Here is a 113,555-nt window from a genome sequence, read left to right as displayed (position 1 = left end):
TAGTTGGGGCCCCTGCAGATGCGTGCACGGCCAGATGCGTGCACGGCGGCTCGTCCCCGCGGTCAGCAGTGACTACAAGTGTATACACTAGCTTGCAATTGAATGCAGCTGTCGCTAGGGTCGGCTCAACGTTCGAAGCAGCTCCGGACGCCGCGCCGTTCGGCCGGCGATCACATCTACGGGAGTTCCGGCATGTTCCGCGAGGCGCAGTCACGGTGGGGTCTGACCCCCCTGCCCGTCGCGGTCGTACTCCTGCGCTCGGGCGAGCTGACCTGCCGTCGGCACATCGATCTCATGCGGGTCTCCAGCGCCGGCTGTCGCTGATCATCCCGTCTTCGGGGCGGCGCGCTGCGACTGCGCAGTCCGCGCGCGGCTTCCTTCCCGCTCCTCCCGCGTCGCTCGTCATGCCCTTCGGCCCCTGATCCGGCCATCGTGCCCGCGAGCGCCCCCGCGCCAAGAACACCGGCGTTCCTCCTCCGCCCCACAGGGGTCACAGCCCGTGCGCGGGCCGTGGGCGCGGCCGGCCGGGGCGCCCGGACCACCACTCCTGAAAGGGAGACCCATGCCCGAGCAGCCACTGCTCACCAAGGACGGGGAGCCGCCCTCCGTCTCCGAACAGGGTCGCGGCACCGCGCCCCGTCCGACCGGACCGCGCACCACACGCCGGATCGCCCGTCTGCTGCCGCACACCGGACGGGCGCTCGGCCCCTGGGTCGTTCCGCTGCTGGCCCTGGTGGTGTGGCAGGTGACCGCACAGACCGGGGTCCTTTCCCCGTCCGTCCTGCCCGCCCCTCAGGCGGTCCTGCGAGCGGGCACCGACCTCGCCGCCACCGGTGATCTCCAGCGGTACCTGCTCACCAGCCTGCGCCGTATCGCGCAGGGCTTCGCCCTCGGCACGGCCACCGGCCTCGTCCTCGGTTTCGCCGTGGGAATGTCGAAACCGGCCGAAGTGCTCCTGGACCGCTCGCTGCAGATGGTCCGCACCATCCCGCATCTGGCCCTGGTCCCCCTCATGATCGCCTGGTTCGGCATCGGTGAGGAGCCCAAGATCCTTCTGGTGGCGCTGGGCACCTTCTTCCCCGTCTATCTGAACACCGTCACCGGCATCCGCGGCGTGGACCCCAAACTGCTCCAGCTGGGCCGTTCCTACGGTCTGGGGCGCTGGGCCCTCGTACGCGACATCGCCGTTCCCGGTGCGCTGCCGACGATCCTGGCGGGCATCCGCTACTCCCTCGGCGTCGCCTGGATCACCCTCGTCGTCGCCGAGACCATCTCCGCCAGCGACGGCATCGGCTACCTCGCCCAGGACGCCCGCCAGATGCTGCGCACCGACCAGATCGTGCTCGCCATCGTGCTGTACGCGCTGGCCGGTCTGCTCGCCGACTTCCTCACCAAGCTCATCGAAAGAAGGGTCCTGCGGTGGCACCCCAACTACCGTCGTCCGTCCGCCCCGTGACGCCCCCCGCCACCGGTGCCCGGCTGCTCCTGAGCGATGTCGGCAAGCGGTACGGCGACCGGTGGGTCCTCGACGGCATCGACCTGGAGGTCGAACCCGGCTCCTTCGTCTCCTTCCTCGGCCCCAGCGGCGCGGGCAAGAGCACCTTGCTGCAGATCATCGCGGGGCTGGAGGAACCCAGCACGGGAAGCGTCACATTCCACACCTCGGGACCCGGCCCCGCCACGGCGCGCATGATGTTCCAGGAGGACCGGCTGCTGCCCTGGCGCAGCGTCGAGGACAACGTGCTGCTGGGCGTCAAGGGCCGCAAGGACGAGGCCCGTGCCCTGCTGGAGGCCGTGGGGCTGGCCGGCCGTGAGGGTGCCTGGCCGGCCGAGCTGTCCGGCGGCCAGCGGCAGCGCGTCGCCCTGGCCCGCGCGCTTCTGCACCGTCCCGAAGTGCTGCTGCTGGACGAGCCGTTCGGTGCCCTGGACGCCCTGACCCGGATCGCCATGCAGCAACTCGTGGAACGCCTCTGGCTGGCACAGCCACGCACCGTGCTGCTGGTCACCCATGACGTGGAGGAGGCACTGGTGCTGTCCGACCGCGTTCTGGTCCTGACCGGCGGCTCGATCGGACGCGACCTGCGGATCGACCTGCCGCGCGAGGACAGGCGCGGCCACCCGCGCCTCGTCGCCTGGAAGGAGGAGATCCTGCGGGGGCTGCTCGACCCGGACGCCGTCCCCCCGGACGCCGCCTGACCAGGCCGAACCTGTCGGCGACTCATCTGATTGCTGCTCCCCGTACCGCGCCTCGCCAAACGAAGGAATTCACCATGCCCGGATACCGGATCACCACCTCCCGTCCCTCCGCCACCTCGTCGGCCGGGCCCTCGCGCCGTCGCCTCCTCGCCCTCGGGGGCATCGCCGCGCTCGCTCCCGCCCTCGCCGCCTGCGGCAGTGGCAGCTCATCGCCCAAGACCGAGCAGCTCGCCGACGGCGTGCCCGCCAAGCTCCGCTACGCGGTCATCGGTAACGGCAAGACCGGCATTCCGGCGGCTCTGCGCCACAAGTTCGACGGCGTGGACATCAGCAAGGAACTCGGCGGAACGTCGGTCGCCTGGCCCTCGGGTTTCACCGCCTCCCTGCCCGTCATGGAGGCGTTCAAGGCCGGCAGTGTCGACTTCTCGTTCGCCACCGCCACCGCCGTGGCCTACGCGATCGGCGGCGGCGTCCCCATCGTGCCGCTCGCCGCCTACCCCCTGCCCGGCACAGAGGTCGAGATCCTTGTGCCGCGGGGCTCCGCCATCCGCGGTGCGGCCGATCTGAAGGGCAGACGGATCGCCGACCAGAAGGGCACGACCAGCACCTACAGCCTCATCAAGTACCTGGAGAGCGCCGGTCTGCGGCTCGACGACATCGAGTACGTCGATCTGCCGGCCGCCGACGCGGAGTCGGCCTTCGCCAACGGCAAGGTGGACGCCTGGATCAGCTGGCAGCCCGCCATCGGCCTGGCCAAGGCCCGGCATCAGGCCCGCAGCCTGCCGAACGTCAAGACGTACGACTACAGCTTCTACGTGGCGAGCGAGTCCTTCGCGAAGAAATTCCCCGAGGCCGCGGCGAAGGCCGTGCGCGCCGTCCGCGACGCCCAGCGTCGTATCAACGCCTCCCCGGAGAAGAGTGTCGAGTTCTTCGACGGCATCGGCGGATTCGGCTCCGCGAAGCTGGAGCGCGAGGTCTACCTCGAACTGACCCAGAAGAAGCTCCTGTCCGATTCCAACGCCGACACGCTCGCTGCGGTGGACGCCAAGGCGATCGCCAGCACCCAGGACCTCGCCGACAACTTCCACGCCCTGGGCGTCTACCCGTCGAAGATCGATGTGGCCGGGTTCCTGCAAGATTCCCGGTTCGACTCGATCAGAAAGACGGTCGCCGCCGAACTCGCGCGGTGAACCGGCGCCGGGCACCCCGACCGCCCGGCGCGACGGCACGGCATCACGACCGCCGCGACAGCGGCGAAACAGCCGCGACACCCGCGACACCCGCGACACCCGCGACACCCGCGACACCCGCGACACCCGCGACACCCGCGACACCCGCGACACCCGCGACACCCGCGACAGCAGCACTCCTAAGAGCCCCCGACGCCCGCAACCCGCCACGGCAGAGAGTCCCTTGATGAGCACTTCCCGGAACCAGATGCACCTCGCCGCCTTCGTCACCGCGGGGCCCGGCCGGCCCGGAGGCTGGCGCTACCCGGGCGCCGAGCCGAACTGGCTGTCCGCCTCCTACTACCAGCACATCGGGCGGATCCTCGAACAGGGCAGATTCGACCTGATGTTCTTCGCCGACATCCTGTCCGTACCCGACCGGTTCGACAACAGTATGGACAGCCAACTGCGCTACGGCGCGCTCGGCTCCCTCCGTCTCGACCCGACGCCCATCCTCGCCTCGGTCGCGGCTGTCACCCAGCACCTCGGGGTGGCAGCCACGGTCTCCACCAGCTACCTGGAGCCCTTCCCGGTGGCGCGGTCGTTCGCCACGACCGACCACCTCAGCCACGGCCGCGCGGCCTGGAACGTGGTGACCTCCTTCCAGGACTCCGAAGCCCGCAACTTCGGCAACGACCGGCACATCGACCGCGACAAGCGTTACGACCGGGCCGACGAGTTCCTCGAAGTGGCCTGCAAGCTCTGGGACAGCTGGGAGGACGACGCCCTGGTCATGGACCCGGCCGCCCCCCTCTTCGCCGACCCCGCACGGGTGCACCGCATCGACCACGAGGGCGAGTGGTTCAGTGTCCGGGGTCCCCTGAACGTCTCCCGCCCGCCTCAGGGCTACCCGGTGATCATCCAGGCCGGCGCCTCTCCCAAGGGACGGGACTTCGCCGCCCGCTGGTCGGACGTCATCTTCTGCAGCCACGCCTCGCTGGAATCGGCCCGGGACTTCTACCAGGACGTCAAGGCCCGCGCGGTGCGCCACGGTCGGCGCGCCGAGGACATCAGGATCCTTCCCATGGCGACTCCCGTCGTCGGCCCGACCACCGAGGCGGCGCGCGAGACCCGGCGACGGCTGGAGGACCTGGTGCCGCCGCTGGCCGGCCTGTCGACGCTCGCCTATCACCTGGATGTCGACCTGGCCGGCCTCCCCCTCGACGAGCCGCTGCCCGACGTGGACGTACCGGGCGTACAGGGCCACTACAAGGAGGTCGTGGAGATGACACGGCGCGACGGGCTGACCCTGCGTGAGCTGGGAAAGCGCTACGGCGGCCGCACCGAGGGCGCCTTCGTCGGCACGGCCGCGGAGGTGGCGGACGGCATGGAGCAGTGGTACTCCGAGGGTGCCTGTGACGGATTCACCATCGGCGCCGTGCACGCTCCGGGCGCGTTCGAGGACTTCGTCCGCCAGGTGGTTCCCGAGTTGCAGCGTCGCGGTGTCTTCCGCACCGAGTACGAGGGCACGACCCTGCGCGACAACCTGGGCCTGGCACGCCCGGAGGCCGGTGCCTGGCGCGACCGCCGCTTCGGTGCCTGAGCACCCGCCCACCGGATGGGCCCGGCGCCGCGCCCGTCCGTCCACCGCCACCACCGACGACGACCATGAGGACGACAACCCGATGACGACCGCAGTCGACACCGTGAGCATCACCGGCAGGACCACGGACACCGTGGGCCGTTTCCTGGTGACCGCCCGAAGCAACCACTTCGTCTCCGACGCCCGTACCGGACCGGCCGAGGCCGTCCAGGCCGGAGAACTGCTGCTGTCCTCCCTGGCCTCGTGCTCCCTGAGCAACATCCAACTCCACGCCCAGGAGCGTGGGTCCGGCCTGACCGACGGTGACGCCCACATCAGCTACGAACGAGACCCGCAGGACCCCACCCGCTACGCGGCCATCCGCCTCGACCTCCGGCTGGGCGGAGTGACCCAGGAGGAGGCCGAGACACTGGCCGGGCTCTTCGCCGGCAGCTGTCCCATCTACAACACCCTGCGCCGGGGCGGTAACGTCACGCTCTCCGTGCACGCACGCAGCGCCGCCCTTCCTGCCTCCTGACCGAGCACGAGAGACCGAGCGGGGAGAGAGCGAGCACGAGAGACCGAGCAGGGAGAGCGAGCATGAGAGACACTCTCCCGTCCCTGCCCGCCACGGCGGACACTAGGTCCCTGGAATCGACAACTCGTCGGCCGGTGGGGCGCTTTGGACCGGCTCCAGGCGCCAGGGTCCGACGGAATCCTGGGCGGTGGTGGGGCCGACGAGGACGCCGGTGAACCGGGAAGGCGGCAGCATCCGGCGGCAGACCTCGGCCAGCGCTTCCGCGTCGACCTGCCGCAGTTCGTCCTGGCGGGCGGCGAGCGCGGCGGGGTCCTGCCGGGCGGCGGGCAGCTCCGCGAGCGCGTCGGCCAGGCCCGTCTGGGACGACCAGGCGATCTGCGCGCTGCCGATCGCGTAGTCCCGTACGGCGGCCGTCTGCCGCGCGTCGGGCGGCCCTTGCGCCAGTCGCGTCAGCTCGTCCCCGACCGCTTCGGTCAACCGCAGGGCCGTCGGCGCGGCCGTGTCGGCGCACACGATCAGCTGCGGGCCGCCAAGTCCGCTGTCGAGTGAGGACCACACGGTGTAGGCGAGGGCGTCCCGGTCGCGCAGGCGGCGCTCGAGACGCGACCTCGGGAAGCCGCCCAGCATCACATTGGCCAGGTGCAGCGCGGGCCCGACGGGGCCGTCGCCCATCGGCGCGCCCAGGCACAGATACGCCCGGTCGCCCGCTGCCGTCGGATGGACGGCGATCGCGCCCGCCGCCCCGGCCCCCGTCGCCCCGGCCGCCCGCGGGCACATCTGGCGCGTGGTGCCGTCGCCGGTGCCCGCGGTGCCCCAGCCGTCGAAGATCCCCCGTGCGGTGTGCACCGTGGCATCGGGGTCGAGATCACCGACGAGGACGAGTGTCGCCGACGACGGCAGCAGCCGTTCGGTGTGCAGGGTCCTCACCTGCTCCGCGGTGACGCCGGCGAGCTGCTGCAAGGTCGGTGGTTCCTGCCCTGCGGCGCCGTCGCCGTGGACCCGCGGACGTATCAGGGCGAGGGCTTGCGTCGCGGGGGTCGCGCGGGCCAGGGCGAGTTGACCGCCGACGGCGGTCCGCGCCGCCTGTACCTCCTGCTCGGGATGGGTCGCCGCGGTCACGGCGTACGCGAGAAAACGCAGCAGGGGGACCAGTCCGCCGCTCAGCACGCCGCCGCGGAGGCTGAGCCGTCCGCCGTGGACGAGGGGAACGAGGTCGCAGCCCAGGCGGCCCAGCAACGTCTCGATGTCCTGCCGGTCGCGGCCGGGCAGCCCGCGCAGCAGTGTGGCGGCGAGGATCGACGCCCGCGCGGAGAGTCCGGGTGCGACGGTGCCGAGGTCGGCGGTGAGGCGCAGTTCGACGCGCGGCACCGTCGGCAGGCGGACGGCGAGGACGCGCAGCCCGCTGGGCAGCGTGGTGGCGGCGCTCGGCGGTACGGGCCAGGCCGGCGGTTCGGCGGTCATCGCCGGCCTGCCGGGCCGTGGCCGGCCGCGGGGGCGGGGCCCCGCGGGCTCAGCGTCAGCACGGCCCGGCCGGCGGCCGTCAGCCGTTGTGCCGCACGGGCGATGTCGGCGGCGTCGGTGGCCGCGGCCAGCCGGGAGACGCGTGTGTGCAGAGCGGCGTCGCCGTGGAGCAGTTCGAAGGTGCCGAGGGAGCGCAGGCGTGCGGGGAGCGAGTCATGCCGGCGCAGCAGGCCGCTGATCCATCGGCGGGTGGTGACGAGCAGTTCCTCCCCGGTGGCCCCGTGACGTGCCAGCGTCGACAGCTCGGTGTCGACGGCGGTGACCGCCCGTTGGTGGTCCGCTCCGGCGGGCTGGGTGACCGTACAGGCGAATGTTTGCGGGTGGCACGCCTCGAACGGGCCGCCGATGAGCCCACAGGTGGCGGTGACGGCTACGGCGGCGCGTTGTTCGAGCACGAGCCGGTGCCGCAGCCGCCCTTCGAGCACGGCCGCGAGCAGCACATGGGCGAGGTAGCCGGGGAGGTCGGCGACGGGGTCGGGCAGGCGGTAGCCGATGGTGGTGGCGGGCAGGGGGGCGAGCGGGTCGTCGTGCCGCCCGTGCAGCTCGGTCGTCGGCTCCGGCTCGTGCAGAAGCGGCGGCCGGGCGGCCGTACGGGCCGGGACGGCGCCGAAGTGCCGCAGCACCAGTTGCTCGGCCGTGCCGGTGTCGAAGGCGCCCACGACGGTGAGCAGGGCGTTGCCCGGGGCGTAGTGCCGTGCGAAGAAGTCCTGGCACTGCTCGACGGTCGTGCGGGCGAGCCCCGCGGCGTCGCCGTACCCGTCATGGGCGTTGGCGTGGGTGCGGTAGAGCAGTCGTGGCAGGGCGAACTTCGGGAAGCCGCCGTAGGGGCGGGAGGTGATGTTGCGACGGATCTCCTCGGCGACCACGTTCGTCTCGGTGCGCAGTGTCCGCGCGTCGATGCCCGGCCCGCGCATGCGGTCCGCCTCGGTGGCCAGCATGCTCTCCAGTGAGCCCGCCGGTCCGACCTGGTGGAAGTCCGTCGTGTCGGGGCCGGTCGCGGCATTGCGGTAGCCGCCGGCCCGTTCGACGGCGTGCGCGCGGTCCGCCCGGTCGGCCCGCTGGAACATCAGGTGTTCGAGGAGGTGGGCGAGCCCGTCGTGGCCCGGCGGGTCGGAGCGGAAGCCCACGCGGTAGTGGACGGCGACGCCTACGCAGTTCCCGGTGTGCTCCGGTACGAGCAGCACGCGCAGCCCGTTGGGAAGCGTGCGGCGCCGCAGCCGGACGTCGGGCAGAGCACCGTCGTCAAACGTGCTCACGGCATCGTCGTCAAGGGTGGGCACGGCACCGTCGTCAAGGGTCGGGGCGGCAGCGTCCTTCGGGGTGGGCGGGGCGACGACGGCACCGGGCCGCGGCACGTCGGCGGGGCCAAGCGGGTCCGGTGAAGTCCGCTGCGGTGCGACAGCGCCCTGAAGCGCGGGGGACTGCGCGACCGGCCACGACGGTTCCGCAGACGATCGACGGCATATCGGGGCGTCTCCAGCGGAGCGTTCAGGCACGTTCACCGGCGCGCTCCGGCCCGTTCGACCGGCCGCTGTCCCCCGACGAGTTCCCGGTAGGAGCGGCAGCGGTCGAGCAGTTCGTCGTGTGTTCCGGCATCGAGCCGGCGTCCCTCGTCGATCACGACGATGTGGTCGGCCTGCCGGATGGTGGAGACACGGTGGGCCACCATGATGACGCCACGGTCGCGGGCGAGTTCGTCCACCACGTCCCGCAGCCGGCCCTCGTTGACGCCGTCGAGCTGGGAACTCGGCTCGTCCAGCAGGACGACGGAGGCGTCGCTGAGCAGAACGCGGGCCAGGGCGAGGCGTTGGCGCTGGCCGCCGGAGAGGTCCTCGGCACGTCCCAGCACCGTGTCCAGTCCCTGTGGCAGGTCGGCGACCGCGCGGTCCAGCGCCACGGAGGCCAGGACCGCGTACAGGTGGGCGTCCGTCACCGGGGTGCGCCGGCCGAGTTCCAGGTTCTCCCGGACCGTCCCTTCGACCAGGGCGAACGTCTGGTCCAGATAGGCCACTTGGGCACGGAGGCGGTCCAGGGGCCACTGTGCGACGTCATGCCCGAGCACCCGCACGGTGCCTGACTGCGGGAGCAGGAAGCCCTCCACGAGATCGAGTGCGGTGGTCTTGCCGGCGCCGGACGAGCCGACGAGGGCGGTGATCCCCCGGCGCGGTGCGGTGAAGGAGAGTCCGTCGAGCGTGGGCCGGTCCTCACTGTGGCTGAAGCGGACCTCTTCGAACTGCACGGCGTGCGGCGCCTGTCGTAGGTCGGCCCGGGGCTCACTCGGGCCTGCGCGGAGCGGGTCGGCGGCCGAGGTCCGCGCGTCCTCGGTGGGTGTGGTCCGGGCGTCCTCGGCGGCCGTGGTCCGGGCGTCCTCGGTCGGTGTGGTCCGGGCGTCCTCGGTCGGTGTGGCGAGCGCGTCCTCGGCAGCCGTGGTCCGCGCGTCCTCGGTCGGTGTGGCGAGCGCGTCCTCGGCAGCCGTGGTCCGCGCGTCCTCGGTGGGTGTGGTCCGGGCGTCCTCGGTCGGTGTGGCGAGCGTCTGCTCGATCCGGGTCCCCGCGGCGAAGCCGAGTTGCAGCCGTGCGAAGCCGTTCGCCAGCATGCTGAGCGGGGCGACCAGTTGCAGCAGATAGAGCAGGAACGCGGCGAACTCGGCGACGCCGATCGCTCCGGAGGCCAGTCGTATGCCGCTGCCCATCACCACCCCGACCAGCGCGAATTGCTGACCCAGGCCCATGATCGGGGTGACGAACGCCTGCCGTCGGGCCGCGTCGACCGCGGCGGTCGCCGCGGTCTCGGCGCACCGCACGATGCCGGACGCCACCTGGGACTCCGCGCGGTGGGCCTTGATCGTGGGCAGCGCGGCGAGCGCGGAGGTGAAGCGCTGCGCGAGATCGCCGAGTGCCGCCTGCTGGGTGGCGGTGCTGTGCCTGACCCCCTTCACGAACACGACGATCGCGAGCGCCGCGACGGAGAAGGTGCCGACGACGATCAGCAGCAGCACCCAGTCCAGGAAACCCATGACGACCAGGGTCGCCGCGGCGGTCAGACAGGCCATCGGCAGTTGGGTGACGCCGATGTCGACGACGGCACGCAGTTGCGCGGAGTCGGACGTGACCCGGGCGACCAGTTCGCCCGCGCCCGCGCGGCGCGCTTCGGGCAGCGGAAGTCGCAGCGCATGGGCCGTGATGCGCTGCCGGACGGTGAGCACGGTGCGCTCCCCCGCCCGGGCGAGAAAGAAGGCCGACAAGGCCGCGGCCATGGCACCGCCCACGGCGAGCGCCGTCATCAGCAGCACCGAGCCGGTCACATCGCGATGGCCGGCGAATACCTCGACGATACGGCGCATCACCATCGGCACCGCGAGCGTGGCCCCGGTGGCGGTCAGTGCCAGCAGGACCGCTGCGACGGTGTTGGTCCGGTCGGCCAGCACATGACGGAACACGCGCAATCGAGGAGACGCGGCGAGCGGCAGCCGTGAAGCGGACATGGAGCGACTCCTCGGTCGGTTGCGGAAGGCAGAAGCGTGGGCGGCACTTGTCTACCGGACCCCTCCCCCCGCTTGTCAAGGCTTGTCATGACTCTTGACTGACCGCCCGACAAGCCCCACTCTCTTGCGTCATGGATGTTGACATCGCTGCGCGGCCCGCCATCGGTACGCGCCGGAGGTTCTTGCCGACCGACCCGTCCGGCACCCCCTCGGTGGACCGGCTGCTGCTTCGCCTCGGCATGGGCCGCCTCCTCGACGCGGGGCTCGCCGCCCACCCCGGCCGCAACGACAACTGGGCGGGACTCACCGAGAGCGGCCAGGCGGTCTTCGTCAAACGCATCGGCGGCGCACCGGCCGAGTCCCTGCGCCGCTTCCACCGGGTCCTGGCCTTCGAGCGCACCGCCGCGGCGGCGGCCCACCCGATCCGCACCCCGCGCCTGCTCGGCTCGGACGAGAGCGCCCGCCTGCTCGTCTTCGAGCTGCTGGAAGGGGCCGGCGCGGGCAGCGATCTGGCCGGCGAGGACGCCTTCGACGAGGCGCTGTCCCGGCGGGCCGGCCGCACCCTCGCCGCACTGCACGCCCTGCCCGTGGACGGCGAGCTGCACGCCTCGCCGCCGTCCCTGCCGGCGCAGAGCTGGTTCGACGCGCTGCCGTGGGCCGTGTTCGGCGCGGCGAGCGCCGGAACACTGGAGGCCTGGCGGCTGCTCCAGGGGGACGACGCGCTGCACGACGCGCTGCGGGCGCTGCGTGCCGGGCAGGAGGGCGCGCGCACCACACCGGTCCACGGCGATGTGCGCCTCGACCAGTTCCTGATCGGCCCCGACGGCGGGCTGATGCTCACGGACTGGGAGGAGTTCGGTCTCGGCGACCCGGCCCGCGACCTCGGCGCATACGCGGGTGACTGGCTCTATCGCGCGGTCCTGAAGGTACCCTCCGGGCTCCACCACGGGCCGGCCGCCGAGGCACCGCACGAGCAGGTGGTGCGAGCCGGAGTGGCCGAACTGGGCCGCGTGGCCCCGCTCGTGGCCGGCTTCTGGTCCGGTTACACCGCGCTACGCCCCGAAGCGGCCGCCGACCTTGGCCTGTTGGAGCGGGCGACCGCGTTCGCCGGATGGCACCTGCTCGACCGCCTGCTGGCGTCGGCACACGCGCGGTCCCGTGTGACGGCCACCGAGCGCGCCGCCGCGGGCATCGGCCGTACCGCGCTCCTCGCGCCGCAGGCGTTCATCACCGTACTCGGATGGGGAGGGCCCCTCGCATGACAACCGCCCTGGCGCCACGGATCGTTCGGCTTCTGCGCGAGACACGGCTCGCACCCGACGGCCGCAGTGCCGTCGTAGGGCGGCGGACCCTGAACGGCGACACCCGGCACGCCCTGCAGTCCCTGCTCGCCGAGGAGTTCTACCGGTGCCACCACATGGGGCGCGCCGAAGAGCCGGAACTGCCCAGGCGCTCCTTGCGCGACCCCGAGTTCGAGCAGCGGCTCCTCTCGGTCATGCCGCACCGCCACACCTCGCGCGTCGTTCCGCTGCTGGCCCCGGTGGAGACATCCGCGGCCACGGTGTTGCTCGACGGCGTCCGGGTGACGCTGCCCGCCGAGCGCGTGGAGTCGGTGGGCGGCGACGGCCGGTCCGCGCGTGTCCGGCTGGACGCCGCACGGGCAGCGCTGTCCCCGGGCTTCTTCCTGTGCGACGGTTCACGGGAGAGCCGGCTGCGCTCCACCGGCCTGCTCCGGGTCTATGCGCACATGACGGACCCGGAGTCCGCGCCGGCGGTCTGGAGCGCCGTGCTCACCGCGCTGGAGGACGAACCGATCCCCTACCGGGCCAAGATCTGCTCGGCGCGTGCGTCCTACCCGCGCCGGGACGGCCTGGTCGTGTATCTGGGCGCGGAGGGCTGGTACGCCGCCGAGCGGGTCGTGGAAAGCGTCATCGGTCTGCCCGGTGTGGGCACTTCGACGTCCGTGTTCGTGCGCGAGCTGGCGCCCGGCGTGGGCGCGGCCTGGGAGCCCGAGGACCGCAGGCCGGGCATGGGCAAGGTCAGTTTCGGCGAGCACAGGGCCGCCGCGCTCGCGCACGGTCTGCTGCTGCACAACGAGAAGCCGGACGAGTACACCCTTCCTCAGGCGGTGCATGAGGCGTTCCTCGAGGCGGGGATCGACCCCGCCGACCCGGCCCGCAACGTCGACTCCCCACGCGGAGTGCTGCCGCGAACCGCTCCCGCGCGGCCGGCGACGGCCTCCTCGCGCTGAACGAAGGGACCGAGAACCGTGCCGCTGCCCCCTCGTGCCGCCCCCGCCGTGATGGTCCCGCTCCAGCCGGACACCCCGGACGACGTCCTGCCCTTCGCCGAACTCGTCGCGCGCCGCCGCGGCCGGCGACTGTGGATGGGGCAGTCACTGCGCTGCGACGCCCACCAGGTCTTCGCCCACCTCGCCGGCCGCGGAGTGCGCGTCCCGGTCGGCACGGGCGTCTCCCTGATGCCCCTGCGCACGCCGTACGACGCCGCGCTGCAGGCCCGCTCGCTGGCCCTGATCACCGGGCGCCCGGTGGTGGCGGGGTACGGCACCGCGACACCCGCCTTCGTCGCCTCCCTGCACGGCGAGCCGTACCGCAGCCCGCGCACCGCCGCGGGCGAGTACCTCACCGCCGTCCGCGCCCTCCTGGACGGCGGCGAGGCGGACCTTCAGGGGCGCTACCACCGGCTGCGGGCCGCCCTGCCGCCCACGGGTCCGCACGCGGCCGTCGAGGTCGGGGCGGGTGTGCTGCGCCCCGCGATGGCCCGGACGGCCGCCGCCGCGGCCGACGTGGCGGTCAGCTGGCTCACCCCGGCCGACTATGTGCGGGATGTGCTGGTCCCGGCGCTGGCCGAGGGCGCCGGGGACCGGTGCCCGCCGCGGGTGGCCACCGTGGTGCACATCGCCGTCGACCGTCCCGGCCGGGATCCGGCGCGGATGGCGGACGCGGTGCTCTCCGGTCACCTGCGGGCCGGCCACTACGTCGACATGCTGCGCCGGGCGGGTGTGCCGCTTCGCGCGTCCGACGACCGGCTGGTCAGGGCGAAGCAGTTGGTGCGGGCCGGGGTGTTCGTGTTCGGGACCGCGGCGCACATCGCACGGGAACTGTCCCGGTACACCGCGGCCGGCGTCGACGAGGTCGTGCTGAACACCGGCGGAGTCCTCTTCACCCACGGCACGCAAGAGGCGCTCACCGATGTGGAGGACGTGTTCACCGCGATGGAGGAACTTCATGGCTGACACCGCCGACGCGCAAAGCGCGCCCACGGCCGAGTCCGACGGGCAGGAGTCGGCACCGGACCAGGGGCCCGCGCCCGGACCGGCCGCGCCGCTCTTCACGGCCCGGCGGCTGCTGGTGTTCGGCACCGGGGCGCTGAGCGTCGCCTTCCTGCCGTTCTGGCTGAACTGGCTGCGCATCGCCTGCCCGGACACCCAGGTGCGGGTGGTCGTCACCCGCAGCGCGGAGCGGTTCGTCAGCAGGGCCGCCCTGCGCAGTCTGGCGGGTGACGAGGTGCTGCTCGACGCGTGGCCGGACGGCGCCGACGCGTCGTCGCGGAGCATCGACCACGTCGAACTCGCCGAGTGGCCCGACGCGGTGGCCGTGCACCCGGCCGGTCTGCACTTCCTCGCCAGGTTCGCGCAGGGATCGGCGGACACACCGGTGCTGATGGCCCTGCAGTGCACCCGGGCGACCATCGGGATCGCCCCGGGCCTGCCTCCCGGTGCCGAGCGCGGTCCCGCCTACCGCCGCCACGTCGAGGAACTGCGGCGGTACGACAACGTACTGATCGCCCCGCCGCACCCGGGGCGCAGCGCCTCGACCGGCAGGAACGACGGCTCGGCCGCGGCGCCGCTGCCCACTCTCCTCGCTCTGATCGAACGTCATCACGCGCAAGGAGCAGCCGGTGAACGGCCTCGACACACCTGACGCGGGGACGCGGCGCGCGGCCCCCGGTGCGCCCGCGGAGAGCAAGGACAGCAAGGACAGCGGGGACGGCGGGGACGGCGGGGACGGCCACGCCGTCGGCGGGCGAGCCGTCGCGGTGCCACCGGGCTGGGGGAACGGCGGCGCGCCGACGGGTACGGCGGACGAACATGTGGTCCGCGTCCTCGGTACCGCCCGTGTCCGCACCACGGTCCTTCACCGGCCAGACGGCGGTCACGTGTGGCTGCGGCAGCAGGGACCCGCGCACGGTGCCGTTCTGCCGCGCCCGGGCGCCGCCACCGCCGCGTCGCTGTCCGCGCTGTCGCGCGGCGCCCCGGTGCGACTGGCCCTGGCCGAACCCGGCGACGCGGAGTGGCTGCGTTACCGCGTTCCCGGCGTGTTCTCGGTGGTACGGCTGCTGCACGACCCCGCGGAAGGCACCCGCGCGGCGATCCGGGACGCGCTCCACGGCGTCGGTGCCGTCCTGCGGCTGATCCACGCCGTGCCGGCCCCGGCGGGAGCCGGGACCGTGCCGCCGGGGCCGGACCGACTCGTCCGGTGGCTGCGCTCCGGCGACGGCCCCGGGGCGTCGGCACGGCTGTACGAAGCCGCTCTCGCGCGGCTCGGGCCCCGTCGGCTGGGCCTCGTCCGCATGTGGTGTGCCGGGGCGGCCGACGGACCGGGAGCACGGGTCCTGCTGCATGGCGGCCCGGCCCTCGGCGCCCTGGTCATGCCCGCGGACCCGGGCCGTCCCGCCCTGCTGACCGGAGAGGAACTGAGCTGTGGCAGCTGGGAGTTCGACGTGACCTGGCTCCTCGCGGAACTTGCGGAACTGGCACGGGCCCGGGAGCGCGGCATCGGCGGCGCCCCGGCGGCGGACTATCCGGCTCTGGCCGCGGCCGTGACGGACGGCTACGGCCGGCGCCCGTCCGACGGGGCCGTGCGGCGGGCCACCGCCCTGCGGATCCTCACGCACGCGCACGATTTCGCGGCGTACGTCCAGTGGCACGCGGAACTCCTGGTCTATCTCGACCTGGCCGCCGAGGCGGTGGACGCCGCCGAGGACGGCACGCCGGGCGCGGACACACCCTGACACCGGCGCCGTACCGGGCAGGGCGCTCACGCGAGCCGGGCCCGCGCCGCGGCGGATCACGACACACCGTCACCACGCCCACCCGGCCGTTCCGCGTCGAGCGCGCGGCGACGCGTCGGCACGGCCGTGCCGACGGAGGCGGAGGGACGCGGCGTCAGCGACCCACGGCGATGCGGCGGTGCCGGTACGGCGGTGCCGGTACGGCGGTGCCGGTACGGCGGTGCCGGTACGGCGGTGCCGGTACGGCGGTGCCGGTACGGCGGTGCGGCGCCACCAGCACGCCGACGACGGATGGACGCGACGTAAGCGGCCCACGGCGATGCGGCGGCACCAGCACGCCGACAGCGACGGGACGGAAGGGGCATCGACGACCCGCAGCGGTGCGACGGCACCAGCGTGCCGACAACGACGTACGGACGCGGCGTCAGCGCCCCACGGCGGTGCGGCCGGACGATGCGCAGCGTTGTGCCGCCGGGGCACGGGGCGCGCGAGGGCGCGCCCGTGGTCAGGTGCCGCGCACCACCGCGCCCTCGGCGAGTGCCTTCCACGCCTCGGCGGCGAGATCGAGGTTGCCGGAGCGTGTCACCTCGTCCGCGAGCCGCCGTAGTTCCCGTACCGCGGTCTCGAAGGAGCCGGTGGCCGCCTCCGCCTGGTACAGCAGGATCTCCGCGCGGATCCGGTCGTGGAAGCTCAGCGCTCCGGGCTCCTCGACCACGCCGCGGGACAGTGCGGCGGCGGCGGTGTGGTCCCCCTCGCTGAAGGCGATGCGCGCCTCCAGCGCGCGCACCTCCGTCAGATGCTGGGGCAGACCGATCATCCGCAGTGCGGACCGCGCCTCGTCGAACCAGGCGACGGCATCCGGCGCCAGTCGGCCGTGTACGCGCAGGTGCTGCGCGACCGCGGCGAGCCGCAGCCGTGCCCAGGCGAGCAGGTCCTGCTGAGCGTCGGCGCCCGCCACCGCCTCCTCCAGCAGGGCCAGGCTCTCCTGCTCGGCGCCCCGCCGCGCCCGGACGGTGGAGGCCGTCCACAGGATGCGGGTGCGCTGCCCGCCCGTCGCGCCGGCGCTTCGCGCAAGGAGCAGGTCGGCGTGTTCGGCGGCCTCGCTGAGCCGGCCGGCCTCCACCTCGGACGAGGCCAGCACCAGCAGCGCTTCGAGGCTGCCGGCGGCGCCCTCGCCGCCGGCGAGCGCCACCGCCTCTCTGGCGCGCAGGATGGCGCTGTCGACGTCGCCCAGGGCCCGGTCGCACTCGGCCGTGGCGGCCAGCGCATGGGCTTCGAGAGCGGTCATGCCCTGTGCGGTGAGCAGCGGCCGGAGCCGGAGCAGCACGCGGCGCTGCTCCTCGCGGTCACCGAGCAGGGCGTGTGCCTTGGCGAGGTGCCACAGGGTCTGCCAGGCCGTGTCCGGCGCGTCGTCCGGCGTCGCGCGTGCGGCCTCTGTCAGATCCCGTACGGCGTCGGCGGCGCTGCCGTCGTCCAGCGCGGCCATTCCCGAGGCCAGTAGCGACATGGCCCGGTCGGCGCCCGGGGCACCGGCGAACGCCTGTACGTCGACGCCCAGGCGCTCCGCGAGATGAACGGCCGCCGCCTCGGTCGCCGGGCGGTCCCCGGACTCCAGCCGGGAGACGTAGCTGGCGGACACGCCCGGTCCTGCCAGGTCTGCCTGTGACAGGCCCCGTTCGATCCGAAGCCTGCGCAGCAGGCGTCCGAAAGCCGGCTGGCTCAACATGTTCAACGGCGCATCCACCCCTCCTGCAAGCCGCACCCACGAGGTGTCACGCATTTTGACACACACCCGGGTGCCCGTGACCGCGCGTGCCTGCCCGGGGCGGGAGCGACCTCGCCAGGACCCGCGGTCCCGAGGGCGCGGCTCCGCGGGAGCGCGCCCCAGGTCGCCGAACCCAGCCACCATGACAGAGCTGTCATCTTCCTTGACAGGCGCGTGTCATCGAATGGTAGAACTGAACCGCGCCCCACGGCAGTGGAGTTGAGGGTGGGGCGCAGCACCGATGACACGAACCGACAAGGAGACCTCATGTCCGCTCAGGACCTCATGAACGGCTACGCCCAGTACACCGACGCGGAGGAGCTCGCCGCCCAGATCGTCGCCACCCCCGCACAGGAGTCCAGCCCGCTGTGCATCAGCTTCATCACCGGCGTCTCCCTCACGGTGACGGCCGAGCACGCCTGCTGACCTCCGCCCGCGGACGACGCGGACAGACATAGGGGCAGGGAGCCGAACGGCTCCCTGCCCCTCCCGCATGCCGCCCTTGCGTCGACGCGGTGCGCAGGGCGCCTACGGGCACTCCGGAGGCATGACGCTCGCATGGAGGGCGGCCGCCCGGCCCGCGCCCGTCAGATGTCCCTTGAGAGCGAAACTGTGTCCGGCCATGGCCGCCGAGTAGCGGGCCTCGGCCGGTCGGCCGCAGCGCCTGGCCACATCGGCCCGGTCGAGCAGGGCGACGGCCAGGACGGTGCGGGAGTCGGTGGTGGCGGCAGCAGCGACCGCACGGTCCGCCAGGGCAGCCGCCCGCGCGGTGTGACCCCGTGCCGCGGCGATCCTGGCCCGCAGGCCGTTCAGGTCGGCGAGCGCGGGCGCCGCCGCGGCCGATGCCGGGCCCCCGCCGCTCTTCACGGCGAACAGGCGCAGCGCCGCCTGCTCGGGGCGGTTCGCGTCCAGGAGCAACCGGGCGGCGCTGCGCGCCCACACCGGCCCGAGCACACCGGCGGACGCCGCAAGCCTGGGAAGAGCGGACGCGGGGGCGTGCGGTGCCGGTCCCGCGCCTTCGGCGGCCCAGGCGGCGAACAGCGCGGCCATCGCGGCGGCACCGGGCGGCCCCGGCCGGGCGGCGGCGCGCCGCACCACCGCGAGACAGGCCCGCGATGCGTCCCGGCGCTCCCGCATCGCCCACAGCACCGCGAGCGGGCCGTTGAGCGCCGCGACGACCTCGGGCAGTTCGGCCCCGTGCCGGTCGAGCAGACCCAGGATGCGCTCGATGGCGACGGCGGCCGGCTCCGGTCCGTGCCACAGCGACACACCGAGCATCGCCACCGCCAGCGCCCGGTCGCGTTCGGCGCCACGCTGCCGGGTGCGTTCGATCGCCTCGGTGAGCAGGACACCGGCCCGCGCATGGGCGCCCCGCGCCTGCGCGGCGCGCGCTTCGTGGATCAGCGCGGCGGCCCGGCCGCTGGCCTTGCCCGCCCGGGCGGCAGGCCGGCCGGGGAACGGAGCGGCGCCGGTGGCCCCCGCCGCCACGGCCAGCACCGCCCACTGCGCCTGCGCGTCCTGGGGCGGGGGGTCTGTCCTCAGCTCTGCGAGGTCCACTGCGCGGATCCTCCCCGTCTCTGCGTGCGCCGGTGTCCCGCCACCGCGTTCCGGGGGCCGTCGTGAGGTAATTCGGCCATACCTGTTCTCACCTTTCCCGCTGCCGCTCACGGGGGCGGTCGCGGTTCATCAGCTGAGATGAATGACGTGACGCCGACGATTTATATCAGAATAGGTGCGCGTCATGTGCCGATCCGGTCGATGGCGTACACAACTGCCGCCCGTATCAGCGCACTTGTGGCCGAGCACCATGATCGGGACCCGGAGGGGCGAAGGAGGCGTCCGCGCCGCCGCGACCGCGGCCGAGGCCGGTCGGGAACCGCGGCCCGTGTGCTGACGTCCACCAGATCGCCGGCCTTCCGCGGCACACACGCCCTACGCCTCTGGAGGTTTCGTGCCCGCTTCCGCCCGTCCGCGAGGGGGACCGGCCGGCCGGCCCGGGGCCCTCGGCCGCGGCAGCGTCGCGGTCTGCGCCGGGGCTCCGTTCCTCGGGCAGATCCTGATGGCCCTGTTCACCTGACACCAGCCGCGTGGCAGGCGAGCGCCACTACTGCGGCAACGGGCGGCGCCGCAGGCCGGGCCGGCCGACGCTGCGGCGGCGCGTCGAACGGCGGGGTGTCACGCCTCCTGGTGGCCGGCCCACCAGCCCAGGACATGGCCGATGTGCCGGACCATCAGCTGCTCGCATTCCTCGGCCTCCCCCGCCTCCAGGAGGTTCAGCAGATCCAGGTGTTCGCGAGCCGACGACTGGAGTTCCTCCGTCGCCACCAGATTCGCCAGGCCCGTCAGCCGTGTCTGGGCCCGCAGGTCGGCGACGATGTCATGCAGCCTCAGGTTGCCGGCCAGCTTCAACAGCGTGAGGTGGAAGGCCGTGTCGGCCTGGAGGTAGTGGGTCAGATCGGCGTCGCGGGCGCCCCGTACGATCTCCTCGGCCAGTCCGCGCAGGCGGGTCAGCTCGGCCTCGGCGAGTCCTCCCGCGAGTCGCCCGACCGCCGGCGCCTCCAGCAGTTGCCGTACGTCGACGATCGCGCGCAGTTCGTCCTCGCTCACCGCGGTGACGCGGAAGCCCTTGTTGCGGACGATGTCGACCATGCCGCGCTTGGCCAGGTTGAGCATCGCCTCTCGGACGGGTGTGGCGGAGACACCGAAGCGAGCGGCCAGGGTGGGGGCGGAGAACACCTCCCCGGCAGGCATCTGACCCGAGACGATGGCCGCGGCGATCGCCTCCTCGACCCGCTCGCGCAGGCTGCTGGCGGGCGTGAGCGGAGCCAGAGAGTCACTGTCCGCGGTCACCATGAATATCCCCATCACCAATCAACGGCCTAGCCCTGTCCTCCCAGTGCAATGGCACATCTTACCGATCGTGTGACCTGCTCCGCCGTGGCCCGTCCCCTTCCGTGAGGCGGCGTGCCCGACACGTCACGTTCCGCGACATGAGGCGGTGTGCCCGACTTCCGTGAGGCGGCGTGCCGACGCGTCACCTTCCGTGACAGGGCGGGGATCCGGTGTGGGTGGCGACCACCATGTCGAGGGCGGCGGCGGGCACGCCTCGGCCGTCGGTGCGGGGCCAGTGCACGGTGAGTTCGTCGAAACCCGCCGCCGCCACGTCCTCGACGAACTGCCGATAGGTGTCGGCGTCCTTGAACGGGCGGGCCTCGTCGAGCGCCACCTGCGCGATGCGGCGGATCGGTCTGCCCGGTGCCACCTCGGCGATCGCCGTGTCCAGTTGCGTGCTCTGCTCCGCGATCGCCGCCAGCCACTGCGGCGGCGCGGGGGATCGGCGATACGGCCCGTACGTCACCCAGGCCGCGCCCAGGAGCGCCGCCAGTCGCATGCCGCGCGGGCCCGTCGCGGCGACGGTCAGCGGCACCCGGGGTCGCTGCACGCAGCCCGGGATCATGCGTGCGTCGTCGGCGCTGTAGAAGGAGCCACGGAAATCCGTGCGGTCCTGCTCCAGCAGGGTGGCGAGCAGCGTCGCCCACTCCTCGAACCGGTCGGCGCGCTCCTTGCGGGACGCCGGCGGCCGGCCGAGCACGCGTGCGTCCGCGTCCTCCGCGCCCGCTCCGATGGCCAGGTCCAGTCGTCCCGCGGCGACATGGTCGAGGGTCATGACCTCCTTCGCGAACGGCACCGGATGCCGGAAGTTGGGCGTCGCCACCTGCGCGCCGAGACGCACGGTGGAGGTCGCCGAGGCCGCCGCCGCGAGCAGGGGCACGGTGCCGAACCAGGGGCCGTCGGCCAGGTCGCGCCAGGACAGGTGATCGTACGTCCAGACCGTACGCGCGCCCGCCTGTTCCGCGTCACGGACCCGGGCGATGAACTCCGCCGGCGCCTGGTCGGGCAGGATCAGACAGGACAGGGCGGGAACAGTCACTTCGGCACACCTCCCTGAATCACGGTGCGGTTTCTTGTCCCGTCCCACAGCAGCGTCTCGTCGTCGGTGAGCGGGCCGTCCAGCAGGAGCAGGTCGGCGGTCGCGCCCACCTCGACACGGCCCAGGTCGGGCCGGCCCACGAGGTCCGCGTTCACCCGGGTCGCCGAGCGCAGGGCCGCCCGCCAGCCGATGGCTTCGGCCTGCAGTTCCAGTCCGCGCAGTTGATCGTCTTCCAGGTCGGCCATCAGGTCGGTGCCGAATCCGACGCGTACCCCGGCCGCCTGGGCCCGTTGCACCGCCCTGAGGCCGAAGTCCAGCACCTCGGCGTTCTTGGCGCGCTGCACCGGGCTCAGGGCCGCCTCCTGCCAGCGCCGGGCCATCGCGTCGTAGGCCACGAGGGTCGGCACCAGGAAGGCGCGTGCCGCGGCCATCGCGGTGGCCGTGTCGTCGTCCAGCAGGTTGCCGTGCTCGATGGAGCGCACCCCGCCCGCGACGGAGTGCCGGTCGGTGTCGACGCCGTCGGAGTCGACGATGTCGGTGGCGCTCCAGGTGCCGCGCGGCAGTCGGGCGAGGCCCAGCCGGGCCAGCCGCTCACCGTGGTCGTTGATCGATCCCATCGCCGAGACCAGGACGTCGGCGCCGTGCTTGGCGGCCAGTTCCTGGGTGCGCCGCACTCCCGTCACACAGGCCGACACCTGGGCCTGTAGGTCTCCGATGGTCCGCTCGGGCATCCGCGAGTTGAACCGGATGATGTCGAAGATCTCCTGGTTGGGTGTGCCGGCGCGGTAGAGGCGCGAGCCCGGGAAGAACATGCCTTCCTGATACATGTCGGTCGAGTCGAGCACATACCCGGGGTTCTTCTGTTTCAGGTCGAGCACGTGGATACGGCACGAGGCGAAGACCACCTCGAAGGTCTCCACGGGCCGGCCGGCCCTGACCAGCGCGGACCGCACCTTCTCGGCGGTCAGCGCGGAAAGACGCGGACGTCCGGGGTGCGCCTTGAGGATCACCGGACAGCCGGCGGCCAGCGCGGAAGCCGTGTCACCGCCGGCGACCGAGAACGCGAACGGGAAGTTGCTCGCGGCGAACACCAGCACCGGACCCACCGGCAGATTGAACCGCCGCAGGTCGGGACGAGGGCCGAGGACGAATTCCGGGTCGGCGTCGTCGATCCGCACATCGAGGAACTCGCCCTCGGCGCAGACGTCGGCGAACATCCGCAGCTGTACGACCGTGCGTTTCAGCTCTCCGGCCAGCCGTGCCTCGGCGAGCCCGGTCTCGGCCCTGGCCTGCGGTATCAGTTCCCCGGCCGCGGCGGTCAGTTCGTCCCCGATCGCGTTGAGCACGGCCGCCCGCTCGGCAGGCGAGGTCTCGGTCAGTTCCATGTGCCGTCCTCAGAACTCGAAGCCGGCCGGGTAGGGGTCTGAGGGGTCCAGCAGGTACTGCCCGATTCCGGTGACCCAGGCGCGGCCGGTGACGGTCGGCACGACGGCGGCGTGCGGGCCCACCGTTGTCTCGGCCACGAGCCGCCCGGTGAACCGGCTGCCGATGAACGACTCGTTGACGAAGTCGGCACCGATCTCCAGTTCGCCGCGGGCCCACAGCTCGGCCATGCGCGCCGAGGTTCCCGTGCCGCACGGTGACCGGTCGAACCAGCCGGGGAAGATCGCCATCGCGTGCCGGGAGTGCCGGGCGGTCGAGCCGGGTGCGACGAACTCCACGTGGTGGCAGTGGTCGAGGCCGTCGATGTCCGGGTGCTTGGGCGGCGCCTGGGTGTTGATCGCCTCCATGATGGCCAGCCCCGCGGTGACGATCTCGCTCTTGCGGGCCCGGTCGAAGGGCAGCCCCACCGCGTCCAGGTCGACCATCGCGTAGAAGTTGCCGCCGAAGGCCAGGCTGTACGGCACCCGCCCGAGCCCCGGCACCTCGATCTCCGCGTCCAGCCGGTCGCTGTACGCCGGCACGTTCTCCAGGGTCACCGCGTCGGCGTGCCCGTCGCTGACCTGGACCGTCGCCACCACCAGCCCGGCCGGGGTGTCCAGCCGGACGGTGGTGACCGGCTCGCTGACCGCGACCATGCCGGTCTCGACCAGGACCGTGGCCACCCCGATGGTGCCGTGACCGCACATCGGCAGACAGCCGGACACCTCGATGAACAGCACACCGAAATCGGCGTCCGGCCGGGTGGGCGGCTGAAGGATCGCCCCGCTCATCGCGGCGTGCCCGCGTGGCTCGTTCATCAACAGCCGGCGCACATCGTCCAGATGCTCCATGAAGTACAGCCGGCGTTCGTTCATCGTCGCGCCGGGGATGACGCCCATCCCGCCGGTGACCACCCGGGTGGGCATTCCCTCGGTGTGCGAGTCGACCGCGGAGAACAGCCGCTCGGCCCGCATGTCAGACCGCTTCCGCGGACAGCGCGGCGACCCCGGCGATGGCGCGTTCCATGTCGGCGCGCACCTGCTTCTCATGAGCCGGGGTGAGCGGCCCGCGCGGCGGACGGCACGGACCGCCGAATCGGCCGACCATGTCCATGCCCAGCTTGATGGCCTGTACGAACTCCGTCCGCGAGTCCCAGCGGAACACCGCGACCAGCTGCTTGTACAGCTCACGGGCCTGCTCGTAGCGGCCGGCCGCCATGTGCTCGTAGATCGCCACCGACTCGGCCGGGAACGTGTTGGGGAAACCGGCGAACCAGCCGACCGCGCCGTCCACCATCAGCTCGAAGAGCACATCGTCGGCGCCCGCGATGACGTCGATGTCGCACAGCTCGCGGATCTCGAAGGCCCGCCGGACGTCCCCGCTGAACTCCTTGATCGCCACCACCTCGTCGATCTGGGCAAGCTCCGCGACCAGCCGCGGCGCAAGGTCGACCTTGGTGTCGAACGGGTTGTTGTAGATCATCATGGGCAGGCCGGCCTCGGCGATGTGCCGGTAGTGGTCGACCACCTGCTCGTCACTGGCCCGGTACAGGGTCGGCGGCAGGGCGAGCACACCGTCGGCGCCGTCCGCCTCGGCCAGCTCGGCCCAGTGCTTGGCCTGGTGCCAGCCCGCGCCGTGCACACCGGCCACCACAAGCCCGCGCCCGCCCACCGCCTCGACGGCCACCTGCACCACACGGCGCCGCTCCTCGTCGGTCAGCGACGAGTACTCGCCGAGCGAGCCGTTCGGCCCGACGCCACGGCAGCCGTTGGCGATCAGCCACTCGCAGTGCTCGGCGTAGCGGTCGTAGTCAACGGCGAGCCCCGCGGGGGCGGAGCTGTCCGCCTTGTAGGGCAGCGCCGTCGCGACGATCACGCCGCCGAGATCGAATCCCTTGCCGGTCATGGTCTACCTCTCATTCAGTGGGGGACGTGTCGTTCGGTGGGGTCGTGGCGATCTCACCGAGCCGGACCGGGACGACGATCGGGCGTTTCGCCATGCGTCCCGGATCCAGTGGGGTGTCGGGAAGAAGGTCCTCGACGTTCCGGCCGCAGGTGCGGCCCTGGCAGATGCCGAGACCGGCGCGTGAGCTGAGCTTGAGGGAGCGCAGGCCGCAGGTCTCGGTGGCGGTGAGCGCGGCGCGCAGCTGCCCGGCGCTCACGTCCTCGCAGCGGCACACGACGGTGCTGTCGCCGACCCAGGACGTCCAGCCGGGCCGGATGCCGTGCGCGCGGTGCATACGGTCGGCGAAGGCGCGGTGCCGGCTCACCTCGACGCTGCCACCGGCCCGGCCGGCCGCGGCCCGTCCGGCCGCTTCGCCCTCGGCGAGGGCCAGGTCGGCGCCGCCGATACCGGTGATCTCGCCGGCCGCGTAGACACCCGGCACCGAGGTGCGCTGCTCGGCATCGACGTCCACACTCCCGTCGGCGGCGAGCGCGCAGCCCGCCGAGAGGGCGATCTCCGTGCGCGGGACGAAACCGTGGCCGACACACACCGCGTCGACCTCGACCCTTCGTTCGGTGCCCGCCAGGGGCCGCCAGTCGTCGGCGATCCGGGCCACGGTGACCGCGGTCACCCGGTCCTCGCCGTGCGCGGCCAGCACGGCCGCGCCGGTGCGAAGGGGCACCCGGTGGGCGGCCAACACACGGAGATAGCCGCCGAGTTCGGCCGACTTGGGTATCAGGTGCCGCGGCCTCATCTGGTGGGGGCGTGACAGCCAGCCCCGGGCGATCCGCCGCCAGCCGCTCGCCTCCACGACACCGACCACGGTCGCGCCCACATGCATCAGTCCGACGGCGACCGGAAGCAGGAACGGTCCGGTGCCCGCGACCAGCACACGCTTGCCGACGGCGACCCGCTCGCCCTTGGCCATCGCCTGTGCCGCGCCCGCCGTGTAGACACCCGGCAGGTCCCAGCCCGGGAACGGCAGGGTGCGCTCATGCGCACCGGTGGCGAGCACGAGGGCGCGCGGCTCCAGGACCAGGCGCCGACGATCACCGCCGTCGGCCGGGCCGACCAGCGCGTGTACGACGGGCGGCAGGCTGTCACGGCGGTCCACCGCCCAGACCTGTGCACCGGTGATGATCTCGCAGTCCGCATCGTCCGTCAGCGCCTGCCGCAGCGCGGTGAACCGGGCCCACTTGTGCTGGAGGGCGTGGCTGTCCGCGTCCGGACTCCCGGCCTGCGGATGGCGCCAGAACTGACCGCCCAGCACAGCGGACGCGTCGAGCAGCACCACCCGGGCATGGGCCCGGCGGGCGGCCCGGGCCGCGGCCAGCCCGGCCGGCCCGGCCCCGATCACCAGCACGTCAACGCTTCTCATCGGCCGTCCCCGTCTCGACTATGTCGCCGTCGGCCACCAGGCGCTGACAGGCACGCACATCGCTGAGCCCGTTCACCGTCACCAGGCAGTCGAAGCAGACACCGATGCCGCAGAACAGGCCGCGCGGCCGGCCGCCTCGGGCGGTCGTGCGCCAGGAGATGCGGCCACGCGCCATGAGCAGCCCGGCTACGGTCTGCCCTTGCGTGGCGCGCAGCCGTTCGCCGTCCACGGTCACGCCGATCTTCATCCGGTCGTCTCCTCCTTCAGGGATGGACGGGTCACGGCGTAGGGGGCCGCCGGGATCTCGGGCTCCGCCCCGGTCATCAGCGCCGTGAGCAGGTCCGCCGTACCCGGCGCGAGCCCGATGCCCGCCCCCTCGTGCCCGGTCGCGTGCCACAGGCCGGGCAGGCGGGGGTCGGGCCCGATGACCGGGAGGTGATCGGGCACGTACGGCCGGAAACCGCCGTAGGCCCGCATGACCGGAACGCCGGCCAGGAAAGGGAAGAGAAGCATGGCCTTGGCGGCCAGTTCGCCGACCACCGCGGCCTCGATCCGCTCGTCGAAGCCGCGTCGTTCTCGCGAGGAGCCGATGAGAACGGTCCCGGCCGCCGTCGACTCGACGACACTGGACGTCTGCAGGGCGGCCGACCCCGACTCGACGGCACCGACATAGTCGGCGTCGTACACCTTGTGCCGGATGCGGTGCGGCATCCGCGCGGTGACCAGCACGGTCCCCCGTCTGGGCAGCACCGGAAGACGAACGCCGAGGCTTCCGGCGACCTCGCCGGACCAGGGTCCTGCGGCCACGACCGTGTGCTCGGCGCTGAAGGTCCCGGCGGTGGTCCGCACGCCGACGATCCGTCCGTTGGAGACGATGCCGCCGACGACGGTGACACCCTGGCGCACCCGTGCGCCGTGCCGGCGAGCCGACGCGAGCAGGGCCTCGGTCGCGACGGCCGGCTGCACCTGGGCGTCGTCGGGATAAAGGACGGCCGCGGCGACATGCGGTGTGAGGTCGGGCTCCAGTGCGGCGGCCTCCGCGGCGCTCACCGGGCGGGCGTCGACACCCGCGCCGCGTTGCGTGGACGCGAAGGCGGCCAGTGCGTCCGCGCCCGTCGCGGTCGTCGCCACCACCAGGCCGCCCTTGGCCTCGAACTCAAGATCGGGGAACCCGGGGCCCAGCTCCGCGGAAAGCTCGGCGGCGAGTTCGCTCCAGCGGCGGCCGGAGAGCACCGCGAGGTCGAGTTCGGCACCGGGGCCCTTGTCGGAGACGAGGATGTTGCCCTCACCGCTGGACGATGTCCCTCCGGCGGTGGCGCCCTGATCCAGCACGGTGACCCGGAACCCGCCCAGGGCCAGCCGCCGGGCTACGGCGGCGCCGACGATACCGGCCCCCACGATGACGACGTCTGCGCTTTGCATGGGCAGTACCATGTCACATGCCACGTACTGTCGGTAGATCCACCGGCGGAAAAATACGCGCTCGCCACCACGGCCCCCGCCTCGACCACCACGCAGCACTTCCGGCGCGCCCCGAGGACCCCCTCGCCCCCTCATCGCCGTCACCGCGGCCCGCGCTACACCCGATGACACGGCGGCAGTCGCGTGCGCTTCATGGGGGAGGCGGCTTGGGCGGGGGCTTTGCGGTGAACCGCCTTATAGTGGTCGGACATGGGCGAAATGCCGCGTCGGTGAATCATGGCCTTCGCTGGGACTGGCCCGGAAGCGGCTTGAGTCCTGTGCCCTCACCCGTCCGGAGGAGGACGCGATGACGGACATGGCGAGCAGACGGGACATGGACGAGCGTCCTGTGATCTCCGAGCGGGTCGTGACACTCACCGTGAACGGCCGCCCGCACACCCTGCGGCTGGACACCCGGGTCACCTTGCTGGACGCGCTGCGTGACCGGCTGGGCCTCGTGGGCACGAAGAAGGGCTGTGACCAGGGCGCCTGCGGCGCGTGCACGGTTCATCTGGACGGCAGGCGCGTACTGGCCTGCCTGACCCTGGCCGCTCAGGCCGAGGGCCGTGCCATCACCACCATCGAGGGTGTCTCCGGCGCCGAGGGGACCCATCCGGTGCAGCGGGCGTTCATGGAGCACGACGGGTTCCAGTGCGGCTTCTGTACGCCGGGACAGATCATGTCCGCGGTGGCGCTGCTGGCCGAGGGCCGGGCCGGCTCCGACGAGGAGATCCGGGAGTTCATGAGCGGCAATCTGTGCCGGTGCGGCGCCTATCCCAACATCGTGGCGGCGATACGCGAGGCAGCGTCCCGAGGAGGTCACGATGCGGGCCTTTGAGTACGTCCGGGCCACCGACACCCGTGAGGCGGTGCGGCTGCTGGCGGACGACCCGGCGGCGTCCTGCCTGGCGGGCGGCACCACCCAGCTCGACCTGATGAAGGACGGGGTCCTGGAGCCGCCCCGGCTGATCGACATCACCCGCCTCCCGCTGCACCGCGTCGAACACCGCGGTGATGCCCTCCATGTGGGGGCGCTGACCACCATGGAGGAGCTGGCCGCCGACGCCACGGTCGCCGCGCGGCTGCCCCTGGTGCGCGAGGCCCTGCTGCGGGGCGCTTCGGTACAGCTGCGGAACATGGCCACCATCGGGGGCAATCTGCTGCAGCGCACGCGCTGCCGCTACTTCCGCGACCCCACCGTCGCCGAGTGCAACAAACGCACACCGGGTTCCGGCTGCGCCGCGGTACGGGGCGCGGCGCGCATGCACGCGGTGCTCGGCGCGAGCGAGCGGTGCATCGCGCTGCACGCGTCCGACCTCGCCGTCGCACTGGTGGCCCTTGACGCGGTCGTGCACATCCAGGGGCCCTCACGGGCCCGCACCGTGCCGCTCACCGAGTTCTACCTGACCGCCGACGAAAGCCCTGAGCGTGAACACGTCCTGGAGCACGCCGAGTTGATCACCGGGGTGGAGATCCCGCTGCCGTCGGCGTCCGCCCGGTCGGGCTACCTCAAGGTCCGCGACCGCGCATCGTACGAGTTCGCCCTCGTCTCGGCCGCGGTGCTGCTCGTCGTGGAGGACGGCATGATCGGCGCGGCCCGGGTCGGCCTGGGCGGTGTGGGGACGAAACCGTGGCGGGCCCACGAGGCCGAACATGTGCTGACCGGCGCGCCCGCCACAACGGCCACGTTCCAGGAGGCCGCCGAGGCGACCATGCGCGACGCCTGGACCGTCCCGGGCACGGCGTTCAAGGTGCCGCTCGCCCGGCGCACCCTGGTGCGCGCGTTGCAGACGGTTTCGGGGGTGAGGGCTGCAGAAGGGATGGTCCTCTAATGAGCACCGTCGAGAGCAGGAGGAGGCCGCTGGTCGGCGCGGGCGTCAACCGGGTCGACGGCCCGCGCAAGGTCACCGGCACCGCCCCGTACCCGATGGACTTCAGTGTGCCCGGCCAGGCCTACGGCGCCCTGGTGCAGAGCACCATCGCCGCGGGCCGGATCGTCCGCATGCACACCGAGGCCGCCGAGCGTGCCCCAGGGGTGATCGGCGTCCTCACCCACGAGAACGCGCCGCGGGTGGGGACGGGACCGATGACGGTGCTCGGGGCGTCGCCGCCCGCCCCGCTGCGGGACGACCGGATCCTCCACCACGGGCAGCACATCGCCTTCGTGGTGGCCGACACCCCGGAGCAGGCCAGTGCGGCGGCGCGCCTGGTGCAGGCCGACTACGAGGCCGCCGAGCCGCTGTCGGACCTCCGGGACCCGCGGGCCGAACAACTCGTCGACCCATGGGGGATGGACACCTCACGCGGCGACACCGGCGCGGCACTGGAGTCCGCCGACGTGACCCTGCGGGCCACGTACACGACGGCGGACAACACCAACAACCCGCTCGGGCTGTTCGCCACCCTGGCCGCGTGGGAGGGCGACACCCTCACCGTGCACGACACCAGCCAGTGGCCGTCGATGGTGCGCACCAGCCTGGCGACGGCCTTCGGCATTCCGGAGAGTTCCGTGCGGGTCCTGGTGCCCTACGTGGGCGGGGGTTTCGGAGCGGGGCTGCGCGCGTGGCCGCATGTGATCCTGACCGCCATGGCGGCCCGGGTGCTCAAGCGGCCGGTCAAGCTGGTCCTGACCAGGCCGCAGATGTTCACCTCCGTCGGGCACCGGCCCAGCGGGGTGCAGTGGCTGAGGATCGGCGCGCGGCGCGACGGCGAGCTGGTCGCCCTCGACCATCGCAGCCTCACCTCCCTGAGCATGGAGGACAGCGACTACGAGCCCTTCGCCGCGGCGACCGCCTTCGCCTACCGGTGCCCCAACGTGATCACCCGGGACCGGCAGGCACGGATCAACATCGCCGTTCCGACATCGATGCGCGCCCCGGCCGAGGCGCAGGGCAACTTCGCGCTGGAGTCGGCGCTGGACGAGCTGGCCTGCCTGCTGGGCACGGACCCGCTGGAGCTGCGGCTGCGCAACCATACCGACGTCGATCCGCGCAACGGGCTGCCGTGGTCGGGCAAGGCGCTCCTGGAGTGCTACGAGGTCGGCGCGCGGCGCTTCGGCTGGTACGAGCGCAACCCCGAGCCGCGCTCCATGCGCGACGGCGACTGGCTCATCGGCTACGGCATGGCCGGCGCGCTGTTCCCCCATTTCGCGCAGCCCTGCGCCGCGCAGGCCACCGTCCGCGGCGACGGCAGCGCGCTGGTGCGCAGCGCGGCGACCGACATCGGCACCGGTACCTACACCGTGATGGCCCAACTGGCCGCCGAGGAACTGGGCCTGCCCCTGGACAGGGTCCGCTTCGACCTGGGCGACTCCGACATGCCCAACGCGCCGATGGCGGGCGGTTCCGGCCTGACCGGCGCACTGGGCAACGCCGTGCACGACGCCTGCCGACGGCTGGTGCGCTCCTTCGCCGAACTCGCCTCGGCCGACGCCGCCTCGCCCCTGCGGGACGTCTGCCCGGACGACGTGGAGTGCAGCGGTGGGAGCATCCACCCCGCGGGGCGAGCGGACCGCGGGGAGTCGTATGTGGACGTCCTCGCCCGGCACGGGCTGTCCGAACTCACGGCGAACGGAAACAGCGCCCCGCCGGCCGGCGGCGAGCTGGGCATGTCCCTCGCCGGCGCGTACGGCGCGAAGTTCGTGGAGGTCCGGGTCGACGCGGACCTCGGGCTCATCCGGGTCGCGCGGGTGGTCTCCGTGATCGACGGTGGCCGCATCCTCAACGAGAAGACGGCGCGAAGCCAGATCATCGGCGGGACGGTCGGCGGCATCGGCATGGCCCTGTTCGAGGACACGGTCACCGACCCGCGTACCGGGCGCATCGCGAACGGCACGTTCGGCGACTATCTGATCGCGGTCAACGCCGATGTCCCGGACCTGGACGTCGTCTTCGTCGGCGAGCCCGATCGCGGCACCCCCACCGGCACCAAGGGCGTCGGCGAGGTCGGCCTGGTCGGCATCGCACCCGCGATCGCCAACGCCGTGCACCACGCCACCGGAAAGCGCATCCGCAACCTCCCCATCACCCTGGACACCCTCCTGTGACCCCATCCAAGGCGTGTCCCGCACCGACGGCGCCCGCACGGTCGCCTTCACCACCGCCGACTACGCCGACACATACCGCCTGATCCCGCTCCTCGCCCAACTGGCAACCATCAACCCCGGCTAGTTCCAGGCCAGTTCCGCCACGAACGCGTCATGGCAGTATCCCGTTGAAGCGTGTCACTTGTGGCACACCGCGGGAAGATCCCACCGGCAGCGAACCGCTGCTTGAACCCTCCGGCCGGCCTGCGGTGAGGCCGTGCCGGGTGGGGTTGCCGCTGTGTGGGCACGGTAGTGCGCGGCGTCAGGTCGAGAACAGTTCCAGCAGCGCGGCGCCGAACTCCTCGGGCCGTTCCAGATGCACCGCGTGCCCCGCGCCGGGCACGGCGACCTCGCGCACCGTGCCGCCCTCGGCGGCGTAGCGGTCCAGGACATGGCGTGTCTGTGTCACCATCGGCTGGGCGGGGGTCCCGTCCCAGCCCGGCACCGCGCCGATCGAACCCAGGTGTGCCAGGTCGAACATCGAGGTGTCCGAGACGATCACGTCCTTCTCGCCGCGGATCCACAGCACCGGCGGCTTGGGGTCGATCACATGCAGGTCGTCGATGCGGAAACGAAGCGGGGAAAGGCAGTTGAGCACCCCTCGGGTGCCCGGTGCGACACCCGGCCAGGCGGGGGACGCGGTGCTGTCGCCGGGATAGTGGTCGTCGCCGGTCCGCGTGGTGAGCATGGACGTGACGTACTCCTCCTCGTACTCGGGACGCCACGGCGGGTTCACGTAGCAGTTCGCCAGGACCGAACGGGGTGAGAGCGGGGAGTCCTCACCGCGGTCGCCCTCGGCGAGGCGCGCGACGAACTCGGGGTTGGCGGTGCCCGCGCCGGAGCCCGCGCCGTCCGGGGAGTTGAGGACTCCGTCCTTCCCCTGCGTGCCGCCGAAGCCGTACGGGGAGACCGGGTTGACCAGGGTCACCGAGCGCACCGCGGCCGGGTGGTCGCGCAGATACTGCAGCACCACGCCCCCGCCCATCGACCAGCCCACCAGGTGCGCCCGGTCGATCCCGAGGGCCGCCAGCAGCGCGGCGAGGTCGTCGGTGTGGTCCCGCAGTCCGCGTGTCGCGTCGATGGGCAGCGGGTCGGTGCCGCCGAAGCCGCGCAGGTCCAGCGCGATGGGCCGGTAACGGTCCGGGAGCCCGGCGAGGGCGGGGCGCCAGAACGCGGAGGAGGAGATGTTGCCGTGGACGAAGACGACCGCTTCGCCCTCGTCCCGGACCTCCTCGATCCGGAGGGTGAGACGCTCGGTGGGTACGCGGCGGGAGCGGATGCTGCTCGTGTTCATGTGCGGTCCTTGGTCTCTCTGGTCTCCTCGTTCCGTCATTCTTGTCATGTCAGCCAGGTGGCGATCTGGGCGGCGGCAGAGGTGTTCCATCCGAGTTCGAGGTGGTTGGCGCCGACGATGGTGGCGGTGCCGCCGACCGTGGGGATGCCGGTGGTGTCGAGTGCGCTGGCGATGAAGACGACACCATCGCTGGGGCCACGGTTCTCGTTGAAGATACCGAGGACGCTCGGGGATCCGCCGGCCAGCAGATAGGTCGTGACGGAGGCGGGTACTCCGGCGTTCTGCAGCGGCTTGATCAGGGAGCCGGCGTCGATGGCGGCCTGGATTCCGCTGCCCTCCGTGTAGAAGCCCTGGCCGCCGTAGTACGTCGTGTACCAGTCCTGCGCGGCCCCGTCCACTCCGTACACCCCGTCCCAGCGGGCCAGCATCTGACGCTGGCCCGGGTAGTAGTCGTGGCCGCCGGAGGGCGTCATCGAGAATTCGGGGTGCTCCGTGTACAGGCCGTAGCACGTCATGTGGGAGTGCGGGGAGGGGGCGTTGACCTTTCCGCCGCATTCGGGCCAGATGGAGAAGTCGTGCGCCCAGCCGTGGGCGTACGGGTAGTCGTAGCCGCCGTTCGGACCGCCGACGGTGATCAGTTTGCGTACGTCGTCGGCGTAGGCGCGGCCCCAGCTCGGCTTCACCGACGACACATACGCGCGCGTCGACATCTCGCCCTTGCTCCAGCCGACGAGGTCGACCTTGCCGACGCCCAGCTTCGCCTTGATGACGGCGATCGCGTCGCCGACGATCTGCGCCTGCATCAGGTTGTCGCCCTGCTTGTGCGCGAAGCCGACGGCGAAGACGCGGTGGCCGCGCGCGGACAGGTACTGCATCAGCCCGGTGGACGGACAGGAGGCGGCGCCGCAGCCGTAACCGCCCGACTCGCCCGGATTGGCCCAGGCACGGTCCGCGGTGTCGTTCGCGCCGTGCACGAGCAGGATCGGCGTGGTCTGGGTGCCGGTGTTCCAGCCGGGCGCCGAGTAGAGCAGGAAGCGGCCGGAGTACGGGCGGGAGACGCCACCGAAGTACGTGACGCGCTGGCCGTCCTGGTCACCGCGGCCGTCCGTCGGAACGTCCTCGGTGCTAAATCCGGTGGTGGTGTCGAGATACCGCTCCACGCTTTCCCAGCCGTTCTTGACGACGCCTGATCCGTAGCTCGCCTCAAGGGTGAGGTACGACGGCGGCGCGGCGGCGGACGCCGTGCCCGCGGCGGCCGGCAGGCCGGCCACCATCGCCAGCAGAAGGGCGAACAGCAGCCGCCACCACCCGATATGACCTCGTCCGTGCCGCATGTTCCGGACCCCCTTGTCCGCGATTTGGCCGGGCCGGCCCCGGGCAGCGCACACGTTAGGCACAGGGTGCGGGGCACGGCATGTGCGGGGACCCTATAAAGCAGTCCACTCGTATGGTGGGCCGACGTAGGACGCCGCGGTCCTGGTCGGCGGCGGGGGCGGCGCGGCCTCCGTCACCCCGCACCTGGCCGCGGTCACCGGCATGCGGGCCGGATCGCCGCGCACAGCGAGGTCATCAGCCCGATCGGTGTCGCCCTCGCCCTGGTCCGCGAACAGGTGGAGCGGATCGTGCCCGGGGCGTCTCAGGAACAGATCCTGGCCGTACGCGCGGAGGCCGAGCAGGCCGTCATCGCCCAGGGCGCCGAGTGGAGCGTCGTGGCGTCGTCGGCCACGGCGTCGGTGAAGTTTCCGCCCACGTCGATGCCGACGCGGATGCGGTGGGTGGTCAGGTCCGGGCACCTCCTTGTGCTGGGTCGGTCCACGCGGGCGGCGGGGCGGGGCAGGTGGTGCTGCCCCGCCCGACTCCGTGCCGCGCGGGGGTGGTTCAGTAGCCTCTGACGTCGGGCCAGTGACGTTGCACGCCGGCGCGGTCGAGCAGCCGGCCGAAGTCCTCCAACCGCTTGTCGTCGGACCGCACTTGGTGCGGCTCGACGTTCTCGGCGAGGCAGTGGCCGGCCAGGGCGCCGGCGACTTCGCCGACGTTCCACTCCACCGGGTGCAGCCGGTGACAGCCGTTGGTGATGTGGGTGGTGCCGATGTTCTTGCCGGCCGCCACCAGGTTGCGCACACGGCGCGGCAGGAGCGCGCCGAGCGGGATCTCGAAGGGGACGGAGCCGATGTCGATGTAGGAGTCGCCGCCGGTGGAGGGGTGCAGGTCGATGCGGTAGCCGCCGACGCCCACCGAGTCGCGGTAGCGGGTGCCCCCGCGGGGGCCGACCAGGTCGATGGCGACGTCGTGCTCGGTGACGGTGGTGACCGCCTTGATACGCCGCGACTCGCGCACGTACGCGGCCTTGGCGAGGCCGTCGCTGGTGCCGGTGACGTCGGGGCGTGGCCGCAGGCCGGGAAAGCCGGTGCCGCCGTCGGGGCGGGGGGCCTCGGTCTGCAGCCAGTACAGCAGCGACAGCGACAACTCACGTGCCCCGTCGAGGGCTTGGGTCTCCTCACCGATGTAGGGCTTGAGCCAGTAGTCGTTGAGCGGCCAGTTCACCAGCGTGATGTCCGACTCGAACGCACCCGGTGCGTGCAGACCCCGGGCCAGGATGCGGCGGAATCCCCACAGCTCCTTGTCGCCCGCGTCGGCGCTCTGGTCGGCGGTGACGGCGAGCGGGTCGATGTCGGGGTTGGGCCGGAAGGTGCGCCCGACGGGTTCCAGGGTGCGCGGATCGGGTGCCTGGAACCCGAGCAGCGGGCCGGGCCAGAACGCGGGCCGGTACGCGCGCCAGAAGTCGTAGGCGGCGGGCCGGTCGATCGTGTGGTCCTCGCCCTCGTGGTGGGAGAGCGCGAAGCAGACGGTGATGCCCTGCTGGTTGAGGGGCTGCGCGGCGTCCGGAGCGTGCGGCTCGTCGAACTCGGCTCGTGACTCGGCGCCGGTGGCGTGTTCGACGCCGGCGAGACGCAGCAGTTCGCCGGTCTCGGTGGCGTCCAGGACGTAACGGGCGGTCAGCGTGCGGTGGGTGCCGTCGCGCCGGTCCCGCACGGTGACCGACCGTACGACATCGTTGTCGGACTCGGCCGCGACCGGCCGGTGCTCGGTCAGGACGGTCAGTCGGCCGGCTGCCCGGTGCGGGGCGAGCATGCCCTCCAGCACGGCAAGCGCCACCCGGGGTTCGTGGCACAGCTTGCTCACCCGTCCGGCACCGGGGTTGAGTTCCGCCACCGCCCGCGCCTCGGCGCGCAGCGGGTACCACTGGCGGTAGTAGGCGCGGATCCCCTCGCGCAGATGACGGTAGGTGGCGGTGACGCCGAACTGCTCCACCCACGGATGCTCGTCCGGCGGCACGGCCTGGCTGGTGAGCTGGCCCCCGATCCAGTCCGTCTCCTCGGTCATCACGACGCTGCGTCCGGCCCGGCAGGCCGCGAGCGCGGCGGCGACGCCGCCGAGCCCACCGCCCACGATGAGGATGTCGGCTTCCGGTATCACGCTTCTCCCTTGCTGGTCTTCCGGGGCGAGCGGCCCGGGTGCGGCCGGTCGGGTGCGAGGTTCGCTCGGTGGGCTCGCCCGGCCTCAGTCGGCGCCCGGCGGGCCCGCGCTGACGCCGGCCCTGAATGTGCAGGCGACCAGCGTGCTTTCGGTCGGCTCGCCCGCGATGAGGGCGGACAGCAGCCGGACGGCTTCGGCGCCCAGCCTCGCCCGTGGGATGTCGAACCCCATCGGTGCGGGCTCGCCCGCCAGGTCCGGCGGCGGGCTGCCCAGGACCGCCAGCGACACATCGCCGGGACAGCTGAGGCCCGCCTCGGCGACGGCGGCGCGCAGGGCGCGCCAGGCGTCACCGGTGTCGGTCTCCTCGGCGACGAACGCGGTCACCCCGTCCTTCCGCCAGGCGTGAATCCGGGCGGCGGTGACCTCCGAGGCCGGATCGGCCGAGCGGAAGACGGCCCGCGGCCCGGCGGGCAGGCCCGCGGTGCGCAGGCCGTCCAGGAAGCCGCGCTCGCGGTCGGCGGAGGCCGGCGCGTCGTCGTCCTCGCGCACCAGCACCACGCGCCGGTGGCCGGCCTCGGCGAGCGCGGTGACGACGTCCCGGCTGGCGCTCACGTAGTCGGCACCCACCCAGGCCACCTTGTCGGTGTCCTCGCGGCGGCCGAGGTGGACGACCGGGAAACCGTCCCGCACGAGCCGCGCCAGTTCCCGCGAGGGAGCGTGCCGGCCCAGGAAGAGACAACCGTCCGCCAGCCGTACCCGGTTGAGCGCGCCCGCGCCCGCCGCGTCGGCGCCGCCCGCGCTGGAGCCGGTGAACAGGACCAGGTCGTAGCCCTGTGCGGCGGCCTCCTGCTCCACGCCCACCAGGAAGGGGTAGTACGAGTGGCGGACATCGGTCGGGAAGGTCGCGGTGAAGCTGAACACGCCGAGCAGGTTGTTGCGGGCGGCGGCGAGCCGGCGGGCGGCCGGATCGGGCACATAGCCGAGGCTCTGCGCGGCCTGGAGGACCTTTCTGCGGGTCTCCTCCGAGAACGGCCGCGCCGTCGCCTCGTCCCGTCCCGACAGCACCAGGGACACCGTCGCCTGCGACACACCGGCCAGTTGGGCCACCTCGGCCTGCCGGGGACGGGAACGCCGTCCCGGTGGCACAGGGGCCCGGCCCGGCCGGGCACGTCCCGCGACTTCCTTGGCCACGCCGCTCCTCCTCATCCGCGTCAATGCGTATTAGGTAATACGCATTGACGAGCACTGTGAGGGACCGCCGATTTCAAGTCAAGCCCCGAGACGAGGGCAACTCCAGTGGCTGGGCCGCGAGTTGAACTCCCTGCTTCACGGGCCGGCCCGCGACCTTAGGACCCAGCCTCACGGGCTGGGCCGCGACTTGAGATCCCTGCGCGAGACGCTGAGGTCCCGGCGTGAGACGGGTGCCGTCGAGCGGGACGACGATTCCGTCAGCGGGGTCGCCGCGGGCGCGGTCGCAGCCTTCGACGCCGGGCCGCGGCCGACCGTGCCGGTCCCGTCACCGGCGACATATGCGCGGCGGCGGCCGGGCGTGCGGCGGCGCTCCGGCAGGCCGCCTTTGCGCTTTGCGGTGGGCACCGGCTCAAATGGCAGCCATGAGCAGAGGCACACCCCGTGCGGGAGCACGCAGTCGACAGCTGCGCCGGATCGTCGCCCGCCGAAGCCGGTCGGGACGCCGCGACGGGCTTCGCCGGCTCCGGCCACCACTGGGGGCACATCGACCGGGACACCGACGGCGGGCACCCGAACGATCCCGTGTCCACGGGGCAGTTGGCGCTCCCGTCGAGCAAGCGGCGGGCCTGAACCACTGGGTGAACCTCTTCACCACGACGCTCCCCGCACTGGCCGCGGTCGCCGCACTGGTCTTCACCTGGATTTCTGTCGTCCAGGTATCGGATGAATTGACCATATCCGAGCAGGGACAGATTGCCGATCGGTACGACACCGCCGTGGAGAAGCTGGTCGACGACTCCACGGATGTGCGCAGGGGGGCCATCTACTCGATGCAGAGCATCATGACGGACTCTCCTCGAATGCAGCCCGCGGTCATCGACATGCTGTCCAAGTACATCCGCGACCGCGCCACCAAGAACCTGAAGACCACGGAGAAGTCCCCGGACATCCAGGCGGCCCTCTACGCGCTCGGCAATCGCAACCCCTCCCACGACGCGAACGCCGTCATCGACCTCAGAGGCGCCCACCTCGTCGAGGCCAAGCTCGAAGGGATGAATCTGAGCAACGCTGACCTCAGAGGAACGGTCGTCTCCGGCGCAAACGCCGAGAAGGCCGTTCTTTCCGGTGCGCGTCTGGAGCAGGCCGTGGTGAAGGGTACGAATCTGACCGGGGCCGATCTCTCCGACGCAAAGGCGTCCGAAGCCGACCTGAAGAAGGCCGTCATGGCCGGCGCGGATCTGGCGCATGCCGACGTCGAACAGGCCGACCTGCGGGACGCGGACCTGACCGGCGCGGACTTGAGCGGGGTGGACATGGCCGGAGCGAACCTGGAAGGCGCGTACCTGGCCGAGGTCAGATGGAACGACACGAACCTCGCGGGTGTGCGTCGCCCCGAAGGGGACCTGCCCGACGACATGTCGAGCAGGACCGCACAGCCACCGCGCTCACAGGCGACGAACGCCTCTCAGTAAGTGCTCGTACCCGGCCGGCACGGTGCCGCAAGAGCGCCGGCATCATCGCCGGCCGTACCGAGCATGTTCAGGAGAGCGGAGTGACTATGACATACCGTCACTGGAGTCCCTCATATGTCGGCGCTGACCCTGCCCGTCGGACCGTGCTACTGCCCCACCCGGCCGTCGACGCGTTCGCGCAGCAGATCTGCGTGTCCGCAGTGGCGGGCGTACTCCTCCTCGGCGTTCTCCAGGATCAGCCGGATTCCCGCGCGCATCAGCGCCTCGTCGTCGGCGATCAGGACTCGGATCATCAGCTCATCTTAGGGCCGCTTCCGCGAGCAGGACGACGAGGAAAGCGACCGTCGGCAGGACCACGAGCAGCGCCACACAGCCCGAGCCGAGGACGCGCGGCCAGGTCAGGACCTCGTCCGGCAGTGGGGCGCGCGCCCCTTTCCGTACGTTGCCGTCGGACGGCGCGTATGCGGTGCCGTCGGACGGCGCGTATGCGGTGCCGTCGGAATGCGCGTATGCGGTGCCGTCGGAGCGATGGCGCGCCGTGTCCGCCAGGGGTGCGGCCGAGGCCCGGGGGCGCGCGATGGCTTCCGGGGGACCGTTCCCGTGGGCGGGCAGCCAAGCCGCCATGCGGAAGCCGCCGTTCGCCAAGGTGCCCGCCTCGAAGGTGCCGCCGAGCAACGAGATCCGCTCCTGGCAGCCGGCCAGACCGCTGCGGTTTCCGCCGCGGGAGGGGCCCGCCGCGTGCGGTGCCTCGTTGGTGACGGACACCTCGATCCAGGTGTGCCCGCCTTTGACCGCCACCCGGGTGGGTGCGCCGGACGCGTGTTTCAGCACGTTCGTCAGCCCTTCGCGGACCACGCGGTGGATCGCCTGACGCGTACGGGGCCCCATCTCGACCCGGTCGGGAACGGACCATTCCAACTGGACGGTGCTGCCCGCCCGCTGGGATTCCTTCACCAGCGCGGTGATGTCGTCATGTGTTCCCCTGTCGTCCCCGGTGCCGTCCATCGGGTCCGGCATGTCCTCGTGCCGCAGGACGTCGAGGATGTCCCGCAGTTCCTCCATCGCCGTACCGGCGGTCGTACGCAGCAGCTCGGCCTGTTCGGCCAGGGCGGGTGCCTTCCGCGCGACGGCGAGTTCAAGTGCCCCGGCGTGCACCGATATCAGGCTCAGCCGGTGGCCCAGGAGGTCGTGCATCTCTCCCGCGATCCGGTTGCGTTCCTCCATCCTGGCCGCCACGGCGGTCAGCGTGCGGGCCTGCTCCAGATAGGCGTTGCGTTCCCGCAGCAGGTTGACCAGCAGCCGGCGCCGGCCCAGCAGGGTCCCGGCCAGGGCGGGCAGCAGGAGCAGCAGCACCACGGAGACCGCGTTGCCGATCAGTGCCAGCGGCGCTGCAAGCGGCGGTTCCTCGGGCCTTACCAGGTCACGGACGACGGTCAGGACACCGACGACGGCGCAGGCCGCCCCGACCGTCAGCCAGGCGCGCCGCGGTGGTGCGAGTCGGCGGGTGGCGGACAGCACGATCAGCGGCGCCACCGCCAGCGTCCATACGTTGTCGCCCACGACCAGCAGGGCGGACCCCAGGACCGCGGCGCCCGGGCGGGCGCGCCGGACCGGGACGAGCAGCGCCGCCCACACACCTTCCAGTACCGCCCACACCAGCCGCTCCGGGGGTACCAGCAGCAGAGGCACCAGAGCGAAGGCCCCCGCCAGGGCGAAGAGCAGGGACTCGACGACGACCGTACGTGGCCGGGCGGCACGCAGCGCGGCCCGGTTCTCGGCCGCCGCACGACGCAACCGCCGGGGCACCCCGACCACCGTGTGCCCGAGCCGTTCGGACAGCCGCAACGGCCTTGTCTCTGCGCGCACCTGACTCCTCATCGCTCCCGCTGCGCCGCCTCGGCACACCCTGGGTAACGGTAGCCGCGGCGGCGGTGGCCGCACGGCGGGCCAGGGGGGTCATGCGCCGAGCGGGAGGCTCAGCTCTGACCGCAACGCGTTCACATCCACCCGCTCGGCGGCCAGCAGCCGTACGACGACGCTGCCCGCCGCCGCGTCCGCGTCCGGCTCCGACGTGCCGAGCAGGGCGTACAGCAGGTGGACCGTGCCGACGGTGGGCGAGCCGTGCTCGGCGGCCGACAGCCGCGCCACCGCCATCATCCGGTCGGCGGCGGCCGACAGCCACACCTTGTCGGCGTTGAAATCAGCGGTGGGCTGGGGCGCCGCGGCCGAGGGGACGAGGGCGGCCTGCCGTGCGCCGTGCCGGCGCAACAGCTCCGCGGCGGAGTTGACGTCGGCCAGACTCGCGGGAAGCGAGCGCCCGGCGACGGACAGTGCCCGGTCCAGGGCGAGCATCCCCAGCAGAAGGTCCTCCGGCTCCACCGTGGCACGCCCGCACCGTACCGCCTGGCGTACCGCCTCGACGGACACCGCGAACAGCACGGGTGAGCCGTTCACCGTGCTCTGCGAGGTCCACGAAGTCAGCGCGCGGCTCAGGCGGTTGCCGCTCTTGCCCACCGTGCCGGCCCGCCGCAGAAGGGTGACGCCGCGGGATTCCGCCCCTTCGGTCTCTGCCGCGGCCAGCCGGTCGAGCGCGGCGGCCGCGGCGGCCGTGTCCAGCCTCCGCAGCAGCAGGGCTTCCCGTGCCCTGGTGTCCGGGAGTGCCACGAGGGCGCGGGCCACATGGCGGCAGCGGACCGAGATCGTGCCCTCGGCGCGGGCCGACCCGAGCGCGAGCAGCAGGCACGCGCGCAGCGCCCCGGTCATCGTCGGCTGCGTCCTGCCGTTCTCCGGGGCGGATCGGCCGGACGCGAGGCCGACGCGCCACCACGCCTCGCGCCAGGCGCTCTCGACCTCCCTCTCATCGGCCTCCCGATCGGCTTCCTCGTCGGTGCCGGCCGGGACGGGAGCGCCGTCCGCCTCGTCGTCGCTCACCCAACCGAGGCCCGCCCGACCGGAGATCAGACCGCTGAGCGAGCCGGCCTTCCGCATTCCCGGGGCGATCGCCGCACCGGCGTCCGTGTCCCCCGACACCAGTTCCCCCAGCAGGGTGTCCGTCCCCACCACCGGCAACTCACACCTGACCGCACGGCGCAGTGTCTCCACGAGCAGGTCCATGACGTCCGGTTCGAACTCCGTGGTCGCCCCGGCCATGGCCGTACCGTCGGCATGTGCACGGGTCGTTGCTCGCTGGCCCATCGATGTTCCCCTCGAAGCGCGGTGGCCTGACCAGAGGAACGCTAGGTGCACCCGCCGCGGCACCACATCGGCCGACCGGCCACACTCCCCGTCCGATCGGCGCCGTCACCCCTCTCCCGAGTCGGGGCCCACGGCCTCGATGTGAGGCCGTCGGTCTTCCGCACGGCACGTATCCGGTCGGTCATCGAGCGCTCGCGGCACAGGCGTCCTCCTGACGTTGAGCGACGAGGCGCCTAGCGCCGCAGGCATGGTGGGTGTCGAGGGCCGAGGCCGGCTGAACGGCGCCGCTCGGCCGGTCTGTGCGCCGACGGGTTGACGCCGGCGTGAAAGGGTCAGCCGCCTTCGAATCCCCGTGCCACCCGCTCCAGTCGACGCCGATGGTTCTCCCACGATGCCTGATCGCCTGGTGGCATGTTGTCGTTGCCTTTCAGGTGCCCGACGTTCCCGTCGATCAGCTCGCGCACGATGTCGGCGTGCCCGGCGTGCCGCTGAGTGTCGGAGATCACGCGCACCAGGATGTGGTGCAGTGTCACCTCTCGCCGGTCCTCCGGCCACCATGGGACATGACCTGTCGCATCGAGCGTCAGCGCCGCGATCGTGCTGTCGGAGTGCTCCCACGCCTGCTGATACAGCCCGACGATGTCTTCGCGCGACTCGTCTGCCGCGGCCCACATGTCCGAGTTGGGTTCTGCGTCCTCCGTATACCACCAGGGCGGCCGTTCCTCGTCGAAGAACGGCCGCCCGAACGTGTCCCCGAAGTACCCCAGCTCCACGCCGGCGATGTGTTTGACGAGGCCCAACAGGTTGGTGCCCGTGCACGTCAGCGGGCGGCGGATGTCGTACTCCGAGAGTCCGTCGAGCTTCCACAGGAGGGCGTCTCGCCCTTCTTGCAGATAGCGGAGGAGGTTCGCTTTCGGGTCCGGTTCGATCATGCCGGGCAGTCTTCCACCCGGCACTGACATCGACAGTGCCACGTGGGTTGCGAAGAACGAGGCGGAGCGCCGCTCGGGGCGGCCTCGGCTCGGGGTGAGGGGGCGGGCGGGTGCCAGGAGGGTGGGAGTACGCCGGCATCTCGCAGGTCCGACCACAGCCGACCGGGGAGGGTGCCTGGTGACCGTCAGTCCGGTTCGCCCGAAAGGGGCCGTGTCGTGCGCGCGCATGCGGCCGCGCACCGAGGCCGCCGGGTCACTCGAAGAACTTCAGGCCCCAGCCGGTGTCGGTGTTCGGGCCTGGGACATTGGCGCGGCTGTAGGTGACGCCGCCCCACCAGCAGAAGGTGCCCGTGTACCAGTAGCGGTTCGACCAGGAGTACGGCGTTCCCTTCGGCACCGCGTGGAACATCAGGGGGAACCTCGGGCCGGCGGGCGGGCTGGTGGCGATGTCGCCGTCGAGCAGGACGAAACTGTGGTGCCCTGGACCGTCGACGTACAGGGTGGGGTCCCAACCCCGCATCATCGTCGCGGCGTTGGAGCCGAACAGGCAGCCGTTCGACTTGTACCAGTCCCACACGTACGTCGGGTCGCCGCCGGGCCGCAGCCTCAGGTCGGCCAGGCAGTACTGGTCGCTCCAACTGCCGTTGGCCGAATACACGATGTGCAGTTGGCCGCTCGGGTCCTTGATGGCCTCCGGTGCCTCGTTGATGAAGGGATTGCCGACCACCCGTTCCCAGCTCTCCCGCGGCTGCGAGATGATGTGCCGCGCGCCGGTCGGCGTGGTCGGGCTGCTCATCCGGGCGATGTACAGGTTCTGCTCGACGTTCGTGTCACCGGCCCATCCCGACCAGACGAACCAGCGCTGCCCGGAGAAGGTGAACAGGGTTCCGTCGATCGCCCACTTGTCGTCCGGCAGGGCGAGCTGTGTCTCGGCGGTGTACCCGCTGTCCGCGGAGGCGGAGCTGATCACGAACATACGGTGGTTCGCTCCGACGCCGGCCGTGAAGTAGATGTAGTAGCGGCCACCGTCCCTCACCAGTTCCGGAGCCCACACCTCGCCACGGCCGCGGGTGTCCGACCAGACCTGCCGGGCGGGCGCGGCCGCGAGTCCGTCCGTCGACGCCGCCTGCCGGACCGAGATGCCCCCGCCGGTCGACTGCACGGAGATGTAGGTACCCCCGACCCGGATCACGCTCGGATCCGCGGCCCGCAGCGTCGTCCGGCCCGCGTGCGCCGGTCCGCCGGAGGTCAGCGTGAGCGCGGCCGCCAGGACCGCGGCCAGGGCGAAGCCGACGGCGCCGTAGAGACCTCGGAGAATCCTCATGGTCACGCTCCATGGTCGGGCTCCGCAGAACCGGGCCTTTACATCGATGAAAGCCACTCTGGCAGGATCCTGACCAGTTCTGCTCATGTCAAGTCTGGATCGCCGCCTGTCGGCCGGGGGCATCGGCCGGGGGCATCGGCCGGGGGCATCGGCCGGGGGCATCGGCCGGGGGCATCGGCCGGGGGCATCGGCCGGGGCCGCTGACAGGGCCGCTGACAGGGCCGCCGACGGGGCCCCTGGAGCCGCCCCCTGGGCCTCATATATCGTCATCCGATATCGGGATCCGTAAACGCACCGCGGTGAGGGAGTGGGCCATGGGCAGGGCTTCGACGGCGGCCGTGGTGCCGGACGAGCTGGACCGGCGGCTGGGGGTGCCGGACGCGGTGCTGATCGGCCTGGGGTCGATGATCGGCGCCGGCGTCTTCGCCGCGCTCGCCCCGGCCGCGCACGCGGCGGGTTCGGGTCTGCTGCTGGGGCTGGCCGCGGCGGCCGTGGTGGCGTACTGCAACGCGACCTCCTCGGCCCGGCTGGCCGCACGGTATCCGGCCTCGGGCGGCACCTATGTCTACGGGCGGGAACGGCTGGGCGAATTCTGGGGATACCTGGCCGGGTGGGCCTTCGTCGTCGGCAAGACCGCCTCGTGTGCGGCGATGGCGCTCACCGTCGGCGCGTATGCGTGGCCCGGGCAGGCGCACGCCGTCGCGGTGACGGCGGTGGTGGCGCTGACCGCGGTGAACTACGCGGGAGTACGGAAGTCGGCGTGGCTGACCCGAGTGATCGTCGCGATCGTGCTGGCGGTACTCGCCGCGGTCGTGGTCGCCTCCCTCACCTCCGGCGGCGCGGACACCACCCGTCTGAGCCTGGGCGCCGACGCGTCGTTCGCCGGGGTGCTGCAGGCCGGTGGCCTGCTGTTCTTCGCCTTCGCCGGCTATGCGCGGATCGCCACACTGGGCGAGGAGGTGCGGGATCCGGCACGGACCATCCCCCGTGCCATCCCGCTCGCGCTGGGCATCACCCTGGTCGTCTACGCCCTCGTGGCCGTCTCCGTCCTGACGGTGCTCGGCCCGAGCCGGCTGGCCGGGGCCGCCGCGCCGCTGTCCGAGGCGGTGCGGGCCGCGGGCGTCGACTGGCTGGCGCCGGTGGTCCGGGTGGGCGCAGCGGTGGCGGCGCTCGGCTCGTTGCTCGCGCTCATCCTGGGTGTCTCGCGCACCACGCTGGCCATGGCCCGGGACCGGCATCTGCCGCACGTCCTGTCCGCCGTCCATCCCCGGTTCAAGGTGCCGCACCGGGCCGAGTTGCTGGTGGGCGCCGTGGTGGCCGGCCTCGCGGCGGTGGCGGACGTGCGGGGGGCGATCGGGTTCTCCTCGTTCGGCGTGCTCGTGTACTACGCCGTCGCCAACGCCTCCGCCTGGACGCTCACCACGCAGGAGGGCCGCCCGGCGCGGATCATCCCCGTCGTCGGGCTGGCCGGGTGCCTCGTCCTCGCGTTCGCTTTGCCCCTCGACTCGGTGTTCTCGGGAGCCGCGGTCCTGGCCGTCGGAGCCGCGGCCTACGGCATGCGCCGCAGGCTCACCGGCCGATCGGCCGGCTGAGCCCCGCCCGCGGCCCTACGGGGCGTCGTCGCCGAGGACTTCGCGGGCCAGTTCGCGCAGCGCCCGCCGGTCCGCGTCCAGCGCCCGCTTCCCGGCCTCCGTCGCCCGGTAGACCCGTCTGGCACGGCCGTCGACCACGCGCTGCTCGGAGGTGAGCAGTCCGTCGGCCTCCAGCCGGTGCAGCGTGGGATACAGCGTGCCTGGGCTGATCCCGTAACCGTGCCGGGCCAGTTCCTCGGTCATCCACGCGCCGTGGATCTCCTCCTCGGCCGCGTGGTGCAGGATGTGCAACCGCACCGCGCCCCGCTGGAACTCCCGCACCCGTTCCCACCTCCACGCCCGCCCCGACCGGCAGTGACGAAACCGATATCGGTTCCCGATCCTACGCCGCCGCGGCGGCCCACCCGGGCCCGTCAGGACACACCGCACGAGAACAAGGGACAAGGACGGCGACCGGAGCCACCACCTCAACGCCCTTCGGCTCCGAACACGACCGGAGGCATCGCTCAACGGCCAGCGGTTCCGAGCACGACCGGAGCCATCACTCAACGGCCTTCGGCTCCGAACACGACCGGAGCCATGGCTCAGTGGCTAGACTAGCCGGTTCCGTGCCGGCCGGAGCCCTGACTCAACGGCCTTCGGTTCCGAACAGCCGCTCCGCGAGCGGGTCCGGGCCCAGGAACGCCGCCAGCGCCACCCGGTCCGGCGCGGTGGCGGGACCGCGGCGACCCACCGCGTACGCCGCCGCCGCGTTGGCGCCGCGGGCGGCCGTCAGCGGGTCGTGGCCCTGGCCGAGCAGGGCCAGGAACGCACCGACATGGGCGTCGCCCGCGCCGTTGCTGTCCACCGCCTCGACCGGCACCCCCGGCACATGGGTCGGTGCCTGGCCGGGCGCGGCCAGCCAGCAGCCGTCCTTGTCGGCTCGGACGAGCACGCCCGCGCCAGGGGCCAGCCGCTCCCGCAGGGCCGCCGCCGCGGCCCGCGGATCCTCGTGCCCGGACATCAGACGGGCCTCGCGGGCGTTGGCGCTCAGCCAGTTCGTACGGGCGAGGACCGGCGCGAGCACGGCCTCGGGGATGTCGGCGACCAGGGGCGCCGGGTCGAAGCAGACGGTGATGTCCGCCGGGAGCCCGGCCGTGAAGCCGGACAGCAGCGGGCCGTTGCCCGGCAGCACCAGCCCGTAACCGGACAGCTGCACCAGATCCCCGGGCCGCAGCCGGGCGGCGACCGTGTCGATGTCCGCCTGCGTCAGCGTGGCCTCGACCCCGAAGCTGGTGACGAAGGTACGTTCGCCACCGCCGTCGATCAGGGCCACGGTGAAGCCGGTGTCGCCGTCCGTGCGGACCGGCAGCAGCGTGTCGACGTGTTCGGCGGCGAGCGCCGTGCGGACGAGATCGCCGTACGGTCCCGTTCCGTGCAGCCCGGCGAAGACCGCTTCGGTGCCGAGGCGCCGGGCCGCGACCAGCGTGTTGAAACCGCCGCCCGCGGTCGTTTCGGTGCGGGTGCCGATGACGTCGCCGCCGCGTTCGGGCAGTGCGGGGATCTCGATCACCAGATCGGCGATGACGTTCCCGGCGAGGACGAGACGGCCGTTCATCGTCCGGCCTCCTGAAGGGCGGGGGAAGCGGATCCGTCCGCGCTGCCCGCACCGGCGCCGGTGGAGCGGCCGAACAGCGCGTACACCGCACCGCCGACGACCATGGAGATCGCCCAGCCGAGGCCGTTCACGCCGAACCAGGTGCTGGAGAGCGGTCCCGCGAACCAGACGTCGGTCTCGCTCGTCGATGCCTTGGTGAACAGCAGGCCGACCACGATGGCGGCGGCCCAGCCGGCGACGGCGGGCAGCCGGAACCCGCCGGAGTACCAGTACCGGCTGGTGCGGGTGGTGTCCATCAGCGCCTCGGAGTCGTAGGTACGCCCGCGTATCGAGTCCACCGCGATCACCCCGATCCACGCCGAGATGGGTACGGCCAGCAGCGTCAGGAAAGTCGAGAAGGGCCCGTAGAAGTCGTCGGCGATCAGCATGAGGTAGATGCCGCCGGCGAACATCAGCACCACGTCGAGTGCGACGGCGGCGGCACGCGGCACCCGCAGCCCCAGGGTGATCATCGTCAGCCCGGCGGAATAGGTGGAGAGGTGGTTCGACATCAGCAGCCCGCCGAAGGCCGCGACGAGATAGGGGATCGCCATCCAGGAGGGCAGCATGGCGTTGATGGCGGAGACCGGGTCGGAGGCGGTGGCGAGCGTCGGGTCGCCCGCCGAGAGCAGCGAGCCGAGCGAGATCAGCAGCACCAGGGGAATGCCCGCGCCGAACGCGGAGGCCCCGATCAGCCGGCGGCCCGGGATCTCGCGGGGCAGGTAGCGGGCGTAGTCCGCCCCGGCGTTGGCCCAGCCGATACCGGTGCCCGCGGCGATGAACCCGATCCCCGCGATCACCCCGCTGGACGGTCCCGCGGGGGCGTCGAGGACCTTGGCCCAGTCGACGGTGGCGACGAGGAAGCCCATCACAACCAGGTTGAGGACGCCGAACACGACCGTGGCCCATTTGTTGATCCACATGATGGTGGCATGGCCGAGTCCGCTGATCAGCAGCGTGCAACTGATGAAGACCAGCAGGCAGACGAGGGTGAGCACGGTGTTCTGGCCGACCCCGAACGCGGTGTCCAGCATGGCCAGCAGCGCATAGGCCGCGGTGGTGGTGGTGATCGTCTCCCAGCCGACCCGGCTGAGCCAGGTGATCAGGGTCGGACCCGCGTTGCCCCGCTGTCCGAAGACCGCGCGGGACAGGGTGAGCGCGGGCGCGCCGCCCTTCTTACCCGCCAGGCTCAGGGCTCCCACCAGCGCGAACGAGCCGAAGGAACCGATGACGGCGACGAGTGCCGCCTGCCAGATGTTCAGCCCCCGGAAGGCGACGAGGGTCGCACCGAGCGGAAGCCCGAGGATGCTGATGTTGGCGGCGAACCAGGTCCAGAACATCTGGCCGGCCTGGCCGTGCCGCTCGTTGTCGGGGACCGGTTCGATCCCTCGGGTCTCGATGGCACCGACGCGATCGTTCGTCTTCGAAACGGCCATGGCGGAACCTCCTTGCTGGATGCGGAAGAGCGGGTGGTGGGAACGGAGAGGGGGCGGTGGGACCGCAGAACGGGTGGTGGAACGGGGAGGAAGAAGGCGGCGGCTGCTTGCGGAGCGGCGGGGACGCGGGGTCCCCGCCGGGCGCCGGGTGTGCGGTCGGCTCAGCGGAGTGCGAGCAGCCGGGCGGTCAGAGGTGCCAGGTCGAGGGAGTTGACGGTACGCAATGTCTCGACGGCCGCGGCGGGCAGCCCCGAGAGCCCGGCGACCGATCCGGCGACGGCACCGGCGAGCGCCCCGATGGTGTCACTGTCGCCGCCGAGGTTGGCGGCGAGCAGGGCGGCGCGCCAGGGATCGCCGTCGGCCACGGCGAGCACCGCGAAGGCGGCGGGCACCGATTCCTGGCTGGCGACGCTGGTGCCGACGAGCGCGACGATCCGGTCCAGGGCCTCCGCCTGCGGCAGGTCCCGCACCAGGTTCCACGCCCACTCGATCCGGGAGGCGATGTCGGCTCCGGCGATCCAGTGCCCGCGCCGCGCGCCGGCCCGGGCCGCGGTCACCGCGGCGGTCACGGCGTCGTCCAGGGAGCCGCCGTCGACGCCCGTGCTGACGGCGGCGGCGACGGCTGCCGCGCCCGCGATCCCGATGCTCGTGTCGTGCGTGACCTGGCAGGATTCCACGACGTGGTCCAGGAAGGTGTCCAGCGGCTGTACGGCGAAGGCGATCCCGACGGGGGTGACCCGCATGGCGGCGCCGTTCGTGGTGCCGTGCCTGCCCGCCTCCTGGGTCGGGACGCCACGGGCCACCGCGTCCAGCGCGGCCTTGGTGGACGGGCCGAGGAGGTCGAAGGAACCCTTGGCCTTCATCTCCTTCTCCCAGTCGAGCAGTTCGTGCGCGAGCCGCAGCGGGTCGATCCGGCCGCGGCCCTCGTCGATCAGCCGGCCGACGATGACGGCCTGGTCGGTGTCGTCGGTGACGGATCCGGCGGGCATGCCCGCGCTGACCGGGTTGCCGGGGCGGGCGGGCTCGAAGCCGGTGAGGGTGCCGTAGACGCGGACGATCTCCTCGCGGGACATCACCTGCGTGGGCATGCCCAGGGCGTCGCCGAGGGCGAGTCCGTAGTAGGCACCGAGGGCGTGGTCGAGTCGGTCGGTCACAGTCGGCCTCCTCGGCCCGAGCTAACGTGCAGTTCGAATCTGGTGGGGTCGAGCAGGCTGGTGACCTGCTCGACGACCGAGCCGTCGGCGGCCCGGTACACCTGGGCGAGCCGCAGGAAGGACTCGCCGGGCGAGCGGTGCAATGCGGCCGCTTCCGCGGCGTCGAGCCCGCGCACCGACACCACGCCCTCGCCGGAGTCGGTGATGCGGCCGGCGGCGATCAGCGCCCGGTTGAGCGAGCCGCCGTCGAGGCCGCGTCCGGGCAGCCCGGTCAGTTCCCCGGTGGCCGGGACTCTGCTGTGTTCGAGCGATACGCCTCGTCCGTCGGAGAGCCGTCTGACCCGGTCGAGGGCGATGAACGCGCTTGACGCGAGGCCCAGTTCGGCGGCCAGTTCGGGGTCGGTCACCTCCTCGAAGCGCAGGGTCTCGGTGGTCAGTTCGGTGCCCTGCTCGGCCAGGGCCCGGGTCCAGCCGAGGCGGTTGTCGAGCGGTGTTCCCTCGAAGGTGACGAAGGAGCCGATCCCGGCGTGGGTGGAGATGAGCCCTTCCTCCCCCAGGACCTGAAGCGCCTGCCGCAGGGTGGTGCGGCTGACGCCGAAGCGCTGGGTGAGCGCGTGCTCCCCCGGGAGTCTGCTGCCGTCGGTATGGACCCCGGCGCGGATCTCGTCGGCGAGGACGCGGGCGATGCGGTGATGCTTGTGTACCTGTCCAGGCATGTCTAGACAGTAAATGAACAAGCCCGTTCCGTCCATAGTCGCCAGAGAAACAAGGTCCTCGGCTGAGGGATCGACTCCGGATGCGCGCGGCTGCTTCCGCGGTCCTGCTCGTCCACGGGGGCGACCGCCCAGGAGAGAGCCGGACCGTCATGAGCGACACCCGATCCCGTCACGAGGGCACCGAAGAGAGCGGCAGGACGCGCGCGATCGTCCAGGACGGCTACGGCCGCGCTACCACACCGTCCAGGTGCACTCCGACCGGGCCGGGATGCAGGCGATCGCCGACACGGCCCGGTCCGGCGCGCTGCGCGCCAAGGTCGACACCACGCTGCCCCTCGCCCGGGCCGCCGAGGCCCACCGCCGCGGTGAGACGGGACGCATCGACAAAAAGCTCGTACTCATCCCTTGAACCGCCCTCCGCCGGAGGACGGGCCGTAGGTGGCACGGCCGCCGCCCGGCAGCCCCTCGCTGGTGACGAAGTAGAACGCGGGCAGCAGGGCGAACGCGACGAGGGCGATCAGCGGTGTGATCAGCACGCCCAGGACGCCGACCACGCCGTAGACCAGCGCTCCCATCGCGGATCGGATGATGCCGTGGCGCACATAGGCGGGCTCGACCGTGCTCTCCAGGAGTCCGGGGCTGTGGCGCAACCAGCCGTACAAGGCCACCCAGCTCAGGCACAACGTCGCGGCGACGCCTGCGTAGACGGCGACGGCCACCCTCGCGTCCGCGCCCGAGACGTCGCTCTGCACCGCGTCGGCGACCACCTGGGTGGGAAAAGCGAGCGCCACCGTCATGAACAGCACGAAGAGGTTCACCGCGTGCAGGCCCCGGTCCATCATGCGGATCCGTACGAACGCCTGGTGGTGGTTGAGCCAGATCACCGCGATGTAGCTGAAGGAGGCCACGTAGCCCAGATAGGCGGGCCACTGCCGTAGGAGCGCGTGCCCGAGGCCCCCGGGACGGTGCGGAGGGTTGGCCAGGCCGAGAACCAGGATGGTGGCCGCGATCGAGAAGACGCCGTCGCTGAAGGCCTCGGCGCGCGCCGTCTCCGAACGGTAGAACCGCGCAGGGGACACGGAGGGGTGGGTGGGCAAGGAAGGGCTCCTCTTTCTTTTCTCCTACGCCATGGCCTGGACGGGATCGCACGGCACACCGCGTACAGTCACGCCCAGCATGCCTGACCGGACTGCCGAACCCGCCTCCTTGCCCGGCGGGCACCAGCAGTGCTCCGCGGGCGCCGACCAGCCCTTCCAGCCGAGTTGATGTTCCGGCACGCCCACACCGAGCCCGTGCGCAACCGCCTCCGCTACCAGGACTGGGGGTGCCCGTAAGACTCCCACCAGTTGGTCAGCCCCCACAGCCCGAGGGCCAGCGCGGCGGCCGCGCCGACGGCCGCCGGCCACGGTCGCCGGAACCAGCGCAGCGTCAGCAGCCAGGCGGCCAGGGGCACGACAGCGCCGCCCGCCGCGATGAGAGGGAGGTCGATGTAGAGGACTCTCAGGTCACGCCGCTCCTGCTCGAATCCGCCCTCGATATTGACCCGGGCCATCGGTGCCCAGCAGACCACCGCCACAGCGGCGCCGAAAGCCGCCACCAGGAGGCCGGCGCATCCCTTGCTCTGTTCCCTCACAGTCGTCTGGGACGCGGCGGGCCGCAGTCGGGTTCCCGCGGGCGGGCAGCAGTCGGTGCCGTCGTCCGGCCATCACCCCGAACTGATCGGTGGGGCAGGGACGTTCGGACGTTCCAGATCGCGCAGGCCGGCAACGCCCTGCTGTCCCCGGGGTGGGCCTGGGCAGCATCGTCTCCGGTGCCTCCCAGGTGACCGCGGGCATGCTGCTCGCGCCGGGTGTCTGTACGCACGTGAGTCGGCTCCACGGTACGGACGAGTTTGGGCACCACCCTCGAACCGTCAGTCGAAGACTCACGCTCGCCCGAAACGACCTCTTCTCGCAGGCCACGCCCCTGCTTCAGCCCACAACCGGGCTCACCGTCGAACGACTGTCGGACCCAGAAGAATTCCGTGCGCTGGTACCCGAAAGCCTTGCTACAGACACGCCGGGCAACGGCGGCCGGGCACGGGGGTGTTCAGGCGGTGCGGGAGCGTAGGCGGCGCAGCATGCGGGCGTCCTGGAAGCCGACGGCGCGGGCTGCGGCATCGACCGTCGTGCCCTGGCCGATGAGGTGTGCGGCGCGTTCGAGGCGGAGGGTCTGCTGGTAGCGCAGTGGGGTGAGGCCGGTGGCGCGGCCGAAGAGCCGGGTGAGGGTGCGCTCGCTCACGCCCACGGCCGCGGCCAGGGCGTGCAGCGGAAGCGGTCGGTCGAAGCGGGCGTCGATGATGTCCTGGGCGCGGTGCACGGTGTCGTCCAGATGGGAGCGGTGCCGGAACATCGCGCTGGACTGCTGCTCGTGCCCGTTGCGGCGGGCGTAGACGACCATGTCCCGGGCCACGCGGGCCGCGGCGGCCGGGCCGTGCCGGGTCGCCACCAGGTGCAGGGCCAGATCGATGCCGCTGGCGATGCCCGCCGAGGTGATCACCCGGTCGTCGGCGGTGAACAGCACGTCACGGACGACGGTCGCCTTGGGATGGCGCAGGGCCAGTTCGTCCTGTACGTCGTGGTGGGTGGTGCAGCGTCGGCCGTCGAGCAGACCGGCCCGGCCCAGCGCCTCGGCTCCGGCGCAGACGCTGGCGACCGTCCCGCCCCCGGCATGGTGATCGCGCAGCACCCGCAGGGAGGCGTCGGCGAGAGCGGGGCTCCGGGCCAGGGTCGTCGCCCGCCAGCCGGGCACGACGATCAGGTCGTCCGGCCCCAGTTGGGGCCAGTCGAGCCGGGCCATGAGCGACAGGCCCTGCGCGGTCGGGATCTGGGGCTGTTCGGCGATGTAGGCAAGGGTGTAGGGGTGCCCGAGGTCGGCGGCCGTGGAGAAGACCTGCGCCGGACCGGCCAGGTCGAGCACATGGACTTCGGGCACCAGGAAGAAGACGACATGGGTCACGATCCGGTCATCATGCCCGATGTGCTGCCGCCGCTTCCAGCCGGTCGATCGTGGCGAGGGTGGCGAAGCGTCCGGCGAGGGCGTACTCGGTGCGTCGGACGACCTCTTCGGCGGGCAGGGTGCGGGGGTCGGCGAGCAGTTCGGCGACGGTCCGGTCGGCGGGGGCGTCGGGGTGTGCGATGGGGTTGGTGGCGGTCGCGTCGGTGACGAAGGTGACCCGGTAGCCGAGGTCACCGGCCACCCGGGTGGTGGTCTCCACGCACTGCTCGGTGCGGATGCCGCACACGGTCAGGTCGCGGATGCCGTGCTCGGTGAGGAGTTGCTGCAGATTGGTGGTGGTGAAGGCGTTGTGCGAGGTCTTGCGGACCAGGGGCTCGCCGTCGGCTCGTTCGAGTCCTTCCATGAGCCGGACGTGGCCGAGCGCCGGGTCGAAGACATCACCGCTGCCGGGCTCGGCGTGCAGGACCCACACGACCAGGTCCCCCCGGTCCCGGGACAGCCGCACCAGACGGTTCACCTTGTCGGCGATCTCCGGGTCGGAGATGGTCTCCCACAGCGGGCGGGCACGGAAGGACTCCTGGACGTCGATGACGATCAGTGCTCGGGTCATGCCCCCAGCCTCCGGCGTCCGAGGAGGCCGGCGACAGACAGCATCAGGTCCGGCAGCGGACCGATCCGGTCAGCCACGGCTGTGGCAGGCAGGCCGGGCGCACGCCTCAGTGCCGGCGGTCCCAACGAGCCCACAGGGCGGGCGGTTTACGGAAGACCAGGCCGCGGACGGCGGACGGGCGGTCGGGGTCGGGGCGCAGGTCGTCGAGGCGGTCGAGGCAGGAGCGCAGGGCGATCCGGGTCTCCATCCGGGCCAGGTGGGCGCCCAGGCAGTAGTGCGGACCGTGCGCGAAGGCGAGGTGCTGCCGGGAGTTGGGGCGGCGAAGGTCGAAGCGGTCGGGGTCGGGAAACACGTCCGGGTCGCGATTGGCGGCCGCCAGTGACACGGTGACCAGGTCGCCCCGGTGAATGTCCGCGCCGGCCAGCCGCACGTCCCGGGTGGCGTACCGGTCGACCACGGCGGCGGCGGGCTCCAGCCGCAGGGACTCCTCGATCGCGTTGTCCAGCAGCTCCGGCTCCGCCCGCAGCTCCGCCAGCCGCCGTGGTGCGTGCAGAAGGTGGAACAGAAGGTTGGTGATCATCGCCTCGGTCGTCTCGATCCCGCCGAACAGCAGGATGGCCGCATTGCCCGCCAGGTCCGGCAGTTCCAGGTCCCGGGCGGCGGTGACCAGCAGGGACCGGGGCGATCCGGCGTCCACCGTGGCGGCGACGGCGTCCCGCAGCGCCGCGTAGGCGGCGGGGCCCTCGGCACCGGCGGGACGTCCTTCGGTCAGCTGGTGCACGGAGTGCACGATGGCCTCGTACCAGCGCAGTACCCGGTCGATCGGAACACCGTCCAGACCCAGGGCCCGCGCCATGGTCCTGGCGGCCAGCGGTCCGGCGAACTCCCGCCGCAGCTCGGCCTCCCCCCGTGCTTCGAGGCCGTCCAGCAGTCGGTCGGTCTCGTGCCGCACGGTGTCCGCGAAGGAGTCCCGCACCGCCGCGGGACGGAAGGGGTCGGTGAAGGGCCCACGGTGGCGGGCGTGTTCGGCACCGTCGAGGGAGAGCATGCTGGGGCCCGTGATCCGCGCCGTGGTGAACCGGGGGTCGTCCACGGTGAATGTCTCGGCGTCCCGCATCACGGCGAGGGCCGGGGCGCGTGAGGTGACCATCCATCCGCCCAGCGCCGCAAGCCACGCCACCGGGGTGGTGCCCCTCAGCCGGGCCAGGTGCGGATGGGGGTCCTCGGCCAACTGCGCGAGCGTGATCATGCCACCAGACTAGGGCAACGAGGCCGCCGCCCCCGGGGACCGGGGCTCTCGCGCAGCGGCGGTCAGCGCGGCCGCCGGCAGGTACGGCAGCGGCCCCCGCGAAGGCGGTGCCGTACGACATCACCGAGCCGGACGCCGCGTAGGCGGCCAAGGGCGAGCCGACGCCGACGGCGCTCGCACCGGCCGCCGGAAACGCCCGCGCGGAGGCGGCGACGACGCCGCCCACCGGGACGAACGGCAGGTCGGGGAAACGGGCCGCGCCGTATCGCCACCGTGGCCGCGTCGGTGGGGCTGTTCATGGTCCGCGCCGGGTCGGATCGAGGGGGTCGGTTCCTGTTCCGCCCGGACGATCTTGCCGTCCGTCGTGAAGCGGGTGCCGCCCCGGTGCGACAGGTGCGCGACGAGGAACAGTCCACGCGCAGAGCGTCGCCCGGAGCACCGGGACCCGGCCGCGGCGTGGCGGTCGAGACGCTCGGTGTGACGGTGGGCGGCGATCCGTCCGCGGCGGAACTGCGCCGTCCGGCCGCCCAGTTGGCCGACAGGGCCCCTCGGCCGGGCGCCGGGGGGACAGCGCCTGAGGTGAACCGCCGCCCGGTGCCTTGGACCCGGCCGGGCTACTTCTTCGGGAAGAAGTCGAGCACGGCCCGCCCCTCGCGCAGTTCCACCACGCGAAAGCCCAGCCCGTTGAGGCCGCCCGTGCCGCCCTCGCCGACCGACGTGGACAGGAACGTGCCGTCGCCAAAGGCCCGTAGGACCACGGAGCGCGCCGTGACGCTCGTGACCTCCAGCGAGCCCACCCCGAACCGGTCGTCGACCGGGATGCGCGTCGGCTGCTTCGTCACCACGATCCGGCAGCGCCCGTCGAAGCAGTCGCTGACGTCGGTGCCGTCGGCGGCTCCCCCGACGCCGGACACCGGGCCGGAGGGGGACGCGGAAGCGGACCGGGAGACGGGCGAGGAGCCGACGGGAGCGGGTGCGGACGGCGACTCGGCCCCCTGTGCCGAGCCGCCCCTCCCCGGACCGCCGTCTGCCGCTCCGCCGCCCGGACCGCAGCCCACGACGGCCACCGCCATGCCCAGCCCCAGCACCGCCAGGGCGCCCCGGTGCGCTCCGATCCCCATCGCCCAACTCCTTACCGCGTGCCCGGCGCCCGTGCCGAACGGGCCTTTCACGGTCTTTCCGTTCCACGGTCCCCCTGCGGGCACACCGCGGGGACGGGTCCCGAACACAAGGGCGCATCATGACGGCCACAGCGGGCTGAAGCGAGCGGGGTCAAGACCGGTGCCGCGCAGGCGCCGACGTAGCAGATCGCGGGCGCCGAGCACCCCTCCGGTGGGTTCGTCCGCGGGAGGTGGGGAAGGCGGCCCGGGCGGGTGGCCCGCTTGCGTTACGCTCCGGCGTTGTGAGCGAGGCCAGCGCAGAAGGAGCCGAACCGCACCCGGCACGACCACCCGCCGGACCGGAGGTGACGCTGCGTCTGGCGGTGGTTCTGCTGGTCGCGGCCTCCGGGGCGGTGGAGGCCGTCTCCTTCACCGCACTGGACCATGTCTTCGCCGGGGTCATGACGAGCAACCTCGCGCTGCTCGGAATGGCGATCGGCCGGGGACAGAACACGGGTGTGACGGCGGCCGTGCTGGCGCTGGCCGGGTTCGGCCTGGGCGCCGCGGCGGTCGCGTGGCTCACGCGACGGCGCACGGGCGCGGTCCCGCACTGGCCGACACCGGTGATCCTCTGTCTGGGCGGCGAGGCCGCCCTGCTCGCGGTGGGCGCGGGGGTCTGGGCCGCGGTCGGCGGCACGCCGGGGGACACGCTGCGGGACGTCCTGCAGTTCGGTGCCGCGGCGGCCATGGGGATCCAGGCGGCGGCGATGGTGGCGGCCGGGCGGGCCGCGGCGCCCACCACCTATCTCACCGGCACGCTGGCCACGTACATCGTCAAGGGGGTGGGCGCGGCCCGCCCGGACCGGTGGGTGCCGGCCCGGCTGGGCGCCCTGATCGTGGGTGCGGGCGCGTGCATGGCACTCCTGCGGGCGGCTCCGGCGTGGGCCGCCGTCCTTCCCGCCGTGCTGGTACTCGGCGCCCTCCTGACGGCCTGTCAGCCGCTGACCCGGATGCGTCGCGCCCCGGCCGGGCAGGGTGACGCCCCAGCGCCGCCGGATTGAGGACCCAGCGCCACCGGATTGAGGGCCCAGCGCGGACACGCGTCAGCGAGGCAGAGCACCGCCCGGTCGAGAACCCACCGCGGACACCCGTCAGCAAGGCAGGGCGCCCCCGCGCTGCCGCGGGCCGGCGGCGGCTCAGCCGGCCCGGCGAAGAGGCCCCGGACGCTGTTGTCCGACTCCGCGTGCCCCTCGGACGTGCCGTTCGCCCGCCACCCGCGACAGCGCGGCCGGGCCGCACAGATCGACGGTGCCGCCGTGCGCGACCTCCCGGCAGGCGCCGCCGAGTTCGACGAGGCGGCGGGCCCTGGCCGATCCGACCGCGCCGGTTCCGGCGATCGCGGCCTTCACAGCCTCGCCTCCCGCGGCCGGCCGGCCGGCGATGGCTCCGCCCGTACGGGCACGACGGCCTCGCCGGTGTACGCGAGGAAGGTCAGCGTCTCCTGGAAGTACAACCGGATGCTCGTGTCGTCGTGCGACAGGTAGCCGATGGACAGGTCCTGGCCGATGCGCAGTTCGAAGTCCCCGCCGCGTTTCGACAGCAGGAAGGCGCCGTCGATGGCGGGCGCCCAGACGATATCGCCGTCCAGGACCCGGGCGATGTGCTTGATGACGGGGTAGCCGTAGTCGGAGGTCTCGCTGACGGCGGTGTACGCCTCGGCGCTCAGCGCCAGCGCGTACGGGCCGCCGACGCCCGCGAGCCGCAGCGCCGTCAGGGCCTTGCTGACGACGTCCGGGTAGGCGCCTACCTCGGCGGGCAGGGCCAGGGCCGTGTCGGACGAACTCTGCCGCAGTCCGGTGATGTCCGCCGCGGCATAGCCCTCGAACACGGCGCGGTCCTCGGCGAACGCGATCTTCCGAGCGGCGTCCTTGACCGGCTGCCAGTCCGCGTCCCTGGCGCCGCGCGCGACGTCGTCGACCTGCTGCCGGTCGACGGTGAACGGCACCCGCAGTTCTACCAGGGGCTGGAACCGGCGTACGCGCGCCGTGACCCCGTCGGCCGGCGCCGCCACGTCCGCCAGGTGGCCGCTGCCCACACCCGCAAGTTCGGTACCGCCCGGTTCGGGCACGTCGACGATCCGGCGGGCCGCGATGTGCCGTTTGAACGTGCGCCGTGCCTCGTCCTCCAGATCGGCCCAGGCCGCGGCGGAGATGGGTGCCAGTTCCCGGTGCAGATTGTCCATCGTGCAAGCTCGCCTCCTGTCACGTCCTCAGATCACCGATGCCGAGGGAGCCGTCGGCGGCCGCCGGCGGAAGCGCCGCCGTGACGGCCTCGGTCTCGTCCGCGCCGAAGGTGTCGTCCGCGCTGTCGTTTTCGTCCGCGCTGTCGGTCTCCGTCGCTCGGCCCGCGGTCGGCGGATCGGGGAGGTTGTCGAGAAAGTCACTGGTGGGGACATGGAACAGCGACCCGGTCACCGGGGTGGAGAAGTCCAGGATCCGGTCGTGGGAGGCCGGCGGGTCGCCCAGGAACATGCGCTCAAGCATCCGCTCCGTCACCGCCGGGGTGCGGGCGTAGCCGATGAAGTAGGTGCCGAACTCGCCCTCCCCCACGCTGCCGAAGGGCATGTTGTCGCGCAGGATCTCGTGCTTCGTGCCGTCCGGGTCCTCGATCGTGGTCAGCGCCACATGGGAGTCGGCCGGTTTGACGGCGTCGTCCAGTTCGATGTCGGACAGCTTCCGGCGCCCGATCACCGACTCCTGGGCCTCGACCGGAAGGGCGTTCCACGCCTGGAGATCGTGCAGATACTTCTGCACGATCACATAGCTGCCGCCGCTGAACGGCGGGTCCTCGTCACCGATCAGGACCGCCGCGTCCGCGGCGGGGCCCGTCGGGTTCTCCGTGCCGTCGACGAATCCGAGCAGATCACGCACATCGAAGTACTTGAAGCCATGGACCTCGTCGCGGGTGGTGACCACACCGCGCAGCCGTTCCATGATCTCGGCGGCCAGCGCGAAGCACAGATCAAGCCGGGCCGCACGAATGTGGAACAACAGGTCACCCGGGGTCGAGACGGCGTGGTGCCGGGCGCCGGCCAACGCGCGGAAGGTGTGCAGCTCGGCCGGGCGGGGGCCGGCGAACAGCCGGTCCCAGGCGGTGGAGCCGATGCCCGCGACCACACTGAGCCGCCCGTCCTGTGACGCCCTGAAGCCGATCGCCCGCTGGAGCCCGGTCAGGTCCGACAGCGTCTCCCGTACGACCGGCTCGCCGCCCTCGTCGACGGTCAGGACCAAGAAGATCGCCGCGCTCGTCAGCGGCGACAACACGGGCTGGGGCACCGGCCGTTGGGAGTGCGCGGGCATCAAGGGCTCCCCTTCCTGACGGTCACGGACAGAGGTCGGCGATGATCGTGAACGGGGAGACACACGCGCACCTGTACGTGAAGCGGCTCCGGCCTGCGGCGGCCCGGAATTCGCGCGCAGGCACTGACCCGATCGGGTGCTTCCGGGGCACTCATTTCACCGTATGGCCCAGCCTCGGCCCCCGCCACCGGCCGGTTGGGACAGACGGTCCTGCCCGGCCGGCGAGCGGTCGCCCCGGCGTCGTGGGAGAGCACCACGACGCCGGGGGCGGCGCCTCCCCGGCCCGGCGCCCCTGGTGTGCTCACCAGTAGTGACGACGGCCTCCGACCGCGTGTCCCACGGCGCCGAGGATCCACAGGATCAGCCCGATCACCAGGAGGATGATTCCTATCGTCCACAGAAAGTTCAGGCTGGTGAGGAATCCCACGACCAGCAGAATGATCCCCAGAACAATCATGGTCACTCCCTCGGGGTTCGTTGTACGAACCTCATCGACCTCATGACCGCCGAATATCCCGTCCACCGGCGGCAAAACGGGACAGCGTCCCTCGCCCGGTCAAACGGGACGGCGTCCCTCACTCGGTCAGCGGCGTCGCGGCACCGACGACTCCGACGCCGCCTCGTCCCAGGTGCCGCCTCCGCTGACCACGGGCGACCGGGTCAGTCCGACGATGCCCGCCGTCATGAGGGCGACACCCACCAGTTCGGGCAGCAGGCGCCAGCCCAGCGCGATGCGCTCCCCGAACAGCAGGCCGCCGAGGGCGACGCTGATCAGGGCGTCCCCCAGGGTCAGGGCCGGCTGGGAGACGGCCAGGGTGCCCGCCCGCAACGTCCACTGGAGCAGCAGCACGCTCAGCAGACCGGTGGTGGCGGCGGCGTAGGTGTGCCATGTGGTGAGGACCGCGGTGGGTCCGTCCGGGAAGCGCGCGGTCACCTCCTTGATGAGCGCGGCCGTGACCGCGAAGCAGGCGGCGGTCGCGACGCCGAGCGTGGCGGCCTGCGGCGGGCCGCGCAACCGCAGGGCCGTCGCCAGCAGGACGGCGACACAGCCCGCCAGCCCGCCGCCGACCAGCAGCCAGCGCCAGTCGTCGGCCCGTTCCCCGCCCTGGGACGGGGACGCGCTGAGCAGGAAGACCGCCAGGCCGGCGGCGAGCATCACGAAGGGGAGCCAGGTCCGGCCCCCCGGCGAGTGCCGGAACACCACCGCCCCGATGAGCAGGGTGAACAGCAGCTCGCTGGCCAGCAGCGGCTGCACGACCGACAGTTCCCCGGCGTCCAGGGCGATGACCTGGAAGACCGCGGACAGCAGCATGGCCATCGCGCCGGCCCACCAGTACGGACGCCTCAGCAGTCCCACCAGTCGGGCGACGGCGGCCTTCGCGCCCCGGCCGCGGACCTCGTCCGGCTGGACCGCGGCCCTGCGCTGCAGGACGGAGGCCGCCGCGTTGCACAGCGCGGACAGCAGGGCCGTGACGACGGTGAGCACGTTCATGCGGATGCCTGTCGTTCGCGGAAAGCCCCGACGAGCGGCCACCGCACAGCCGAGGGGCGAGCGGAAGCCTGCGGCACGAACACAGTGGTAACCGCCGTGCGCGTCGATAAACCTGCCCGCTGTGGCTCCGCACGACGGGTGGATACCGACCGGCCCCCGTTTGGCGGCCGGTCGTACGGATACCTGTGGCCCACTGTGCGATACAAGGTGACCATGCCGCATACGTGTCCGTGCCCGCCGGATCCCTGCCCGCCGCCGCATACCGCCGTGCCCGGGCGGGGCGCCGCCGAACCGGTGCGGCGCCGGCTGTGAGCCGTCTGCTGGTGGTCAGCGCGAGCATGGGGGCGGGCCATGACGCGGTGGCGGTCGAGCTGGCCCGGCGGCTGCGCGCGGCCGGACACGAGGCGCTGCACACGGACGTACTGGAGCTGCTGCCCGCCCGTATCGGAGCGGGGCTGCGCAGCTTCTACCGCTCGTCGATCCGTTACGCCCCTCTGGTGTACGCGGGCATCTACGCCAGCTTCTTCCGTGCCGGCGACGGCCCGCGGCCGGGCAGCACTCCACTTGCCGCGCTCGCCGAGGACCGGTTGCGCACCGAGGTGGCAGACGGTCGGGCCGACGCGGTCGTCGCGGTCTTCCATCTCGCCGCACAGCTGACCGGCCGGATGCGCGCCCGCGGACGGCTCACGGTGCCCAGCGCGGTGGTGATCACCGACTTCGCCGTGCACCGGCAGTGGCTGCACCGGGGGAACGACCTCCACCTCTGCCTCACCGAGGAGATCGCCCAGGACGTACGGCTGCGCCTGGGACGGCCCGCCACCGCGTGCGGTCCGCTGCTGCCGGACCACTTCCGCCCGCACCCGGCGGGCGAGTCGTACTGGCGGCGCCGGCTCGCCGACGCGGCCGGGCGGCGCGCGCCCGTGCTGCTGTCCGCCGGGGCGTGGGGTGTCGGAAGCCGGCTCGGCGCGACGGCCCGGCTGCTGTCCCGCGCCGGATATCTGCCGGTCGCCCTGTGCGGGCGCAACGAGCGGCTGCGCCGCGCCCTTGCGAAGGTGCCGGGGACGCTCGCCATGGGCTGGGTGGAGGACATGCCGGGCCTGATCGCGGCCTGTGCCGCCGTGGTCGACAACGCCGCGGGGCAGACGGCGCTGGAAGCGCTGGCCGTCGGTGTCCCGGTGATCGGGTACCGTCCCATTCCGGGCCACGGCGCGGAGGGCGTGCACCGGATGGCGGCGCTCGGTCTGACCGAGTACGCGGACGACGCCTGGCAGTTGGTGCGGACCCTGGACCGCCTCGGCCCGGACGCCTCGGCGCCCGGCCGCCGTCTGGTCCGGGGGGACATCATCCGGCCGCTGGAGCGGCTGACCGCCCGCGGGGTGATGGGCGGATCCGACGACGACACCTGACGCCATGCTCCCGTCGGCGCCCGAACCGGCCCCGCCCCGCCCCGTACCGGATCACCGGAAGCCGACACCGGTGCCCGGCCATCTGCTCGTGACGCCCACCGCCCCGGCATCGGGCGTACGCACCCGGCTCACCACCCCGGGACCGCAGCGGCAACCGGACCGGTCCAGGCCCGCCCCCGCCCCGTACCGGATCACCGGAAGCCGACACCGGTGCCCGGCCATCTGCTCGTGACGCCCACCGCCCCGGCATCGGGGGTGCCCACCGGGCTCACCACCCCGGGACCGCGGCGGCGACCGGATCGGTCCAGGCCCGCCCCCGCCCCGTACCGGATCACCGGAAGCCGACACCGGTGCCCGGCCATCTGCTCGTGACGCCCGCCGCCCCGGCATCGGGGGTGCGCACCGGGCTGACCACGCCGTGCTCGCCGAGCGGGCCCACCGACAGGCCGGCCGCTCGGCACGCCCCCACCAGTGCGGGCAGGGCGGCCAGCGTCGCCCGCCAGCACCCCGGTGCCGCATGGCGGTCGGTGTCGTGCAGCAGCACCGTGCCCCCGCCCCGCAGGTCGGCCAGCACGGTCGCGGTTACGGACCGCGCGGTGGCATCGCCGGTCCAGTCGCGGCCCCAGGCCGTCCACAGGACGGGGCGCAGTCCGGTGCGGCGCGCGGCCAGCAGCCGGTCGCCGGTCAGGATGCCGTACGGCGGCCGGTACCAGATGGGGGCGGTGCCGGACACCTGCGCCACCGCGTGCGCGGCTCGTGCGAGCCGTCGGGTCTCCCGGCGCGGAGCGGGCCGCCAGGGGCGGTTGTGCGTCCAGCCGTGGACGGCGAGTTCATGACCACGCCGGACGATGTCCCGGCTCAGCCGCTCGTGGCCCAGCACCTGCTCGCCCAGCACGAAGAACGTGGCGCGGACCGCGAGTTCGTCGAGGGCGGCCAAGAAGGCGGGGGTGGAACGGGGATCGGGACCGTCGTCGAAGGTGAGCGCCACATGGTCCGGGGCGCCCGTGCCCGCCAGCACGGGCAGCAGGGCGCGCCGCGGACCGGGCAGCCAGGTTCCGGCCGGCCCGATGTGGGCGGCGGCGACGAGCGCCGGGACGGCGAGAGCCCTGGTGACCAACCGGCCCCAGTGGATGTCGTCCGGCACGTCCGTCTCCCTTCGCATCCCCGTACGGTCGTCCGGCCCGAACACGGCCCCCGTAACACGGCTCCCGCGCGGTCGTCCGGCCCGAACACGGCCCCCGCGCGGTCGTCCGGCCCGAACACGGCCCCCTCGCGGTCGCCGTGGTGCCTTCAACCGAATCGGCCCGCCAGCCGCCGGTACGTGGTGGGTACCAGGGCGCGCAACGCGATCGGCACCCGCAGCCAGCGGGGCACGAACACCTCGGGCTGGTCCCGGCGTACCGCCGTGACGACCGCGGCGGCCACCTGCTCGGGCGGCACCGGACGCGGGCGGGTACGCACGTAGGGCACCCCTCTCCGGGCGAAGAACGGGGTGTCCACCACGCCGGGCACGAGATGGGTCACCCGCACACCGGTGCCCTTCAACTCGTACCGCAACGCGTCCGCGAAGGCGCCGAGGCCCGCCTTCGCCGCGGAGTACACCGCTTCCTCCCGCACGCCGACGCATCCCGCGACGGAACCGATCAGCACGAGCCGGCCCTGGCGCCGCGCCGTCATATGGGGCAGCATCTGCCGGACCAGGTGCACCACCGACGCCAGGTCCACGGTGAGCACGTGGTCCACTTCGTCGGCCGGCATCGAGGCGAACGGCCCGGCCCAGCCCACTCCCGCCGCGGCGACGAGCAGATCGATGTCCTGTGCCTTTCCGAAGGCCCGATGGGCCAGTTGCCGGGGGCCGTCGGCGGCGGCCAGGTCACAGGGAATCGCGACGGCTGACGTCTCGCGCGCCACCGTGTCCAGCCGGGCGCGGTCACGTCCGGTGAGCAGCAGGTCCCACCCCTCGGTCGCCAGGGAGCGTGCGACGGCCGCCCCGATCCCGGAAGAGGCACCCGTGACCAGCGCCACGCCCGCCGTGGGTACGGTGCCCGATGCGCGGGTGGTCGGCCCCGTGTACGGATCCACCGTGGCGCGTCCCAAGTTGACCTCCTTCGCGTGGCGGGCCTCCGTACGGCGCCGGAGTCCGCGGGCCGCCCCTGAAGCGCGCCCGCTGAGCCCCGTCGGTCCTCACGCACGCGTGCCTTCGACGATGACGACGACCATCGAGGGGTAGCCACGGTTCGCGGGTTTCAAACCCGCTGCCGCACCGGCCGCGGCCCGCTTCGGCGGCCGGTTTTCCGGATCGTCGCACCATGGATCGAGCACGGCAACGCCGCCTTCGCCGAAGCCGAATGGAGCAATACGGAGCAATACGGAGCAACGCAGAGGAACACGGACACCCGTTGTGCCGTGGCGGTGCCGGACCCTGGCCGCCGACGCCGGGCCGCACCGGGCGCCATGGGCCGGTGAGAGTCCGGGGCAGGGTACGACGCTGCGCGACAACCGCAAATCGGCGGCGTCGTAAACGGCCCTGGGGCGCCGCCGGCCCCGTTTGTAGTACCCGACGGCCGGATCGACAGTGAGAACCATGAACCGTCACCGACGCCCACCCCGGAAGGCCCCGTGGATCGCGGCGGGCGCGGCCGTGGTCGTCTGTGGCGGCATCGGCGTGTGGTTTCTGACGGGGCCGCACGGCGGCACGCCCCGCCCGACGCCGTCTCCCTCGGGGAACCCGCCCCTGCCGACACCGCCGTCGCGCACGCCCCAGCCGGAGACATCCGGCACCACGCCGGCGACCCCGACCTCCACACCCACGCGGCCGTCCCCGACGGAGACGCCCACCACCACACGACCGACGGCGACGCGCCCACCGGCGCCCAGACCGACGGCGACGGCTCGGCAGCCGACGCCACCGACCCACCCGGCGGCGCCCAGCGCAACGACGCCGCCCCCGTCGGCCGATCGCGTCGGTCCCCGGTGACGCGGGTCACCGGTGATCGCGTAGATTGCCGAGACTGTCACGACGGAGAGGCGGTTCGAAGACGTGGTACCCACGGCGGTGACGCGGGAGCGGTTGGCGGGGGCGGCGCGGGACGCGCTGGGCGGTGGGCGGCGGTTGGCGACGGTCGAGCGGGTGACGGGCGGCAGCAAGAAGGGCGTGTACCGCCTCGTGATGGACGACGCGACGACGGCGATCGCCTACCTGTGGGACGCCGACGAGAACTACTGGCCGACGGCCGAGGGCGACGACGACCTGACGGATCCGTTCTCGCCCGGTCTCGGGCTGCACCTGTTCGAGGCCGCGCACGCGCGCCTGGACGGGCTCGGTGTCCGAGTCCCGCGGCTCCGGCTCGCCCAGCGGGCGGGCGACCGCGGCCCGGCGGACCTGGCGATCGTCGAGGACATCGCGGGCCAGAGCCTGGAGGACCTGCTCGCCCGCGATCCGCGCGCGGCCGCCGCGGTCACGGCCCGGCTCGGGGATGCGCTGGCGGCGATGAGGTCGCATCACGCGCCCCGGTACGGGAAAGTCGCCGTGGTCGACGCGGGAGGCAGGTCGCGCGGGACGTCGTGCGAGGGCGTCGTCCTGGACCGGGCGCTGCGCGACCTCGCCGAGGCGGCGTCGCGTGAGCCCCGGATCACGGCTGCCCGCGACCGGCTGGAGGAGCGGCTGCGGGGCCTCGCCGCGGGGGTGCGACCGCGCGCGGAATACCGCGTCGTGCACGGCGAACTCGGGCCCGACCATGTGCGGGTGGACACGGACGGCCACCCCGTGCTGATCGACATCGAGGGCCTCATGTACTTCGACGTCGAGTGGGAGCACGTCTTCCTGCGCATCCGCTTTGCCGACGCCTGTCCCCCGCTCGGGACGGACGGACTGGACGGGAGCCGGCTCGCCCTCTACACGCTGGCCCAGCGGCTCTCGCTGACGGCGGGCCCGCTCCGGCTCCTCGACGGCGACTTCCCCGACCGGGAGTTCATGGCGGGCATCGCCGAGCACAACCTGAAGAAGGCACTGGAACTGGTGTGAAGGGCGGGCGGTGCCCGCCGTCGGCCGATCCGCCGGCGGCGGGGATCAGCGCGCCCCGGCCGCCGTGTGCGCCCCTGCCGCCGCGTCCGCCCCGACTGCCGCGTCCGCCCCGACTGCCGCGTCCGCCCCGGCCGGTGCGTCGCGCAGCCCCAGGCGTAGATGTTCGACGTGGTAGAGGGCCTGTTCCAGGAGTTCGGCGACGTGGTTGTCGTAGAGCGCGTAGATGACCGAGCGGCCCCGGCGTTCGCCGGTGACCAGGCCGAGGTTGCGCAGCAGGCGCAACTGGTGGGAGCAGGCGGACTGTTCCATGCCGACCGCGTCGGCCAGTTCCGTGGCCGCGCAGGGGCCTTCCTGGAGGCGGGCCAGGATGCGCAGGCGCGAGGGGGTGGCCAGCGCCTGGAGGGTGGCGGCCACATCGGCGGCGCCGACCGTCTCCAGGCGGTCGCGCGCGGTGGCGGTCGTGGTTCTGTCGGCTCCGTGACCCATGGGCATCATCGTACGGAGAACGAACCATGAACGCATGAATGAGTCTTCATTCTTTCCTGTACGGTGGTGGGGAGCGCCAGGATTCCGGCTGCGCGCGAACCTGTCACGCCTGTGTGAAGGACCCCCGATGACCTCCACCCTCGCCCCGGCCCCGGCGGAGCGGACCTCGCCGGGCCGCGCCCCCGCCGGGCAGCAGCGGCGTACCCGTGTCCTCGCCCTGCCCGAGGCCCGCTGGGCAGCGGCGGCCCTGGCCCTGTTCCTGGTCGCGCTGCCGTTGCAGCTGACCGGCGCACCGGCCTGGACCTGGGCGCCCCTGTACGCCCTGACCTATGCGGCGGGCGGCTGGGAACCGGGCTGGGCGGGACTGCGGGCGCTGCGCGAGAAGACCCTCGACGTCGACCTGCTGATGGTCGTCGCCGCTCTCGGTGCCGCGGCGATCGGGCAGGTCATGGACGGTGCGCTGCTGATCGTCATCTTCGCCACCTCGGGCGCGCTCGAGGCCCTGGCCACCGCCCGCACCGCCGACTCCGTGCGCGGGCTGCTGGACCTGGCACCCGCCAAGGCCGCCCGCATCGCCGCCGACGGCGATGAGGAGAGCGTCGCCGTCGAGGACCTGTCCATCGGCGACACCGTCCTCGTACGCCCCGGTGAACGCGTCGGCGCGGACGGCCGTGTGCTCGACGGCGCCAGTGACGTGGACCAGGCGACCATCACCGGCGAGCCGTTGCCCGTGGTCAAGGAGCGGGGCGACGAGGTCTTCGCCGGCACCCTCAACGGCACCGGCGCCCTGCGGGTGCGCGTCGAGCGCGACGCGTCCGACAGTGTGATCGCCCGGATCGTGCGCATGGTGGAGGAGGCGTCCGAGACCAAGGCGCCCACGCAGCTCTTCATCGAGAAGGTCGAGCAGCGCTACTCGCTGGGGATGGTCGCGGCCACACTGGCCGTCTTCCTCGTCCCGCTCGCCTTCGGCGCCGAGTTGACCGGCGCGCTGCTGCGGGCGATGACCTTCATGATCGTGGCGTCGCCGTGCGCCGTCGTCCTGGCGACCATGCCGCCCCTGCTCTCGGCCATCGCCAACGCCGGACGGCACGGTGTGCTGGTCAAGTCCGCGGTCGTGATGGAGCGGCTCGGCGAGGTCGACGCGGTCGCGCTCGACAAGACGGGCACGCTGACCGAGGGCACCCCGCGGGTGACCGACGTCCGGCCGCTGGCCGGCTCCGGTCTCGACGCGGCCGGGCTGCTGCGGCTCGCCGCCGCGGCCGAGCACCCCAGCGAGCACCCGCTGGCCCGCGCCGTGGTGGCCGCGGCACGGGAGCGGGGACTCGGCCTTCCGGACGCGGAGGGCTTCGACTCGACGCCCGGTGTCGGCGTCAGAGCCACCGTCGAGGCGCGCCGGGTCGCGGTGGGGGCGCCCGCCCGGCTGCTCGCCGATGCCGATCACGCCGACCCGGCGGCGGCGGACCTCGCGGCCGAGCTGGAGGACGGCGGCCGGACCGCTGTGCTGGTCACGGTGGACGGTACGCCCGTCGGTCTGCTCGCTGTCGCCGACCGGCTGCGCCCCGACGCCCTCGCGACCGTCGCGTCCCTGACATCGGGCACCGGGGCCGCGCCCGTGCTGCTGACCGGCGACAACCCGCGCGCGGCGGCGCGTCTGGCCGCGGAGGTCGGCGTCGAGGACGTACGCGCCGGACTGCTGCCCGAGGACAAGGTGAGCGCGGTCAGGGAGCTGGCGGCGGCCGGGCGCAGGGTGATGGTCGTCGGGGACGGCGTCAACGACGCCCCGGCGCTGGCCGCCGCCCACACCGGCGTCGCCATGGGCCGGGCGGGTTCGGATCTGGCGCTGGAGACCGCCGACGCGGTCGTCGTCCGCGACGAACTCGCCGCGGTGCCCGCGGTGATCTCCCTGTCCCGCCGGGCTCGCGCGCTCGTCGTCCAGAACCTCGTGATCGCCGCGGTGTTCATCGCCGGCCTCGTCGTCTGGGATCTGGCGGGCGACCTGCCCCTGCCGCTCGGTGTCGCCGGTCACGAGGGCTCCACCGTCATCGTCGGGCTCAACGGGCTGCGGCTGCTGCGCGAGGCGGCCTGGCGACGGGCGGCCGTCCCGGGCGGTGGGCAGGCCGCCCGGACCCCCGCGGCGGGGTGACACGCCTGGCGGCCCGGCCCGTCGTCGGTGCCCGTCGGGCATCGACGACGGGCCGGGTGGTCAGCCGGCGAAGGCTTCGACGAGTGTCCAGATCGCCAGGCCGGCCATGCAGACACCGCCGATGCGCTGCACCGTCTTCAGCGGTACCCGCTTGGCGATGAAGCGGCCCGCGAGCAGGGCGAGCGCGGACACCGACATCAGGGCGGCGGCCGAGCCGATGGCGGTGGGGAGCCAGCCGTTGGTGGCCGCGAGGTTGGCGGTGGTGATCTGGGTGAGGTCTCCCCACTCGCTGATGAAGACGGCCATGAAGGCGGTGGTGTAGACGGGCCAGAAACCGGTGACGGTCCTGGAGCCGTCCTCGCCGTCCTCGTCGTCGCCCCCTGCGCGCAGCAGCATGACGGCTCCGAAAGCGAACAGGGCGGCGGAGACGAGCTTGACCGCCGTCGCCGGCAGCAGGCTGAGCAGACTGCCGGCCCCGACGGCGAGCGCGACATGGACGACAAAGGCCGTGGAGGTCCCGAACCACACGTACAGCGGGCGCATGCGGGTGCCCATGGCCAGTGACGCGAACATGGTCTTGTCGGGAAGTTCGGCGAGGAAAATCAGCCCGAAGGCGGTGATGATCGCCAGGGGGTCGAGAGTCATCCTGGTGCTTTCTCCTGGGGCCGGGCCGAAGGCTCGAACGGCACCCACACAGGTGACGGGGGGACCCTTGCGGCCCGGCACGATGACGCGGCCCCCACGTGTGTGCGGGCCGTGTTGTGCCGTGGCCGAAGGTCTCGTCCACCGACCCGTCACCTCGGGCCGGCCCGCTGGCCGGGACGCCCGTGAAGACGTCCAGTGTGTCGACCAGCGGTGTTGCGGGACTACTCCCCTTCGCCGCCCCCAGCCTAAGCAATCGGCGCGGCCGGGGTAAAGCCGGTGCCGGGTGGTACGCCTCACGCCGCAGGGACACGGCCGTCCGGCCGACGGCCGTGATGCCCGTCGTGTCCGTCGCCCCTGCGGCGGTGGCATGCCGGTGATCGACGGTGGCAGGTAAAGGCGCAGGCCCGGACCCGTACGGTCGGCGCTCCGGGCGTGGCCCCGCTGTTCGTGCCGGCCGTCACGGCCGCCGCCATCCCCCGCTGGGCCGAGTCCCGGCACCTGGGGCAACCCGTCGCGCCCCGGCGGGCGGCGTTCACGGTAAGCGCCGCACGTTCGGGCCTGGCACAGAAAGCGCCACCGGCGACCTCTACTGCACCATCTCTTGGCACCTCGTTCGCGGGGGATTCAGTCGCCGGACGTTCGAGCGTCGTCTCATGGGTTCACGATCCAACACCGTCACGGGGGGTGCTGGTGTCCACGAATGAAGTCCGAGCCGAGGAACCCGGTTTAACGGAACCCAGGTTGACGGTCCGAGGACCGGAGCGGTCCTGGCCAGCGCGGCTGCGTCGGCCCCTGCCGCTCACGGTGGCGCTCGTCCCCGCCCTGTGCTTCGTCCTGGTGCTGGTCTTCGGGCATGCGGCGCTCCCGTTCCAGCGGATCGTGACCATCGAGGCCAAGATGGCCTCCAAGTCGGAGTTCTTCGAGGATCCCGAGGTGGAGCGGCTGCTGCTCCAGCACGGCTTCCGCATGCACATCACCCGCATGGGGTCGCGGGGGATCGCCACGCAGAGCTACGAGGGCTACGACGTCGTCTTCCCCTCCGGGCAGCCGGCCGCCGACCTGATCACGCAGGAACGGGCGAGGGCGGGTCACCCGGCCACCACCTACGGGCCGTTCTCCAGCCCCATAGTGCTCGCCACCTACCGCGAGTACGCGCGGACGCTGGAGGCCGAGGGGGTCGCCAGGCCGCAGCAGGACGCCGCGGCGGACGGCGACCAGCCGCTCTACTACCGGCTCGACATGCGCCGTTTCATCGACCTCGCCCAGGCCGACGGCGGCAAGGGCAAGCGGTGGGACGACATAGGTCTGGGCCGGTACGGGCTGCACAACGGCAACAAGGTGCTGGCGCAGACCTCCGACATCTGCGAATCCAACTCCGCGGGCACCTATCTGGGCCTCGTGGCGTTCGTGGAGAACGGCAACGACATCCCGAAGACCGACGCGGAGGCCGACAAGCTGGCCCGGCGGATCAAGCCCGTGCTCATCGCCCAGGGCATGCCGTCGTTCGAGAAGAACCAGACGTACATCTCCCCCGAGGGCAAGAGCATCGCCCCCATCGCCGTCATCTACGAGCACCAGTTCCTGGCCTACCAGATCCAGCACCGGGCCATGACGGGAGCGGTGGACGACGAGCGCGTACTGCTGTATCCCTCCACGCGCTTCATCACCGAACCCAAGCTCATCGCGCTCAGCGACGACGGGGACCGGCTCGGCAGGCTCATCTCCGACGACCCGGCGCTCCAGAAACGGGCCATGGAACTGGGGTTCAGGCTGCGCGACGCCGACAGCAGCTTCACGAGCGTACGCCTCACCCAGTTCCTGAAGGACCACCACATCCCGGCCCCGGCCTCCTCCACCGACGACACCAGAGCCGTACTGCCCGACCTCGGTCTGCTGGAGCGCATGATCGAGACCGTCGGCGAGTGCGACCCCACCGGCCCGGCGGGCGCCGGGTCCGACGGTGCGACGCCGCCGGCCGAGGGCTCCTCGTGATGACCGACGCTCAAGGACCTCAGGTGAAACGACGGACACAGACCGGCATCCTCGCGCTGTGCCTGGTGCTCGTCGCCGCGTGGAGCGCGCTCACCGCCTGCTCGTCCGGCGGCGACGACACGACCACGCTGCACGTGCTGGCCAGTCCCGAACTCGCCGACATGCGGCCGGTCCTGGACGACCTGGAGCACGACACCGGAGTGCGTCTCGACCTCGACTACCGGGCCGCGAACGACGCCGACGATCTGCTGGTCGACGGGGGCCACGGCTACGACCTGGCCTGGCTCTCCTCCGACCGCTCGCTCCGGTTGAAGCTCAAGAAGAAGGGCGGGTCCGGCGCCGCCGTGCCCCTGAGCACCCCCGTCATGCGCTCGCCCGTGGTCATCGGGGTGACCCGCGACCTCGCACAGCGGCTCCGGGAGCAGGTCCCCGGCGGTCGCCTGTCCTGGGCGGACATCGCGGACGCCGCCGCCACCGGCACCGTACGCTTCGGCATGGTCGACCCCCGGCACTCGGGCAGCGGTCTCGTCGCCCTCGTCGGGGTCGCCACGGCCGCCGCGGGCACCGGGAGCGCGCTGCGCCCCGAGGACGTCTCATGCGACCGGCTGCGCGGCTTCCGCTCCGGGCAGACCCTCACCGCCGACACCTCACGGGAGCTGATCGACGCCTTCGTGAAGGACGGGCAGCGGGCCAACGCGCTGATCACCTACGAGTCCGAGCTACTGGCGCTGAACAAGTCGGGCCGGCTCTCCCAGCCCCTGGACATCGTCTACCCGGCCGACGGCACCGTGCTCTCGGACTACCCGCTGCTCCTGCTGGACGACGGCCGCCGCGCCGCCTACGACCGGGTGGTGGACTGGCTGACCCGGGAGAGCCACCAGCGGGAGATCATGCACCGGACGCTGCGGCGCCCGGTCAGCCCGTCGGTGCGCCGCACGCCCGAACTGAGCGCCCCGCTGGCCAACGCGCTGTACTTCCCCGACGACCTCGCCGTCGTGGAACGGCTCGTCGCCGACTACGGCGATCCTCGGCGTCCCGCCGGGGACCGGGTCGTCTTCCTGCTGGACTTCTCCGGTTCGATGCGCGGCGAGCGGGCCGCGGCGCTGCGTGCCGCGTTCGCCGGTCTCAGCGGGGCGGACTCCTCGCGGACGGGCAAGTTCGCCCGGTTCTACGAGGGCGAACGACTGACCGTGGTGCGTTTCGGCGGCGGTGTCCTGGGCGAGCGGACCGTCACCGTGCGCGGCCCGGACGACCTCCGCAATCTCCAGGCCTTCATCGCCCGTGACGAGTACGACGGCGACACCGCCCTGTGGTCGGCGCTCGACCACGGGTACCGCACGGCTGCGGCGGCCCTCCGCGAAGCCCCCCGCCAGTCCGTGTCGATCGTGCTGATGACGGACGGCGAGAACAACGCCGGCCTCACCTATGACCAGTTCGTACGGCGGTACCGGGCGCTGGAGCCGGCGGCCCGCCGGGTCCGTACCTACCCCGTCCGTCTCGGCGAGGCGGACGCCGGCCCGCTGCGGCGTGTGGCGGCGGCGACCGGCGGGCGCGTGGTGGACGCCGACGGCTCGTCCCTCCCCGAGGCATTCAAGGAGATCCGTGGCTGTGGTTAACGGCGCCTGGTGGGGCGCGTGGTGGGCGTGGATGGTCGTCTGGCTGGTGGCCGCGGCGGGCGTGCTCGGCCTGTTCGTGCTGCTTCTGGCGCTCGCGCGCAGGGGGCTCACCGGCCCCCGCAAGGAGCACCCGGGCCCGAGCATCTGTGTCTATCTGCACGAGCAGTCCGTCAAGAACCTCGACGAACTCGGCAACTACACCGCGGCGTTGGAGCGGGTGGTCGAGGAACGCCGCAACGTCACGGCGAGCGCCGGGTTCTGGACCAAGCTGATGCCCTTCGTGCTGAAGGCGGACCGGGGCACCAGCCAGGAGACGTTCACCAGTTACGTGCAGCGGCACACGCCGTTGTCGACGGTGGGGGTGCTGCTGTCGGTGTTCGACCGGGAGGACGCCGTCGTCCGCGTCGATCTGCGCTCCGGTTCCCTCACCCTGAACCGGGCACTCACCCGCGAGTTGTCGGCCGCCCATGGCCGCACGGCGGACGCGGACCGGGTGGCGCTCAGCGACATCAAGGAGTTCGTCTCGGTCCAGGGCCGCTTCACGGCCCAGCCGCGGCCCGACGGCGGCTACGTTCTGCGGGCCCGCTACGGCGGCGGCGAGCGGCCCGCGCAGCTGCGGGTCCCGCTGTCCGCCGCGGGACTGCAGATCGACACGATGTACGAGGGCGAGTTCCAGGCCCGCTGCCTGGGCAAGACCACGGGCTGGAACCCGGAGCTGCGCGAGGTCACCCTGGACGCGATCGCCATCTTCCGCTAGAGCGTGTTTCGACAGTAGCGTCGTCCGCCCGGAGGGCTAGCTAGACGGGACCTTCGAAACACGCCCTGGGGCCCGCGGTCACGCCCGCCCAAAGCCGCGCGTCCGGCCGCTCGGTCCAGGTCGGACCCCTCCGTGCCGTCGTGGTCGCGCAGGGCGTGCGGATCAAAGTGGCAGACGCCGCAGTAGTCCACCCGGACGGCGACGAGTACCTCCGCCGCCCCGGCCTTCTCCGGCCGGCCACCTGGTCCCGGCTGGAGCGCCGCCCCGGCGGCCATCTCTGGTCAGCGACGTCTACGCGGCGACCGCCGGGGAACCCGAGGACGTGCACGAGCGGCGGCGCGACCTGCTGCGCGAGAGCGCGCGCCCATGGCCGGCGGCTGAGCGCCCGCGGCCGCGGGCGGGCGCAAGGCGCCGAGGCACGCGAGGCGGAGTAGCGTGGGAGGTGCGAAGACGGCCGGTGTCCGGACGCCGGGAGCGTCTTCGCCGATGTCCCACCGGCTTGATGTTCTCCGAAGGAGTGAGCGGGCGCGAGCGGTCCTCGTGCGTCGGCCGCCCGGAGCCCCCTTGAGGTGACCTTCCGTATCCGTGTGTCAAGAGGGCGTATGCGCGCAGCCGACGACTCTTCGCAGAGTCCTGTGGGGGCACTGGGGAAAGTGACGGTGGCGATCCCACAGAATGGTCCCGGGGAAGTCCTCGTGGCCGTCCGGGGCGGCTCGGAAGCCTACGCGGCCTGGTCCGCGGCGCCGGTCGCCAAGGACGCCCGCGTGATCGTGGTCGACTCCGTCTCGGCACGCTCGGTGATCGTCGAGCCGCTGCCGTCCTGAAGCGCCTTCCCCCACGGGAAGCGTCTTCCCGGTCCTTGCAGGACGCGAGGTGGTCCCTCATGTTTTTCTGGCACGTTCCCGCTCCCAATGAGGCCATGCTCATCTCCGGCTCCAAACGGCGGGCCGAGGAAACCCAGTTTCGGATCGTCACCGGTCACGGCAGTTTTGTGCTGCCCGTCAAGCAGAAGGCCCGGATGCTGTCGCTGGCGCTGCGGGAGGCGGAGATCGCCGAGGACTGCGTGACCCAGCAGGGAATCCGGCTCAAGGTGCGGGCCGTGTGCGTGTTCAAGGTGGGTGACGACGCGGTGTCGATCGCCAATGCCGCCCGCCGGTTCCTGTCGGAGCAGCAGCATATGGAGGAGTTGGTGGGCCGGATCTTCGCGGGGCATCTGCGGTCCATCGTCGGCGGGCTCACGGTGGAGCAGATCATCCGCGAACGCAGCCGGGTCTCCCAGGAAGTGGTGGCGGGCAGCCACGGCGAGATGGAGAAGCTCGGCATCGTCGTGGACGCCCTCCAGATCCAGGAGATCGAGGACGACACCGGATATATCGACAACCTCGCCGCGCCGCACGCCGCCGCGGTGGCGAGCCAGGCCCGGATAGCGCAGGCCAAGGCCGATCAGGAGGCGGCCGAGCGGGAGCAGCAGGCCGCCGCGCTCAAGGCCGAGTACGAACGGGACACCGCGATCAAGCGGGCGGGGTTCACCGCCCAGACCGAGCAGTCCAACGCCCGCGCCGCGCAGGCGGGCCCCCTCGCCCAGGCCAAGGCGTCCCAGGAGGTCATCGAGGAACAGACCGCGCTGGCCCAGCGCCAGGCCGGTCTTGCGGCCCAGCGGCTGGAGGCGGAGGTACGGCGCCCGGCGGACGCGGAGGCCTACCGGCAGCGGGCGCTGGCCGAGGCGGGCCGCGACCGGGCCAAGTTCGAGGCAGACGGGACCGCCTATGCCGAGCGGGCCATCGCCCAGGCCCAGGCCGACGCCAACACGGCGCGGGCCACCTCGCTCCGTGACGGCAACCAGGAACTCATCGCGGCCAACCGGGTCGTGGAGAATCTGCCCGCCCTCGCCGAGGCGGCGGCCCGCGGAATGTCCGGAGCGGATCTCACCGTCCTCAACGGCACCGACGGCATCAACCAGGTGGCGGCCGGAGTGGTGGCGCAGGGGCTGGCCATCCTCGACACGCTGCGGCGTTCGACTCCCTCGCCCGCCGGCGGACAGCCGGTACGGGCCGAGCGGGAGCAGACCTGAACCCGCCAGGGGCCTGGACACGAAGGAGGACAGCTGTCATGGATGCGGATCGTGCCAGGCGTGTGGTGGCGGCGCTGCGGGCCCGGGAGGTGATGGCCCATCTCGTGGAGGCGGGTGTCTACGAGTTCGGGATCAGGGTCGTCCTGGACGAGGGCATCGAGGCGCTGTGGGACATGGACGGCGCATCGGGGCTGGACGCGGAGATCGTCAGCGACGGCGTACTCATCGGGTTCGTCCCCCATGTGCCCGGTTCGGAGAACTTCACCGAGCAGCAGATCGTGGACAGCATCGCCAGTACGCGGTACTCCACCGAGGGCCTTCACCCGCCCGAGGACACCCCGCCGCCCCCGGCCTCCCCGTCGCGGCCGCCACCGGCCGCCGGGCCTCCCGCCGCGGACAGCGCCCCGGCCGGCCCGCCGGTGGCCCGGCTCCAGCGCCGGGCACACTGGATCCACCGCGGCGCACGGTAGCGGAGGACGTCATGACGCCGATGCGACCGGCCTTGCAGCTGACGGTGTTCATCGAGGAATGCGACACCTGGCACCACAAACCGCTGTCCGCGGAGATCGTGCACCGCGCGCATGAGGCCGGGCTGGCCGGCGCGACGGTGCTCCGCGGGATCGAGGGGTTCGGGGCGTCCTCGGTGATCCACGGCTTCCGGCTGCTGTCCCTCAAGCAGGACGTACCGCTGGCGATCGTGATCGTGGACGAGGAGGAACGGGTGCGCAGCTTCCTTCCGACCCTGCGCGAGCTGGTCGACGGCGGGCTGGTGATCGTCGAACATGTCGACGTCATGCACTGCCCCGCACGGGACACGACACGGGCACACCCCTGACGCGGCCGGCCGCCGGCGGTCACCGCCGCGCCCTCAGTGCCTCAAGTGGCCGTGGCCCCTTGGCCCTTGTAGTGGACGACCTCGACCTCCTGCAGAGTGATCAGTCCGCTGAAGGGCAGTTCCCCGAGCTGGGAGAGGAAGGCTCGGACGCGGTCCTCCTCGTCGACGATGACGACGGCCGTCGGCAGGTCGTCGGCCATGGACAGCAGTCGCGTCGTGTGCACGACCGATGTCGCCCCGAAACCCTCCACACCCCGGAAGACCGTCGCCCCGGCCATCCCGAAGGCATGGGCACGATGCACGATCTCCGTGAACAGGGGCTTGTGATGCCAGGTGTCGGTGTCGTCGACGATGACCGTCAGGCGCAGTGCGCGTCCACGCAGTGGCATGATCGCGGTCCTCTCGTCGCCGGGCACCGGGACATGTCTCCACCCTACGGGCCGTGCCGGGCCGGCGGGGTCGAGGAGAGCACGATCGGCTGCGAAGGGAGCACCGAGGTGGGGGTGGGTGTTCCGGGAGCTGTGCGCCCCGAGGAGGGGATCACGCGTCGGCGAGCAGGGGGTCGTACGGCGTCGAGCGCCGGCGGCCCGCCATGAACGACAGGAAGTCCTTGACGAACGCGACCCGGCCGTAACCTCCCTCGCCGCCGTCCGTGTCACGGCGGAACGCGGTGCGGAACAGGGCACGGTACTCGTCGGCGTCGATGCGCTCGTCGCCGTCCTTGTCGGTGACGTCGAAAAGGACCTCGGCGACCTTGATCAGCGCCGGTCCGGCCAGGGAGGGGACTGCCATGGCGTACTCCTGCGCGCTGACGCGTCCGTCGCCGTCCGTGTCGAGGGCCGACTGGAGTTCCCGCCACCAGTCGGCGTAGGCGTGGTAGAGCCTGGTCTCCTCGGGCTCGTCCAGGTCGAGGCGGCCGGCCAGTTCCCGGGCCATGGCGGCGAGGTCGGGCCAGTCCAGCCAGCCGTCGCCGGTCTGGTCCAGTACGGCCCGGAAGAACTCCTCGGCGCCCCGCCGTACGTCGGTCTCGCCCGTGGGGTCCGGCGGTGGCGCGGGCAGCGGGCTGATGAGCCGGATCAGGGCCCCGGCCCGCCTGATCCGATCGTGCAGCGCGGTGATCGTCCTCGCCCGTGGGTCGTCGCTGTCGGGTGAGAGGGCCAGCAGGTCGGCGATGCCTTCGGCCCGGATCCAGCCGCCGGGCAGGAAGCGGGCCAGGCCGGCGGCCAGGTAGGCGCTCTGCATCAGCGTCTGGGCACCGGGGATCTCGGGCAGACCGGCGCGCCGCCGGAAGGGTTCCGGCAGGGAGGCCACGGTGATCGCTCCGACGACGGGTCCCGCGAGGGTGCGGCCGGCCGCCCACAGCGTGGGCAGACCGTTCAGCAGGGGCGGCGCCGGCAGCCGGTCGAAGAGCTTGTAGAGGATGATGCGCATGGCCTCCGTGTTCTCCAGTTCCTCCTCGACCATGCGGTCGAAGTACGGCCAGAACTCATGGAGGGTGTGCGGCAGATGACCGGCCTGGTCTCCCAAGGTGGCGAGGAACGCCTGGAATTCGGCGTACAGGCGCTCCATGGCGGTCTGTTCGAGGGGCTGTCCGCTCAGCCGGCACATGGTGACGGCGCTGTCGAACAGGGTGGCCACCACCCAGGCGCGCACCCCGGGGTCCAGCGCGTCGTACGGCCGGTGCTGTGCGTCGGTGCCGCTCAGCCGTGCGTGCAGTCGATTGAGCCGCGCCGCCTCCCGGTGCCGGGTGTGATCGTCGGCGCCGAACATGCGGTGCAGGCTCACGAGGGTGTTGCGCAGCCGCCGCCAAGGGTGGGCCACGAACGTCGAGTTGTCGATCAGGGCAGCGCCGATCTGCGGGTGGGCGGCCTCCAGTACGGTCGCCCGGATCAGGGCCAGTGCCCAGCGCGGGTCGTTGCGCAGGTCGTGGAAGTGCGAGCCGGGGCCGAACACGGGCCCCGTGCCCGCCTCGCCGGCGGGCCGTCGGGGAGCGCCGCCGGCCGAGCCGGTGTCGGTGTCGGTGTGCTCGGGGTGGCCAAAATCGGTGTCGGTCACGATCGGGGCTCTCCGTTCGAAGTCGGCATCACACCGCCGAAGCGGCGATCGCGTTGCTGATAGGTGTGCAGGCACTCCAGGAAGTGCGGCGCGCGGAAGTCGGGCCAGAGCACCGGCGGGAAGACCCACTCGGCGTAGGCGACCTGCCAGAGCATGAAATTGGAGATGCGCTGTTCCCCCGAGGTCCGGATGACGAGGTCCACGTCGGGTGTGTCGGGGAAGGGCAGATGGGCGGCGAAGTGCTGCTCGGTCACGGCGTCGGCCGGCACTCCGCTGCGGATCAGCGACCGTGCGGCTTCGACGATGTCCCTGCGCCCGCCGTGGTCGAACGCGACGGTCAGCGTCATGCGCCGGTTCTTGCCGGTCAGTGTCGTCAGGTCGGCGAAGTCCCGGGTCAGTGCGGCGGGGATGCGGGGGTCCGCGACGCCGAGGAACCGGCAGCGGATCCCGCGCGCGTGCAGCAGCACGGCGTGTTTGCGCACCACGCGACGCACCGTCCGCATGAGGAAGTCGACTTCCGCGCTCGGCCGACGCCAGTTCTCGGTGGAGAACGCGTACAGGCTCAGCCATTCGACGCCGGCCGACCGCGCCGCCTCGATGACGTCGATCACCGTGGTCTCGGCGGCGCGGTGGCCTGCCGTACGCGGCAGGGAACGCCGCGCCGCCCAGCGGCCGTTCCCGTCCATCACGCAGGCGACATGCCGGGGCGTCGCCCGTCGGCCGTCGCCGTCCGCGCGGTGCGGTGCGGGCTCGGGTGAGGGGGCGGACCCGCCCGTGGCCTGCCGAACCGTCATGTCGACCCCCCAGCCCGCCCGTGCCGCCGTTCTCCCCGCGTGGTGCGCGGCATCCCGTCCCGCGAGCCGCCCGCCTTCCGCAGCAGAGTGTCAGCACCGGGCTCCTCGACGGGCCGCACGCGGTACGGATTCACCCGGGGAACTCCCGTCCGATCCGGCGCTCCCCCCGCCGGATGCCACGGGCCCCGCGACGGCCTGCCGGCCCGGTCAGCGGATGCCGAACGCCCCGGCTTGCGACCGCGGTCGAGGCCGTCGGCGACCGGTCGGCCGGCCGGCCCGTACGCGAGTGTCATCGGCCGCTGGACTGCTGGTAGCCGCCTTCGTCCCCACTCCGCCCAGGCCGAGTGGCACCGGTCGGCCGGTCGGCCACGGCGCGGTGGCTGAGCGCACTCGGCGTCAGCCCCGCCCGGCTGCCGCGAAGGGGCTTCGCCTTCGCAGCAGCCGCACCGGCCGCAGGCCCCCGGCCGGCTTCGTACGGCGCTTTCGTCACCGGCGGGCCGCCGCCCGCCGGCCCCGGGGGCGCGGCACGGCCGGTGCGGCCGTATGACGGTGGGCTGCCGGGCCCGGCAAGTGTCGTCAGCGGGCGGGTGTGTGCGTGCGGTCGGCGGCGGCGGTGAGGGCGTGGCGGAATCTGTCTCCGCCGGCGCTGCCGGGCGCCGCCGTCAGTATCACGATCTTGAACTCGGAGTCACCGTCGGTCAGCACGTCGCAGTCCACGTCCACGGGACCGACCGCGGGTGCTCGACCGTCTTGCGGTCCTCGCGGTGCGCGGCCACCGTGCCGCTCGCCCACAGCCGGGCGAAGGTCCGGTTGCCCGCGTCAGCTCCCGGATCAGCGCGGCCAGGCGCGCGTCCCGCGGGAAGCGACCGGTCCGCAGACCGTGACGGAGGGCACCGACGCGATCGTCCGTCTCGCGACGGAGGGATCCGGCGCCGCCTCGGGACGCTTCGTCGACCGCGACGGCAGGATCGACTGAGCCGCGAGGCGCGGACTCAGCGGCGGGTCTTCGCCGCCTGCTGGGAGTCGTTGCACAGGTCGAAGATCGCGTCGGCCAGGTCCGGCAGGTCGGTCAGTTCGATGTTCCTCGGGTTGGCGGCGTAGCCGATCAGCCCGAGGAGCCGGTGCACGATGTCCGCCTCCTGCTGCTGACGCTGCCAGCGGGCGTCGTGGAGGCCGTCGTCGACCAGCGGCGGCGGGGTGTTGCGGAAGCGCTCGTCCTCGGTGACACACTCGCGCAGCGCCTTGGGCCACACCAGGGGTTCCCTGCGCGGCGCCCTGTCCGGTGCCTCCTCGCCATGACGGATGGCGTGCATGATGCGGGCCTCGTGCGAGCCGTCCACCCGTTGCTGCAGGTCCTCGATGGCGGCCAGTTGGGCGGCCACGCGGCGGATCCTGGCGGCGTGGTCCAGGGCCCACTGGCGTTCGGCGCGGCGGCTGCGCAGACCACGGGCGTACTCCACCCGCTCGCTCTGTGTGGACGGCACCGTGCCGTCCGGACGGGTGTAGGAACGGCCCAGTTGAAGGTGGCGCCGCTCGGCCGCCTGACGGCCGCTCAGCTCCTGCCATTCCGCGATGCGCGCCCAGGTGATCCGCTTGGTGCGCGCCAGCGTGGTGAGTTTCAGCTCGTCGTGGTCGAGCTTCTCGCGGAGCATGCGGATGCCTAGCAGGGCGGCCAGGATCTCCGCTTCCGTGGCATCGGGCTGCAGTTCCCCCTCGGCCCGTTGGCAGACCCGGTCGTAGTTCCGTGCGATGTCCATCAGCCGGCCCGGCGAGTCTCCGTCGGGGCGCGGCAGGCGGCGGGCGCCCGGCGTCTTCTCGGTGAGCAGGGCCCAGGCCCGTGCCCGGTTGCGCGCTGCGCGGTCGTCCCTCGGGCCTTCTGGACACTCTGTCGTCTTCATGACGACACCTTGCGTCGTCCGCCGGACGACGTTCCGGGGTCCTGGGGCGGCGCCGTCGCATGCGTGTCACGCCCCGCGTCGGGAGGCTGTCCGGGCGCGGCATCCGAGGCGGTCGGCGTGGCCGTCCGCGCCCGGCGCCGGCCGGGGCCGCCGCGCCGCCATGCCGCCCGGGCGGCGCCGGCCGCGAGCATCGTGAGCGCGAACATCACCGATGCCATGTACTGAGCGCTGAGATCGTGGATGAAGGATGTGGACATCGTGCTGTCGGCGCACGTCGGGCGTGCGCGCGCTGCCTCCCTACGAGGGTCGCTGGTGCACAGACAGATCCCGCCTCGGACGGCTCTCGCGGCTCGCGGGGAACGCGCCTCGGGCGGAACGGCTTGCGACGGCGCCGCTGCGGCCCGTCCGTGACGGAAGTCTGCCGGGCGTACGTCGCCCGCATATGCACTCCTGACGGACCCGCCGCAACCGCCACCCCTCGCCACCCCCAGGTGAAGGGATGAAACAGTCCATATCGGTGCAGGAAATTCGTCAAGGAGTGTCGTCGTCCTGATGCGTCGCTCCCGGAGCCGACACCGCGGGCAGGCTCAACTTCCCGGGGAGACAGCCCGGTTGGCCGGTGCGCCGTGCTCGGCGTCCACCCGGGGCGCACCGGTGCGCGGGCTCGGGCGCTTCCGGGCCGCCGGGCCCACGCTGGATCGTGCGCCTCGGGGTCATTCGTTACCGTGTCCCTGTACCTGTCCGTGTTCCGCTCGCCTGCCTGCCGCCAGGGGAAGGATTGCCACGCACGTTGAGACGCGCTGAGCCAGCACCGCAGCGGGCCGCGAGCCACGGGCCGCCGGCGCCGACCGGCATGGCCGCCCGGGGTGACCGCGGTGTTCGGTAGTGCGCCCCTGCGGGTGCCGGTGGGACATGACGCGTCCCGGTGGAGCACCTTCCACAGCGAGCGGACGCTGGTGGTCGCCGCGCGCACCGTCACGTCGACGGTACGGGTCCTGGAGGCGCTGCCCGCCGTACTGAACGGCGACGGGCGGGTGACCGTGGTGTTCGCCTACGACCCCACCTCGGCCTTCAACGCCGGGGTTCGCACGCTGCTCCACGAGGCCGGGTGCCGGGTCATGCCCTGGGAGCAGCTGGCGGAGATCTCGCCGGATCTCATTGTGACGGCGAGCGAGAACATCGAGGTGCCGGAGGGCGACTGCCCGGTGCTGGTGCTGCCGCACGGCGTGGGCTTCCAGAAACATGTGCCGGATTCCCGCAGCAGCGGGGAGCGGCTGTCCGGCGTCGTGCCCGACGCTTTGCTGGAGGCGGGTCGCGCCTGGCTGGCGGTCTCGCATCCGGCCCAGGAGCGGCAGTTGCTCGCGGCGCATCCCAAGACGGCCGGGCACACGGTGCTCGTGGGTGATCCGTGCCTGGACGAGTTGGTCGTCAGCCGGTCGCGCCGCGCGGTGCACCGGGCGGCCATGGGGCTCTCGGCACAGCACCGCCTGGTGCTGGTCAGTTCGACCTGGGGGCCCACCTCGCTGCTGGGCGGGCACCCGCGGCTGCCCGCCCGACTGCTCGCGAAGTTGCCCTGGGACGAGTACCGCGTGGCGGCGGTGGTGCATCCCAACGTGTGGGCCGCGCACGGCGCCTGGCAGCTGCGCACCGTGCTGGGCGACGCCATGCCCGCGGGGCTGATGCTGGTGCCGCCGGTGCATGCGTGGCGGTCCGCCCTGGCCGCGGCCGACGTGGTGATCGGCGACCACGGGTCGGTCACCCTGTACGGGGCCGCGGCGGGCCTGCCGGTGCTGCTCGGCGCCTTCGGCCGGGACTCGGTGGCGGGGACCGCCGCCGCGGATCTGGCGGCCCGCGCGCCCCGCCTCGACCCGGCGGGCGATCTGCGCGGCCAGATCGAGGACGCGGTGCGCTCCCACTCGCCGCTTCGGTACGCCGAGGTGACGGAGCGGGCCTTCGCCGGGCGCGGGCAGGCCCTTGCCCGGCTGCGCAGGGTCCTGTACCACCTGCTGCGGCTCGCCGAACCGGAGTCGGCTGCTCCGTCGGTGCGGTCCGTGCCGGTGACCGATCGTCCCGGCGCCGAGGTCACCTCCTGGCTGGTGACCACGGCGCTGGCGGCCGATGACGGGGAGCCGCTGGTCGGGATACGCCGCTTTCCGGCGGCGGTGGGCACCCGGACGGAAGCCACCGAGACGCCGACGCGTTTCACACATCTGGCGTGTGCGGACGACGAGCGTGACGGCCGGCTGGCGGAAAGCGCCTCGGTGGTGGTCCGCCGGCAGCCGGCCGACCGAGCGGTCGAGGCGGTGCGATGGATCGGGGAGACGCTGGCGCGGCTGCCGGGAAGTCTGCTGGCCGCCGTGCCCGTGCGCGGGGGCGGTGCCCTGGTCGGGCTGCGGGACGGCCGGCTGGTGGAGGCCGTGGTGACGGGACCGCCCCTGGACGCCGGGCTGCCTGCCGCGGTCGTCTACACCTGTCTGCGCGGTGGAGTGGACGTGGACGGCACGGTGGTGACGATGCGCGTCGGCGAGCGGGGGCGGGAGGAGGATGTCGCGCTGCGGCTGCGCCCGGTCCGCCCCGTATGAACCCGGGCCGGTGACACCTCGGTGCCTTCCCCGCCGCCCGCGTCGGCCCGATCCCGGTCCCCTCGGTCCGCGATCCTCGGTTCTCGGTCGCCTCAGCTCTCGGCGTCGAGGGCGTTCAGCCTCCGCTCCAGGTCTTCCGCCTCGGGGCTGCCGTTCGCGGTGTGAATGGCGAGGGCGCGGGTGAGCCACTGGCGTACTTCGGCGGTGCGCCCCATCGGCTGGACGAGGTCGGCGAGCCAGCCTAGGGCCTGGGCCTCGTAGTGGCCGGCCCGCTGTCGGCGCAGTTCGTCGGCCGCCTCGCTCAGGGCGGCGACGGCCGCTTCGGTGTCACCCAGGTGGGCGTGGACGGTACCGATGGCGGCCGTCACCCGGGCGGCCATCCGCGGATCGGGTTCGCCGCCCGACAGCAGGTCCTCGCGCGCCTTGAGCAGGGTCGCCAGGGCCTGGGCGTGATCCCCTCGGGTGTCCTGTGCGCAGCCGAGGAAGAAGGCCGCGATGGCGGCGCCGCGGGGTTCCCCGGCGCTGATGTTGAGGTGCAGGGAGCGCTGGTAGGCCTCGGTCGCCCGGTCCGGTTCGGCCACGTCCAGATACCGGCCGAGGAACTCCTGGACCGAGGCCCGGAGCACGAGGTTGCCGGTCACCTCGGCACGGGCGACGGCGGTTTCCAGTTCGGTGTGTGCCGCGGCGTACTCCCCGAGGTCCAGCAGCGGCCGGGACAGCAGGCTGCGCAGCCGTGCCTCGGCCGCCGCGGCCTGTTCGACCTGCGCCGCGGTGGTGGCGGACGCCCCGGCGGCGGTGGCCGCGGCGACGCCGAGTTCCAGTGACTCCTTCCAGGCGCCCAGGTAGCGGCGATGCAGGAACAGCACGGTGAACGCCTCGGCCAACGGCCACACGAGGTCGTGCAGCTGGTGCCGGGCGGCCTCCCGCAGCACCGCGAGGATCATGGTGCGCTCGGCGTCCAGCCACTCCAGGGGGTCGGGTCCGCCGGGCGCGGTGAACGGGTCGACGGCCTGGTCCAGCAGCGGCGACAGCACCGCGATGCGCAGCCGGTCGCGTTTCACGGCGCGGTCGGCGAACGCGGTCACGGCCAGGTAGTGGGTGGCCACCCGTCGTATCACCGCGGTGTGTTCGGCGGCGGTCTCCTGCCGTACGGCCTGCTCTCGGGCGTGCAGCCGGACCAGGTCGGGCATCCGGTGGCGGCCGTCGGGCGTGGTCTCCACCAGGTGGGCGGTGGCGAGCACCCGCACCAGCCGCTGGGCGTCCGCGAGATCGGTGCCGGCGGCGGCCGCGGCGACGGCGGCGTCGACGGGACCGGCGGGCAGCAGGCCCAGCAGCCGGTACAGCCGCGCCGCCTCGGGTGTCAGCAGACGGTAGGACGGCCCGAGCGCCGCGGACATGGAAAGCTCCTCCCCCTCCAGGGACAGCCCGGCGAGCCGGCCGGTCTCGTCGTCCAGTTCCGCGGCCAGCGAGGCGATGGTCGTGCCGTCGTCGCTCAACAGGCGGGCGGCGACGATCCGCAGGGCGATCGGCAGCCCGGAACACAGCTGGACCAGGCGCACGGCGGCCGCCCGCTCGCCGTCGACGGCGTGCTGACCGCACAGGTCGGCCAGGAGTGCCAGCCCGCCGTGGGAGTCGAGCGGCCGCACATCGATCATCCGGGCGCCGTCCAGGGCGAGTTCGCCCAGCCGACGGTGGCTGGTGACCAGCACCGCGCTGCCGGGTCCCTTGGGGATGAACGGACGGACCTGCGCCGGCTGGTCGACTCCGTCCAGCAGTACGAGCAGGCGTTGTCCCGCGGAGCGGGAGCGCAGCAGGTTGGTCCGTTCCGCCAGCGACGCGGGCATGAACTCATCGGCGACATGCAGTCCGCGCAGCACCATGGCCATGGCCTCGGAGACGTCCCCGCCCGGCGCGCCGGAGGCCGCCGCCTCGCCCTTCAGCGGTGCGAAGTCCACGTAGAGCTGGCCGTCGGGGAAGCGTGCGTGTTCCTTGTGCGCCCACCAGCGGGCCAGTGCGGACTTCCCGATGCCGGACAGGCCGTGCACCACGCCGAGCGCCACGGGCTGTCGCGGTCCGTCCCCCATGGCGCCCAACGCCTCGTCGAGGCGGGCGAGTTCGGTCGAACGATTGATGAACCGGGCGGTCACGGCGGGCACTTGATCGGGTTTGGTCCGCCGGCCGTTCTCGGCGGGCGCCTGCACATGGAAGGTGACACCGCCGTAGATGGCGGAGCCCTGGAAGGCGGGGCCGTGATGGGTGCCGGCGAAGAGCGAGCCGACCACGGTGCCGGGCGGCGCCAGCTCCGCCAGCAGCCGCAGCAGTTCCTCGCCGCGGTCGGGATCACTGGTCAGGATGTCGAGGATACGGGCCTGCCAGTCGCCGCGCAGCCGCCTCTCGGCCTCGTCGTCGTGGGCGGAGCGCGCCGTCGCCAGCGCCCGCTCGGTCTGCCGCAGTTCCTCTTCGGCGGCTTCGGTCGCGCCGCGGCGGCCCAGAAGCCGGGCCAGCCGCGTCTTCGCCTGCGCCCACGACTCCGACACCATCAACCCGACCAGCGTCGTCGCCCCCGTCGCCGCGAGCGCCGCCAACTCGGCTTCCACCGCTCCCCCTTCATCGTGCGGCGCCGCAACGGCCCGTCAGGCATCCACCGTAGAGAGATCTTGCACCGATGGACAGCCCGGCACGCACAAAGCGCCACGACCACCGCGCCCGGCCGCCACCGGCGGCGTACGCCGCCCCGGCAACACCCCGGAGGGGCGCGGGGAGCCGCGTGAGGGGCCAACACGCGCCCGTGGACGACCGACCGCACAACCGCGCCCCACAACGGCTCAGCACCGCCCCGAAGGGGGCACGGGGAACTACGTGAGCGGCCACCACACGCCCGGGGACAACCGACCGCACACCGCGCCCCCACCGGGCAAACCCCACAACGGCGCAGCAACACCCCGAAGGGGGCACGGGGAACTGCGTGAGCGGCCACCACGCGCCCCTGGACGACCGATGGCGTATCGCGGCGCCCCAGCGGAGCGCTACCGCAGGCCGATGCGGACCGGACCTCCCGCGGGTGAGACGCCGTTGAGCAGCCCGGAGGGTACGCGGAAGACGCGGCCGGGGGCGGCCGGCCAGGTGAGGGTGCGGCGGGCGAGGACCCGCCCGTCCTGGCGGACGGTCACCCGCGGGAAGCGGACGAACTCGTCGGTCCACAGCAGCAGTCGGTCCCGCGCGGGCGCCGGGTCGCCGGGCCTGAGGATCTGCGGCGCGACCCAGCGGAACGGGGCGTCGGCGACCAGCCGGACCCCGTCGGCCGGGCGGGGGCGGCCGTTCAGATGGCCGATGACCTGCTCGGCGACGTGCCGGCCGTCGAGGGCGGCGACATCGGCGGTGTCGACGGGGTGCAGCACATTGCCGGCGGCGAACACGCCGGGGCGGCTGGTGCGCAGCGCGGTGTCGGTGAGCGGGCCGAGGGTGCCCTCGTCGAGGTCGATGCCGGTGCTGCGGGCGAGTTCGTGGTCGGGGATCCAGTCGCCGGTGAAGACAACGGTGTCGCAGGCGACGGTGCGCCGCCGGCCGGTGTCGAGGTGTTCCAGTTCGACGGCCTGGCAGCGGCCCTTGCCGATGATGCGGGTGACGCGGCTGCGGGTGGCGACGGGGACCCGCAGCAGGGTGCGGCCGGCCGCGTTGAAGGCGGCGTAGGACTCGGCCTTCGGGTACTGGCTGATCATCAGGGCGGGGGTGCAGCCCGCTTCGCGCAGGGTGACGGCCGCGGACCAGCTGACGAGTTCGCCACCGACGATGACGGCCCGTTCACCGACGGGCTGGTGGTGAAGGTGGACGAGGTTCTGCAGCTGGCCGGTGGTGTAGACGCCGTGCGGGCGGTCGCCGGGGACCCGGCGGGCGGTGCGCGGGCGTTCGCGGGCGCCGGTGGCCAGCACGATGGACCGCGGGCGGATCCGGTAGCGCCCGTCGGGGCTGGTGACATCGACGGTGTGGTCGTCGGCCCAGCCGGTGACCATGGTGCGGGTGCGGATCTCCGCGCCGGCCCGGGTGGCCTCCCGGACGAGATGCCGGGCGTAGGCGGGGCCGGTCATCACACGGTGCAGGTCGCGCAGTCCGTAGCCGGTGTGGTCGCTGTGCCGTGGGATGCCGCCGGCGGCCGGTTCCCGGTCGACGACGAGGACGTGGCCGGCGTCCCGGTCGGCGAGCGCGGTGGCGGCGGTCAGTCCGGCGGGCCCGCCGCCGATGACGAGGACGTCGGGTGTGATCAGGTGCGGCTCGGTCATCGGGGGTCCTTGTGCTGGTCGGCGCGGCCGTCGTCGGTGTGGTGCTGGGTGTACAGCGCGGCGACGGCCGCGCCGCAGAAGAAGCCCTGGCAGCGGCCGTTCATGGCGCGGGTGCGCCGGCGCAGTCCCTCCAGGTTGCGGGCGGGCAGGGTGGCGTGGCAGGCGTCGCGGATCTCCCCTTCGGTGACCCGTTCGCAGAAGCAGACGATGGTGCCGTAGGCGGGGTCGTCGGCGATGAGGTCGGCGTTCTGGTAGGGGCGTGGGGCTGCCTCGCCGATGTTCGGCATCTGCGGGGGGTCGGGCAGGTCGCCGCGGGTACGCAGGGTCAGCCCGGCCTCTTCGAGCAGGGTGCGGGCGTGTTCGGCGATCGCGATGCCGGCGGTCAGGCCGGTGGAGCGGATGCCGCCGATGAGGAGGTAGCGCTGCTCGGGTGTGGCCTCGATGAGGTAGTCGGGGTGGTCGATCGCGGCGCGCAGACCGGCGTAGCTCGCGGTGACCTCCTCGGCCAGCAGCCGTGGCATGAGGCGTTCGCCCTTGCTGAGCAGGAAGTCGAAGCCGTCTTCGGAGGTGCTGGTGTCGGTGCGGTCGGTGAGGTCTTCGGCGGTGGGGCCGAGCATGACGTTGCCGTAGATGGTCGGGGAGATCAGGACGCCCTTGCCGCGGGAGGTGGGCACCGGCAGGACGATCTTGTTGACCATGGGCCGGGTGAGCTTGTCGAAGACGAACAGCTCGCCGCGGCGGGGCGTGACGGTGAAACGGTCGTGGCCGAAGAGCCGGTCGATGTGGTCGGCGCCGAGTCCGGCGGCGTTGACGACCCAGCGGGTGCGCACATCGCCGGCCGCGGTGTGCAGGACGGTCGTCCGGTCGTCCTGGTCGACGCCGGTCACGGCGTGGTCGAGCAGGACCGTGGTGCCGCGCTGCCGGGCGTCGGTGGCCAGGGCGAGGTTGGTGGTCCAGGTGCAGATGATGGATTCATCGGGCACGGTCAGTCCGCCGAGCACGCCCTCGCCGAGGTCGGGAAGGGCGCGGTAGACCTCGTCGGCGTCGACGATGCGGCAGTGCTCGTAGCCGTTGGCCTCGGCCTTCTCCTTCAGCGCGGGCAGCGCGGCCAGTTCCTCGTCGTTCCAGGCCACCAGGACGGCGCCGGTGTGTTCGACGGGGATGCCAGTGGCCTTGGCGTAGGCGCTGAGCAGCTGGTAGCCGCGGGCCACCAGCCTGGATTCGAGTGTGCCGGGTTTCGCGTCGAAACCGGTGTGCAGGATCGCGGTGTTGGCCTTGCTGGTTCCGTCGCCCACGTCGTCGCGGGCTTCGAGCAGGGCGACGGAGACGTCGCAGCCGGACAGTTCGCGGGCGATCGCCGCGCCGACGATTCCTCCGCCGATCACCGCGACGTCGAAGACGCCGTCGTGGGGACGGTGGGGGGTGGCGGTCATGAGTGGTCTCCCTTGGCGGCGCAGGCCGTCGCGGCCTGTGCCCATGTGGTACGGAACTCCTCGGCCTGGTCGGCGGACCAGCGGGGTTCGTAGACGGTGGTCGGCCGCCAGTCGCCGACGGCCTCCTTCAGGGTGAGTGTGGGGTCGAGGGCGCAGCGGGCGAGGGCCGCCGCGCCCAGCGGGGTGGCGTGCGCGTAGGGGTAGATGTCGACGGGGATCTGGGCGATGTCGGCCTGGGCCTGCATCAGGGCGGCCGAGTTGGTCAGTCCGCCGTCCGCGCGCAGCCGGGTCAGGGGCCGGCCCAGGTCGTCCGCGACCAGCGTGCCCAGCGCGGCGACCTGGGCGGCGATGCCCTGGAGCACGGCGAGGACGAGGTGTTCACGGCGGGTGGCCAGGGTCATTCCGGTGAAGGACGCGGTGGCCTGCGGCGCCCACCAGGGCGCGGCGAGACCGGCGAAGGCGGGCACGCACAGGACGCCCTCCGCGTCGGCCGCGACCAGCGAGTCCAGGTCGGTGGCCGACTCGACGAGGCCGAGGTCCTGCAGCCAGCGCACCGCGGAGGCGACGGTGTAGACCTGTCCGTCCACGCAGTACGGGGTCTGTCCGGCCGCCTGCCAGGCCACCGATGTGGTCAGGCCCGCGCTGGAACGCACCGGGTCCAGGCCGGTGTTGGCGAGCAGGAACGCGCCGGTGCCGTAGGTGCACTTGGCGGTGCCCGGCTCCAGACAGCCCTCCGCGACCAGGGCGGCCTGCTGGTCGACGATCAGTCCGGCGACCGGCACCGGCGGGCCGAAGGCGCGGGTGGTGCCGACGATCTCGTCGCAGGCGGCGATGCGTGGCAGCCGCTCCGCGCCGAGCCCGAACAGGTCGGCGAGCTGGGGGTCCCAGGTGGCGGTGTCCAGGTCGAGCAGGAGCGAGCGGCTGGCGGTGGTGGCGTCGGTGACGAACTCCCCGGTGAGCTGGTGCACCAGCCAGGTGTCGGTGGTCGTCACCACGCCGTCGCGGGTGAGGTTGCGGCGCAGCCAGGCCATCTTGGGTGCGGAGAAGTACGGGTCGAGGACGAGGCCGGTGCGGCGGGCGATGTCCGTGGCGTGGTCGGAGAGTTCGGCGCAGATGCCTTCGGCGCGCCGGTCCTGCCACACAATCGCCTGGGTCAGGGGTGTTCCGGTTGCCGGGTCCCAGGCGAGGACCGTCTCGCCCTGGTTGGCCAGGGCGACGGCGTCGATCGGCCGGCCGGCCTCCCGCACCGCGCGGCGGCCGGCGTCGAGCACGGAGTCGAGGAGTTCCTGGGGATCCTGTTCGACGCCGCCGCCCGCCAGGTAGCGGGGGCGGATGGACTCCTCGGCGATGGCGACGGTGCCGTCGGTGTCGTCGACGACGATGGCCTTCGTACCGGAGGTGCCCTGGTCGATGGCGAGGATCACGGTCATCGTGCGTCTCCTCCGGCTGTGGCGTGCGTGGGATTCGGCTCGGTGTCGGCGGTGTCGAGTGCGCGGTCGACGTCGGCCATGTCGGGCATGGTCAGGCCGTCGCGTCCGCGCCGGACGAGCAGACCGCCGAAGTAGAGGGCGCCGAGCGCGAACAGGACCAGTACATACGTCCAGGGTGCGCGGAAGGAGGCGTCGCGGAAGATCAGCAGCTCGTACACCAGCCAGACGGCGGCGACGACGAGGACCGGGACCTCCCAGCGGCCCAGGGAGAAACCCTGGGAGGGGGGCAGCGAGCGCCGCTTGGCCGCGTACATGGCGACGGTGCCGGCGTAGATGAGGGCGGGCAGCAGGGTGCCGGCGGAGAACAGCTGGAACAGCGCGTCGGTGGAGCGGGAGAAGACCGCGAGGATGATCTGCGCGATCAGCATCATGAACAGGGAGGCGTTCAGCGGGGTCGCCGTGCGCCGGTCGATCCGCTTCAGCAGCTGCCAGCCGGGGAAGCGCTCGTCGCGTGACATGGCGTACACCAGGCGGGTGCCGCTGAGGGTGATCACCAGGCCGCAGGAGAAGATCGAGATGACGACCAGGACAAGCAGGATCTTGCCGACGACCGAGCCGAGTACGGCGGTGATCACGGTGGCCACCGGGGTCGCCGACGACCCGACCCCGTCGACCCGGCCGGCCGCGGCGGTGACCGCGACGAGGAACAGGAAGCCCAGTACGCCCAGGGAGATCACGGCCTGGACCATCGCCTTGGGGATGACGCGGGCCGGGTCCTTGGTCTCCTCGGCGAGGTTGGCGGCCGACTCGAATCCGACGATGGTGAAGGCGCCCAGCAGGAAGGCGAGGGCGAAGGGACCGGCGTGGGTGCCGCCGCCCAGCGCGTAGTAGCCGCTCTCCGGGACGGTCCCGGCGTCGAAGAGGTGGGCGAAGTCCAGCTTGCCGGTGAAGCCGCCCACCGCGAACAGCAGCACGGTCAGGGCGATCATGCCGATGAGCTGCACGGTCACGGCGGTGTTGTTGACCCGGTGGGTGGTGCGCGTGGAGGCGGCGACCAGGACGCCCTGGAGCAGGACCACAGCGGCCGTGATGACCCAGGCGTTCTGTGTGGTGCCGACGTAGCGGAACAGCTCCGGCAGGATGGTGGAGGCGATCGTGTAGTCCACGGCGACCAGGACCACGCCCAGGAAGGCGAACGAGATCCAGCCCATGATCCAGCCCCACACCGGGCCCACGATGCGGGACACCCACTGGTAGGAGTAGCCGCTGATCGGGATGCGGGCCGCGAGGGCGCCGAAGACGAGGGCGATGGACAGCTGGCCGATCACGGAGATCGGCCAGGCCCAGATACCCCGCGGGCCGGAGCTGGCGAGGACCGAGCCGTAGGTGGTGAAGATGCCGGTGGCGATGGAGACGAAGCCGAAGGCCACGGAGAACGAGGCGTACCAGCCGAGTTCTCGTGCCATCTGCTGCTGGGGCTCACCGCCGCCTGGTCCGTCTGTTCCCGGTCCCGTGGGACCTGTGTCTGTGTGTGCCATGACTCGTTTCCCTGCTCAAGAGTGCCCCGCGGTGGTTGCGAGAGCCAGTGGACGTGGCGAACCGAACGCCGTCGGTCTGCGGGCGGGCCCCTTGTACGGGGTCGGCTGGGGCCTGTCTGCTGTGGGTGCGGCGGGCCGCGATGGTGCGCGCGACCGCGGCCGTGGCGGTCGACCCCCCACCGCCGGCGTCGCATCGCCCGATGCTGACCGTTCCTGTGGGTTATTGACCGCGAGGTACTGGAAGTGTGGACCTTTGCCCGCTCGACGTCAAGGGTTGGAATCCGCGTTACCGGGATGACGTGGAAGGAATCTCCCGGGTGCGCAAGCGGGGACTGATGACGGCCCCTAGAATGCAGTCACAGGTCCACAGAAACGGTCATCGCTCCAAGGAGGTGGGTCGTGCTCGCCGCCGAGCGCCACCGCAGAATCGTCGCCGAGATCGCCCGGCTCAAGTTCGTCACCACCGACGACCTGACCACGCTGCTGGGCGTCTCCCACGAAACGGTCCGCAGGGACCTCGCGCTGCTGGAGCGGCGCGGCGAACTCGCCCGGGTGCACGGCGGCGCGACCAGCCCCCGGGCGCCCGTCGGCGAGGAGGCGTCCTTCAGCGAGCGCAGCGGGACCCTGGCCGCGGAGAAGGAGGCCATAGGCCGGGCGGCGGCGGCGCTCATCGAGCCGAATCAGATCGTCGTGATCGATGTCGGCACCACCGCGCTGGAAGTGGCCCGCGCCCTGCCCGCCGACCACACCGGGGTCATCGCCACCCCCTCCCTGCTGGTGGCCGCGGAGGTCAGCACCCGCCCCCGGGTCGAGGTCCTGGTCAGCGGCGGCCGGCTGCGCCCCGGTGACCTGGCCTGCTCCAATGCCCAGGCCGTGGAGTTCTTCGGCGATCTGCGCGTGGACGTCGCCTTCCTGGGCTCCGGTGGCCTCGCCCCCTACGGGCTCACCGACTTCCATCTGGACGAGGTCGCCACCAAGCGGGCCATGCTCGCGGGTGCCTCGCAGCGCTATGTGCTGGCCGACGCGAGCAAGTTCGGCCGCACCGCCGCGCACCGCGTGTGCGGACTCGGCGACTTCGACACCCTCATCACGGACGAACCCTGCCCGGCCGAACTACGCACCGCCCTGAGCGGGGCCGACACCAACGTCATCGTGGCGAAACGAGCCCCCGCCCCCTGACCGAAGCGCCCCGATGGGGCGTGGACACCCCGCGCCCACATCAGCGCCCCGAAAAGCGCGCAGAACACCCACGAAAGCCACCGCGACACTCACACGTCGAGCCAGACCACGATCCCCGTGACCCCGTTCAGCACGGCCGCCACGCCCGCCCTGATCGCGGCGGCACAGCGCGCGGCCGTGAAGGAGTCCGCGTCGTACGTCGAGGACATGCCGAGGCCCTCGCCGCGGAAGGACGCGCCGGACCAGTCGACCGCGGTGACGTTGTGGGTGGGCTCGGCCAGTTCGGCGCCCACGACGAGGAACTGCTGCGCGAGGTGGTTGGGGGTGACGGTGGCGAGCGGGTCGATCAGTTCGTTTCCGGCGGTGACCACGAGGTCCGGACCCATCTCCAGCGACCTGGTGATGCTCGGCAGCAGGTCGGCCGGGTGCTCGACGGCCACCGTGCGCAGGTCGACGTGCTCGTCCTCGGCCCAGCTTCGGACCGCCGCCACCAGGTTCCTGGTGGGGCGGTCCTCCCCGGCGGTCAGCAGGACCACGCGGTAGCCCTTCGGCGGATGGACGCCGTTCCAGGAACCGGGCCGCGGGGTGATGGTCGCCTCGGGGGCGGGCGGCGCGGACGGATCGGTGAACCCGGCGCCGAGTGTGCCGACGGCGGTCGGGCTCGGGTGCGGACGCGACCAGTCGTCGCCGGAGCCGCATCCGGTGGCCAGGGCGACGGCCGCGGCCAGGGCGGCGGCGGCTCTGAACGGGGTGCGCAAGGCGATCGTCCTCCAGGTGGTCACTGCTGGTGCCTGCACATCCTCATATGCCGACGCCCGCCGGTCCTGGCCGAAAAGGGCTTGCCGAAAGGTTGTTCTTCCATGATTCGCCGCGGGGGCAGGGCGAGTTCACCGACGACATGGAGCGTGCACGGGCAACCTGAAGGAGACACATGTCACGACACGTCCGCCGCGCCGTCATCGGGGTCATCGCGGCGGTGACCGCCCTGCTGGGCAGCGTATCGCCCGCGCTCGCCCACGGGTTCACCTCCACCGTGTACGTCCAGGTCACCGCCGCGGACCAGGGCCGCATCCGGACGACACTGGAACTGGAGTACGACCTCCTCGTCGTCTCCGCCGCCGACACCGAGGGGGACGATCCCCTCTTCCGGACGGGGACCGCCGCGTTCGAGGCCGGCGACGCCGAGGGGCAGGCCGCGGCGCTCGACGCACACGCCCGGTCGGTGGTCGGCTATGTCACCCGACGTTTCTCGGTCGGCGCGGACGGCCGGGCCTGCACCCCCTCCCGGCAGGGCGAGTTCACGCCGGCCCGGCAGGAAGGGGTGCCCTACGCCCGGATGACGCTCGACTGGGCCTGCCCCGCCGACGGCGGCGACCCCGTGATGCGCAGCGGGCTGTTCCCCGACGGCGAGGGTTATGTGCGCGACACCAAGACGATCATCACGTACGACCTCGGGGGCCGTTCGGGCAGCGCCGCCCTCGACGCCGCGCACCCGTCCTTCTCACTGGGCCAGTCCTGGTACGAACGGTTCTGGGAGTTCTTCCGCCTCGGCGCGGAACACCTGCTCGGCGGCATCGATCACATCCTGTTCCTGCTGGCGCTGATCGCCGGGTCGCGGCGGCTGCGCGAGATCGTGCTGGCGGCCACGAGTTTCACCCTGGCGCACTCGGTGACGTTCCTGCTCGCCGCGCTCGGGGCGGTCGATGTGCCGGGGCGGATCGTGGAGCCCGTCATCGCGCTGTCCATCGCGGTGGTGGCCGGCTGGTATCTGTGGCGGATGTGGCGGCGCGGGGGCCGCGCCGCCGAGGTGGAGTCCATGGCGGGCGGACGTCTGGGCCTTGACCGCGCCGGCTGGGTCCGGCTCGCCGTCGTGTTCTGCTTCGGTCTCGTGCACGGTCTCGGTTTCGCGGGCGCGCTCGGCATCCACGAGGCCTGGTCATGGACCCTGCTGTGGTCCCTGCTGGTGTTCAACGTCGGTATCGAAGCGGTCCAGTTGGCGATCATCGCCGTGGTGTTCCCGCTGCTGGCGCTGGTGCGCGGGCGGGCTCCGGTGGCCGGGCTCCGGCTGACCGGTGCGATCTCCGCGGGGGTGGCCGCGATGGGCCTGGTGTGGTTCGTACAGCGGGTGGCGGGCGTCTGAGACGGCGGGTGTCCGGCGGATGGGAACGGACCCGGGGCAAGAGCCGCCAGTCTTCGGGAAGTTCAGCGGCTCCCAAGATCTCATTTATGACCGGTTTACCGAGCGGAGAGACGTTCTTGGCGTCCATTCATGCACTCCGTGCACCAAAGGAACGACAGTGAAGAGATTGAGACCCTCCGCGCAGGCCCGCGGGCCTGCGCGGCGCCGCGTGGCCACCGGGACCGCAGCGGCATTCCTGGGTGTGGCCGTCGCCCTCGGCAACGGTCTGGCGTCTCCCGCCAGTGCCGCCGACGGCACCACGCTCAGCGGGATCATCCTCGGTGTGGGCGCCAACGAGTCGCAGCGCACCGTGACCTGGTACTCCTCCGACGACACCGCGCAGAAGGTGCAACTCGTCCCCACCACGCAGCTCGTGAACGGCGAGTTCCCGGCCGGCGCCGCCGTCTTCGACGCCATCGGCGGCGCGAACATCGCCACCAGCGGCGGCTACAACCGCCACGCCACCCTCACCGGTCTCAAGGAGCACACGGCGTACTCCTACCGGGTCGGCAGCGAGGGCAACTGGTCGGCGACGTACGCGTTCACGACGCAGGACTTCGAGGGCGACTACGACTTCCTGTTCTACGGCGACCCGCAGATCGGCTCGTCCGGCGACACCGCCAAGGACCAGGCCGGCTGGCAGGACACCCTGGACGTCTCGCTCGGCGCCAACCCCGACGCCGAACTGCTCGTCTCGGGCGGCGACCAGGTGGAGAGCGCCAACACCGAGTCCCAGTGGAACGCCTTCCTCGCGCCCGACAAGCTGCGCCAGTACCCGTGGGCGGCCACCATCGGCAACCACGATGTCGGCGGCAAGGCCTACGAGCAGCACCTGTACACGCCGAACACCGACCGCTCGGCCCCGTACTACTCCAACGGGAACCCGGCGTCCAACACGTCCGGCGGCGACTACTGGTTCATCTACAAGGACACGCTGTTCATCGACCTGAACAGCAACAGCTACGCCACCTCGCAGGGCGGCGGCGGTGACGCGGCGCACATCAACTACGTCACCGACGTCATCGACAAGCACGGCTCCGAGGCCAAGTGGAAGGTGCTCGTCTACCACCACGCGATCTACTCGCCGGCCTCGCACGCCAAGGACAGCGACAACAAGGTGCGCCGGACGGACTTCCCGACGACGTTCTCCAAGCTCGGCGTCGACCTGGTGCTGCAGGGCCACGACCACAGCTACTCCCGTAGCTACCTGATCAAGAACGGTCAGAAGGCGAATCCGGACGAGCAGCCCGGTGCGGCCGATGTGTACCCCGGTCCCGGCGGGGTCCTGTACGTGACGTCGAACTCGGCGTCCGGCTCGAAGTACTACGACATCACCAAGCCGGACAGCAGCGGCACAAGCGGTGCCGGCAACGGCGCCGACCCGCTCAACCCGGACAGCTACTGGTACAACTCGGTGCAGAACCAGGAGCACGTCCGCAGCTACGTCAAGGTCGGGGTGCGCAAGGACAAGCTCGTCGTCGAGAACCTGCGCAGCGGCACCTGCCAGACGCCCAACGCGGCGGTGGAGCTGGGGAAGGTCTCCTGCACCAACACCCCCGAGGGCCAGCCGGTGGGCTCGGTCGTCGACAAGGTCACCGTGCACCCCCACCACGGCAACGGCCAGGACCTCCAGGTCGACGTGCCCGACGCTCCTCCCGGTGAGTTCGGCTGGACCATCGACGGCTACAACGGCCTGGTGGACCTCGGCACCGCGAAGGACCACGACGGCGACTACTTCAAGGCAGACGGCCGGATCAACCCGATCCTGGTGTCGGACAGCCGCCGCTCGCTCGCCCCGTGGTCGATCTCGGCCAACGTCAGCGACTTCAAGGACGGCGACAAGTCGTTCTCCGGTGCCTACCTCGGCTGGACGCCGAACATCCTCCAGGACGGCGCCGGCGCCAAGGCCAGCGGACCGGTGGCCTCCGGCTACGACGACCACGGCCAGGGTCTGTCCGTCTCACGCGGTCTGGCCTGGGCCGAGCAGGGCCACGCCAAGGGCAAGGCCAAGCTGGGCGCCGACCTGGACCTGAAGATCCCGGGCAGCGTCAACAAGGGCACCTACCGCGCCACCCTCACGATCACTGCGCTGAGCAGCTGACCGTACCCGTTCCATCCGTGGGGGCGGGTGCCGCCCGGTGCCCGCCCCCACCCCCCGCCTGCCCAGACCGCCCGAGGACCCCAGATGCACGCGCCCACCCCGCGCCGGAAGACCACCGTCGCCGCCCTCCGTACCGCCGTCCTGGCTCTGCTCGCGGCCCTCACGATCGCCGGGCCGCTCACCGCCCCCGCCCAGGCCGCCGGCGGTGACGTCACCTGGACGGTCCGCACGGCTCCGAACAGTTACGGCTCCGACCGGTCCAGCTTCGGCTACGGCGTCAACCCGGGCGGCCGGATCGAGGACGCCATGGTCGTCGCCAACCGCGGCAAGGACCCGCTCACCCTGGCCGTCTACGCCGCCGACGGCTTCACCACCGACGCGGGCCGGCTGGACCTGCTCACCAGGGACCAGAAGTCCGTCGGCGTCGGCGCCTGGGTGCACGCCGGCCGCACCAGCGTTGTGGTCCGGCCGGGCAGAACCGTCCGCGTCCCCTTCACCGTGTCCGTCCCGGACAACGCCACACCCGGCGACTACGTGGGCGGCATCCTCACCTCCCTGAAGCAGTCCGACGACGCCGCGGGCATCAACGTGGACCGCCGCCTCGGGATCCGGGTCAAGCTGCGGGTCAGCGGCGAACTCCAGCCACGCCTGGAGATCGAGGACCTCAAGGTGCGCTACGACGGCACCCTCGACCCGTTCGGCAAGGGCGACGCCACGGTCAGCTACACGATCCACAACACCGGGAACGCGATTCTCTCGGCCCGCCAGACGGCCTCGCTGTCCGGGCCGTTCGGCCGGCTGCGCGCCTACGCCGACGCCGTCGCCGCGCCGCCCGAGCTGCTGCCGGGCGAGAGCTGGAAGGTGAGGGTGCCCGTACACGGGGTGACGCCCGCGTTCCGGCTGACCGCGACCGTCACCCTCACGCCCCTGCTCACCGACGCGTCGGGCTCCACCACCCCGCTCAAACAGGTCGAGGCCGACGCGGGCGGCTGGGCCGTGCCGTGGACGCTGCTGCTGATCGTCGTCGTGCTCGCCGCGGCCGTCGCCGCCTGGCTGCTGCTCGCGCGCCGCTCCCGCGCCCGGCGCAAGCGGCGCGAGGACGCCCGGGTGCGGGACGCCGTCGAGCAGGCGCTGCGCGGGCAGCAGACCTCGGCCCCCTGACCTCCCTGAACCCCCTGAACCGGCACGCCGGGTGCGGCCACGACGGCGTGAGCGGCGTCAGCGTTCCACGGTCGGGTCCCAGGCCGGCCGCATGGCCTTGGCGAATTCGTCGATGACCGTGTTGCAGAACGCGGGCAGGTCCCTGGGGCTACGGCTGGAGATCAGCTGCCCGTCGACCACGACCTCCTCGTCGAGGACATCGGCGCCCGCGTTGCGCAGGTCGGTGCGGATGCTGGGCCAGGAGGTGACGCGCCGGCCGCGCAGCACATCCGCCTCGGCGAGCGTCCAGGGGCCGTGGCAGATCGTGGCGACCGGTTTGCCGCTCTCCATGAACGCCTTGACGAAGGCCACGGCGTCCGGGTCCATGCGCAGCTGATCGGGGTTCATGGTGCCGCCCGGGAGGACCAGCGCATCGTAGTCGCCTACGGAGGCGTCGGCGACCTTCCGGTCGACCGTGAACGTGCCCGCGGCGTCGATGTCCGTCTGGCGTGCGCTGATCTCGCCGTCGTGGAGGGAGAGCAGTTCGGTGTCGGCCCCGACGCCGTGCAGGGCGCCGCGCGGCTGTTCCAGTTCGACGCGCTCGACCCCGTCGGTGGCGAGGAAGGCGACCTTGTGGCCGCGGAGTTCGTCGGTCATGTTCGGCTCCTTGCAGAACGCGGTGCCCTGCGGGGCATCGGCGGGGCGTGCGGCGCCGTGTGTGCCACACGGTGTGCGGGGTATCCCCTGGCGCGAGAAACATGCACGGCGTGCGGCGAAAACATGGGGGGCGGTGGGTGGGGGGTGCGCCGTTGGGGTGCGGTGGGTGGAGTGCGCGCCATTGGGGTGCGGTGGGTGGAGTGTGCGCCGCTGGGGTGCGGTGAGTGGGTGAGTGCGGGTGTGTCGGGGCTGGGCGCGCCGTTCCCCGCGCCCCTGGGTGGGGTGCACCGGCGCGTGATCACGGACGTACCGGGGACGGTGGGGCCATGCGCCATCGGGGTTCAGTGCGGGGGTTTGTGCGGGCGTTGTGGCTGGGCGCGCCGTTCCCCGCCCCCCCCCAAGTTGGCTGCACCAGCGCGTGATCACGGACGTACCGGGGACGGTGGGGCCATGCGCCATCGGGGTTCAGTGCGGGGGTTTGTGCGGGTGCGTCGTGGCTGGGCGCGCCGTTCCCCGCCCCCCCCAAGTTGGCTGCACCAGCGCGTGATCACGGACGTACCGGGGACGGTGGGGCCATGCGCCATCGGGACTCGGTGCGGGGGTTTGTGCGGGTGCGTCGTGGCTGGGCGCGCCGTTCCCCTCGCCCCCAGGTGGGGTGCACCAGCGCGTGATCACGGACGTACCGGGGGTGGTGGCGTGCGCCGTCGGGGCTTGTTCATTCAGGGAGCGGGGTGAGGAGGGTGAGGTCGTCGCCGAAACCGAGCAGGAGGTCGCCGCCCGGGTAGGCGGCGAGGGTGCGGAGCCTGTAGGGGACGGGCATGGGCGGGACCGCCTCGCACAGCGCGGCAAGATCCCAGACGCGTACGGAACCCTCGCCGCCGCTGACGGCCAGGGCGCGGCCGGCGCGGGAGGTGACCGCGAGGGCCGTGACACGGCGGTGGTGGCCGCGCAGGGCGTCGCCGAACGGCCGGCCGGTCATGAGGTCCCAGACGCGGAGCGAACGGTCGTGACCCGCGCTGGTGACGGCGACGGGCCGGCCGTCGACCACGGCCGTCACCGCGCCGTCCACACCGCGCCGGTGGCCGGCCATGGCCGGACCGAGCGGGCTGCGGTCCGTCAGGTCCCAGCGGCGGACGGTGTGGTCGGCGTGCCCGGTGACCAGGACCGTACGCCCGTCCACCAGGGCGCTCGTGATCGCCTGCACCTGTCGCCCGCCCGTCGTGAACGGCGGGCCGTCGACTTCCCCGGATGCCAGGTCCCACATCCGTACGGTCCCGTCCCGGCCGCCCATGAGGACGCGCACCCCGTCCGCGACCGCGGCCGTGGCGAGCGCCCAGGGCCACGCCTCGGGGCAGTCGAGGGGCGCCATGGTCTCCCCTCCCGTCGCGAGATCGCTGATCCGTATCACCTCGTCCTCGCCCACCGAGAGGACGAGGGTGCGGTCGGCCACGACCGCGGTGGTCACGGCATGGACCGCGCCACGGTGACGGGTCAGGGTGCGCGCGGTCCGCGGCCCGTCGGCCGCCTCCCAGACGTGTACGGTCCCGTCGAGCAGGCCGGCGACGGCCAGCCGGCGTCCGTCGAGGCAGGCCGGGGCCAGTGCCGTCACCGTCCCGTCATGGTCGGCCGGCGCCTCCCCGTCCCGGCGCCGGGCGGTCGGCTCCCAGCCGCGGACCAGGCCGTCGAAGGCCCCTGCCACAAGGACCGGCCGGCCTGCGTCCGATGCCAGGGCCACCTGCTCCACCGGCTGATGGTGGCCGGTGAACGCGTCGGCCTGCTGCCGTCCGGTGACCGGATCCCACGCCCGGACCGTGCGGTCCCGGCCGCCGGTGACCACCAGCGTCCGGCCGGCCCACCGGGCCGCCGTCACCGCGTCGACCCGCCCGTCGTGCCCGGCGAGGGGCCCGCCGACCGGTCGGCCGGTGGTCAGGTCCCACACCCGGGCGGTGGCGTCCTGGCTCGCGGTGACCGCCAGCACCCGGCCGTCATTTTCGGTCACCGTGGCCACCGCCGTGACCGGGGCCGTGTGGCCGGCGAGCGGAGCGCCCACGGGGCGGGCGGTGAGCAGGTCGCGGACCAGTACGTCACGGTCGTCCTGTCCTGCGGTCACAGCGAGTGGGCGGCCCCGCACCACGGCGGTCGCCACGCAGGCCACCCAGCCGCTGTGGCCGCCCGCCGCCTCGGCGAGTTCCCGGCCTGCGGCCAGGTCCCAGGAGCGCACCAGGCCGTCCCAGCCACCGGTCACCACGACGGTGCGGCCGTCAGCCTCGGCGCTCGCCGCCGTGGCGATCCGGCCCCGGTCGACGACCAGGGGGGCACCGACCCGCTCGCCGGTGCGCAGATGCCAGGCCCGCACGGTGTCGCCGTACCGTCCGGCGTCGGGCAGGCCGTCCGGGCCGTGCCGCTCATGACCGGTGAGGACGAGCGGGGTGCCGGCCGCGTCGAGCACCGCCACCACCCGGACGCCGTGACCGGCCGCGAACCCGGCCACGCGCTCGCCGCTGAGCACGTCCCGTGCGCGGACGCCGCCGTAGCTGTCGGTGTCCACGACCACGACACGTCCGTCCAGTGCGCCGAGGACCGGTCGGAGTCCGTCGCGGTCCAGCACGACGAGCAGCCGTTCGTCCGTCTGCCGGCCGGTGGCCCAGGCCACCCGCCACGCTGCCGGCCGCTGCCGCGCCGGCCGGTTCGCCGCGTCCGCGGACGCGGGGAGAGCGGCGAAGGCGGCGGCCAGGTCCGGACGGTCGAAGCGGGCCGCCTCCAGAGCCAGCAGCAGGGCGCGTTCACCGGGGTCCGCGTGCCGCAGCAGGTGCATCACGGAGCGGTAGACCGCCGCGGTCCGCCGCTCGTGTGCGTTCGCGGCGGCCGTGGGCAGTGCGCGCAGCACCTCGTCCGGTGCCGCACCGGCCCAGAACGCCGGGTCAGCCCACGCTGGTTCGTCCGCCGCCACTGGTCACTCCCTTGGTTTCTCGTGATGGGATTCTGGCTGGCCGTCAGGCCGGCAGCCGCCGGTGTCCGCGGCGAGGGCCGCGGCCGGTATCGGCGTCCAGGGCCAGCACGGTGCCCTTGTCGGTGCCGACGTAGACGATGCCCTCGGCGAGCACCGGAGGTGTCCCGGAGCCGTCCAGCGTGTGCCGCCACCGGACCGCGCCGTCGGCCCGCGCGACCTTGAGCAGCTTGCGCCCCGCCTTGGTGGTGACGAGCCAGGCCGAGGCACCGCTGATCGCGACGGACGAGGCGCCGTACGCACTGGGCAGCCGCCACACCGGGGCGCCGGAGTCGGCCCGGCAGGCATAGGCGCCGCCGCGGCTGTCGCCCACGAGGACCAGGCCGCCGAAAACGGACGGGGTGCCGTCGATCACGCCTGCCGCCTGGCTGCCCCAGCGGTGTTCGCCGGTGGCCGCGTCGTAGGCGTGGAGTTCGGCCCGTCCGGTGCCGACGTAGAGCGTGCCGTCGACGACGCTCGGGGTGCAGCACGTCAACTGGGTGTCGTCGCTGGCCCGGTGCCACAGCCGCTCACCGCGTCGAACGCGCTCAACGCGCCTGTCGCGCCGTGCACATGGACCCGGCCGTCGGCCACCGCCGGGCCGGACCCCGAGCCGTCGGGCAGCGGACGCTCCCAGCGGGGCTCGCCCGTCGCCGCGTCCAGCGCGCGCAGCCTGCTCGCGTCGCGCAGCAGATGGGCCGGGTGGTGGACGAGGTACAGCAGGCCGCCGTCGACCACCGGCGCGGCCGAGTGCCCGACCTGCCGCTGCCAGCGTTCCTGGCCGTCGTCCGCGCCGATCGCGTGGAGGACGCCGTCCTCGCCGACGACGAACACCTGCCCGTCGGCGGCGGCCGGACTGCGCAGGAGCGGGCTTCGGGCGGCGAAGCGCCAGCGGGGCTCGCCCGTCGCCGCGTCCAGCGCGTGGCAGTGACCGTCGGCGCAGCCGACCAGGACGGTGCCCGCGCAGACGAGGGCCAACTGCCGCCTGCCCTCGCTCCGTCGGCGCAGATCCGCCCGCCCTGCCATGACCACCCCCACCGTCTCGGAAAACCACTGTGTAGCACGAAGCGTGTTCAGGTTCCGGTTCCCGTGGCCGGCCGGCCCAAGTGGCCCGTCGGTGCGCGGTGGGGTAAGGTGGATCTTGAGCGTGGCAGTCAACACCGGTTGGCGCGTGGTGCGTTGGTGGTCCAAGGAAAGACGTCCCGCTTCCTGCGGGGAGATGCAGGTGCAAGGCCTGCCCGGCGCTCGAACCAGGTCCCGTCCCCGGTATGTCGGGGACGGGACCTGTGGTGTTCCGGCCCCGGACCGTCGGCCGGTCATCCGGCGCGGTACTACGGCCGTGTGTCCCGGCCGGCGGGGCTCACACCCGGGTAGGGGTCCCTTCGGAGGGCCGCGGACGCCTCGACGGTCTCGGCGGGTACGCCGGTGACGCGCGCGACGTCGTCGGACGCGCTGTCGTGGCGGCCCTCGCGGTGCGGCCGGGCTTCGGCCCCGCACCGGACAGCGGCGGCCGACCGGGCCCGCCGGCCCTCTCACCTGGACGCCCGCCGGCTCCTCGGGTCGCCCGCTCGACCACCCGGATGGCGGACATGTGCCCAAGGCGGGCCGCGGGCGGATGCGGCGCCCGGTTGCCGGGTGCGGCGGGTGCGCCTTGAGTGGAGCCAGCGCGCTCGGGGCGACGGGCGCGGCACGCACATGGACCAGCGGCACAACACATGTATCTGTGGCAGGCAGACGTAGCAGCGGCACGCACATGGACCGACGGCACGCACACGTACCAGCCGGGAGCGGCCCCAACCGGAGGCATCATGTCCGACATCCCCCCGCCCATCACGCCGTACCTCGAACCCGCCGCCAGGGAGTTGGCCGAGGCCACCGCCGCACACCCCCGCATCTACGAGGTGCCGCCGGAGCAGGGCCGCGACATCCTCAGCGGGCTGCAGAGCGGCGAGGGTGTCCGGCGGCCGGAGGTCGACGAGGAGTGGGTGACCGTCGACGCCGGGAAATGGGGACGGGTACGCACCAGGATCATCCGGCCCGGCAAGGCCACCGGTACGCTGCCCGTGGTCTTCTACATCCACGGCGCCGGCTGGGTGTTCGGCGACGACCAGACACATGACCGGCTCTTTCGCGAACTCACCGTCGGTGCGGAGGCCGCGGGTGTCTTCCCGGTGTACGACCGCGCCCCCGAGGCGAAGTACCCGACCCAGGTCGAGCAGAACTACGCGGTCGGCCGGTGGCTCGCCGAGCACGGAGCCGAGCACGGCCTCGACCCGGCCCGGGTGGCCGTGGCCGGCGACTCGGTCGGCGGCTGCATGTCGACCGTGTTCGCGCTGATGAACAAGGAACGCGGCGGCCTCGACCTCAAGGCGCAGGTCCTGCTGTACCCCGTCACCGACGCCGACTTCGACACGCCGTCCTACCGGCAGTTCGCCGAGGGCTACTACCTCACCCGCGACGCCATGATCTGGTTCTGGGACCACTACTCCAAACCCGCCCAGCGGACCGAGCCGTATGCCGCGCCCCTGCGGGCGGACCTCGACCAGCTCAGGGGCCTGCCCACCACGCTGGTCATCACCGACGAGGCGGACGTCCTGCGGGACGAGGGCGAGCAGTACGCCAACCGGCTGCGCGAGGCGGGTGTGGACGTCACCTCGGTTCGCGTGGCCGGCATGGTCCACGACTTCATGATGCTGGACAGTCTGCGCGACACCCATGCCACGCGCGTCGCCCGCCACCTGGCCGTACAGGCCCTGCACCGGGCCCTGCACGGCAGCTGACCGCACGCGCCGGGCGGAGTGACCGGGTGTCGCCGAGGGCGTGGCGGCACCCGGCCTTCGCGGCCACCGGGGCGGGCGGCTCAGGCCGTCAGCCGGGTGAGCACCGAGCGCATCGCGCGCCGTACGGCCGCACGCGCCTCCTCGATCGGGTCAAGGGTCTCGAAGCCGTGCCGGCCGTGCGGCACGTCGACCACCTCGACGTCCGCGCCGCACCGTCCGGCCGCGGTCAGGAACTCCTCGACGGTCGCGGCGATCTCCGGCATCTCCCGGCCCGCCCGGATGAGGACGAGGGGCAGGGCACCCGCGTCCGGCACCGCGTCGACCGGGCGGAACCGGCCGCCGGACAGCCCCCAGTCGGGCAGCGGCGCCAGGATCGGATAGCTGGCCGCCACGCAGCGCAGCCACCCCGGGGGCGTGCGCAGCCAGTCCGCCAGGAGCAGTCCGCCGCCGGAGAAGAACCACAGCGCGACCCGGTCCGCGGCCACCCGCGGATCGGCCCGTACCCGCTCCACCGCGGCGGCCACGTCCGCGGCGGCGCGCGCGTAGTCGGTCACATCGTGCAGCCGGTGGTCGACGGTAGCGCCCACCACGCCCTGCCCGGCCGCGTACCGGGCGTAGCCGATGAAGCTCGGCCAGTCCCGCGGCGTCGGACGGACCCCCGCGGGCAGCGGGCCGCCGTGCACGAACACCACGGCCGGCCGCGGGCCGGGGGCGTCGGGCAGATGGAGGTCGACGTTCTCCCGGCGCTCACGCGGGCGTTCGGGCACCTCCAGGAGGAACGGCCGCAGGTGCGCGGGCGGTTGTGCGGTGCCGGCCGGCTCCAGGCGGTGCCCCTCGCCGGCCGCGGCCCGCAGCAGTACCTCGGCCAGTTCGGCGGGGCAGGACAGCATCGGCCAGTGTCCGGTGGCCAGTTCGAAGAAGGTCACTCGCTCGTCGGCCAGGGCCGCCAGCGCGGGATCGCCGAAGTCCACCATTTTCTGGACCAGTTCGATGCCGCCGCCGTTGTGGGTGCACAGCACGCCGGTGGTGGGCACAAAGGCCGCGGCGCCGGTCAGCCGCAGCGGCTGGAGCAGGGTGTGCAGCGGCTGCGGCACGGCGCGGGCCGTGAGCCGGTCGAGCGCCGCGTCGGGGATTCCCGCGGTGCTGCCCCAGCGCTGCCACCCGTCACCGGACGGTGGCTCCAGCACGTCGTCGGCGCCCGCCGTCGCGGCGCGTGCGGCAAGCCGCGCCCGCAGTTCCCGGTCGGGTACGGCGGCCAGGGCCGGCGCGCCGTCCGGTGGCAGCGCCCCGTCCACGCACACGATCCGGGCGATGCGCTCCGCTCGCCGGTCGGCGGCGCCCAGCGCCGGATGGATGCCGTAGGCGTGGCCGACCAGCACGATCCCGCCGTCCGCCGACCGGTCCACCGCGTCGATCGCGGCGACCACGTCCGCGACATGTGTCTCCAGATCGACCCGGCGCCCCGCTTTGTCGCCGGCCGCGCCCGGCCCGGTGAGGGCGACCGCATGCGCCTCGGCGCCCGCCGCGGCCAGCCGCGCGGCCGTCTCCTCCCACACATGTGCGCCGGTGAACACGCCCGGCACCATGATGAACACGGTCATGACTCTCTCCTCAGCACGCGGTCGTCGCGGGCCGGCCCCGTCGCCCGGCCCGCGCTCGCCGGTACGGTAGGAACTCCCCCGGAGGGAGATTCAACCGCCCATGTCGTACGACGACCTGTGGAGCATCGGGGAACTCGCCGAACAGGCGGGCGTCACCGTCAAGACCGTCCGTTTCTACTCCGACCGCGGCCTGCTGCCGGAGACCTCCCGCAGCGTCGGCGGCCACCGCCGCTACGGCCCGAACGCGCTGGACCGGCTGCGGCTGATCCGTGCCCTGCGCGCCCTCGACCTGCCGCTCCCCCAGGTCCGCCGCATCCTCGATCAGGAACCTGACCAGGACCATGGGGACCACGGCGGGGGCAGCGCGCTCGAAGGCGCCGTCGCGGAGCGGCTGCGTGCCCTCGGCTCCCAACTGGCCGCCCTGCGCTGGCGGGAGGCGGCGCTGCGGCTCGTACAGGAGTCGCCGCCCGGTCTGCGGGCCGAGCGGCTGCGGCTGATCGGTGCACTGGCCGTGCCGCCGAGCACCGCCGCCATGGCCCGGTTCTGGCGCGCCTGGCTGCCGGCCCGGATGCCGGCCCCGGCGGTGGCCGCGTTCCTGGACGTGGCGGTCCCGCCCCCGCCCGACGACCCCACCCCGGAACAGACACTGGCCTTCGCCCGGCTGCACGCCCTGACGAGCGGCCCCTGCACCGGCGCCGGACCGACCCAGCCCGCGGCGCACCGGGCCGCGGGGGCCGAGGGTTCTGCCGTGCTGTACGCGGGTCTGGCCGAGGCGTACGAGCTGGCGGGCGCGCAGCTGCGCCGGGGCCGGCCGCCGCACCCCGGCGAGGCGCTGGACGGTTTCGTGGCCGCCTACACGAGCGCGTACGGCACCCGGGACACCCCCGCGTTCCGCCGTCTGCTGGCCGGGCAGCTCGCCGCCGATCCCCGGATCGACCGGTACTGGGAGCTGACGGCCGTGGTACTGACCCCGCCGGGCCGGCAGCCGGCGCCGACGCCCGGGTCCGCGCACGACTGGCTGCTCGCGGCGCTGGCAGCGCAGAGCGGCGGCACGGACCCGGGTCCGCAGCCGTCGCCTCCGTCCGGCGGTCGCCCACCGGCACCCCGACAGCGGCCGTGACGCCGGCGGCCATCTCTCGACGAGATGGCCGCCATCGGGATTCATCACCGCGGACGGGGAAGCAATGCGGGCCGCCGAACGCTGCTGAACGCGAGGCACCGACGACGCTGCCAGACCATCCGCCCCTGCCACCCCCGGCCCGTCCCCGCGAAGAAGGCATCGTGTCCCACTCACCGGATCTGACCGAGCAGCACCGCGCCTCCGCTGCCACCGCCCCCGGCTCCGTCGGCGTCCCGGGCTGGCTGGTCGCCCTGCTGGCCGTCGCCACCGGCATGACCGTCGCCAACCTGTACTACGCCCAGCCGCTGCTCGCGGAGCTGCGCGATGTGTTCCAGGTGAGCGAGGCCACCGCCGGCCTGCTGATCACGCTCACCCAGATCGGCTACGTCATCGGCATGCTCTTCCTGGTCCCGCTCGGCGACCGGCTGGAGAAGCGCGGCCTGGTCACCGTGCTGCTCGCGGTGACCACCGTCGCCCTGCTGGCGGCGGGCCTCTCGACCGGGTTCCCCATGCTGCTGGCCGCCTCCCTGGTCAGCGGCGCGACATCCGTCGTCGCCCAGATACTGGTTCCGTTCGCCGCGAGCCTCGCCCCGGACCACGCGCGCGGCCGGATCGTGGGCCGGGTGATGAGCGGCCTGCTCACCGGCATCCTGCTGTCCCGGACGCTGAGCAGCCTGGTCTCCGACGTGGCCGGCTGGCGCGTCGTCTATCTCGGCTCCGCGGGCCTGATGGCGGTGCTGGCGGTGGCCCTGTGGGTGGCGCTGCCGCAGCAGGCGCCCACCATCTCCGTGCCGTACCACCATGTGCTGCGCTCCACCGCCGCCTTGCTGCGCAGCCACCCGGTGCTGCGGCGCCGCGGCCTGTACCAGGCGGCGATGTTCGGTGCCTTCAGCGCCTTCTGGACCACCGTCTCCTACCTCCTGACCGGACCGCACTTCCACTACTCCGCCGTCGGCGTCGGCATCTTCGCGCTGGTCGGGGCGGCCGGCGCGGCCATCGCGCCGCTCGCCGGGCACTGGGCGGACCGCGGGCTCGTGCGGCCCATGACGGGCGGCGCGTTCGCCGTCGCGGCGGTGGCCTTCGCCGTCGCCGGGTTCGGGCAGCACAGCATCGTGTTCGTCGCCCTGGCCGCCGTCCTCGTCGACATGGCCGTGCAGACGAGCCTGATCCTCGGCCAGCACACCGTCTACCAGCTCGACGCACAGGCCCGGGCCCGCCTCAACTCGGCCTTCATCGCCGTGTTCTTCCTCGGCGGCGCCCTCGGCTCCCAGCTCGGCTCCTTCGCCTACCGCGCCGCCGGCTGGGGCGCGGTCAGCGCCTTCGGCGCGGCCCTGCCGCTGCTGGCGCTGCTGTACTGGCTCACCGAGCGCCGCGCCGGCGCCGACGGATCGCCCCAGACCGCCTGAAGCGGCCGACAGCCGTCGCTGACGGTGCGGACGTCGTTGACGGTGTGGGCGTCGTTGACAGTGCGGACGTCGTTGACGGTGTGGACGTCATCGACGGTGCCGGCGTCATTCACGGTGCGGGCGTCGTTGGCGGTGTCGGTCCGGCGCCGGCCGCCGTGTCGGAGCCGGTCCGGTTCGGCCGGACGGCCGTCGCGTCGGTGGAGGTCACCTTGAGACCGGCGGGAGCCGACGGCGCGCCCACGCCGACGACGGGCCGGCCGGTGGCGGCCGACCGGTGGCGGGCCGGCCGCCACCGCTGCGGCGACGCGCGCCACCCGGGCGCGTCGGCCACGCACGCGGGCGGCTCGGGTCGGGGCGCGGACGCCGCGGCGGTCGCAGCGGTCGCCGCAGTCACCGCTTTCCGGGTGGCCACGGCGACCCCATGCGGAACGCCGGCCGGGGCGGACTTGAGGTCGGGCTTCGCGGTGCGGACCTCGTCGGCCGGCGTCCTCACACCGGCCAGGGCGCCTGGGGCGTCGCTGACGAATCACCGTGGCCGGCATCGTCCTCCTCGCCTCGTGGCGATCGGTCGGCCGTCCGGCCCGTGTGACTCCCCCACGCGCGCCCGGCGGCGGTGCGCCGAGCGTCACGTCCACGGCCTATGGCCGCTCCGTTTCTTGAGCGGTCGATCCAGATAGGTTACGGTGAGCGCATGGCACGGACCCGGGAGTTCGACACCGAGGCGGCGGTAAGCCGCGCGATGGAGCTGTTCTGGACGCGCGGCTACGAGGCGACCTCGGTGCGCGACCTGACGGCCCACCTCGGCATCGGACAGGGGTCGCTGTACGCCGCCTTCGGCGACAAGGACGGCCTGTACCGGGCCGCACTCGAGCACTACCGGGCCACACTCGCGGCGGCGGCCCTGCGCAGCCTCGACGAGGGGGCCGACACCCGGTCGGCGATCCGCACGATGCTGGTCGAGCGGATCCGGATCGCCGTCGACCACGGCGGCCGGGGCTGTCTGCTGGTCAACGCCGCCTGTGAACGCCTGCCGGGCGACCCGGCGACCGGCCGCCTCGTACGCGACGTACTGAGCGCGAGCCAGGAAGCACTCACCGCCGCGCTGCGCGCGGCGGCCGAGCGGGGCGAACTCGCGCCGCGGCACGACCCGTACACCCTCGCGGCCTACCTCGTCACCTTCCTCAACGGCCTGCTGGTCTCCTCGAAGATCACTCCGGACGCCCGCGCCCTCGAACCCCTCGTGGAGGTCGCACTGGCGGTCCTCGACTGACGTTTCCCCGCCCACGGTCGACCCCGCGGTCGACTTCTCGACTTCCACCATCCCTTCATGCCCGCAATCCGTATCGTACGATCCAGAAAATACGAGGACGTCATGCCCCCTTCACCGACCCCCGCCACACCCGCGCTCGGCGGCAGCCGCTGGAACACCTTCCCGGCGGCGAGCAGCATGACCGCCCGCGCGTTCTTCACCGGCGCCGAACCTCTGCTGCAAGGCACCATCGACGCCCTCCGGAGCCCCGACTTCGACGTGCTCGGCGCACAGATCCACGCGACCCTAGGCCTCGGCACCCGGGAGACCTCCCTGCCACTGGCCATCGGCCCCGACAGCGCCCGCGCGGCCCGTGAACTGGGCGCGCAGGCCGAGTCCATCGGCCGCGAGCTGGCGTCCTGGACGGCAGCCGCCCTGGACCGGCTGCGCAGCGATCGCACGCCGCCGCCCGCGGGCCCGCTGGTCGTGCGCAGCCACTGCTACGGCCATCTGCTCACCCGCCCCGCGGCCGGGCTGCTGCTGGGCAGCGCCGGCGACTCGGTCGCGATGCAGCTCTACAACGAGTGGCTGCACCAGATCGTCCTGCTGCGCGACGCCCTGCTGCCCTTCGCCAACTGGCGGGAGACGCCGCTGCTGGTCACCGCGACCGGGCTGCGGCACACCGAGCAGGCCCGCGACCGCTTCCTCACCGAACTCCTGGTCCGCCGGATCAGGCACTCCAGCATCGTGGACTTCGCCCGCCACGTCGTCACCGGCGTCTCGGGCGCCAGCGGCTACGGGTTCGACGCCGACGGCGGCACCGTTCTGCCCGCCGTCGTGGACGGACCGCCCCGCACTGCCCCGGCCTACCTGCTGACCTGGCGCCGCGACCCCGCCGCCGCGGGCGGCGCCACATACGTCGCCGAACCACAGGACTACTACACCGCGCCGCGCACCCCGGCCGGACAACTACCGCCCGCGACCGCGGCACCGGGGCCCCTCACCGCCCGTGTCGTCACCGGCCAGGCCGTCGACGGGACCCGTACCGCCCGCATCGAGGTGACCCACGACGGCGCCACCGCCCGCGTCGACCTCGGCCAGGCCCTGCGCGGCCACCGCTTCGCCCGTCGCCGCAGCGCCGCGGACACCCCGGCCGCCGACGGCATCGGCACCCCCGATCCATGGGCCGTGCTGCGGGCGCCCGGACTGGTGTCGGCCGAGGCGGGCGGCATCACCGTGGACGCCACCGGCCAGGCCGACCTCGTCGTGCTCGCCCTGCTCGGCAGGCTCTACCCCGACCACGTCGTCCTGCGCTCCCCCGGCCACGACGGCGCCCCCGCCGGGCCCGGCGGCCTGTTCATCGAAGCGCGCGGCCAGGGCGGCGTCGGGGACCGCGGCGAGCACCCGGCGGGCCCAGAGGTAGTGCGCCGGACGCCGCAG

General features: G+C 72.8%; 101 protein-coding genes and 5 pseudogenes. 44 read left to right on the top strand and 62 right to left on the bottom strand.

Annotation, left to right across the window (positions count from 1 at the left end):
• The first annotated feature begins 192 nt into the window (after positions 1-192).
• From ABT245_RS11695 to ABT245_RS11670, 6 genes are all read left to right on the top strand, one after another.
• A complete protein-coding gene (locus ABT245_RS11695; protein ID WP_351731918.1) occupies positions 193-324 on the top strand; it encodes a hypothetical protein in 132 nt (43 codons plus the stop codon).
• A 238-nt stretch (positions 325-562) separates the two neighbouring features.
• Positions 563-1,456 carry an ABC transporter permease gene (locus tag ABT245_RS11690; RefSeq protein ID WP_351731916.1) on the top strand — a complete coding sequence of 298 codons (894 nt, stop codon included), beginning with the start codon at positions 563-565 and terminating at the stop codon, positions 1,454-1,456.
• Entirely contained in the window at positions 1,453-2,196 is a 744-nt protein-coding gene (locus ABT245_RS11685; RefSeq protein ID WP_351731914.1) for an ABC transporter ATP-binding protein, read from the top strand. The genes ABT245_RS11690 and ABT245_RS11685 overlap by 4 nt, the downstream gene beginning before the upstream one ends.
• A 74-nt stretch (positions 2,197-2,270) precedes the next feature.
• Complete coding sequence (locus ABT245_RS11680) at positions 2,271-3,386, top strand: ABC transporter substrate-binding protein (RefSeq protein WP_351731911.1); 1,116 nt, start codon at positions 2,271-2,273, stop codon at positions 3,384-3,386.
• 226 nt (positions 3,387-3,612) lie between these two features.
• A complete protein-coding gene (locus ABT245_RS11675; protein WP_351731908.1) occupies positions 3,613-4,968 on the top strand; it encodes an LLM class flavin-dependent oxidoreductase in 1,356 nt (451 codons plus the stop codon).
• Complete coding sequence (locus ABT245_RS11670; protein ID WP_351731905.1) at positions 4,961-5,485, top strand: OsmC family protein; 525 nt, start codon at positions 4,961-4,963, stop codon at positions 5,483-5,485. Before ABT245_RS11675 ends, ABT245_RS11670 begins: the two co-directional genes overlap by 8 nt.
• Positions 5,486-5,587: 102 nt before the next feature.
• Here ABT245_RS11670 and ABT245_RS11665 read toward each other — a convergent pair whose 3' ends face one another.
• From ABT245_RS11665 to ABT245_RS11655, 3 genes are all read right to left on the bottom strand, one after another.
• Positions 5,588-6,946: a M16 family metallopeptidase gene (locus tag ABT245_RS11665; protein ID WP_351731902.1), complete on the bottom strand. Its 1,359-nt coding sequence runs from the start codon at positions 6,944-6,946 to the stop codon at positions 5,588-5,590.
• On the bottom strand, positions 6,943-8,262 hold the full coding sequence (locus tag ABT245_RS11660; protein WP_351731899.1) for a M16 family metallopeptidase: 1,320 nt from the start codon (positions 8,260-8,262) through the stop codon (positions 6,943-6,945). The genes ABT245_RS11665 and ABT245_RS11660 overlap by 4 nt, the downstream gene beginning before the upstream one ends.
• A gap of 242 nt (positions 8,263-8,504) precedes the next feature.
• Positions 8,505-10,490, bottom strand: a complete 1,986-nt coding sequence (locus ABT245_RS11655; RefSeq protein ID WP_351731896.1) for an ABC transporter transmembrane domain-containing protein — start codon at positions 10,488-10,490, stop codon at positions 8,505-8,507.
• 131 nt (positions 10,491-10,621) lie between these two features.
• Between ABT245_RS11655 and lxmK the strand changes: the two genes are divergently transcribed.
• From lxmK to ABT245_RS11630, 5 genes are read left to right on the top strand one after another with little or no spacing between them, the layout of a single operon-like run.
• Complete coding sequence (gene lxmK / locus ABT245_RS11650; protein ID WP_351731893.1) at positions 10,622-11,752, top strand: class V lanthionine synthetase subunit LxmK; 1,131 nt, start codon at positions 10,622-10,624, stop codon at positions 11,750-11,752.
• Positions 11,749-12,741: a T3SS effector HopA1 family protein gene (locus ABT245_RS11645; protein ID WP_351731891.1), complete on the top strand. Its 993-nt coding sequence runs from the start codon at positions 11,749-11,751 to the stop codon at positions 12,739-12,741. The genes lxmK and ABT245_RS11645 overlap by 4 nt, the downstream gene beginning before the upstream one ends.
• 18 nt (positions 12,742-12,759) lie before the next feature.
• The gene (locus ABT245_RS11640; RefSeq protein WP_351731888.1) at positions 12,760-13,746 is read left to right on the top strand and encodes an LLM class flavin-dependent oxidoreductase; all 987 of its coding nucleotides are present in this window, start codon (positions 12,760-12,762) and stop codon (positions 13,744-13,746) included.
• Complete coding sequence (locus tag ABT245_RS11635) at positions 13,739-14,434, top strand: flavoprotein (RefSeq protein ID WP_351731885.1); 696 nt, start codon at positions 13,739-13,741, stop codon at positions 14,432-14,434. Before ABT245_RS11640 ends, ABT245_RS11635 begins: the two co-directional genes overlap by 8 nt.
• The gene (locus tag ABT245_RS11630; protein ID WP_351731882.1) at positions 14,412-15,524 is read left to right on the top strand and encodes a hypothetical protein; all 1,113 of its coding nucleotides are present in this window, start codon (positions 14,412-14,414) and stop codon (positions 15,522-15,524) included. Before ABT245_RS11635 ends, ABT245_RS11630 begins: the two co-directional genes overlap by 23 nt.
• A 505-nt stretch (positions 15,525-16,029) precedes the next feature.
• On the opposite strand, the gene ABT245_RS11625 is transcribed toward ABT245_RS11630, so the two are convergent.
• Positions 16,030-17,250, bottom strand: a complete 1,221-nt coding sequence (locus ABT245_RS11625) for a helix-turn-helix domain-containing protein (RefSeq protein ID WP_351732109.1) — start codon at positions 17,248-17,250, stop codon at positions 16,030-16,032.
• A gap of 306 nt (positions 17,251-17,556) precedes the next feature.
• Between ABT245_RS11625 and ABT245_RS11620 the strand changes: the two genes are divergently transcribed.
• Positions 17,557-17,715 (top strand): LxmA leader domain family RiPP, encoded by a 159-nt coding sequence (locus ABT245_RS11620; protein ID WP_351731879.1) that lies wholly within the window; start codon positions 17,557-17,559, stop codon positions 17,713-17,715.
• Between the two features lie 102 nt (positions 17,716-17,817).
• Here the strand turns inward: ABT245_RS11620 and ABT245_RS11615 are convergent, their stop codons facing one another.
• The 9 genes from ABT245_RS11615 to ABT245_RS11575 all read right to left on the bottom strand — a co-directional run bounded on the left by ABT245_RS11615 (position 17,818) and on the right by ABT245_RS11575 (position 27,386).
• Positions 17,818-18,846, bottom strand: a complete 1,029-nt coding sequence (locus tag ABT245_RS11615; RefSeq protein WP_351731876.1) for a hypothetical protein — start codon at positions 18,844-18,846, stop codon at positions 17,818-17,820.
• A 618-nt stretch (positions 18,847-19,464) separates the two neighbouring features.
• Positions 19,465-20,142 carry a GntR family transcriptional regulator gene (locus tag ABT245_RS11610; protein WP_351731874.1) on the bottom strand — a complete coding sequence of 226 codons (678 nt, stop codon included), beginning with the start codon at positions 20,140-20,142 and terminating at the stop codon, positions 19,465-19,467.
• Positions 20,143-20,323: 181 nt separating this feature from the next.
• Positions 20,324-21,220: an LLM class flavin-dependent oxidoreductase gene (locus ABT245_RS11605; protein ID WP_351731872.1), complete on the bottom strand. Its 897-nt coding sequence runs from the start codon at positions 21,218-21,220 to the stop codon at positions 20,324-20,326.
• Entirely contained in the window at positions 21,217-22,605 is a 1,389-nt protein-coding gene (locus tag ABT245_RS11600; RefSeq protein ID WP_351731869.1) for an aldehyde dehydrogenase family protein, read from the bottom strand. Before ABT245_RS11600 ends, ABT245_RS11605 begins: the two co-directional genes overlap by 4 nt.
• A gap of 9 nt (positions 22,606-22,614) precedes the next feature.
• Entirely contained in the window at positions 22,615-23,616 is a 1,002-nt protein-coding gene (locus ABT245_RS11595) for a proline racemase family protein (protein WP_351731867.1), read from the bottom strand.
• Between the two features lies 1 nt (position 23,617).
• Positions 23,618-24,547 (bottom strand): dihydrodipicolinate synthase family protein, encoded by a 930-nt coding sequence (locus tag ABT245_RS11590; protein ID WP_351731865.1) that lies wholly within the window; start codon positions 24,545-24,547, stop codon positions 23,618-23,620.
• Between the two features lie 10 nt (positions 24,548-24,557).
• A complete protein-coding gene (locus tag ABT245_RS11585) occupies positions 24,558-25,964 on the bottom strand; it encodes an FAD-dependent oxidoreductase (protein WP_351731862.1) in 1,407 nt (468 codons plus the stop codon).
• On the bottom strand, positions 25,951-26,211 hold the full coding sequence (locus tag ABT245_RS11580; protein WP_351731860.1) for a (2Fe-2S)-binding protein: 261 nt from the start codon (positions 26,209-26,211) through the stop codon (positions 25,951-25,953). The genes ABT245_RS11585 and ABT245_RS11580 overlap by 14 nt, the downstream gene beginning before the upstream one ends.
• On the bottom strand, positions 26,208-27,386 hold the full coding sequence (locus tag ABT245_RS11575) for an NAD(P)/FAD-dependent oxidoreductase (protein WP_351731857.1): 1,179 nt from the start codon (positions 27,384-27,386) through the stop codon (positions 26,208-26,210). Before ABT245_RS11575 ends, ABT245_RS11580 begins: the two co-directional genes overlap by 4 nt.
• 346 nt (positions 27,387-27,732) lie before the next feature.
• On the opposite strand from ABT245_RS11575, the gene ABT245_RS11570 reads away from it, so the two are divergent.
• The 4 genes and pseudogenes from ABT245_RS11570 to ABT245_RS11555 all read left to right on the top strand — a co-directional run.
• Entirely contained in the window at positions 27,733-28,263 is a 531-nt protein-coding gene (locus tag ABT245_RS11570) for a (2Fe-2S)-binding protein (RefSeq protein ID WP_351731854.1), read from the top strand.
• Positions 28,250-29,257 carry an FAD binding domain-containing protein gene (locus ABT245_RS11565; protein ID WP_351731851.1) on the top strand — a complete coding sequence of 336 codons (1,008 nt, stop codon included), beginning with the start codon at positions 28,250-28,252 and terminating at the stop codon, positions 29,255-29,257. The genes ABT245_RS11570 and ABT245_RS11565 overlap by 14 nt, the downstream gene beginning before the upstream one ends.
• On the top strand, positions 29,257-31,470 hold the full coding sequence (locus tag ABT245_RS11560) for a xanthine dehydrogenase family protein molybdopterin-binding subunit (RefSeq protein WP_351731849.1): 2,214 nt from the start codon (positions 29,257-29,259) through the stop codon (positions 31,468-31,470). Before ABT245_RS11565 ends, ABT245_RS11560 begins: the two co-directional genes overlap by 1 nt.
• Positions 31,471-31,474: 4 nt before the next feature.
• Positions 31,475-31,594, top strand: a pseudogene (locus ABT245_RS11555) (M55 family metallopeptidase); the annotation flags it as partial.
• A 177-nt stretch (positions 31,595-31,771) separates the two neighbouring features.
• On the opposite strand, the gene ABT245_RS11550 reads toward ABT245_RS11555, so the two are convergent.
• Both ABT245_RS11550 and ABT245_RS11545 read right to left on the bottom strand, forming a co-directional pair.
• Positions 31,772-32,803 (bottom strand): alpha/beta fold hydrolase, encoded by a 1,032-nt coding sequence (locus ABT245_RS11550; RefSeq protein WP_351731846.1) that lies wholly within the window; start codon positions 32,801-32,803, stop codon positions 31,772-31,774.
• A gap of 44 nt (positions 32,804-32,847) precedes the next feature.
• A complete protein-coding gene (locus tag ABT245_RS11545; protein WP_351731844.1) occupies positions 32,848-34,137 on the bottom strand; it encodes an esterase/lipase family protein in 1,290 nt (429 codons plus the stop codon).
• 130 nt (positions 34,138-34,267) lie between these two features.
• On the opposite strand from ABT245_RS11545, the pseudogene ABT245_RS11540 reads away from it, so the two are divergent.
• Positions 34,268-34,500: pseudogene (locus ABT245_RS11540) on the top strand (hydantoinase/oxoprolinase family protein); the annotation flags it as partial.
• On the opposite strand, the gene ABT245_RS11535 reads toward ABT245_RS11540, so the two are convergent.
• From ABT245_RS11535 to ABT245_RS11525, 3 genes are all read right to left on the bottom strand, one after another.
• Positions 34,440-34,619 carry a hypothetical protein gene (locus ABT245_RS11535; protein ID WP_351732121.1) on the bottom strand — a complete coding sequence of 60 codons (180 nt, stop codon included), beginning with the start codon at positions 34,617-34,619 and terminating at the stop codon, positions 34,440-34,442. The pseudogene ABT245_RS11540 and the gene ABT245_RS11535 sit on opposite strands and share 61 nt — an antisense overlap.
• Positions 34,620-34,681: 62 nt before the next feature.
• On the bottom strand, positions 34,682-36,280 hold the full coding sequence (locus ABT245_RS11530) for an FAD-dependent oxidoreductase (RefSeq protein WP_351731841.1): 1,599 nt from the start codon (positions 36,278-36,280) through the stop codon (positions 34,682-34,684).
• A gap of 84 nt (positions 36,281-36,364) precedes the next feature.
• On the bottom strand, positions 36,365-37,486 hold the full coding sequence (locus tag ABT245_RS11525) for a LacI family DNA-binding transcriptional regulator (RefSeq protein ID WP_502982109.1): 1,122 nt from the start codon (positions 37,484-37,486) through the stop codon (positions 36,365-36,367).
• Positions 37,487-37,912: 426 nt separating this feature from the next.
• Between ABT245_RS11525 and ABT245_RS11520 the strand changes: the two genes are divergently transcribed.
• Positions 37,913-38,101, top strand: a complete 189-nt coding sequence (locus ABT245_RS11520; RefSeq protein WP_351731836.1) for a hypothetical protein — start codon at positions 37,913-37,915, stop codon at positions 38,099-38,101.
• Between the two features lie 8 nt (positions 38,102-38,109).
• The gene (locus tag ABT245_RS11515; RefSeq protein ID WP_351731833.1) at positions 38,110-38,943 is read left to right on the top strand and encodes a pentapeptide repeat-containing protein; all 834 of its coding nucleotides are present in this window, start codon (positions 38,110-38,112) and stop codon (positions 38,941-38,943) included.
• A gap of 146 nt (positions 38,944-39,089) precedes the next feature.
• Here the strand turns inward: ABT245_RS11515 and ABT245_RS11510 are convergent.
• From ABT245_RS11510 to ABT245_RS11490, 5 genes and pseudogenes are all read right to left on the bottom strand, one after another.
• Positions 39,090-39,194, bottom strand: a pseudogene (locus ABT245_RS11510) (mycothiol transferase); the annotation flags it as partial.
• 46 nt (positions 39,195-39,240) lie between these two features.
• Positions 39,241-40,809 (bottom strand): sensor histidine kinase, encoded by a 1,569-nt coding sequence (locus ABT245_RS11505; RefSeq protein ID WP_351731830.1) that lies wholly within the window; start codon positions 40,807-40,809, stop codon positions 39,241-39,243.
• A 90-nt stretch (positions 40,810-40,899) separates the two neighbouring features.
• Positions 40,900-42,093, bottom strand: a complete 1,194-nt coding sequence (locus ABT245_RS11500; protein ID WP_351731827.1) for a hypothetical protein — start codon at positions 42,091-42,093, stop codon at positions 40,900-40,902.
• A 377-nt stretch (positions 42,094-42,470) separates the two neighbouring features.
• Positions 42,471-43,070 (bottom strand): DinB family protein, encoded by a 600-nt coding sequence (locus ABT245_RS11495; protein ID WP_351731825.1) that lies wholly within the window; start codon positions 43,068-43,070, stop codon positions 42,471-42,473.
• Positions 43,071-43,323: 253 nt separating this feature from the next.
• Positions 43,324-44,394 (bottom strand): glycoside hydrolase family 43 protein, encoded by a 1,071-nt coding sequence (locus tag ABT245_RS11490; protein WP_351731822.1) that lies wholly within the window; start codon positions 44,392-44,394, stop codon positions 43,324-43,326.
• 314 nt (positions 44,395-44,708) lie between these two features.
• Here ABT245_RS11490 and ABT245_RS11485 point away from each other — a divergent pair, with 314 nt between their 5' ends.
• The gene (locus ABT245_RS11485) at positions 44,709-45,986 is read left to right on the top strand and encodes an APC family permease (protein WP_351731820.1); all 1,278 of its coding nucleotides are present in this window, start codon (positions 44,709-44,711) and stop codon (positions 45,984-45,986) included.
• A gap of 15 nt (positions 45,987-46,001) precedes the next feature.
• Here ABT245_RS11485 and ABT245_RS11480 read toward each other — a convergent pair whose 3' ends face one another.
• The 5 genes from ABT245_RS11480 to ABT245_RS11460 all read right to left on the bottom strand — a co-directional run bounded on the left by ABT245_RS11480 (position 46,002) and on the right by ABT245_RS11460 (position 50,928).
• Positions 46,002-46,307, bottom strand: coding sequence for an Rv3488 family transcriptional regulator (locus ABT245_RS11480; protein WP_351731817.1), 306 nt, complete (start codon positions 46,305-46,307; stop codon positions 46,002-46,004).
• Positions 46,308-46,614: 307 nt separating this feature from the next.
• Positions 46,615-47,583 (bottom strand): PfkB family carbohydrate kinase, encoded by a 969-nt coding sequence (locus ABT245_RS11475; RefSeq protein ID WP_351731814.1) that lies wholly within the window; start codon positions 47,581-47,583, stop codon positions 46,615-46,617.
• Positions 47,580-49,058 (bottom strand): purine-cytosine permease family protein, encoded by a 1,479-nt coding sequence (locus ABT245_RS11470; protein WP_351731811.1) that lies wholly within the window; start codon positions 49,056-49,058, stop codon positions 47,580-47,582. Before ABT245_RS11470 ends, ABT245_RS11475 begins: the two co-directional genes overlap by 4 nt.
• Before the next feature lie 161 nt (positions 49,059-49,219).
• The gene (locus ABT245_RS11465; protein ID WP_351731809.1) at positions 49,220-50,212 is read right to left on the bottom strand and encodes an ADP-ribosylglycohydrolase family protein; all 993 of its coding nucleotides are present in this window, start codon (positions 50,210-50,212) and stop codon (positions 49,220-49,222) included.
• Positions 50,209-50,928: a GntR family transcriptional regulator gene (locus tag ABT245_RS11460; protein ID WP_351731806.1), complete on the bottom strand. Its 720-nt coding sequence runs from the start codon at positions 50,926-50,928 to the stop codon at positions 50,209-50,211. Before ABT245_RS11460 ends, ABT245_RS11465 begins: the two co-directional genes overlap by 4 nt.
• Positions 50,929-50,941: 13 nt before the next feature.
• Between ABT245_RS11460 and ABT245_RS11455 the strand changes: the two genes are divergently transcribed.
• Positions 50,942-51,337, top strand: coding sequence for a zinc-binding dehydrogenase (locus tag ABT245_RS11455; protein ID WP_351731804.1), 396 nt, complete (start codon positions 50,942-50,944; stop codon positions 51,335-51,337).
• Here ABT245_RS11455 and ABT245_RS11450 read toward each other — a convergent pair.
• The 6 genes from ABT245_RS11450 to ABT245_RS11425 form a co-directional block, all read right to left on the bottom strand.
• A complete protein-coding gene (locus ABT245_RS11450) occupies positions 51,327-52,025 on the bottom strand; it encodes a TMEM175 family protein (protein ID WP_351731801.1) in 699 nt (232 codons plus the stop codon). The genes ABT245_RS11455 and ABT245_RS11450 overlap by 11 nt on opposite strands.
• Positions 52,026-52,237: 212 nt before the next feature.
• On the bottom strand, positions 52,238-52,561 hold the full coding sequence (locus tag ABT245_RS11445) for a hypothetical protein (protein WP_351731798.1): 324 nt from the start codon (positions 52,559-52,561) through the stop codon (positions 52,238-52,240).
• A 455-nt stretch (positions 52,562-53,016) separates the two neighbouring features.
• Positions 53,017-53,925 (bottom strand): GlxA family transcriptional regulator, encoded by a 909-nt coding sequence (locus ABT245_RS11440; protein ID WP_351731796.1) that lies wholly within the window; start codon positions 53,923-53,925, stop codon positions 53,017-53,019.
• Between the two features lie 10 nt (positions 53,926-53,935).
• Positions 53,936-54,535 carry an isochorismatase family protein gene (locus ABT245_RS11435; RefSeq protein WP_351731794.1) on the bottom strand — a complete coding sequence of 200 codons (600 nt, stop codon included), beginning with the start codon at positions 54,533-54,535 and terminating at the stop codon, positions 53,936-53,938.
• 106 nt (positions 54,536-54,641) lie between these two features.
• Entirely contained in the window at positions 54,642-55,784 is a 1,143-nt protein-coding gene (locus ABT245_RS11430) for a cytochrome P450 (protein ID WP_351731791.1), read from the bottom strand.
• A 614-nt stretch (positions 55,785-56,398) separates the two neighbouring features.
• Positions 56,399-56,905 (bottom strand): hypothetical protein, encoded by a 507-nt coding sequence (locus tag ABT245_RS11425; protein WP_351731789.1) that lies wholly within the window; start codon positions 56,903-56,905, stop codon positions 56,399-56,401.
• A 281-nt stretch (positions 56,906-57,186) separates the two neighbouring features.
• Here ABT245_RS11425 and ABT245_RS11420 point away from each other — a divergent pair, with 281 nt between their 5' ends.
• Positions 57,187-57,945, top strand: coding sequence for a DUF1275 family protein (locus ABT245_RS11420; RefSeq protein WP_351731787.1), 759 nt, complete (start codon positions 57,187-57,189; stop codon positions 57,943-57,945).
• Positions 57,946-58,080: 135 nt separating this feature from the next.
• On the opposite strand, the gene ABT245_RS11415 is transcribed toward ABT245_RS11420, so the two are convergent.
• The 5 genes from ABT245_RS11415 to ABT245_RS11395 form a co-directional block, all read right to left on the bottom strand.
• A complete protein-coding gene (locus ABT245_RS11415; RefSeq protein WP_351731784.1) occupies positions 58,081-58,293 on the bottom strand; it encodes a hypothetical protein in 213 nt (70 codons plus the stop codon).
• Positions 58,290-59,126, bottom strand: a complete 837-nt coding sequence (locus tag ABT245_RS11410) for a family 1 encapsulin nanocompartment shell protein (RefSeq protein ID WP_351731781.1) — start codon at positions 59,124-59,126, stop codon at positions 58,290-58,292. The genes ABT245_RS11415 and ABT245_RS11410 overlap by 4 nt, the downstream gene beginning before the upstream one ends.
• 19 nt (positions 59,127-59,145) lie before the next feature.
• On the bottom strand, positions 59,146-60,243 hold the full coding sequence (locus tag ABT245_RS11405; RefSeq protein ID WP_351731778.1) for a Dyp-type peroxidase: 1,098 nt from the start codon (positions 60,241-60,243) through the stop codon (positions 59,146-59,148).
• A 301-nt stretch (positions 60,244-60,544) separates the two neighbouring features.
• Positions 60,545-60,700, bottom strand: coding sequence for a DUF6131 family protein (locus ABT245_RS11400; protein WP_351731776.1), 156 nt, complete (start codon positions 60,698-60,700; stop codon positions 60,545-60,547).
• A 126-nt stretch (positions 60,701-60,826) separates the two neighbouring features.
• Positions 60,827-61,735: a DMT family transporter gene (locus ABT245_RS11395; RefSeq protein WP_351731773.1), complete on the bottom strand. Its 909-nt coding sequence runs from the start codon at positions 61,733-61,735 to the stop codon at positions 60,827-60,829.
• Positions 61,736-62,073: 338 nt separating this feature from the next.
• Between ABT245_RS11395 and ABT245_RS11390 the strand changes: the two genes are divergently transcribed.
• Entirely contained in the window at positions 62,074-63,141 is a 1,068-nt protein-coding gene (locus tag ABT245_RS11390) for an MGDG synthase family glycosyltransferase (protein ID WP_351732106.1), read from the top strand.
• A gap of 331 nt (positions 63,142-63,472) precedes the next feature.
• Here the strand turns inward: ABT245_RS11390 and ABT245_RS11385 are convergent, their stop codons facing one another.
• The 4 genes from ABT245_RS11385 to ABT245_RS11370 all read right to left on the bottom strand — a co-directional run bounded on the left by ABT245_RS11385 (position 63,473) and on the right by ABT245_RS11370 (position 66,159).
• Positions 63,473-64,303 carry a polysaccharide deacetylase family protein gene (locus ABT245_RS11385; RefSeq protein ID WP_351731770.1) on the bottom strand — a complete coding sequence of 277 codons (831 nt, stop codon included), beginning with the start codon at positions 64,301-64,303 and terminating at the stop codon, positions 63,473-63,475.
• Positions 64,304-64,431: 128 nt separating this feature from the next.
• Entirely contained in the window at positions 64,432-65,238 is an 807-nt protein-coding gene (locus tag ABT245_RS11380; RefSeq protein WP_502982108.1) for an SDR family NAD(P)-dependent oxidoreductase, read from the bottom strand.
• An 87-nt stretch (positions 65,239-65,325) separates the two neighbouring features.
• Positions 65,326-65,463 carry a hypothetical protein gene (locus ABT245_RS11375; RefSeq protein ID WP_351731767.1) on the bottom strand — a complete coding sequence of 46 codons (138 nt, stop codon included), beginning with the start codon at positions 65,461-65,463 and terminating at the stop codon, positions 65,326-65,328.
• A gap of 270 nt (positions 65,464-65,733) precedes the next feature.
• A complete protein-coding gene (locus ABT245_RS11370) occupies positions 65,734-66,159 on the bottom strand; it encodes a hypothetical protein (RefSeq protein WP_351731765.1) in 426 nt (141 codons plus the stop codon).
• A 37-nt stretch (positions 66,160-66,196) separates the two neighbouring features.
• On the opposite strand from ABT245_RS11370, the gene ABT245_RS11365 reads away from it, so the two are divergent.
• Entirely contained in the window at positions 66,197-67,165 is a 969-nt protein-coding gene (locus ABT245_RS11365) for a phosphotransferase family protein (protein WP_351732102.1), read from the top strand.
• Positions 67,166-67,210: 45 nt separating this feature from the next.
• Here the strand turns inward: ABT245_RS11365 and ABT245_RS11360 are convergent, their stop codons facing one another.
• Positions 67,211-67,651 carry an ArsR/SmtB family transcription factor gene (locus ABT245_RS11360; protein ID WP_351731762.1) on the bottom strand — a complete coding sequence of 147 codons (441 nt, stop codon included), beginning with the start codon at positions 67,649-67,651 and terminating at the stop codon, positions 67,211-67,213.
• Positions 67,652-67,778: 127 nt separating this feature from the next.
• Between ABT245_RS11360 and ABT245_RS11355 the strand changes: the two genes are divergently transcribed.
• Positions 67,779-69,794, top strand: coding sequence for a heavy metal translocating P-type ATPase (locus tag ABT245_RS11355; protein ID WP_351731760.1), 2,016 nt, complete (start codon positions 67,779-67,781; stop codon positions 69,792-69,794).
• 60 nt (positions 69,795-69,854) lie between these two features.
• On the opposite strand, the gene ABT245_RS11350 is transcribed toward ABT245_RS11355, so the two are convergent.
• A complete protein-coding gene (locus tag ABT245_RS11350) occupies positions 69,855-70,439 on the bottom strand; it encodes a TMEM165/GDT1 family protein (protein ID WP_351731757.1) in 585 nt (194 codons plus the stop codon).
• 741 nt (positions 70,440-71,180) lie between these two features.
• Between ABT245_RS11350 and ABT245_RS11345 the strand changes: the two genes are divergently transcribed.
• The 8 genes and pseudogenes from ABT245_RS11345 to ABT245_RS11310 all read left to right on the top strand — a co-directional run bounded on the left by ABT245_RS11345 (position 71,181) and on the right by ABT245_RS11310 (position 77,710).
• On the top strand, positions 71,181-72,431 hold the full coding sequence (locus ABT245_RS11345) for a hypothetical protein (RefSeq protein ID WP_351731755.1): 1,251 nt from the start codon (positions 71,181-71,183) through the stop codon (positions 72,429-72,431).
• Between the two features lie 23 nt (positions 72,432-72,454).
• Positions 72,455-74,047: a vWA domain-containing protein gene (locus ABT245_RS11340; protein ID WP_351731753.1), complete on the top strand. Its 1,593-nt coding sequence runs from the start codon at positions 72,455-72,457 to the stop codon at positions 74,045-74,047.
• On the top strand, positions 74,034-74,804 hold the full coding sequence (locus ABT245_RS11335) for a hypothetical protein (protein ID WP_351731750.1): 771 nt from the start codon (positions 74,034-74,036) through the stop codon (positions 74,802-74,804). The genes ABT245_RS11340 and ABT245_RS11335 overlap by 14 nt, the downstream gene beginning before the upstream one ends.
• A 200-nt stretch (positions 74,805-75,004) precedes the next feature.
• Positions 75,005-75,168, top strand: a pseudogene (locus ABT245_RS46035) (TetR/AcrR family transcriptional regulator); the annotation flags it as partial.
• A 238-nt stretch (positions 75,169-75,406) separates the two neighbouring features.
• Complete coding sequence (locus ABT245_RS11325; RefSeq protein ID WP_502982107.1) at positions 75,407-75,628, top strand: NfeD C-terminal domain-containing protein; 222 nt, start codon at positions 75,407-75,409, stop codon at positions 75,626-75,628.
• Between the two features lie 59 nt (positions 75,629-75,687).
• Positions 75,688-76,875 (top strand): SPFH domain-containing protein, encoded by a 1,188-nt coding sequence (locus tag ABT245_RS11320; RefSeq protein WP_351731743.1) that lies wholly within the window; start codon positions 75,688-75,690, stop codon positions 76,873-76,875.
• A gap of 38 nt (positions 76,876-76,913) precedes the next feature.
• On the top strand, positions 76,914-77,345 hold the full coding sequence (locus tag ABT245_RS11315) for a hypothetical protein (RefSeq protein ID WP_351731741.1): 432 nt from the start codon (positions 76,914-76,916) through the stop codon (positions 77,343-77,345).
• A gap of 11 nt (positions 77,346-77,356) precedes the next feature.
• Positions 77,357-77,710 (top strand): DUF190 domain-containing protein, encoded by a 354-nt coding sequence (locus ABT245_RS11310; RefSeq protein WP_351731738.1) that lies wholly within the window; start codon positions 77,357-77,359, stop codon positions 77,708-77,710.
• A gap of 41 nt (positions 77,711-77,751) precedes the next feature.
• Here ABT245_RS11310 and ABT245_RS11305 read toward each other — a convergent pair whose 3' ends face one another.
• From ABT245_RS11305 to ABT245_RS11290, 4 genes are all read right to left on the bottom strand, one after another.
• Complete coding sequence (locus ABT245_RS11305) at positions 77,752-78,099, bottom strand: DUF190 domain-containing protein (protein WP_351731735.1); 348 nt, start codon at positions 78,097-78,099, stop codon at positions 77,752-77,754.
• Positions 78,100-78,250: 151 nt separating this feature from the next.
• On the bottom strand, positions 78,251-79,663 hold the full coding sequence (locus tag ABT245_RS11300; RefSeq protein ID WP_351732099.1) for an oxygenase MpaB family protein: 1,413 nt from the start codon (positions 79,661-79,663) through the stop codon (positions 78,251-78,253).
• A gap of 98 nt (positions 79,664-79,761) precedes the next feature.
• Positions 79,762-80,559 (bottom strand): polyprenyl diphosphate synthase, encoded by a 798-nt coding sequence (gene uppS, locus ABT245_RS11295; protein WP_351731733.1) that lies wholly within the window; start codon positions 80,557-80,559, stop codon positions 79,762-79,764.
• 576 nt (positions 80,560-81,135) lie between these two features.
• On the bottom strand, positions 81,136-81,282 hold the full coding sequence (locus tag ABT245_RS11290) for a hypothetical protein (protein ID WP_351732118.1): 147 nt from the start codon (positions 81,280-81,282) through the stop codon (positions 81,136-81,138).
• 142 nt (positions 81,283-81,424) lie between these two features.
• Between ABT245_RS11290 and ABT245_RS11285 the strand changes: the two are divergent.
• Positions 81,425-81,535 (top strand): annotated as a pseudogene (locus ABT245_RS11285) (short-chain dehydrogenase); the annotation flags it as partial.
• Positions 81,536-81,551: 16 nt separating this feature from the next.
• Here the strand turns inward: ABT245_RS11285 and ABT245_RS11280 are convergent.
• Together ABT245_RS11280 and ABT245_RS11275 are read right to left on the bottom strand one after the other, a co-directional pair.
• On the bottom strand, positions 81,552-82,457 hold the full coding sequence (locus tag ABT245_RS11280) for a hypothetical protein (protein ID WP_351731730.1): 906 nt from the start codon (positions 82,455-82,457) through the stop codon (positions 81,552-81,554).
• On the bottom strand, positions 82,454-82,714 hold the full coding sequence (locus ABT245_RS11275; RefSeq protein WP_351731728.1) for a hypothetical protein: 261 nt from the start codon (positions 82,712-82,714) through the stop codon (positions 82,454-82,456). The genes ABT245_RS11280 and ABT245_RS11275 overlap by 4 nt, the downstream gene beginning before the upstream one ends.
• 618 nt (positions 82,715-83,332) lie before the next feature.
• Here ABT245_RS11275 and ABT245_RS11270 point away from each other — a divergent pair.
• A complete protein-coding gene (locus ABT245_RS11270; RefSeq protein WP_351731725.1) occupies positions 83,333-85,039 on the top strand; it encodes a hypothetical protein in 1,707 nt (568 codons plus the stop codon).
• A 92-nt stretch (positions 85,040-85,131) separates the two neighbouring features.
• On the opposite strand, the gene ABT245_RS11265 is transcribed toward ABT245_RS11270, so the two are convergent.
• The 5 genes from ABT245_RS11265 to ABT245_RS11245 all read right to left on the bottom strand — a co-directional run bounded on the left by ABT245_RS11265 (position 85,132) and on the right by ABT245_RS11245 (position 93,645).
• A complete protein-coding gene (locus tag ABT245_RS11265; protein ID WP_351731722.1) occupies positions 85,132-87,636 on the bottom strand; it encodes a hypothetical protein in 2,505 nt (834 codons plus the stop codon).
• 429 nt (positions 87,637-88,065) lie between these two features.
• Entirely contained in the window at positions 88,066-89,316 is a 1,251-nt protein-coding gene (locus ABT245_RS11260; protein ID WP_351731720.1) for an NAD(P)/FAD-dependent oxidoreductase, read from the bottom strand.
• Positions 89,313-90,749 carry an NAD(P)/FAD-dependent oxidoreductase gene (locus tag ABT245_RS11255; protein ID WP_351731718.1) on the bottom strand — a complete coding sequence of 479 codons (1,437 nt, stop codon included), beginning with the start codon at positions 90,747-90,749 and terminating at the stop codon, positions 89,313-89,315. The genes ABT245_RS11260 and ABT245_RS11255 overlap by 4 nt, the downstream gene beginning before the upstream one ends.
• Positions 90,746-92,179: an FGGY family carbohydrate kinase gene (locus ABT245_RS11250; protein WP_351731715.1), complete on the bottom strand. Its 1,434-nt coding sequence runs from the start codon at positions 92,177-92,179 to the stop codon at positions 90,746-90,748. The genes ABT245_RS11255 and ABT245_RS11250 overlap by 4 nt, the downstream gene beginning before the upstream one ends.
• On the bottom strand, positions 92,176-93,645 hold the full coding sequence (locus ABT245_RS11245) for an APC family permease (protein ID WP_351731713.1): 1,470 nt from the start codon (positions 93,643-93,645) through the stop codon (positions 92,176-92,178). Before ABT245_RS11245 ends, ABT245_RS11250 begins: the two co-directional genes overlap by 4 nt.
• A 471-nt stretch (positions 93,646-94,116) precedes the next feature.
• On the opposite strand from ABT245_RS11245, the gene ABT245_RS11240 reads away from it, so the two are divergent.
• Positions 94,117-94,896, top strand: coding sequence for a DeoR/GlpR family DNA-binding transcription regulator (locus ABT245_RS11240; protein ID WP_351731711.1), 780 nt, complete (start codon positions 94,117-94,119; stop codon positions 94,894-94,896).
• 89 nt (positions 94,897-94,985) lie between these two features.
• Here the strand turns inward: ABT245_RS11240 and ABT245_RS11235 are convergent, their stop codons facing one another.
• The gene (locus tag ABT245_RS11235) at positions 94,986-95,654 is read right to left on the bottom strand and encodes a type 1 periplasmic-binding domain-containing protein (RefSeq protein WP_351731709.1); all 669 of its coding nucleotides are present in this window, start codon (positions 95,652-95,654) and stop codon (positions 94,986-94,988) included.
• A 173-nt stretch (positions 95,655-95,827) separates the two neighbouring features.
• Between ABT245_RS11235 and ABT245_RS11230 the strand changes: the two genes are divergently transcribed.
• The 3 genes from ABT245_RS11230 (at position 95,828) to ABT245_RS11220 (ending at position 100,337) form a co-directional block, all read left to right on the top strand.
• Positions 95,828-97,036 carry a HupE/UreJ family protein gene (locus ABT245_RS11230; protein WP_351731707.1) on the top strand — a complete coding sequence of 403 codons (1,209 nt, stop codon included), beginning with the start codon at positions 95,828-95,830 and terminating at the stop codon, positions 97,034-97,036.
• A gap of 157 nt (positions 97,037-97,193) precedes the next feature.
• On the top strand, positions 97,194-99,176 hold the full coding sequence (locus ABT245_RS11225; RefSeq protein WP_351731704.1) for a purple acid phosphatase family protein: 1,983 nt from the start codon (positions 97,194-97,196) through the stop codon (positions 99,174-99,176).
• An 84-nt stretch (positions 99,177-99,260) separates the two neighbouring features.
• Positions 99,261-100,337: a WxL protein peptidoglycan domain-containing protein gene (locus tag ABT245_RS11220; protein ID WP_351731703.1), complete on the top strand. Its 1,077-nt coding sequence runs from the start codon at positions 99,261-99,263 to the stop codon at positions 100,335-100,337.
• Between the two features lie 57 nt (positions 100,338-100,394).
• On the opposite strand, the gene ABT245_RS11215 is transcribed toward ABT245_RS11220, so the two are convergent.
• The 4 genes from ABT245_RS11215 to ABT245_RS11200 all read right to left on the bottom strand — a co-directional run bounded on the left by ABT245_RS11215 (position 100,395) and on the right by ABT245_RS11200 (position 104,985).
• A complete protein-coding gene (locus tag ABT245_RS11215) occupies positions 100,395-100,973 on the bottom strand; it encodes a type 1 glutamine amidotransferase domain-containing protein (RefSeq protein ID WP_351731700.1) in 579 nt (192 codons plus the stop codon).
• A gap of 715 nt (positions 100,974-101,688) precedes the next feature.
• The gene (locus ABT245_RS11210) at positions 101,689-103,923 is read right to left on the bottom strand and encodes a WD40 repeat domain-containing protein (RefSeq protein WP_351731698.1); all 2,235 of its coding nucleotides are present in this window, start codon (positions 103,921-103,923) and stop codon (positions 101,689-101,691) included.
• Positions 103,924-103,966: 43 nt separating this feature from the next.
• Entirely contained in the window at positions 103,967-104,455 is a 489-nt protein-coding gene (locus ABT245_RS11205; protein WP_351731696.1) for an outer membrane protein assembly factor BamB family protein, read from the bottom strand.
• Positions 104,452-104,985 carry an outer membrane protein assembly factor BamB family protein gene (locus tag ABT245_RS11200; RefSeq protein WP_351731694.1) on the bottom strand — a complete coding sequence of 178 codons (534 nt, stop codon included), beginning with the start codon at positions 104,983-104,985 and terminating at the stop codon, positions 104,452-104,454. Before ABT245_RS11200 ends, ABT245_RS11205 begins: the two co-directional genes overlap by 4 nt.
• A gap of 782 nt (positions 104,986-105,767) precedes the next feature.
• Between ABT245_RS11200 and ABT245_RS11195 the strand changes: the two genes are divergently transcribed.
• Complete coding sequence (locus ABT245_RS11195; RefSeq protein ID WP_351731692.1) at positions 105,768-106,739, top strand: alpha/beta hydrolase; 972 nt, start codon at positions 105,768-105,770, stop codon at positions 106,737-106,739.
• 80 nt (positions 106,740-106,819) lie between these two features.
• On the opposite strand, the gene ABT245_RS11190 is transcribed toward ABT245_RS11195, so the two are convergent.
• A complete protein-coding gene (locus ABT245_RS11190; protein WP_351731689.1) occupies positions 106,820-108,340 on the bottom strand; it encodes an alpha/beta fold hydrolase in 1,521 nt (506 codons plus the stop codon).
• 100 nt (positions 108,341-108,440) lie between these two features.
• Here ABT245_RS11190 and ABT245_RS11185 point away from each other — a divergent pair, with 100 nt between their 5' ends.
• From ABT245_RS11185 to ABT245_RS11170, 4 genes are all read left to right on the top strand, one after another.
• Positions 108,441-109,460: a MerR family transcriptional regulator gene (locus tag ABT245_RS11185; protein WP_351731687.1), complete on the top strand. Its 1,020-nt coding sequence runs from the start codon at positions 108,441-108,443 to the stop codon at positions 109,458-109,460.
• Between the two features lie 161 nt (positions 109,461-109,621).
• On the top strand, positions 109,622-110,866 hold the full coding sequence (locus ABT245_RS11180) for an MFS transporter (protein WP_351731684.1): 1,245 nt from the start codon (positions 109,622-109,624) through the stop codon (positions 110,864-110,866).
• A 691-nt stretch (positions 110,867-111,557) separates the two neighbouring features.
• Positions 111,558-112,136 (top strand): TetR/AcrR family transcriptional regulator, encoded by a 579-nt coding sequence (locus tag ABT245_RS11175; protein WP_351731681.1) that lies wholly within the window; start codon positions 111,558-111,560, stop codon positions 112,134-112,136.
• A gap of 102 nt (positions 112,137-112,238) precedes the next feature.
• Positions 112,239-113,555: hypothetical protein (locus ABT245_RS11170; RefSeq protein WP_351731678.1), on the top strand; the 1,317-nt coding region annotated here is incomplete at its 3' end.

It is taken from the genome of Streptomyces sp. NPDC001508 (genome assembly GCF_040298665.1).
In the GTDB taxonomy this organism is placed as follows: Bacteria; Actinomycetota; Actinomycetes; order Streptomycetales; family Streptomycetaceae; genus Streptomyces.
The sequence above is the reverse complement of the archived record's forward strand: the minus strand, read 5'-3'. Positions and strand labels throughout refer to the sequence as shown.

Excerpts from the sequence above, each read along its gene's own strand:
- ABT245_RS11695 (WP_351731918.1), top strand. The coding sequence starts at position 193 with ATGTTCCGCGAGGCGCAGTCACGGTGGGGTCTGACCCCCCTGCCCGTC.
- ABT245_RS11690 (WP_351731916.1), top strand. The coding sequence starts at position 563 with ATGCCCGAGCAGCCACTGCTCACCAAGGACGGGGAGCCGCCCTCCGTC.
- ABT245_RS11680 (WP_351731911.1), top strand. The coding sequence starts at position 2,271 with ATGCCCGGATACCGGATCACCACCTCCCGTCCCTCCGCCACCTCGTCG.
- ABT245_RS11675 (WP_351731908.1), top strand. The coding sequence starts at position 3,613 with ATGAGCACTTCCCGGAACCAGATGCACCTCGCCGCCTTCGTCACCGCG.
- ABT245_RS11665 (WP_351731902.1), bottom strand. The coding sequence starts at position 6,946 with ATGACCGCCGAACCGCCGGCCTGGCCCGTACCGCCGAGCGCCGCCACC.
- ABT245_RS11655 (WP_351731896.1), bottom strand. The coding sequence starts at position 10,490 with ATGTCCGCTTCACGGCTGCCGCTCGCCGCGTCTCCTCGATTGCGCGTG.
- lxmK (WP_351731893.1), top strand. The coding sequence starts at position 10,622 with ATGGATGTTGACATCGCTGCGCGGCCCGCCATCGGTACGCGCCGGAGG.
- ABT245_RS11645 (WP_351731891.1), top strand. The coding sequence starts at position 11,749 with ATGACAACCGCCCTGGCGCCACGGATCGTTCGGCTTCTGCGCGAGACA.
- ABT245_RS11635 (WP_351731885.1), top strand. The coding sequence starts at position 13,739 with ATGGCTGACACCGCCGACGCGCAAAGCGCGCCCACGGCCGAGTCCGAC.
- ABT245_RS11625 (WP_351732109.1), bottom strand. The coding sequence starts at position 17,250 with ATGTTGAGCCAGCCGGCTTTCGGACGCCTGCTGCGCAGGCTTCGGATC.
- ABT245_RS11620 (WP_351731879.1), top strand. The coding sequence starts at position 17,557 with ATGTCCGCTCAGGACCTCATGAACGGCTACGCCCAGTACACCGACGCG.
- ABT245_RS11610 (WP_351731874.1), bottom strand. The coding sequence starts at position 20,142 with ATGGTGACCGCGGACAGTGACTCTCTGGCTCCGCTCACGCCCGCCAGC.
- ABT245_RS11600 (WP_351731869.1), bottom strand. The coding sequence starts at position 22,605 with ATGGAACTGACCGAGACCTCGCCTGCCGAGCGGGCGGCCGTGCTCAAC.
- ABT245_RS11595 (WP_351731867.1), bottom strand. The coding sequence starts at position 23,616 with ATGCGGGCCGAGCGGCTGTTCTCCGCGGTCGACTCGCACACCGAGGGA.
- ABT245_RS11590 (WP_351731865.1), bottom strand. The coding sequence starts at position 24,547 with ATGACCGGCAAGGGATTCGATCTCGGCGGCGTGATCGTCGCGACGGCG.
- ABT245_RS11585 (WP_351731862.1), bottom strand. The coding sequence starts at position 25,964 with ATGAGAAGCGTTGACGTGCTGGTGATCGGGGCCGGGCCGGCCGGGCTG.
- ABT245_RS11580 (WP_351731860.1), bottom strand. The coding sequence starts at position 26,211 with ATGAAGATCGGCGTGACCGTGGACGGCGAACGGCTGCGCGCCACGCAA.
- ABT245_RS11575 (WP_351731857.1), bottom strand. The coding sequence starts at position 27,386 with ATGCAAAGCGCAGACGTCGTCATCGTGGGGGCCGGTATCGTCGGCGCC.
- ABT245_RS11570 (WP_351731854.1), top strand. The coding sequence starts at position 27,733 with ATGACGGACATGGCGAGCAGACGGGACATGGACGAGCGTCCTGTGATC.
- ABT245_RS11565 (WP_351731851.1), top strand. The coding sequence starts at position 28,250 with ATGCGGGCCTTTGAGTACGTCCGGGCCACCGACACCCGTGAGGCGGTG.
- ABT245_RS11560 (WP_351731849.1), top strand. The coding sequence starts at position 29,257 with ATGAGCACCGTCGAGAGCAGGAGGAGGCCGCTGGTCGGCGCGGGCGTC.
- ABT245_RS11550 (WP_351731846.1), bottom strand. The coding sequence starts at position 32,803 with ATGAACACGAGCAGCATCCGCTCCCGCCGCGTACCCACCGAGCGTCTC.
- ABT245_RS11545 (WP_351731844.1), bottom strand. The coding sequence starts at position 34,137 with ATGCGGCACGGACGAGGTCATATCGGGTGGTGGCGGCTGCTGTTCGCC.
- ABT245_RS11525 (WP_502982109.1), bottom strand. The coding sequence starts at position 37,486 with ATGAGGAGGAGCGGCGTGGCCAAGGAAGTCGCGGGACGTGCCCGGCCG.
- ABT245_RS11500 (WP_351731827.1), bottom strand. The coding sequence starts at position 42,093 with ATGGCCGGGGCGACCACGGAGTTCGAACCGGACGTCATGGACCTGCTC.
- ABT245_RS11495 (WP_351731825.1), bottom strand. The coding sequence starts at position 43,070 with ATGATCGAACCGGACCCGAAAGCGAACCTCCTCCGCTATCTGCAAGAA.
- ABT245_RS11490 (WP_351731822.1), bottom strand. The coding sequence starts at position 44,394 with ATGAGGATTCTCCGAGGTCTCTACGGCGCCGTCGGCTTCGCCCTGGCC.
- ABT245_RS11485 (WP_351731820.1), top strand. The coding sequence starts at position 44,709 with ATGGGCAGGGCTTCGACGGCGGCCGTGGTGCCGGACGAGCTGGACCGG.
- ABT245_RS11475 (WP_351731814.1), bottom strand. The coding sequence starts at position 47,583 with ATGAACGGCCGTCTCGTCCTCGCCGGGAACGTCATCGCCGATCTGGTG.
- ABT245_RS11470 (WP_351731811.1), bottom strand. The coding sequence starts at position 49,058 with ATGGCCGTTTCGAAGACGAACGATCGCGTCGGTGCCATCGAGACCCGA.
- ABT245_RS11460 (WP_351731806.1), bottom strand. The coding sequence starts at position 50,928 with ATGCCTGGACAGGTACACAAGCATCACCGCATCGCCCGCGTCCTCGCC.
- ABT245_RS11455 (WP_351731804.1), top strand. The coding sequence starts at position 50,942 with ATGAACAAGCCCGTTCCGTCCATAGTCGCCAGAGAAACAAGGTCCTCG.
- ABT245_RS11435 (WP_351731794.1), bottom strand. The coding sequence starts at position 54,535 with ATGACCCGAGCACTGATCGTCATCGACGTCCAGGAGTCCTTCCGTGCC.
- ABT245_RS11430 (WP_351731791.1), bottom strand. The coding sequence starts at position 55,784 with ATGATCACGCTCGCGCAGTTGGCCGAGGACCCCCATCCGCACCTGGCC.
- ABT245_RS11425 (WP_351731789.1), bottom strand. The coding sequence starts at position 56,905 with ATGGGGATCGGAGCGCACCGGGGCGCCCTGGCGGTGCTGGGGCTGGGC.
- ABT245_RS11410 (WP_351731781.1), bottom strand. The coding sequence starts at position 59,126 with ATGGACAATCTGCACCGGGAACTGGCACCCATCTCCGCCGCGGCCTGG.
- ABT245_RS11405 (WP_351731778.1), bottom strand. The coding sequence starts at position 60,243 with ATGCCCGCGCACTCCCAACGGCCGGTGCCCCAGCCCGTGTTGTCGCCG.
- ABT245_RS11400 (WP_351731776.1), bottom strand. The coding sequence starts at position 60,700 with ATGATTGTTCTGGGGATCATTCTGCTGGTCGTGGGATTCCTCACCAGC.
- ABT245_RS11395 (WP_351731773.1), bottom strand. The coding sequence starts at position 61,735 with ATGAACGTGCTCACCGTCGTCACGGCCCTGCTGTCCGCGCTGTGCAAC.
- ABT245_RS11390 (WP_351732106.1), top strand. The coding sequence starts at position 62,074 with ATGGGGGCGGGCCATGACGCGGTGGCGGTCGAGCTGGCCCGGCGGCTG.
- ABT245_RS11385 (WP_351731770.1), bottom strand. The coding sequence starts at position 64,303 with ATGCGAAGGGAGACGGACGTGCCGGACGACATCCACTGGGGCCGGTTG.
- ABT245_RS11360 (WP_351731762.1), bottom strand. The coding sequence starts at position 67,651 with ATGGGTCACGGAGCCGACAGAACCACGACCGCCACCGCGCGCGACCGC.
- ABT245_RS11355 (WP_351731760.1), top strand. The coding sequence starts at position 67,779 with ATGACCTCCACCCTCGCCCCGGCCCCGGCGGAGCGGACCTCGCCGGGC.
- ABT245_RS11350 (WP_351731757.1), bottom strand. The coding sequence starts at position 70,439 with ATGACTCTCGACCCCCTGGCGATCATCACCGCCTTCGGGCTGATTTTC.
- ABT245_RS11325 (WP_502982107.1), top strand. The coding sequence starts at position 75,407 with ATGCGCGCAGCCGACGACTCTTCGCAGAGTCCTGTGGGGGCACTGGGG.
- ABT245_RS11320 (WP_351731743.1), top strand. The coding sequence starts at position 75,688 with ATGTTTTTCTGGCACGTTCCCGCTCCCAATGAGGCCATGCTCATCTCC.
- ABT245_RS11315 (WP_351731741.1), top strand. The coding sequence starts at position 76,914 with ATGGATGCGGATCGTGCCAGGCGTGTGGTGGCGGCGCTGCGGGCCCGG.
- ABT245_RS11310 (WP_351731738.1), top strand. The coding sequence starts at position 77,357 with ATGACGCCGATGCGACCGGCCTTGCAGCTGACGGTGTTCATCGAGGAA.
- ABT245_RS11305 (WP_351731735.1), bottom strand. The coding sequence starts at position 78,099 with ATGCCACTGCGTGGACGCGCACTGCGCCTGACGGTCATCGTCGACGAC.
- uppS (WP_351731733.1), bottom strand. The coding sequence starts at position 80,559 with ATGACGGTTCGGCAGGCCACGGGCGGGTCCGCCCCCTCACCCGAGCCC.
- ABT245_RS11280 (WP_351731730.1), bottom strand. The coding sequence starts at position 82,457 with ATGAAGACGACAGAGTGTCCAGAAGGCCCGAGGGACGACCGCGCAGCG.
- ABT245_RS11275 (WP_351731728.1), bottom strand. The coding sequence starts at position 82,714 with ATGTCCACATCCTTCATCCACGATCTCAGCGCTCAGTACATGGCATCG.
- ABT245_RS11260 (WP_351731720.1), bottom strand. The coding sequence starts at position 89,316 with ATGACCGAGCCGCACCTGATCACACCCGACGTCCTCGTCATCGGCGGC.
- ABT245_RS11255 (WP_351731718.1), bottom strand. The coding sequence starts at position 90,749 with ATGACCGCCACCCCCCACCGTCCCCACGACGGCGTCTTCGACGTCGCG.
- ABT245_RS11250 (WP_351731715.1), bottom strand. The coding sequence starts at position 92,179 with ATGACCGTGATCCTCGCCATCGACCAGGGCACCTCCGGTACGAAGGCC.
- ABT245_RS11245 (WP_351731713.1), bottom strand. The coding sequence starts at position 93,645 with ATGGCACGAGAACTCGGCTGGTACGCCTCGTTCTCCGTGGCCTTCGGC.
- ABT245_RS11230 (WP_351731707.1), top strand. The coding sequence starts at position 95,828 with ATGTCACGACACGTCCGCCGCGCCGTCATCGGGGTCATCGCGGCGGTG.
- ABT245_RS11220 (WP_351731703.1), top strand. The coding sequence starts at position 99,261 with ATGCACGCGCCCACCCCGCGCCGGAAGACCACCGTCGCCGCCCTCCGT.
- ABT245_RS11215 (WP_351731700.1), bottom strand. The coding sequence starts at position 100,973 with ATGACCGACGAACTCCGCGGCCACAAGGTCGCCTTCCTCGCCACCGAC.
- ABT245_RS11200 (WP_351731694.1), bottom strand. The coding sequence starts at position 104,985 with ATGGCAGGGCGGGCGGATCTGCGCCGACGGAGCGAGGGCAGGCGGCAG.
- ABT245_RS11195 (WP_351731692.1), top strand. The coding sequence starts at position 105,768 with ATGTCCGACATCCCCCCGCCCATCACGCCGTACCTCGAACCCGCCGCC.
- ABT245_RS11190 (WP_351731689.1), bottom strand. The coding sequence starts at position 108,340 with ATGACCGTGTTCATCATGGTGCCGGGCGTGTTCACCGGCGCACATGTG.
- ABT245_RS11185 (WP_351731687.1), top strand. The coding sequence starts at position 108,441 with ATGTCGTACGACGACCTGTGGAGCATCGGGGAACTCGCCGAACAGGCG.
- ABT245_RS11175 (WP_351731681.1), top strand. The coding sequence starts at position 111,558 with ATGGCACGGACCCGGGAGTTCGACACCGAGGCGGCGGTAAGCCGCGCG.